We start from the raw sequence: 115,343 nt of genomic DNA on the forward strand, positions 1-115,343 counted from the left end.
CCAATGCGGCAATGACCGGCGGCTGCTTGAGCACAGCGTCGAGCTGGCTGGCCTGTCTGGCCATCGCCTGGCTGACCTCCTGCACGGCGCGGTCGCGCGCCTTCTCCAGATTTTGCGCAACCGCTTCTTCGCGCCATTGCGCATAGCTGTTCCAGCCGAACCAAGCGGCAAACAACAACAGGCCCCCCAACACCGGACCACTCGTATGCACACTGGACATCGACTGCCTGCGCCCGTTCGCCTTGCTCATGTGACTCCCCCGTCAGCGCACGCCGGTGTGGCCGAACCCACCCGCTCCCCGCGCGCTGTCGAGGAAAGTATCCACCACTTGCAAGCCCACGCGCACGATCGGCAGGATCACTAGCTGTGCAATGCGATCGCCCGGCTCGATGGTGAAGGCGGCGCGGCCGCGATTCCAGGTGCTGATCAACAGCGGGCCCTGGTAATCGGCATCGATCAGGCCGGTGCCGTTGCCGAGCACGATGCCGTGGCGATGGCCCAGGCCGGAGCGCGGCAGGATCACCGCGCACACCTGCGGATCGGACAAATGAATCGCGATGCCGCTGGGAATCAGGGCGGCATCGCCAGGCTCCAGCGTCATCGGCGCTTCCAGCGCGGCGCGCAGGTCCATGCCGGCGCTGCATTCGGTGGCGTAGGCCGGTAGCGGCCACAGGTCACCGAAGCGTGGGTCGAGCAACTTCACCTGCAAGGACCGGGTTGAGGTGCTCATGCCTGCAATCTCTCTGCGATCAGGGCCAGCAGTTGATCGGCCAATGCGGTCTTGCTGCTACTGGGGAACGTGCACTGGCCACCCTGCCAATACGCAGTCGCAGCGTTGTTGTCGCTTTCGAAGCCGCCGCCTTCGATCCCCACTTGGTTGGCGATGATCAGATCCAGCCGCTTGGCCACCAGCTTGCTACGTGCATAGTGCTCCACATCGTGCGTTTCGGCGGCAAAACCGACCACCAGTTTCAGCGCGCCGGTCTGCGAAGCGACCTCCGAAAGAATGTCCGGGGTGCGCACCAGTTCCAGGGTCAGCGTCTGGCCGGTCTTCTTGATCTTCTGCGCGACCACCCGCTTGGGAGTGTAGTCGGCCACTGCAGCAGCACCGATGTAGATGTCGGCCGGGAACGCGCCCAGCACCGCATCGTGCATCTGCGCGGCCGAGCGCACATCGATCCGCTGCACGCCTGCCGGGGTGGTTTGATGCACCGGCCCGCTGACCAGCACCACATCGGCGCCCTGGCGCGCAGCGGCGGCGGCCAGCGCGTAGCCCATCTTGCCGCTGCTGCGGTTGCCCATGTAGCGCACCGGGTCCAGGTCTTCGAAGGTGGGGCCGGCGCTGATCACGATGCGCAAGCCATCCAACTGCGCGCTGCTGGGCACGAAGGCCCGCGCAGTTGCGCTCTTGGGGCCGACCTGCGCAACGCTGCCGCTAGCAGCACCGACGGCCAGGGCGGCAATGATCGCCGCCGGCTCGGCCAGTCGGCCAGGACCGGATTCGCCTTCGGCCAGCGGGCCATCGTCCGGGCCGACCACGCGCACGCCGCGTGCGGACAGGGTCGCCACATTCGCCTGCGTGGCCGGATGCAGCCACATGCGGTGGTTCATCGCCGGGGCCACGGTCAGCGGCGCGGTGGTGGCCAGGCATAGCGTGGTGACCAGATCGTCGGCCAGGCCATGCGCCAGACGCGCCAGCAGGTCGGCGGTGGCCGGAGCGAGGATCACCTGATCGGCCCAGCGGGCCAGTTCGATATGCCCCATCGCCTGCTCGGCGGCGCTGTCCCACAGCGTGGTGCGGGTGGGTTGCCCGGACAGTGCCTGGAAGCTGAGCGGGGTGACGAACTGTTGTGCGCCGCTGGTCATGGCGACCTGCACCTGCGCACCGGCGTCGCGCAGGCGACGGACCAGTTCGAGCGATTTGTAAGCGGCGATGCCTCCGCCGACGCACAGCAGCAAGCGCTGTCCGTCCAGGGGGCGGGCCTGAGTGGAGCCGATCACGTCGGAGTCGTCCTACGATTGCAAGGACAACTAGATTAGCCGATGCCCCCGCTTGGCCTGATAGGCGTCGAGGATGAGGACCGGCAATCTCGCCATATGCATATTCACGACTGGCCCACCCACGAACGCCCGCGCGAGAAACTTCTGGCGCGCGGGGCCGCTGCTTTGTCCGATGCCGAGCTGTTGGCGATCTTTGTCGGCTCGGGCCTGCGCGGCCAGGACGCCGTGCAGACCGCGCGCGATCTGCTGCATCGCCACGGCCCGCTGCGCTTGCTGCTGGATCGCCCGGCCTCGGCCTTGGTGCGTCTGCCGGGCCTGGGGCCGGCCTCGGCGTGCAAGCTCAACGCGGCGATGGAACTGGCCAATCGCCATCTGATGAGCGATCTGGAACGCGGCGAGGTGCTCAGCGACCCGTCCAGCGTGGGCCGCTATTTCTCGCAGCAGCTGCGCGCACGTGCCTACGAAGTGTTCGCGGTGCTATTCCTGGACAACCGCCATCGCGCAATCGCCTTCGAAGAACTGTTCACCGGCACCATTGATGGCGCCGACATCCATCCACGCGAAGTGGTGCGGCGGGCGCTCCTGCACAACGCGGCAGCAGTGATCGTCGGGCACAACCATCCGTCCGGCAATCCGGAGCCGTCCGAGGCAGACCGCGCGGTCACCCACCGCCTGCTGCAGGGGCTGGACCTGGTGGATATCCGCCTGCTCGACCACTTCGTGATCGGCGATGGCCGCCCGGTGTCGCTGGCCGAGCGCGGCTGGCTAGAATGACGGCCTCGTGCTGACCTGAACCATCGGCCGGACCCCGGCGCGCGCGGTCGGGTAAAATCGATGGTTTGATTCCAAGCAGATCTCACGTGAAATCCCAACTCCGCGCACTGATCGGCCAAGGCATTGAAGCCTTGCGCGCCGACGGCACTTTACCTGCCGGCACCCTGCCGCCGGATTTCGTGGTCGAGCGACCCAAGACGCGCGAGCACGGCGACTTCGCTACCAACGCGGCAATGCTGCTGGCCAAGCCGGCGCGCAGCAACCCGCGCGCATTCGCTCAGGCGCTGGTAGCCGCATTGCCGGCCAGCGACGACGTGGCCAAGGTAGAAATCGCCGGCCCGGGCTTCATCAATTTCCATCTGGCCACGACCGCGTATCAGCGCGAAGTGGCGCATGTGATCAAGCAGGGTCGCAACTACGGTCGCGGGTTGGCCGGCAACGGACGCTCGGTGGGTGTGGAATACGTCTCGGCCAATCCGACCGGCCCGCTGCATGTTGGCCACGGCCGTGCAGCGGCGATCGGCGACAGCTTGGCGCGCGTGCTAGATGCCAACGGTTGGAACGTCAAGCGCGAGTTCTATTACAACGATGCCGGCGTGCAGATCGAGAATCTGGCGTTGTCGGTGCAGGCACGCGCGCAGGGGCTCACCCCCGACAGCGCCGGCTGGCCGGAGAATGGCTACCGCGGCGACTACATCGCCGATGTGGCCAACGCTTATCTGGCCGGCGACAGCGTCGACCTGGAAGGCCATCTGGTCGCTGGCACCCGGGATCCGGCAGACCTGGAATCGATCCGCCGCTTCGCCGTGGCCTATCTGCGCAACGAGCAAAACCAGGACCTGGCTGCGTTCCGCGTCGATTTCGATCTCTATTTCCTCGAAAGTTCGTTGTACAAGGACGGCAAGGTCGAGGAGGCCGTGCAAAAGCTGATCGACTCCGGCCATACCTACGAGGAAGGCGGCGCGTTGTGGTTGAAGTCCACCGACTTCGGCGACGACAAGGACCGCGTGATGCGCAAGTCCGACGGCACCTACACCTACTTCGTGCCGGACGTGGCCTATCACCTGACCAAGTGGCAGCGCGGCTATGAGCGCGCCATCACCGAACTGGGCGCCGACCACCACGGTTCGCTGACGCGCGTGCGCGCCGGCCTACAGGCGATGGAGCTGGGCATCCCACAGGGCTGGCCGGAGTACGTACTGCACCAGATGGTCACAGTGATGCGCGGCGGCGAGGAAGTGAAACTGTCCAAGCGTGCCGGTAGCTACGTCACCTTGCGCGATCTGATCGAAGAAACCAGTGCCGATGCGGTGCGCTGGTTCCTGATCGCGCGCAAGCCCGATTCGCAGCTCACCTTCGATATCGATCTGGCCCGTGCGCAGAGCAACGACAACCCGGTGTTCTACGTGCAGTACGCGCATGCGCGCGTGTGCAGCGTGCTGCGTCAGGCGCAGGAAAAGGGCTACAAGTACGACCAGGCCAATGGTTTGGCCGAGCTCGCACGCCTGGACGAGGAGCATTCGCTCAACGTGATGCTGGAGCTGTCGCGCTACCCGGAAGTGGTCGAAATCGCAGGTCAAGCGCTGGAGCCGTACCAGATCGCGCAGTACCTGCGTGAATTGGCGCATGCCTTCCACACGTGGTATCACAACACCAAACTGCTGGTGGACGATCCCGCAGAGCGCGACGCCAAGCTCACTCTCGCCGTCGCCACGCAACAGGTGCTCTTAAACGGCCTGGAATTGCTCGGCGTCAGCGCTCCGGAAAAGATGTAAGCGTCATTAACAGCACAGCGTCGGCAGTCGTCCGCCAGGCGTAGATGGCGCGCTCGGACTGCACTCGTCGGGCGGTGCGCAATGCAGGCCGCCCGACGACCGGCCGCGGCTGCCGGGTGGCTGCGCAATCCTTTCGACAGCCGCTCCAAGTCCGGGCCACATGGCCCGCAACGACATGATTTCGGAGAAGTGGTAGATGGCAGCACGACGTGGTAAGAGTCAGGCACGACGCAACACCAGCAATGGCACCCCTGGTTGGGTCTGGTTGGTGGCGGGCGCTGCGATTGCGGCAGTGATTTTCCTGGCCGCACCCAACCTGTTCAAAAAGGACGGCGACGGCTTCCTGCGCATGGGCCCGCGCGCAAACCCCGATGCGCAGCCCGAGCCGGTGGCCGATGCCGATGTGGATACGCCAGCCGAGCTGCCCAAGCCCAGAGCGCAGCCGTCCAAGCAGCAAGTCAAGCCCGGCAATGCGCAGACCCAGTACGACTTCTACACCTTGCTGCCCGGTAAGGAAGTGCAGATGTCCGATGCCGAACTGGCCGCCAGCGCGCGTGCCGAGGAAGCAGCGCGTGCGCGTGCGGCATTGGAAGGCAAGCCGGTCGCGCCCGCACACGGTGCCAGCGGGGCTGCGGCCACGCCTGCCGCCGGCGTGCCGGTGCCGTTGAACGAAACCCTAGCCAACGCGCCCAAGCCGTTGACGGAAACCGTACCAGCCCGCCCGGCCGCAACACCGGCACCGTCCAGCACTGCAGCACTCACACCGCCAGCGGCCGCAACACCAAGGCCAGCTGTGGCTGCGACCACTGCAGCGAATGCCGCACCAGCGATGGCAGACAACAGCCGCTACATCCTGCAAGCCGGCGCGTTTGGCGCTTCCGGCGATGCCGAGTCGACCAAGGCCAAGCTGGCGATGATGGGCCTGGCGGCGCGCGTGGAATCGGCCGAAATCAGCGGCAGGACGGTTTACCGCGTGCGCATGGGGCCGTATGGCAGTGCTGGCGAACTTGCCGCGGCCAAGCAAAAACTGACCGGCAACGGGCTGCCCGCCATCGCCATCAAGGCGCAATAACTGAAAGTGATGCATCGCGGCGCCGGCCTGTTGCTGTGGTGGGGACTGATCGGGGCGGCGAACGCCACCGAGCAGATCCCCGACCGCATCCAGATCGACTGGCAAGACACGGCGCTGTCGGCCGAGCCGTTATCGTCGGTGCGATGACCAGGCAACTTGGCAACGTTTGGTTACGCAGGCGCTAGGCAGTTGCACTGCCAACTGAGGCGGCCATCAAGCTTGTTGGCGTGTGCAAAAGGCGCAATTGCTGCTGGATCGCATCGTCATCGGCGCCTGCAACACGGCGCCGCCGGCGACACCGCACCCGCCGCAGCGCCCTATCGGCGCTTGCACGTGCAACACAGCGGCGTGGTGACACATGAGCCGCTCAGTGAAGCCATGCTGCGCGCAGATCGCGCCCAAGCGCATGCCCGGCGCTATCACCACACCCTGATCGCTTCGCCTGATCCCCATCGTTCGCAGGAGTTGTTCCCATGTCCAAGACTGTTCTGATCACCGGTGCCACCTCTGGATTCGGCAGCGCCGCCGTGCGCCGTTTTGCTGCCGCCGGCTGGAAGGTCACCGCCACCGGTCGCCGCGCCGAGCGCCTGGATGCGCTGGCCGCTGAACTGCCCGCAGGCCAGGTGCACACCGCCGCCTTCGACATGCGCGATGCGCAGGCCTTGTCGGCAGCGATCGACGCACTGCCAGCCGCGTTCGCCGACGTCGACGTGCTGGTCAACAATGCCGGCCTGGCGCTGGGCACCGCGCCCGCGCAGCAAGCCGACCTGGCGCAGTGGCAGCAGATGATCGACACCAACGTCACCGCGCTGGTCACCCTTACCCACCGCCTGTTACCCGCGCTGATCGAACGCCGTGGCGCGATCATCAACATCGCCTCGGTGGCAGCGACCTATCCGTACACCGGCGGCAATGTCTACGGAGGCACCAAGGCATTCGTGCAACAGTTTTCGCTGGGCTTGCGCGCGGATCTGCACGGCACCGGCGTGCGCGTGACCTCGATCGAACCGGGCATGGCCGAAACCGAATTCACCCTGGTGCGCACCGGCGGCAACCAGACCGCCTCCGACACGCTGTACCGCGGTGCCACCCCGATGACTGCCGAAGACATCGCCGAGCAGATCTTCTACGTTGCCAGCCTGCCGGCGCATCTGAATATCAATCGGCTGGAAATCATGCCGGTGACGCAATCGTTTGCCGGCTTTCAGGTAGCCCGCGACGCGCAGTAATGGTGGCCGATGCAGGCAGTGCATGTGTCGCGATGTGATGTTGTGGCGTTCGAGTGCGTGGGCCAATCGCCACACGTCGAGAGATGGCGAAAACGGACGCTCCGGCGCGTAATGCATGCGGGCGAGGTGTGCCAGGGAAGCCTGATCGTGCCGCATGGCAACGACACGTGTGGCTTTCCAGCCGATCGCATACTCAGGTGGATGAGTTCTGCCGATTGTCGCGGCGACGCGGCCACACGCCGTTGCTCCACGTATGCAGCGCGCAACACTGCAACGCTTAACGATAGCCCTCCTCGCCCTCGACGCCCTGGCGTCTTCCAGGGCGTCATCCCCTCATGACACAGCGTGCTGCTCGATGCATGCGGCCGGTGCCACCGGCGCTACAGCCGGCGGCTCCAGCAAGTGCCATGCTTCCAGCTGATCGACTGCCCTGCTCACCCCATCTTCCTCGCCGATACGCTGGCCGAGTACGCGTGCCGCATCACGCATGGCCGGTGCGCTCGCCTGACGCAAGGCATCGGCCAAGGTTTGCGGCTGCAGCCCCGCCCGTTCGAGCGCCGGTGGTGCGGCGCCGCGCTGGGCCAGGCAATGCGCCCAGAACGGTTGGTCGTAGCCGAACGGCAGCACCACCGATGAAATCCCCGCCACCAGCGCCGCGCCGGTGGTGCCGGCGCCACCGTGATGCACAGCCACCGCCACGCGCGGAAACAACCAATCGTGCGGTGCCTGTTCCAGATAGAAGAAGCGATCGGCATCATCTTCGGCAGCGGCCTCATCGGTCGACAGGCCGCCCCATCCACTGGCCAGCAATGCACGTTGCCCAGTCAGACGCACCGCTGCTTTGACTGTTGCAGTGAGCTGCGCGGAATCGCTGCTGGTCATGCTGCCGAAGCCGATATACAGCGGCGGCGGCCCGGCCTTCAGGAACGCCTGCAACTCAGCTGGCGGTTGCCACTGCGGCTGCGGCAGTTGCCAAAAGCCACAGATCTGCACGCTCTCCGGCCAATCCGGCGGACGCGGGCATAAGTGCGTGCTGTAGCCGTACAGCACCCGCATCGCGCTGCGATCGGGGCCATTCCACGGATATGCCGTTAATCCAAGTGCCGGGCGCACGAGCTCGTTGAGCACTGGACGCATCAGAGACCAGCCGGCAAAGCGGGCCATGTGCTGCAAGGCCACGCTTACCAGTCCGGGCAGGCGCAGGTTGGGCGCCACCATCAATGGCAGATGGCGCGAGACAGTCAGAGGCTGCAAATGCGCAAACACCATCGGCACACCATAGGCCTGACCTAGGCTATGCGCCAGGAAACTCACACTGCCTACGCCGACAATCAACCCTGCATCCGCACAAGCTGCGCGGCCCTGCGCGGCCCAGTCGCGCGCCCACATCAGCAAGTGCGTGCGCCAGATATTCCAGACTGCCCGCCGGGAACCACGCATCTCGGCCACATCCGGGTTGCCCTGCAGCAGTTTCCGGTGATCGCCGCTGAGGGGGAAAAATTCCAGCCCGTTGGCGCGGATCAGCGCTTCGAAATTACTGCTGGTCAGTACCCGCACCGGATACCCGCGCTCCTGCAGACCGCGGCCCAAGGCGACGATCGGCCGCACATCGCCTTGCGTGCCCAGGACGGCAATCACCACCGGGCGGTTGGGTGCCGGGCTGGAGATGGACTCAGGCATATTCGGCTACTCCATCGCTGGCTGTGGCGATGCTGCCGTTGCGTTGTTGCCAGGCTTGCGCGGTAGCTGCATGCAGCAACTTACTGAGCGTGGCCGAGTGCGCGGGCGAGAGCATCGAATGGTGGTCGCAGTCCAGGGCGTGTAAATGCAGGTTGCGCACATACGGGGACCACACCTGCGGCCGGTAGTCCACCCACACCTTCTCGTCTCCGGCGGAGGTCATGCGCACGCTCGCTTCGACGAACAACACATCCTGATCCAGCGGTTTGGGCCGGTGACGCCGTGCCAGCTGCAGGTGATATTGGGTGGCCCCACCCATATCTTCCAGCAGCGTGGGGCGTTGCTCGAGCAGCTGGCGCACCGCCTGCACCTCGGTCAGCCTATAGTGATCGCACAGCAGGCTGGCCAGCTCGGCTACCGTGGTCGGCATCGGTTGGTCGTGGGCCAGGGTCAGGCCCAGCGCATGCACCGAGGCGCGCACGCTTTCGGACTCCGGCAGCGACGCGGCCTGTTCCAGATACGGGTAGCTGTCGAGCATCGCCAGCAGTTCGACTTCTTCGCCAAGCGCATGCAGTTCGGCAGTGATGGCGTGGGCGATCAGGCCGCCCAGCGACCAGCCGATCAACCGATACGGTCCCTGCGGCTGCACCGTGCGCAGGCGCGACAGGTAATCGCGGGCGATCGCCTCGATGCTTTCCAGACGATGCTGCGAGTCGCTCAAGGCGGGCGACTGCAGCGCATACACCGGCCACTGCGGATCCAGCTGGCCGAGCAAGGTGAGATACGACCAGCCCAGGCCGAACACCGGATGGATGCAGAACAGCGGCGTGGTGCCTGCAGTGCCTTCACGCAGTGGCAGCAGCACGCTCAATGGATCGTTAGTGACCTGCGTCCTGTGCTTGATCGCCTCGGCCAGGCCTGCAATCGTCGGGGCGTTGAACAGCGTGCCCAGCGGCAGTTCGACACCGAACATCTGTGGGAAACGCGCGATCATTTGCGCTGCACGCAGCGAGTCGCCGCCGAGGTCGAAGAAATTGTCGTCCACGCCCACCACCTCGATGCCCAACATCTCCTGCAACATCGCGGCCAGTTGGTGTTCGAGCGCATCGCGCGGGGCAACGCGCGCACGGCGCGGCAAGACGCCAGGTGACGGTAATGCGCGGCGATCCAGTTTGCCATTGGATGTCAACGGCAAGGCCGACAACGGCACCCACAAGGTGGGAATCATCGACGCTGGCAGGTGCTGCTGCAGATGCGCGCGCAGCAGCTCGGTCGATGGCGTGTTGCCATGCTTGCCCACCACGTACGCCAGCAGCTGCAGCGCGTTGTTGCCGCCATCGCTATGGCCGACCACCACCGCCTGCGCCACCTGCGAATGCTGCAACAGGGCGTTCTCGATTTCGGCAGGCTCCACGCGGTGGCCGCGGATCTTCAATTGCGCATCTGCGCGGCCGATGAATTCCAACAGGCCGTCGCGGCGCTGACGCACGCGGTCGCCGGTGCGGTACATGCTGCTGCCGTCGCCCGCGAACGGGTCGCGCAGGAAGCGTTCGCTGGTGAGCTGGCGTTTGCCGCGATAGCCCTTGGCTACGCCTGCGCCGCCGATGTACAACTCGCCCACCGCGCCTGTCGGCAACGGTTGCAGCTGCGCATCGAGCACGTACACGCGCGTGTTGAGCAGCGGCCTGCCGATCGGCGGTGCCGCCGCGTCGGTCAACTGCAACGGCATAATGGTCGACCAGATCGTGGTTTCGGTCGGCCCGTACAACTGGGTCAGGCGCCCTGCCCGGCTCAGCAACTGGGCCGCCAGTTTCGGCACCAGGACTTCGCCGCCGACCAACGCGTGGATGCTGTCCAGCGCTAGATCCTGGTTAGCCAGCAGGATGCGCCACAGCGACGGTGTGGCCTGCACCACGCTTATCTTCTCATGTGCGATCAAACGCGACAGGCTAAGTGGATCATGGGTAATGCCCGCCGGCGCGATGACTACGCGCGCGCCCACCAGCAACGGCAGATACAACTCCAGCCCGGCGATATCGAAGGTAATGGTGGTGACCGCCAACACGCGGTCGCGCGGCCGCAGCGCCAGCTCTTGGTCCATCGCATGCAGAAAGTTGAACAGGTTGCGATGGCTGATCTCCACGCCCTTGGGCGCGCCGGTCGAACCGGAGGTGTACAACACGTAGGCGGTGCCATCGGGGGTGGCGAGCGGTGCGATCGCCGCCGGCAACACTGCCGGACGCGGATCCAGCCAGACCATGCCGCCGAGCAGATAGCGCTCGCACAATGCCGGCTCGCACACCAGCGCAATGGCACCGGAATCGCTGAGCATATGCCGGTTGCGTTCGGCCGGGCTCTCCGGGTCCAGCGGCAGATACGCCGCCCCGCTCCACATCACCGCCAGCAACGCCACCAGCAATTGCTCGCTGCGCGGCAACGCGATGGCGACCACATCGCCGGGACGTACGCCATCGGCCACCCATTGCGCGGCGATGCGCGAGGCCAGTTCGCACAGGGTGGCGTAATCCAGCGTACGATTGTCGTATTGCACCACCACTTCAGCCGGCATCAGCTCGGCGCGCTCCAGCATGCCGTGCAACAGTGTGGCCGATTCCGGCAACGGCCCAGCGGTGTTGTTCCAGGTGTACAGCAGACGCTGGCGTTCCGCATCGCCCAGCACGTCGACCTCACCCAGTGCGCATTCCGGATCGGCCAGCACCGCTTCGGCCAGATGGGTCAGACGGCGGCAGTGTTCGGCCAGCTCGTCGCTGTCGTACAACGCCGGATTGGCATCCAGATCGAAGCGCAGCGCAGCGCCATCGCCACGCTCGTAGCAGAAAATGGTCAGGTCATCGGCAGGGCCGTTGGAAAGGTTATGCGGCACCGCGTACGCATCGCCGAAGCGCAAGGTGTAGTCGAAGGCCTCGATATTGACCGCAAGACGCGCGATCTTCTGCTCTCCCCCGAAAATTCCCATGTCGCGACGCACATCCTCGAAACGGTATTGCTGATGGCGCAATGCATGCTTGACCACTGAAGAGACCTGCGTGAACAGTGCGTGGATCGGCTGCTCTGGCTGCATCTTCAAGCGGATGTAGACCACATTGGCCACCATTCCCGGTGTTTTCCGATAACGCGCATTGATACGCGCGCTCACCGGCATGGCAAATACCAGGTCGTCGGCTCCGGTGTTGCGATAGTAGTAAGCAGCCACTAGCGCAATCAGCATCTGCGGCAAGCTGACGGCGTAGCGCTTGCCTAACCCACGCAATTGCAAGATCTGGCGTGCAGAGAAATCACCGGTACCGCGCAACGAGCCGGCAATTTCATAATTGCTCAGCCGCGCAAGGGTTGCAGGCGGCGGCAGATCGGCAAGTTGCTGCATCCAATAAGCACCGTCGCGCTGATAGCGATCCGAGTCGCGATACTGCTGCTCCAAGGCAACCAATTCAGTCGCACTGGCATAATCGGCAGGATCTGGCTCAGTCCCGGCAAGGTCGGCACTGTAAAGCACCGCCAAGCGCTGCGCCACCATGGCGGTGGTGTAACCATCCATCACCAAGTGGCTCATGTATTGCACCCACAGATGATGGTCCTCCCCAAGACGGAACAATGCGCAATGCCAAAGCGGCCCATTGAGCAAATCCTCAGGCTTGCGGATCTGTTCGTCGATCCAGTACTTGGCCGCGTTAAGCGGTGTCGGATCATCGGCCACGTTGAAGTAGGGCATCGTGCCAGGATACTCAGGCAAGACAACCTGCACCGGCATTCCGCCCTGCTCGACGATACACAGGCGCAATGTGTCTAACTCGCGTGTGATCTGCAGGCTGGAACGCAGCAACACGTGCGGATCGAGCGGGCCGAATAATTCCAGCGCTTCCGACAACATCAAGGTGTTATCGGTATAAAGCTTGCTACCAAGCCACAGGCCTCGTTGGGCTTTGGTGAGGGGAAACACGGGAGAGGCGTCAGTGTGCATTGCGTGCATCCTTCTTATGTGGCGCGCAGTCCGTCGTCGCGCCTTGACCGCGATGCGGTTAGTTGAGACGCCGGATCAGCACCTAGCTTTGAAACGCGGGGCAATGGGTACCGTCGATCGCCAGCGGACGCCGGCAATACACGGTGGTAACTCACAATGGAGACGCAAAACGAGGCGAAACGCACAATAGATACAAGGGTGTGCAGCGGTCTTTTTGAAACGAATTGTGTTCCGCCAAGTAAATCGAACAGTAACAATCAGCAACCACGATGAACCGTGCAGAAATCACGATTTGCATGTCACGTTCAAAATTTACATCAGAAGTGTGATTTCAATTAGCGTTATTTGTGGATACGCCATTGCAGATTCTGCGCGGCATCCGATAGAGCGCCGCAAAGGCGAGCGGGAAATAACTGAATTAATACGCAAATGATTGGGTAAATGCTTCGAAAACAAGCTAAAGCATGCAGCAGACAAGACCACTGCATCACGCATCACTGACATGCGCGCGTTATCGCGAAAATCGCCACATGAGCCCGCCATTATCGGAAGAATTACCGAACGCAATCGAACGATCACGTGTTTGTGTTTTTATGTCGTACATCTGTGGCATTTGCGGCTTTTATCTAATGGACACTCTTTGCATGAGTCCGTCATTGATCGCATAAATGCTGCGAACACTAAGAAAAGAGCGCAGCAAACAAGACCGCTGCATCACGCACTATTGACATGCGCGCGTTATCGCGAAAGTCACCACATGAGCCCGTCGTTGCGAGCAGAAATACCGCACGCAATTGAACGATCACGCGTTTGTGTTTTGTACGCCTACAGCATTACGGCTCTTATCTAAGAGCTACTAACAAAACCTAGCGAGCAGTCGCCAGCTGGGCGCGGACAGCGCGGAGCCACCGCAGTGTTCGCCTGGTACATGCGTTTCGACTCACCGGCCGCGCCCGCCTGGCGGTGAGCGCAGACGTTTCGTCAGCCACTCTTAGAATGTTGCTCAACTGCGACGATCGTCATTGCCGAAAATCAAAGCGGCGATTGCCTCAGTTGTTGATCGAAAGCGCATCGAAGAGTTATTCGGAGCTTCCCAAACACGGCACCCACGCCGCAACACGCGACGGCCGCTCGCGCGACGGCGCATGCCGCAGCGCGAGCGGGACGCTCTGCGCGATCAGCCCAACGGTTCGTCGGACAGATAGGTGTAACCGGTCAGCCCGGCTTCCAGTGCATCGCTGAGTTGCTGTGCGCGCTCCGGCGACAGCTGCGTGGCGGCGATGCGCTCGGCATAGGTCGCACGCAGCGTGTCCAGCTGATAGCCCACGTAGTCCAGCATCACGTCGGTGGTATCGCCACGGCGCTGCTGGGCGATGCGGTAGCCATCGCCATCCACGGTCACTTCCACCGCATCTGTATCGCCGAACAGGTTGTGGATATCGCCGAGAATTTCCTGATAGGCGCCGACCAGGAAAAACCCGATGCGATAGCTTTCGCCCGCGTTCAACGTATGCAGGGGCAACGAGCTGTCCAGGCTTTCGTTCTCGACATAGGTCTTGACCATGCCGTCCGAATCGCAGGTCATGTCGGCGATGATGCCGCGCCGCTGCGGCGCTTCGTTCAGGCGCTCGATCGGCAGAATCGGAAACACCTGATCGATCGCCCATACATCCGGGATCGATTCGAATATGCTGAAGTTGACGAAGTACTTGTCCACCAGCCGCTCGTTGAGCTCGTCCAGCACCTGGCGATGGCTCTTTTCGTCGAAGCTCAGGCGTGCACGCACGCCGTGCGCGATGGCATAGAACAAGTCGTCGATACGCGCGCGATGGATGAGATCGATCTGGCCAAGCGCATATGCACTCAGGCCTTCGGCGTGGAAGTGCTGCGCCTCTTGGAACAATTCCACTGCGGGGCGCACATCGAGTTCATCATGGATCTCGCGCAGGTGGCGGATCGCCGTTGGTTCGTCGTCGTGCGCGTCGGGCACGCGGCCTTCCGGCGCCTGCTCCACTTCGGACACGTTGGCGATCAGCACCGCGTGGTGCGCGGTCATTGCGCGGCCGCACTCGGTGACGATGCGCGGCGGAACCAGGCCGTGCTCTTCGCAAGCGCTCGCCAATGGCTGCACGATGTTGCTGGCATACGAATGCAGACCGTAGTTGATCGAGCAATAGCTACGAGAACGGGTGCCTTCGTAATCGATGCCCAGGCCGCCACCGACATCGACGTGGCTGATGTTGGCGCCCAGGCGCGAGAGCTCCACGAAGTAACGCGTGGCCTCGCGCATGCCGTTGGCGATGTCGCGTACGTTGGAGATCTGCGAGCCCATGTGGAAATGCAGCAACTGCAGGCTGTCGGCGTACTCGGTGTCGCGCAACGTCTTCCACAGGTCCAGCACCTGGCGCGGCGACAACCCGAACTTGGCCTTGTCGCCACCGCTGTTCTGCCACTTGCCCGCGCCAAGCGAGGCCAAGCGCATACGCACGCCCAGGCCGGGCTTGAGGTCCAGCGCGCGCGCTTCTTCCAGCACCAGCTTCAACTCGGAGGGCTTTTCGATGACGATGAAGGTCTGCAGGCCGAGCTTGCGGCCGATCAGCGCCAGGCGGATGTATTCGCGGTCCTTGTAGCCGTTGCAAACGATCAGCCCGCCCGGGCGCGAGAGCGCCAGCACTGCCATCAACTCCGGCTTGCTGCCCGCTTCCAGCCCGAAACCGTCGCCGTGGTGGCTGGCCAGCGTGCCAGCCACGCCGCGATGCTGGTTGACCTTGATCGGGTAAACGGCCGTGTAGCCACCGGCGTAGTCCCATTCGGACTGGGCCTGCGCGAACGCCGCCTGCAACTTGCCCAGGCGCTGGCCAAGAATGTCCGGGAAGCGCACCAACAGCGGCAATTTGGCGCCGGCCGCACGCGCGGCCTCCACCACTTCGGGCAGCGATACCGACGGACCATCGCTGGTCGGTGTGACCACTACATGTCCGGCGTCGTTCACATCGAAGTACCCATCGGCCCAATGCGGGATCGAGTAGGTCTTGCGGGCTTGGTCGAGGGACCAATCGCTCATCTGGCTGACTCGGCTGGAATAAAAAGGGCGTGAAGTGTAACGCCTGGCACGCGCAGGGTCCGTTACAATCCGCGCCGACTTTCCGCCCCTCTCTGCTGGCAGGAGCGGGACAAAATGCGGTTCAGCCGGCGCGCAATTTGGCTGTATGCGACTGCTGCGCCCGACCCTCCTCCGGCGCTTTGCGCCACCTTCTCCCGGTGGGAGAAGGAACAGCCTCCATTCTCTCCAGGATTAACGCATGAGCGCCAACGACAACTGGTACATCGAACACTTCCAGCCGACCGGCTCGGCCATTGGATTTCGCGTCAGCGGCAAACTGGACGAGGTGCAATCCCCGTTCCAGAAAATCGAGATCTACCAGACCACCGACTGGGGCAAGTTGATGCTCATCGACGGCGCGGTGATGCTGACCAGCCGCGACAACTTTTTCTATCACGAGATGATCAGTCACCCGGCGCTGTTCACCCACACCGCACCCAAGCGGGTGGTGATCATCGGCGGCGGCGACTGCGGCACGCTGCGCGAGGTGCTCAAGCACCCAGGCGTGCAAAGCGCCACCCAGTGCGATATCGATGAGCAGGTCACCCGCATGTCGGAAACATATTTCCCCGAACTGTGCGATTCCAACCACGATGCGCGTGCCGAACTCCTGTTCGACGACGGCGTGGCCTACATGGCCAACTGCCCGACCGGCAGCGTGGACATCGTGATCGTCGATTCCACCGACCCGGTCGGCCCGGCCGAAGGCCTGTTCAACAAGGCGTTCTATGAAAGCTGCTTCAAGGCGTTGAAGGACGACGGCATTCTGGTGCAGCAATCCGAATCGCCGCTGGCGCTGCTGGACCTGATCAATGAAATGCGCACCGAAATGGGCAAGGCCGGCTTCCAGTCGTTTAAGACCCTGCCGTTCCCGCAGCCGTGCTACCCCACCGGATGGTGGAGCGTGACCATGGCCAGCAAGCAGGCCAACGCCGATTTTGCGTTCCGCCAGGACGCGGCGCAGGCCAAGGGCTTCGAAACGCTATACTACAACGCGCACTTGCACACTGGCGTGCTGGTTGCGCCGCCATTCGTGGCCAAGGCGCTGGGCGAGTTAAGCGCTGGCAGCGACACATAGCGAGCAGTCCTCAGATCGACATGGCCGGCACGCTGCGCTCGCCTGCTGGCTGCACAACGGTGTTGACGCTGTGCTCAGTCACCCGCGACCGGCGTTGCGATCTGTGCGCCGGCTGCTGCAATAGCAGAGCACCGCAGACCGCCGCTTAAGAGCGGCTAACAAAACGTAGCGAGCAGTCGTCAGGTGGGCGCGGAGGAACCGAAGCGTACGCGTGTACATGCCGATTGCGAGCACCGGCCGCGCCCGCCTGGCGGTGAGCGCAGTCGTTTTGTTAGTCGCTCTAAACCGCCTATCAGAATAACTGCGTGCACCGCCGCCGGTGCCTGGTGCGGCGTGTACCACACGTACACCTTGGTTCCCGCGCAGTCCACGCCAGCTGACGGCTGCCTGCTACGTCTGTCAGCCGCTCTTACAGGCGCGCCAGCACCTCGACTTTTTTGGCGTCGAACTCTTCTTGAGTGACCAGTCCCGCATCGAGCAGTTGCTTGAGTTTGCTCAGCACCTGCATCGGATCGTCGGTAGCGGGCGGAGCCGAAAGCGCGGCGCCCTGCGCAGTGGGTGCGTGCACCACCACGCCGCCGGCTGACGCGCGCAACTTGTCGATTTCCAGCTGCTGGCGCTTTTCGTATGCAGATTCTTCCACTTGCTGCGCATACGCATATACCCGCCGCGCCTGCTTCTTCGGAAGGCTGTCGATGGACGCGTAGCTGCCCTGCGTGGTGCGGCACATGATCGTCGCCCCCAGCATCTGTTCGCTCATGTGCACATCGAGCACTTCGCGCCAGGGGAAATCCCGAAACGTCATGCCGAACAGTTTGGGGTGCACCACGATGAACCTGCGGTTGGTCAGCACCACTGCATCCGGCGACAGATTCATCATCATCTTCTTTTGCACAGCGATGTATTCGACCTGCTCGTCGCGCGTCAGTAATTCGCTCACCTTTGGCAGGATTTTGCCCACCGCCACTGAATCCTGCTCGTCGGTCAGGAATCGTGCAAAGACATCCATAATATCCCTCATCGTGATTGGTTGAGCCGAAGCGTTGCCGGTTATGACACCACATCTGTGCCGCGTGTTGCCGATACCAGGCAAGACGGAAGAGCGCGCAGGTGTCGGATCGCTGAGCGCTTCATACCGCCCAAACGACGACAGGGCGGATGCCGCCATCGGCTCTGTTCGCTGCATAAAGATGCTGTCGATCGCTGACTCGGAACCGCACTCCGGCACCGAAGCTCAGCAATTGGGCACGATGAATCGTGATGTCTTCGTCGTTGTCGTAATACGCGTCGGCGTAGAGGTCATGCATACCGCGCCCGCTTGACGGCGGCGCAGTAGTTTTGTTGGCCGCTCTTAGGTACGCGGCCTGCACGGTGGCTGGAAGCGGCTGTACCGCTGTCTCAAGGGCGGCGCGTCAACCGCGGCCAACTCGCTAATCCGTCAACGCGCAGCCGCAGCCGCAGGATCTGACGCCCTTGGCACCGGGTAGGCGATCAGCGTCGGTGCGTCCGCCACGAAACGGTCGAGTACCCCATCGGCAATCTTGACCGGCCCGCCGAAACGCGTGGCGCCGGGAATCGACGGAATCGCTGCGGCGGCGGCGGCGATTTCGGCTGCATCGGCAAACAATCGCGGCGCCTCGGTGTCGCCGCGATTGGCGGCATCCAACCCCGCGGCGGTCTGCTGCAACGCACGGCCCCAACGCTGCATCGCAGCCAGCCAGGGGCGCGACTGCTCGGCGAACCCTGGATCGGCCACGCCCGCGCGGATGATCTCCGGCGCGGCCGCAACCTCGTCCGCAGTGCGTGCCAGCTCGGCGAGCGCCTGGCTACGCGCCGCCTCATCGCCCAACGCAAACGCCTCGCGAACGCGGTCCAGCACCCCCTTCAACCGTGGCGCCTGTTCCTGCCACGGCTGGCTACCAAAGGTGGGCGCCAGATGCTGGGTATCGAAGAAAGTGAGCAGCGCGGCGGTCACCCGCACATCGCCACCGGCAAGATCGCGCGCGGCAGCATGCCAGGTGCGCTCGGCGTCGTAGCCCTTGTCGTTCCACGCGAACGCGGTCAGCCCCATCACCGCGACGCGGCTGGGCACTTCCTGATTCATCGGGTTGGAGACGATGCCGGACAACTCGGCCGACAAGCCCGCTTCGCGCCGCGCGTACGGCGCCATCAGCAAGCGACCGGCGGAGGTTTCGAAATCGTTGACCGGGTAGTTGTCCCACAGCAGCGTCTTGCGTCCGAACGCCTTGGTCGCTGCACGTGCATCGGGCAGGGAAATGGCCGGTGGCACCACGTCGGTGCCGGTCCACTGCACGACGACCTTCGGGTCCAGATGCTTGCGCAGCGCTTCCTTGTACGGGCTTTCCTTGGCGTCGTAATATTCGGTCGGCACCATGATCAGTTCGGATGCCGCATCGTGGCGGGCACCCAGATCCGCCTGCACCAGATTGAGCAGATACGACTGTGCGATGCCGGCCGCCTGTGCACCGGAGTCGCCGAAGGCGGTCTTGTCGCGCTCGCAATTCCACTTGGTGTATTCGATATCGTCCAGCGCCACATAGAAGCTGCGCACGCCCAACGCGCGGAATGCATCGAACTTACGCAGCAACGCTTTGGCATCGGCCGGATTGGAGAAGCACACAGTCGGTCCTGGCGAGATCGCATAGACGAAATCGACGTGGTTGCGCTTGGCGGTGGCCGCCAACTTGCCCAACGCCTTCAAGGTCGCGGCCGGGTATGGCTCGCGCCAGCGATCGCGCGCGTAGGGGTCGTCCTTTGGGCTGTAGATGAACGTGTTGGCCTTGGTCCGGGCGAGAAACTCCAAATGGTTTGCGCGATCGGTCATCGACCAGGGCGCGCCGTAGAAGCCTTCGATCGTGCCGCGGATCGGCATCGCCGGGTAATCCTGGATCACCAGCGCTGGGATGGCCGGACGTTCAACCAGCTGACGCAGCGTCTGCGCCGCATGGAACAGCCCGTCGTCGTCGTGGCCGGCCAGCGTGATCAGGCTGCCGCTGCCCAGCGCCACGCTAGCGAGCGTGTAGCCTTCTTTATGCGTGTCCTGCACCGCCTTGCTGCGGGTCAGCGCATCGCGCACCGCCACCGCACAGCCGGTGCCGATGACGATGTACAAGCGGTCGAGTGTGGCAGGCAAGCGCGCGGCGGTTGCGATCTTGGCAACGCCAGCCGAGCTGAGAATGCGGCGGACCAGTACAACCGACTCCGGGTCCGTGCCCGGCGCCACGACCAGCACCGCCGACCGACCGAGCGTGACCGTGCCGCCCTCCAGCGCGATCGACATCGGGGTCGGAAAGATCGCCGGCTGCGTGACCGGTTGCGTCAAGCCCGGTACGCTCAAACCCAACGCCACCAGAACCGAGAGCAGGCGCAAGCCCGACTTCCTATCGCGTTGCTTCATGTCCGAACTCCGGTATTGAAATGGTATTACGACCTAGAGTAGGCAAGTCGTGGGGCGGCGACAAGCGCATTAGCCAACCGCCTTGGCATATCCTGTCGTTTTCGGGCAAGCGGTAGGCATGCGGGATCTAGACCCGATCTGCGAACAGCTCGGTTTGGAAGCGATCTGCGGTATTTAAGTGGTATGACCACAAAGACTTCCGGCCGGGATTATCGAATTAGCGAAAAGCTGCTCCTTCGCAATCCAACCGCGACTGCAGCACCACGACGCAGCAGACAGGCCATCGCGCTACAGCACTGAGGTCCGCGTTGCATGTCGAACCTGACAAGCCGACACACGCATCGCTAAAACCTACAACGCGTCGCTATCCAGCTCGCCGGTGCGGATACGCACCACGGTACCCAGGTCGTACATAAACACCTTGCCATCGCCGATCTTGCCGGTACCTGCCGCCGCAACGATCGCCTCGACCACGCGCTCGGCCTGGTCGGCGGTCACTGCCACTTCGATCTTCACCTTGGGCAGGAAGTCGACCACGTATTCGGCGCCGCGATACAGCTCGGTGTGGCCCTTCTGACGACCGAAGCCCTTGACCTCGGTCACCGTGATGCCCGCCACGCCGCAGCCAGAGAGTGCTTGGCGCACATCGTCGAGCTTGAACGGTTTGACGATGGCCATGATCATTTTCATCGGTGCAGGTTCCAGGGCATGACGGGGGCGCAGCATACCGTGGACAGCAGCAACGCTCATCCCGTCGCGGGCAGCCGTCACCGCGGCCGACAGCCGAATGGGACTATTCTTACAGCCTGCCGACTGCCTTGCCGATGTCCCTCGTGTGGCGGCCTGCACTAGGCTTCCTACGGACCTGCGGAGAACACCATGATCGATTTCAATCAGCTCGACGACCTTGCCCGCCGCCTCAGCGATCTGGTGCCGCCGGGCCTGCGTCAATCGCGCGAAGATCTGCACAGCGCCTTCAAGGGCGCGCTGCAGGCCGGCCTGGGCAAGCTGGACCTGGTCACCCGCGAAGAGTTCGACGTGCAGCGCGCGGTACTGCTGCGCACGCGCGAAAAGCTCGACGCATTGGAAAAAGCCGTTGCCGCGCTGGAAGCACGCGCGCCCGGCACCCCGCCCGCTGCATTACCCACAACTCCCTGACGCGAGCCTTCCACCATGAGTCTGGCGCTGGTGCACAGCCGTGCCCGCGTGGGGGTGCATGCGCCTGAAGTTCGGGTGGAAGTGCATCTCTCCGGCGGCCTCCCTTCCACCCAGATCGTGGGTCTGCCCGAGGCCGCGGTGCGTGAGTCGCGCGAACGCGTACGTGCGGCATTGCTGTGCGCACAGTTCGAATTCCCGGCCCGGCGCATCACCATCAACCTGGCGCCAGCCGATTTGCCGAAGGAAGGCGGCCGCTTCGACTTGCCGATCGCGCTCGGCATCCTGGCCGCCAGCGGGCAGATCGACCGGCAAGCGTTGGCCGACTACGAATTTCTCGGCGAGCTTGCACTCACCGGCGAGTTACGCGGCGTCGATGGGGTGCTGCCTGCCGCTTTAGCAGCCGCGCAGGCCGGGCGACGGCTGATCGTGCCGCTGGCCAATGGCGCCGAAGCAGCGATCGCCGGGCATGTGGAAGCCTTCACCGCGCGCACCTTGCTGGAAGTCTGCGCCGCGCTCAACGGCACTCGGCAAGCGCCAGCGGCAGAGGTGGCGATCCTGGCGCCAGGCGCACGTGCCCTGCCGGATATGGCAGATGTGCGCGGCCAACCGCATGCGCGTCGCGCGCTGGAGATTGCCGCAGCAGGAGGTCACCACCTGCTGCTGGTCGGCAGCCCCGGGTGCGGCAAGACCTTGCTCGCCTCACGCCTGCCTGGCCTGCTGCCGGAAGCCAGCGAAGCCGAAGCGCTGGAGACCGCCGCCATCACCTCGATCAGCGGCCGCGGGCTGGATCTCGCCCGCTGGCGACAGCGGCCCTATCGCGCGCCCCATCACACCGCCAGTGCAGCCGCTTTGGTCGGTGGTGGCACCCATCCGCGTCCAGGCGAGATCTCCCTGGCCCACAACGGCGTGCTGTTTCTGGATGAGCTGCCCGAATGGCAACGGCAGACCTTGGAAGTGCTGCGCGAGCCGCTGGAGTCGGGCCTGGTCACCATCTCGCGCGCTGCGCGCAGTGTGGATTTCCCGGCTCGTTTCCAACTAGTTGCCGCGATGAACCCCTGCCCATGTGGCTGGGCCGGTGATGGCAGCGGGCGTTGCCGCTGCGGCAGCGACAGTATTCGTCGCTATCGCAGCCGTATCTCCGGCCCATTGCTGGACCGTATCGATCTGCATGTCGAAGTGCCGCGACTGCCGCCGCAAGCATTGCGCAGCGGCAACGTCGGCGAGGACAGTGCCAGCGTGCGTGCACGCGTGGTCGCAGCCCGTGAACGACAGCTTGCGCGCGCCACCGTGCCCAATGCGCAACTCGACCAGGCAGACACCGATCGCCATTGCCGCCTGCAGGGCGACGATCAGCTGCTGCTGGAGCGCGCGATCGAGCATCTGCAGCTGTCCGCACGCTCGATGCACCGCATCCTGCGCGTGGCACGCACCATCTCCGATCTCGACGACAGCGCGGGGATCGCCACGCGCCATCTGACCGAAGCGATCGGCTACCGCAAACTGGATCGCGCGTTGAGCGCAGCGAGCGCGGCGTAACAGCGCTGATCCAGCGGTATAGGCGCGACGGCAGTCGACGGCAGGGCAACGACTCCGCTTTGCCTGGTTAGGCCGCCAAGCGATTTACGACGGCCCTCCTGCGGCGCAGCTGCACGAACGTATTACTAACCTCGTCCCTAGGGCGTTCGACCGAGCGTGTTGGTCCGCTGCACCCTAAAAGTCGGCGCAACACCGTCAGGTACCTGCCTGGCTTGAAGTGGCTGAAGAAACGCAGAGAGCAGTCATCGGGTGATGCGCAGGAACCGGGCTACACGAGCGGTACATAAGGATCCGAGCGCCGGCGGTGCGACATCTGGCGATAAGCGGCGCTCTTCGCCGGTCGCGACATCCCAACATCCACTTCATGGCGATCCACGTACAACATCGGTCAATCCATTCCGCAGAGGCCGTCATGAGCCGACTTCCCGAGCTGTCTACCGTCCCATCGCTGGATCTGAACCGCTATCTCGGCACTTGGTACGAAATCGCCCGGCTGCCAATTCGCTTCGAGAACGCAGACTGCACCGATGTGTCGGCGCACTACTCGCTGGACGGGGACGGCAGCGTGCGCGTGCAAAACCGCTGCCTGACTGCGAAAGGCGAATTGGAAGAAGCAATCGGGCAGGCGCGTGCCATCGACGACACGCATGCTCGGCTGGAAGTCACCTTCCTGCCCGAGGGCCTGCGCTGGATCCCCTTCACCAAGGGCGACTACTGGGTGATGCGAATCGATGCGGACTACACCGCTGCACTGGTCGGCAGCCCCGATCGCACATACCTGTGGCTACTTGCGCGCCTGCCGCAGTTGGACGAAAACATCGCGCAGTCCTATCTGGCGCATGCGCGCGAACAGGGTTTCGACCTGGCGCCGCTGATCCATACCCCACACACAGGGCGGATGACCGAGCAGCCGCTTTCGTAAGAGCGGCCAACAAAACCTGGCCAGCGTTGGTAGCAAGCAGCAGTCGTGGGACAGTGCTGCGGGCACTCTCAGAACTGGAGCATCCGCATGATCCATGCCACCAGCCATCTGACGCGCATTCTGGATGGCTGTGCAAGAGTTTTTGTAGGTCGTTCCAGCAGCCCGCCCACGCCGGAGCAGATCGTCGTTGGCAGCTGCCAACAACACGCGGCCGGCGCGCGAAACCGAAGTGCATGTGGCATTGCGATTGCGCGCACCGGCCGCCCTGGTGTGTCGATCACACGACAGCCTGCCGACGCGCTCTCAACCGTTCAACGTGCCCAGATCCTTGGCTGCGGCCTGGGCACCTTCGAGGCTGTCGAAGGCCACACCGGTGTTGCCGACCACGTACTTGGTCAGCTCGCCGTCGCGTGTGGTTTCCTGCATCTTGAAGATCGGCAACGCGTCGGTGCCGCCGACGCGTTCTTTCTGCGTTGTCATAAGTGATTCCTCCAGTGAAAGCGCCTTGCATGGGACCGGATTGTCCCGCCCCCGTGCGGGAGCGCAGACGAGCCGACCCTAGCGCGCCATCGTGTGCAGGCGTGTGAATCCATCGACCTACCCAATGCCGCAGCGCAGCGAATGATGAGCGGCAAAAAGATCACATCCGCTTCGCTCCACAAACGCGCGCAATCCACGCATCTGGCGTACATTCGTGACGTGCAGCCTCATCAGTCCATGCCTCTGGTCACCAACCGCTGCGTGCGGGGCGTCCGCGCGCGCTTGGGAACCCTGTGTCGGCCATCTGTGGACGCGCGTCCTGTCCGCATTGCTCCGGGAGCCGTGCGTGAACAGGCAACCATACAGATGCGGTTGGTAACGTGAAGCGTAAACGCATTATCAGTGTGACTGTGCTGTTGGTAGCGCTGTGCGCAACTCTCCCGATCGGCCTGTCCTACTACTTGGCGTGGCGGCTGGCGCTATCGCGCGAAGAGAGCAGGCTCAGCCAGCTGGCGACACTATCGATCCGACGTACCGAAAGCGCCTTCGACGAGGCGCATGGCGCGCTGTTGAATCTGGCCGGCTCGCAGCTTCCGCCCTGCTCGCCAGCACATCTGGCGCAGATGCGCGCGCTGGTAATGACCAGCCATTACGTCGTGGAACTGGGGCATTTTCAGCAACGCCGGTTGCGCTGTACTTCGTGGGGGCAGCTGCTCGACAGCATTCCACAGGGCATGCCGGACTTTGTGGTCAAGCGCGGCATCGCGGTGACCACGCGGCTGCGCCCGCTGGCCAATCCGCAGCATCCGCTGATGGCCTTGCAGTTGGGCAACTACAACGTACTGGTCAACCCGAACATGCTGACCGACATCAACATCCCACCCGGCCTGCAATTAGCGATCGGCACACCGGGCGGGCACATCCTCAGCAGCACCGGCACCACCGCCGAACAATTGCTGATCGAGCCCTCGTCCGACACCTCGACCGATGGCTCCACGCTGCGGCAGGTGTTGTCCGGCCGCGACCGGCGTGGCGACTGGGCCGCTGTGGTTACCGAGCCATTGGCGTATCTGCGTGGGCCGTTGGCGGCTGCGCGGCTGCAGGTGGTGCCGATCGGCATCGCAGTGGCGCTGCTGCTGGTCAGCCTGGTGATCTGGGTGTCGCGGCGACGCTTGTCGCCGCTGGCGCGGCTGGAAATCGCCGTGCAGCGTGGCGAGTTCATCGTGCATTACCAACCGATCATCGCGCTCTATACCGGCGCCTGCGTCGGTGCCGAAGCGCTGGTACGTTGGCAGCAACCCGATGGCGTGCTGGTGCCGCCGGATGCCTTCATTCCACTGGCCGAAGAAAGCGGTTTGATCCAGCCGATCACCGACTTGGTGGTCGCCGAAGTCATCCGCGAACTTGGCCCGACCTTGTCAACGGATCCATCGTTGCACGTGGCAATCAACGTGTCGGCCGGAGACATCAAGAGCGGTCGCGTGCAGAGCGTGCTTGCGCAGGCACTACAGGGCACCGGGGTGAACAGCGGGCAGTTGTGGGTGGAAGCGACCGAGCGCAGCCTGATGGACATCGATGCCGCGCGCACCACCATCACCCACCTGCGTAGCGCCGGCCACACGGTATCGATCGACGACTTCGGCACGGGCTATTCGAGCTTGCAGTACCTGCAAGGCTTGCCGCTGGATGCATTGAAGATCGACAAGTCGTTCGTGGACACCATCGGCACCCACTCGGCCACCAGTGCGGTGACCTCGCACATCATCGAAATGGCTAAAACACTGAAGCTGCGCACCATTGCCGAAGGTGTCGAGCGGCAGGAGCAACTCGACTATCTGCGCGCGCACGGCGTAGACCTGGCGCAGGGCTGGCTGTTCTCGCGCGCGTTGCCGGCAACCGGCTTTATCGCCTATCACGCGCAGATGCGCGGCGCGACACACTGATCAACGTCGGCGCCACGTGCGGCCGATAACACCAGCAAGCGGTGTCAGATATGTGGGGACTGAGCGCAGGCATCGCTGGCTACGCGGCATACCGATTCCCGAACACCGGCCTTGCACACTTGGCGGCGACAATAGTGTTGTTCGTCGCTCTAGGCGAATCCGATAAAGCCGATAAAAAGGCCGCCAATCGCGGAGGCCTCTTCAATCAAGCGCTTTGCAAAGCGCTCTCGCGTTGGTGGTGCACCGGCTTGGGCCGGCTTGGGAAGGCATGCCGCACGATCCGCCACATCACCTGACCGAACTGACGCGGCAGCGAGCCGGTGTTGTAGTGCTGACCGTAGCGCGCACAGATCTGCTTCACTTCGACCGCGATCTGCGCATAGCGATTGGCCGGCAGGTCTGGGAAGAAGTGGTGCTCGATCTGGTGGCTCAGATTGCCCGACAGCACATTCATCAGCTTGCCGCCGGTCAGATTCGACGAACCGCGCAGCTGACGCAGATACCAATGACCGCGCGACTCGTTGCGGATCGATTCCTTCGGGAACACTTCCGCATCGGCGGTGAAATGGCCGCAGAAGATGATCACGAAGGTCCATATGCTGCGCAGCACGTTAGCAGCCAGGTTACCCAACAGCACGGTCAGGAAGAACGGGCCTGCCAGCAGCGGGAACACGATGTAGTCCTTGAGCATCTGGCGGCCCATCTTGCGGCCGACCGGAAGGAATAAAGCGCGCAGTTCGCCCGATTTCATCTTGCCGGCAAACCAGCGGCCCAGACGCAGGTCCTGGATGGCCACGCCCCATTCGAACAGCAGCGCGAACATCACCGCCACGAACGGCTGCATCAGGTAAAACGGGCGCCAGCGCTGCTCGGGGAAGATACGCAGCAGACCGTAGCCGATGTCGTCGTCCATACCGCGCACATTGGTGTAGGTGTGGTGCTTGAAGTTGTGCGTCTTGCGCCAATTGTCGCCGGTGGCAACGATGTCCCATTCGTAGGTATTGCCGTTGAGTTGCGGGTCGCCCATCCAGTCGTACTGGCCGTGCATCACGTTATGGCCCAGCTCCATGTTCTCCAGAATCTTGGACAGCGTCAGCAGCACCACGCCGGCGATCCACGCGGGGATCAACACGCTGTGCACGAACGCACCGAGAAACAACAGCGCGCGGCCGGCCACGCCGGTCCAGCGCACGGCTGCCACAATGCGGCGGATGTAACGCGCATCGTCGGCGCCCACCTGGCTTTGCACGCGGGCACGTATGGCATCGAGTTCGTCGCCGAAAGACTGCAGTTCAGCAGCGGACAGGGCACGGTTGTGGACTCGGCTCATGAAGATTCCTTACAGATCCAGGATCAGGTCAGTGCTCGGGGCACTGATGCACAGGCGGACCTGTGCGGTGGGTTCGTTGCTGCGCTCACCGGTCAACAGGTGGCGCGTGGTGCCGGACTGGCGCGCACAGGCGCAGCTATTACAAATGCCCATGCGGCAGCCATGTTTGGGGCGCAGGCCCTGCGCTTCCAGCCCTTCCAGCAGCGACTTGCCGCACGGCAGCGTGAACGTGCGGCCGCTGCGTGACAGCTGGACCTGCACGTCGCCCGCCTCGCTGTTGTCAAGCGCCGGCACGCTGAACGCTTCGGCCTGAAATGCGGCCACGCGACATTGCAAGCGCTCGCGCGCTGCCTGCACGAAACCGCCGGGGCCGCAAACCATGACGTGGCGGTTGGATAGATCGGCGATCTGATCCAACGGATAGGTGTTCACGCGCGCGGCCGGCGTATCGCCTTCGCGGGTGGTGAGCAGACGCACACGCAAGCGCGAATGCGCAGTGGCCATCGCGTCGAATTCTTCGACAAAACAGGCTTCGTCGCGCTGGCGCACCCAATACAGCAGGTCCACATCCATCGGCATGCCGGCCTGCGCCGCGGCTTGCAGCAAGGCGCGCATCGGCGTGATGCCCGAGCCGGCCGCCAGCAGCAATAGCGATGTCGGAATGGTCGGCAGCAGCAGGTCGCCGAATGCCGAGTCAAGCGACACCACCGTGCCCAGCGCTGCATCGTGCGCCAGGTAGCGGCTCACCAGCCCACCCTCGATCGCCTTGACCGTGATCGCCAGGCGACCATCGGCCAGCACGGTCGGGCTGTAGCTGCGCAGCAGGCGGCGACCGTCGACCTCCACGCCCAGGCTCACGTGCTGCCCGGCGCGCAGGCCCTGCCAATGCGCGTTGGGCTGAAATACCAAGGTGACCGCGTCGCGGCTGGCCGCGCTACGGTCGACCAGGCGGGCCATCGACCGCTCCAGCGTCCACAACGGGTTGATCCGGCTTGCCCAGAAATCGAACAATTGCGGCGATACCAACCGACGCGCCAGGCGTGCGGGCAACGGAGACTTAAACTTGGGAGTGGATGGCAGGCTCATAGGACACACTATACGCATGCATGCACAGACGTGTATACAGTTGTATATCGGCTTAAGAGGCTATGATTCACAGCCACGCCCGGCTGTGCCCTCATGACCCCCATCGCCCTGCCTACCCACGACGCGCCGCCGTCACGCAAGCCGGCAATTTCCCGCGAGGATCTGATCGCCGCGGCGCTGTCGTTGATCGGGCCGCACCGCAGCCTGTCCACGCTGAGCCTGCGCGAAGTGGCGCGTGAAGCCGGCATCGCGCCAAACAGCTTTTATCGCCAGTTCCGCGATATGGACGAGCTTGCCGTGGCTCTGATCGATCTGGCCGGGCGTTCGCTGCGCACCATCATCGGCCAGGCCCGCCAACGCGCCACCTCCACCGACCGCAGCGTCATCCGCGTCTCGGTCGAGGCGTTCATGGAGCAACTGCGCGCCGACGACAAGTTGCTGCATGTACTGCTGCGCGAGGGCGCGGTGGGATCGGATGCATTCAAGCAGGCGGTAGAGCACGAGCTCAGCTATTTCGAAGACGAGTTGCGCGTGGACCTGATCCGCCTGGCCGCCGCCGACAACGCCAAGTTGCATGCACCGGCGCTGGTGTCCAAGGCGATCACCCGGCTGGTGTTTGCGATGGGCGCGGTCGCAATGGACTCGCCTCCGGAGAAAGATCCCGAACTGGTCGAGCAGATCTCGCAGATGCTGCGCATGATTTTGACCGGCGCGCGCACATTGGGCACGCACAGCGGTTGATTTTTTGGGTGTGTGTCTGTGACACCGAAGCTACATCGTGCGTGGGGCCGGTAACGCAGAGAGCTTCTACAGCGGCAGCCACGGCGCGGGCCGGGCGATGAGCAGAACCGCTGCACGTCAGCGGATCACGCTGGCACAGCACCGCGAGGCCACCGCGCATGTGAAATGCCGTAAGGACGCGACCGTGATCGCCGAATCGCCAGCGGCGTCCAAGTCGATCGATGCTGTCATGGCCGCGCAACGCGATCTGGTCGATGTACTGCATACGCTGCGTCAGGTGCGGTGGGTCAAGGGGTCAACAACAGTCACGCCTGCGCCCTTTCCTCGTGACGACAACGCGCTGGCGACCTCACCCTCTATGGCGGATGCACAGTTCAGTCTTGTCGTGACGACACTCACATCCAAGCACACGCGTTTCACTCTGGCAACGCCATGGTTGCGCCACGTTAGTGGCCTGTTTCCACAGGACCCATCCATCAGGCAACCGGAGGCGGCATGAGCAATCTCGACAAGCAGGAACGCAAAGCAGAAGCACAGGACTTGAACCGTGACCCGATCTCAGGTGCACCCGAATCCCATCCGGTTGGCGTAAGCATCGGTGGCATTGCTGGCGGTACAGCGGCAGGCGCGGTGGCCGGCACCGTGTTCGGCCCGCTCGGCACCTTGATCGGCGCAGTGGCCGGTGTGGTCGCCGGTGCCGCAGCCGGCAAGGGCGTGGCCGAGCGCCTCGACCCGACGGTGGAGACCGAATACTGGCGCCAGGAGCATCGGAACCGTTCTTATTATAAGGAGGGCACCAACTACGATCGCGATTACGCAACCGTGTATGGCTTCGGCCTGCAGGCCCGCGAAACCCGCCCCACCAGCACCTGGGAAGAAACCGAGGCCACGCTGGCTGGCGAATGGCCGCGTAACCGTGGCGAATCGCGCCTGGAGTGGGAAGAGGCACGCTTGGCTGCGCGCGATGCCTGGGAACGCGCTGATCGCACCCACACGGTGTATCGCGATAGCGACACCCACTACGAAGGCCGCTTCGATAGCGCCAGCTATCGCGACGCCGATTACTCCTATGACGACTATCGTCCGGCGTATCGCTATGGCATGCAGGCACGTCAGCAGTACGCCGGCCGGCAGTGGGACGACCATCTGGAACGCGACCTGGGCGACGGCTGGGACCGCTTCAAGGCAAATTCGCATCTGAGCTGGGCAAAGGCCAAGCATGCGGTGCGCGAGGCATTCGACTCTGAACATCACGACGAGGCTGTACGCCCCAATCGGACCGATCTCCGCGTGTAACTGCTGGGGCAGCACATCACTGTTCTGAAGCTGTGCAAGTGTTCTGAGTCGAAACAGAACGGGCCCAATTGGGCCCGTCCCACATTACCGAGATCGTTTTGCTGAATTGCGCAGCACCGAATGCGGCACGATCACATCGTTCTCCGCCTCCACCAGCAGCACATCGCCCTGATACGCGGCGCATGCCGCCAAGGCGATGTTGCCGGTGGGGCTCAAGCTGCGCTGACGATAAGCCATCAGATCCGGATCGGCATTGAGGCTGAGCTTTGGGCACCTCCCAGTGCTCGTCCTTGTAGAGCGCGGGCGGAACGCAACGCCAGACATTCCATCGGCCACTCGCGCGTCAGCAATACGCCAGATAACCGCCATGACTCAGTTCTACCAGCGGGATCGAATGCGCATCCACATCACGACCTGACGCATCGATGCACAGCTCTCGTACCCACGCAGATCGAAGATCGTACAGATGCACCCTAAGAGGCGCTAACAAAACGTAGCGCGCAGTCGCCAGATGGGCGCGGAGCGACCGCCGTGTACGCGCGGGACATACCGATCCCGAGCACCGACCGCGCCAGCCTGGCGGTGAGCACAGTCGTTTTGCTAGTCCTACTGTGTCATAAATAGGTTATCCTGCAAGCAGTCTCTCCCACGGCGGGATCGTGATGGCCGCAGTCAGCAACAAAGCGCGTTTCTCCGCTTATCTCGATGAACTCTCCGCCGCGCTCGGTCATGCTGACCGCACTGCGGGCCTGCGAGGCGATTGCAGTGCGTTGATGCTGCCTTTGGAGCGCAAGAGTGTTGAGCCCCTGGCTGCTCATCTGGATCCGCTTCGAACCAGGGCTCGCCATCAAGCCTTGCACCACTTCGTGGCCAAATCAGAGTGGTCCGATGCGGCCATGTTGGAGCGGGTTCGTCAGTACGTTTCGTCGCTGCTGGATTTGAAAGACGAGGTGTACTGGATCGTGGACGACACGGGTTTTCGCAAGAAGGGCAGGCATTCGGTCGGTGTGGCCCGACAGGACTGCGGCGAGATCGGCAAGCAGGACAATTGCCAGGTGGCCGTGAGCGTATCGTTGGCGACGCCGGCAGCGAGCATTCCGATCGCTTTCAGGCTGTATCTGCCTGAAGACTGGGCCAGCGATGCAGCACGCCGGGGAAAAGCGGGAATTCCCCACGAGATTGAGTTCGCGACCAAACCGCAGATCGCACTGGCGCAGATGAAAGCAGCCCATGCCACGGGAGTGGCGCGCGGCACGGTGTTGGCCGATGCAGCCTATGGCAGCAATACGGCCTGGCGTGACGCGCTGGCTTGCCTGGAACTGAACTATGCGGTGGGAATCGTGTCGAGCGTGAAAGTCTGGCCGCCCGGACAAAGGCCCGAATCGCCGGCGGCGTGGAAAGGCCAAGGCCGACCTCCGGTTCGCCATCGTCGTACAGCCGACCATCAGCCACAGTCGGTGCAAGCGCTGGCGCTGTCGTTACCCTCCCGCGCCTTCAGGACAGTCGCGTGGCGGGAAGGCGGCAACGCACCGTTGTCGGGACGTTTCGCCGCCGTACGCGTACGTGCAGCACAAGGTGATCGCTTGCGTCAGGAGGAATGGCTGTTGATCGAATGGCCCAAAGGCCAAGACAGGCCGACCCGATACTTTCTGTCCAACCTGCCGGCAAACACGCCGCGCAAGGATCTGGTAAGGACGGTCAAGGCGCGCTGGCGGATTGAACGCGATTATCAGGATCTGAAACAGGAATTTGGCCTGGATCACTACCAAGGCCGTGGCTGGCGGGGCTTCCATCATCACGCGAGGTTATGCATCGCTGCCTATGGGTACCTGGTTGCTGAACGCTTGCGCGGGGCGCATCAAAAAAACCCTCGGAATGCGCGGAATCTCCCTTACCCGAGAATTACCGACCGCGCGGCAAGGCAATCGCGCGCCCAGCGCCACGCGAGCGACTCGATCACGACGCTGCGCTGGACAATCGCCATGGACATCGCAGCGGCACTACTTGACGGGATGCCTCCGCATCTGCGGATTTAATGACATAGTAGGACTAGAGCTCGGCAAGATCGGGGTGCCTTCTGGTCCGCAACGACGCAGGCTTAATGTCTGCGTCGGCTCCTTTTCAACTCACCTGCAGTCCTAAACGTTGAGCTTCGCCGCATAGCGGCCGCATATTGCGAACAGAAGCACCCAGCAATCTCGGCACAAGCCGTCGCGCGCGATAGCAGCGCCGCTTCGGTGGCGAGTAGCGGCGGAGACCCCAACCCGCGCGGGGATCGTCAACTGCAGGGCACCTGCCAGGGCGACGCCGGAATGCTGATCCATCGATTACAGTAGCGCGATGACAATCGAACTGAAGCCCGGCGACTTATTGATCGCGATCGAAGGGATCGACGGCGCCGGCAAAACAACCCTCGCCCGCAGCCTGGCCACCAACCTGGAAGCTGCCGGCGCCCGCGTCGTACTGAGCAAGGAGCCGACCAACGGCCCCTGGGGCACCCAACTGCGCTAGTCCGCCGCCGGCCGCCTGAGCGCGGACGCAGAAGCCGAGCTGCTGATCCGCGACCGCCACGAACATGTGCACACCTTGATCGCGCCCGCGCTAGCACGCGGCGACATCGTGATCCTGGACCGCTATTTCCCCCCGATGGTGGCCTACCAGGGCGCCGCCGGCCTGCCGCTGGACGACCTGCTGGAACGCAACGCGTTCGCGCCGCGCCCGGACGTGCTGCTACTGCTCGATCTGCCGCCCCGCCCACCGGCCTGGCCCGCATCCGCGCCCGCGGCGACGCACCCAATCACTTCGAAACCCAGGACAACCTGGAACGCTGCGCACCATCTTCAACGCGCTGCAATTGCCAGGCAAACACGTGGTGGACCCCAGCGTCGATGCAGCCAGCGTGCTGCGCCAGGCCCACACCATCGTCGTGGCAGCAGTGGCTGAACGGCTGAGGGTCAATGCGCACTCCGACGCCGATAAGGCTGCACTAGAACTGCTGTCGGCTGGTCGCCCGGGCTAATTTGGTGAAATCTCTGCAGCGGCAGCCCGCTGCAGGCAACAGTCGACAACTAGCACGGGCCGGTGATTCGGGATACGGCAGGCTTGTCAAGGAGGGAGGATGGGGAGAAATGTGTGCCGACGGTTTGTACGGATACTGGGCTTGTGCCTAGCGCTCATGGCTGATTTTGCCTGGGCGAGCAGCTCCGCTCCTTGGGAAACAACACTGCGCCTCCTGCTGCTGCAGCCAGAAGGTTCCATAGATTTGGCAAACGCCAAGGTCGCGATCGACCGAATGATTGATCCCTCCATCGACTCTGACGCCACTTTGCGCGAGGTCGATCAGTGGGCAGCGAAGGCGCGGGCCAGGTTTCCAGTCGGTGCGTCGAAGCAAGGTAAAAATGGACCTGCTCATTTCGACGCTCTACGAGCCAGGCCCGTGGAATGACCATCGGCCGTTCGGATACGACTACACCGACCCGTTCGGCCAGGACATCAAGAAAGGTCTGCTGTCGCACTACTTCGCCACGCGCAAGGGCCAGTGCGTCATCATGCCGATCGCCTTGTTGGTCATCGGCCAGCGGCTGGGCTTGCCGTTGACCATGACCACGGCGCCGTATCACTTGATCGTCAAATACGGCGACGAAGAACGGGGCCAGTGGACGAACTTCGAGGCCACCAGCGCCTTGTTCCATCCCGATAGTGGCTACGAGCAGGCCATGAGCATTCCGCCCGAGGCGACGCGCAACGACACGTTTCTACGCCCTTTCTCGCAACGGGAAACGGTGGCCGTGTTCGCAACCGCTTCCCTATTGCCCAACTACCGGGAGAGGAAGCAGGCCGAACGCATGCTGGCAGCAAGCGACTTGATCCTTGCGGCCAACCCCAAGGATGTCAACGCGATGACCTTCCGTGGGGATGCCTACTACCTGCTCATCGAACAGCGTTTCAGGGCCAAGTATCCGAAGGCCGAACAGATACCGTTGGAGCTACGTGCCGAGTATCTGGATTGCAGTAAGCAAAATTTGGGCTGGTACGAAAAGGCCGAGGCCTTGGGGTGGCGCCAATGGGGACCGGCTGAAAGGCAGCGTTACTTGCAACACTTCAATAACATGAAAGTACAGAGCCAAGGGGGTTGGTGATGCATAAGATCCTGACAAGTGGCGCACTGGCATCGGCATTAGCAGCCACCACCGCACACGCTTCTACCGATCCGGTGAAAGCCAACCCGAATACGGGTGCCAGCTTCAATCGCTATTCCTACGCCAATAACAACCCCTACAAATTCACCGATCCGGATGGTAGGGATTGCGTCACAACAGACGGCACGACTACTTGCTCCACGGCGAACTATGTAGTGGCCTTCACTGCGCAAAAGGGCTTCCAGGACTTCACCACGAAGTCTCCGAACTACCATGCGTATAGTGTTCCAGCGAACACACCTGGAAAGACCCTCGAACAAAACCAGGCTTATGTGAAAAACAACCCGACCCCCGGTTTTTCTTCACCTGCGACACCGCAGGGCGCGTTCAATGACGCTACCCCAGTAATTGGCGGTATCAGTCCGGCAGCCATCAGTCCCGTAACGTCTTTCAGCTTGACGAACCAACTCAACGGCCAGCCGGTTGTGGTGAATGTCACGCTCCCCGGGCACCCGCTTGAATCCGGCATCGTGGTACGTCAGCCAACCGTGGATGCTAGCGGCAACTCCACCATCCAGAACTGGGGCGAAGGCACGTCCAAGCTGCAGGCACCTGGAAGCTGGACTGCCAAACCCATCAACGGTGTCTGGACCGAACAGAAGCAAGGAACACCCAATCCCACTGGCTGCGCTTCGGGGAAGGATAGTGCTTAGACTCAACTTCCAAGTGCAACACCCTCATAGCAAGTAAGGTGTTCACATGTCAAAAAGCTATCTCCATCTGAGTGCAGAAGAGCGCGCGGTGCTGCAAATCGAAACACGGCGTGGTCAAAGCTTGCGCTCGATCTCCAGACTTCTGTGCAGAAGCCCATCGACATTGAGCAGGGAGCTGGTCAGGCAGGGCGCCACGAGCTACTGTGCGGCAGATGCGGCCAGGCGTTACAAAGCGCGGCGTCAGCGCAGTGTTCGGCGGCGTAGGCTGACCCCGGGGACGGATTTGTTCCAGCTGGTGCGTGATCATCTTGTGCTGTGGCGCTGGTCGCCCCAGCAGATTGCTGCCAAGCTCTTGATCATGCATCCGGATGATTCTGCCCAGCGCGTCAGCCACGAAACCATCTACGCAACGATCTATGCGCACCCGCGCGGTGGCCTGAAAAAGGAGCTGGTGGAGGCTTTACGCCAGGGCAAGCCTACTCGGGGATTGCGGCGTACGACCGCTGCCAAACGCACCTGGGTGCCGGAGGAACTACGCATCGTGCACCGGCCCGAAGACGTGCGACAGCGCCTGATTCCAGGTCATTGGGAAGGCGATCTGATCAAGGGCGCGTTCAATCGTTCCTGCGTTGGCACGTTGGTGGAGCGCAAGACGCGCTTTGTGGTGCTGTGCCGAATGGACGGCTGCACGGCTGCCGATGCGCTGGAAGGGTTTACCCGCCAGATGAAAAGGCTTCCCGCTTCGATGCGAACGAGCTTGACCTATGATCGCGGGACCGAACTGACGTGTTATGCCGAGCTGATGCAGGGACTGAACATCAATGTGTGGTTTGCCGATCCACACGCGCCTTGGCAGCGCGGAAGCAACGAAAACACCAATGGCCTACTTCGCCAGTTCTTGCCCAAGGGTGCGGATCTGTCCACCGTCAGTCAGGAGTACCTCAATCACATCGCATTACTGATGAACACCCGTCCACGCGAGACGTTGGGATGGAAAACGCCGAGCGAGGCGATGGAGCATGAACTGGCAACTTTCAAATCACGTGTTGCACTTGAATCTTGAGACCACCGTGTCTGCAACAACTAACCCCAAGCGGCTAGTGCTTGGGCTAGCACTGGCGCCCTCGGTACCAGGGTTGCTCATGCTGGCCTTGTCTATGCTCGGAAATCCCAGCGAAGGGATATGGGCACTGAAACTGATTGCGATGATTGCGTATCCCGCAATGCTCGTTATCGGCCTACCCATGCACCTGCTATTTCAGAGCAAAGGCTGGACAAGCGTATGGCCATACCTCATAGCCGGCACGATTACGGGCGCGGCCATCGCCTACTTCGTATTTCCGACGCTACAAGGTGCCGCCAGTGGGCCAGCGACAGCCTCGTCAATCGCTATCGCAGCCATTTGTGCGTTCTTTGGTGCCATCACAGCCGCGACGTTCTGGATGATCGTGCGACCGAATAACAAGTAAGCCCAGCAGCGATGAAATCACCGTCCATTTCCTTAGCTGGTGTCGCTGGCGCTCTACCTCGCCCAGATCCCCCTTTACACGTGCGCAAAGCGGCGCTGACTACGAGAGATGGTGCCGCTTGTCCGAATCGAACGGACGACCTACTGATTACAAATCAGTTGCTCTACCGACTGAGCTAAAGCGGCGATGTCGTACTTCTCTTGCTCAAACCGTGTCCGGCTTGTCCCGCAGTCTACTCGCTGGCAAACCTAAAGCCCTGCCGCGCTTAGCCTTTCGCCCTATCACCACAACAACCGCATCCGAGTTACAAGGCGGTTGCTCTACCAACTGAGCTATGCCGGCAAAGGCAGGCGCGTTGGGCGCCGGTGCGCATTCTAGCGCAGCGCGGAGCAATCTAGCGATCGTTGACGCGTTGCACCTGCCACGCCTTGCAAGGTCGCCACCGCCGCTGTGCTGCGCACATCGATCCACCAGCGCGACTGGCCGGTGCCGCTGGGCACCAATTGCGCCGGAAAACCTGCGCTGACCAGACTGGCTTGGCGTCGCTCGGCGCGCCCGCGACTCTGGTACTGGCCCAGCGCGACGGTGTTGTCCTCGCCTTGCGCGATCACGTAGTAATCGCCCATACCGGCCGCGGCAATGCGCTTGACCCAGGCCTGTGCTGCCGCACGATCGCCCACGTTCGGCAGCATCACCCGGAACGTACTGACCCCGACGTCCTTGTCCTCGCGCACGCTGACACGGCTGGCCTGACCACGAATGCGTGCAAGCGCAGCGTCGGCATCGCTGCGTGCCGCGTACGGCCCCAGGCTGGCGCAGCGCTCGGTAGCGGGGACGGGTACCGGCGTGATGGATGGCGATTTTGGGGCCGACGCCGCTGCAGCGACGTCGGCGGGTGTCTCGGCAACCTTGGCTGTCGCTGGAATCTCTGCCACAACACGCGACGCCTCGGCCACCGCAGTTGTCGATGTAGCAGCCGGCGTAGTTGCGGCGGCGGCGCTAGCAACTGGCGCTGCTGCCTGCACGGCTGATGTTGCCGCAGGCATCGCACCCGGAATCGAAGCGGTGGTCGAAGCCGTGGTTACATCCGCCCCTGGCATTGCCCCCGCCAGTTCCGGCGCCGCATTCGGCAGCAACTCCAGCCGCGCCACACCGGCCGGCTGTGCCGGGGCCACCTGCGCTGCCGGTGATGGCTGTAACGCCCACCACAACGCCACTCCGGCATTGAGGATGACCAGGACAACGATAAGCGGGCGTACGTACATGCGCCGATTCTACGAGGAGGACGAAGACCTCGCCCAGGTCGCCAGTCCATCCAACACCAGTGCGGCGCGGAACATGGCATCGGGCAACAATGGCAGCAACGGTGGCGCGCCGCCGCCATGCACCAGCAAGCGCACCGGCATGCCCAGACTGCGCTGCGCGTGCTGCAGGCTGCGCTCGATCAGCGCGACTGCCGCGCCGTCGCAGCCGGAGGTCAACGCATCGACGGTGTCGTTGGCCAGTTCGACATAATCACCGCCGCTGGCCGGCAATTGCATCGCACGCGCATGCAGCGCCTCGCGCATCGTGGTCGGCGAGGCGGCGATACGGCCGCCGTGATGTTGGCCGTCGGCGCCGAGCACATCGATGGTCAGCGCGGTGCCCACCCCGGCCACCAGCACTGGTGCGTCACCGCGCGCGCCGAGCAGCGCCAGAAAGCGATCCACACCAAAACCGCTCGGGTCTGCATACGCAATCCGGATACCGGCGCATTCGACCGCGGTACGCACGATGCGCACTTGCTCGAAGCGCTGATGCAGGCAGCCGATCATGCGCTCGGTCAATGCGGGGGCCGCCACGCTGGCCACATGCGCGATGCGCCCGGACGGAAGCGCCGACAACGCGGACGCATCCATGACTTCGGCGCCGTGCGCCCACGCCTGCACATCGCCGGCACGGTTGCCGTGCAACGGCGCGTACTTGAACCGCGAATTGCCCAGGTCGAACAACCACTCGCTCATGCAGGTCTCACGCTCACTTCTCCGGAGTGGAACAAGCGCACCGTTTCGCCCAGTTGCACACGCAACGCGCCGTCGGCAGCCAAGCCGAGCGCAATCCCGTGATACCGGATGCCGGCCTCTTCGACCTGCACTGCACGGCCACTCAACACGTCCAGTGCCGTGTAGCGGCTCAGGAATGGCGCCAGCCCCTGCGCTTGGAACAAGTCCAACGCCGGCAATAACGCGGACAACACAGCAGCTACGACGACATCGCGCGACACCGCGCTGCCGGCCAACGTATCCAGATCCACCCACGGCTGATCGATAGTGGCGGCCACCGCAACCGGCATGTGCACGTTCAAGCCCAGCCCGATCACCGCGCGGGCATTGCCGGCCATCTCGCCGCCGCCTTCGATCAACAGCCCGCCCAGCTTGCGCTCGCGCGCCAGCAGGTCGTTGGGCCATTTCAGCCCCACATCGGCGAACCCGCAGCCACGCAAAGCTTCGGCCACCGCCACCCCAATCGCCAGGCTGAGCCCGGCCAACTGGCCCAGCCCGCCGCTGAAACGTCGCGATGCCGACAGATAGATGTGTGCGCCCAGCGGCGAAGTCCATTGGCGGCCACGTCGACCGCGCCCTCCGGTCTGGCGCTCGGCCAACAGCACCGCCACGCCTTGCTCGGGCGCCGGGCAATTCAACAAGGTGGAGTTGGTGGATTCCAGCGTCCAGGCCACGTCCAGTGCAGCCAGACCAGCCGCAGCGTCGGTGGCCATGCCGGCGCGAATCCGTGCAGTATCCAGCAGGTCAAGCGGCGCGGCCAATCGGTAACCGCCCCCTGCCCGCCCTTGGATGTCGACACCGGCAGCGCGCAAATTCTGAATACGCTTCCACACTGCGGCGCGGGTCAATCCGGCATCGCGCGCCAGCGCACCGCCGGATAACCGGCCGCTCGCAAGTTTGGCCAGCAATGCGCGGTCATCCACGGCAAGGTCCCCAAATCGATCCGTGAAAGTATGCGCCAAGCCTCCCCGGGCGCCCAGCGCGGGCTTGCATGAGGGGGTGAAAAGCACGTTATGATCGGCAGCTCACGCCGCTTGCCTGGATATGGACGATGCGCCGAATCACGGTTTGCCTGCTCTTGTTGTTGGCTCCGTTTGCCGCACTGGCATCGGGCAAGCTGGCAGATGGCGATCATGAGAGTTGCGTCAGCACCAACTCTGCGGCACGCGACAGAACGCCGGCCCCCGAGGCGGCGGCAACAGCGCGCAACAGCGCGCACAAGCCCGCGCCGTCCGCTGGCGGAGGTGGCAGCGACAGCGAGTCGTCGTTTCCGCGTATGCGCATGATGCCGCACTGGCATAGCTTTCTGCCGGGCATGTTCCGCTGATCCAGTGGTTGAGGCGCTGGCTGCGCCGGCAGCCGCTCCAGATTCCTGACGCGTTGTGGCAACCGGTGTGCACCGGTTGCGCCTGGGTCGCTGCACTTGATGCGCTCCGCCAGCAACGTCTGCGCGCATTGGCTGCGCGGTTCCTGCAGGAAAAACCATTTCGCCGATCGATGGACTGCCGCTGCCTCCGCACGATCGCGTGCTGTTGGCCGCCACCTGCTGCTTGCCGCTGCTGAAAATCGGTGCGCCCGGCTGGCGCGGTTGGTCGCAGCCGATCGTGTATCCGGATGCCTTCCGCGTACAGCGCACCCATATGGACGCGACCGGCGTCATGCATGCATAGGACGACACGTTGATCGGCGATGCCTGGGAGCAAGATCCGCTGATTGTCAGCTAGGCCGATATGCAGGCCGATCTGGCCGACCCGCATGCAAGCTTCAACGTGATCGTGCACGAGATGGCGCACAAGCTCGATGCATTGGATGGTGCGCCCGATGGCACACCACCGTTACCCCGTGATGCGCAATGCGCATGGGCACCTGACTTCAAGTTGGCACCCGGAAATACCGGCTCCAATTGCACTGGCGACAATGCCCATAATCGACTCAGCAACCCACCGAACAAGCTGCGGTAATTGGTGAGCACCGGGTAATCGCGATTCTGCAGCTGCTGCGCTTGTTAGACTGCAACGTCAGTCAAGCCAACACGTGAGGCGATAAACGGTTGTCGGAACCGAGGCGACAGTGGCCACTGGTTCATCGGGCCAGGCACAACGGTCACAGTCCCGGCGGCAGGGTGACGTTGAAGCGGGCTCCGCCCAGTTCCTGCGAGCGCACCACCTGCAGTTCGCCGCGGTAGGCCTTGATCAGGTCCTGCACAATCGACATGCCGATGCCGTGGCCTTGCACGCGCTCATCGCCGCGCACGCCGCGCTGCAGAATCTTTGCCACATCTTCCGGCGCGATGCCGGGGCCATCGTCTTCCACCGACAGGATCAGGCCAGCGCGACGGTTGCCGGTGGTCGGGCCCGGCTGGGCAGTCAACAGTACGCGGCTGCGCGCCCATTTGAAGCCGTTTTCCAGCAGGTTGCCGAGCAGCTCCTGCAGATCGCCCGGCTCACCGTGGAAACGCGCATCGGGCGAGATATCGAATTCGCACAGCACTCCTTTGACCGAATACACCTTTTCCAACCCACGCACGATTTCTTCTGCGGTCGGTTCGATCGGCAACGGCGCGGCGAACAGCTTGTGACCACTCGAAGCGGCACGTGCGAGTTGATAGGACACCAGATCGTTCATGCGGCGCAGTTGCACGTCCATTTCGTCGTGCAGATCGCGCTCGGACGAACCGCTATCCAGTTGCGTACGCAGCACCGCGATCGGCGTCTTGAGGCTATGCGCCAGATCGGCCAGAGTGTTGCGCTGGCGATCCAGGTTATCGCGCTCACTTTCGATGAAGGCGTTGATGCTCTCGGTCAGTGGTTCCAGTTCGCGCGGATGCTGCTCGCTCATACGCTGGATTTCACCGCGTTGCACCTTGGTCAACTCGTTGATGACCCGCCGCAACGGACGCAGGCTCCACTGCAGAATGAAGGCCTGCAGCACCAGCAGCACCACTCCGGCGCTGCCGAGATAAAACCACACCGCGCCACGGAACACGCGCAGCTGCGCGCCCATCGAACGCGCGTCTTCCATTACATAGATGGTGTACGGGATCTCGCCACCGTGTTCGCGTTCGACATAGCTCACGCCCAGGCCGTAGCGATATAGCTGGCCCAGGCTGCCGTCGATCTGGGTCATTTCCAGCGGACCGATGAACTCTTCCTGGCGCGGCTCAAGCATACGCCCGTGCGGAATGTTGGGGCCTTCAGCCGACATCGAGGTCCAGCTTTCATCCGGGCGCACCACCTCGACATACAGCCCGCCACCGGGGACGTCGAAACGCGGATCGGGCGGCTGTCCACCGATATACAGCGAGCCGTCGCGCACGAAATCGATATTGGCGGCGTACGCCGAGGCGTAGTTCTTCAGCCGCTCGCGCAGGTTTTTTTCTGCGGTGTCCGCAAACGCCACATCCAGCGCGTAACCTGCCAGCGCCAGGAAGGCCACAAGACTGAGGCTCGCGGCAAGTAGCTGGCGGGCCTGCAGGGAGCGCGGACGCCAGCGTTTATACCACTTGGAGCGCACCGCCACCCTATCTTCCTGTTTGCAGACGCGCAGACTCAGCCTTCGGTGCGCGGGATGGCGAAACGGTAGCCGCGACCGCGCACGGTCTCGATCGGCTTGAGCTCACCATCGGGGTCGAGCTTCTTGCGCAGGCGACCGATGAACACTTCCAGCACGTTCGAATCGCGATCGAAATCCTGCTGATAGATGTGCTCGGTCAGGTCAGCCTTGGAGACTAACTCGCCAGCATGCATCATCAGATATTCGAGCACCTTGTACTCGTAGCTGGTCAGATCGACGTTGGCACCATTGACGCTGACCGTCTGCGCTGCCAGATCCAGTGCCACCGGGCCACACTCCAACGTCGGCTTGCTCCAGCCGGCCGCACGCCGCAACAGCGCGTTAACGCGCGCCAGCAGCTCTTCGACGTGGAACGGCTTGACTAGGTAATCGTCGGCACCCTGCTTGAGGCCTTCAACCTTGTCCTGCCAGCTCGAACGCGCCGTCAAAATCAGTACCGGAAATTTCTTGCCCTCGTCGCGCAGCGCCTTGATCAGCTCCATGCCCGACATCTTGGGCAGGCCAAGGTCGATGATACCGACGTCGAACGGCACTTCGCGGCCCATGTACAGACCCTCTTCGCCGTCCTGTGCAGCGTCGACCGCAAAGCCTTCACGCTTCAGACGCGCGGCGAGGGTCTCGCGCAGCGGAGCTTCGTCTTCGACCAAAAGAATACGCATGCACGCTCCCTAGTTACGTTGTCGGCCGATGGCCTGGGGATTTATGAGACTGAACGCAGAACTATCTACGTTCACTGGTTATCGTCGCGTGGTGGCGCGTCCGGTGGCGCCGAACTACGCGGCGGCGGGGCCTGCATCTGCTCCGACTCGTACACGGTGTGCACGCGTCCGTCTTTCATGTACTTGACACGGTTTAGATTGCCACCGTCGAACGGCACCCGCTCGGCTCCAAGAATCTGTCCACCGGTAGACCGCTGCACGTGCCGGATGGTATCCGACAGTGTGGTGCGGCCGTTTGCACGCGCAGATGGCGGCAACGACTCGCTGCCGCCACTCTGCGGCATCGGATATCCCTGGCTCCACGCCAGCGGCGCGGCCATGGCAACCCAGAGGGCAACCAGAGCAACATGGCGAGCGCGGCAGGGCGGTTGAGTCACAAACGAATCCTAGCGGGTTGTTCAGCAACATTCAAAATTCGTGAAGCCGCCCACGCGTTTTGCTGCGGTAGGGCCCAAGATTACGCCAAATTCTTGATTTTTCGGGGTGAATCCGATCTGAACTTTTTGGCTTCGTGTTAACGCCATTCAGTGAAATAAATATCAATTGAGGCCGCAGGCCCCGTGCACACTCAACTGTTCCGGACGTGCCTGCTCGCCAATGGCTAGTGCAGACGCAGCCATCCGGTTAGCTGTTCAGGTCCATGCGAGCTGCGGGCCGACGCTCAGACAACGACACGCCAGGCATGGGAATCGGTGCGCTGCAAGGCCTGCTCGACCAGTTCCCAGCCAGCGTCCGGGCGGTGTGCGCCCTCGCTCAGTATTTGCCGAAACGCCCGTCCACCCGGCTGCCCATGGAACAGCCCCAGCACATGCCGGGTGATGTGCTTCAACGCCAGGCCTTGTTCCAGCTGGGATTGTACGTACGGCTGCAGTGCGCGCAGCAATGATGCGCGCGATTGTTCCGGGCGCTGGTTCAACGCTGCATCCAGACAGTGCAGCATGTAGGGATCATGGTAGGCAGCGCGACCTAGCATGACGCCGTCGGTGTGCCGCAGATGCGCCAGCGCGGTAGCAACGTCGGCAATGCCACCATTGAGTACCACCGGCAGGCTTGGCCGCTCCAGCTTGAGGCGGTAAGCCCAGTCGTAGCGCAGCGGTGGAACTTCGCGGTTTTCCTTCGGCGACAAGCCCTTCAACCAGGCGTTACGGGCGTGCACCACCACCAATGCCGCGCCGGCCACGACCACTTGGTCGGCAAAGTTGGCAAACGCTGCGTAGTCGTCATCGCCGTCCACGCCAAGGCGGCATTTGACCGTGATCGGCAGCGTGGTGGCTGCGCACATGGCGGCAATACAGTCGGCCACCAACGCTGGCTCGCGCATCAGGCAGGCGCCGAAGCGCCCGGCCTGCACGCGATCGGACGGGCAGCCGCAATTGAGATTGATCTCGTCGTAGCCCCATTCCTGCGCAATCGCGGCGGCTTGCGCGAGCAGGGCAGGCTCGCTGCCACCTAGTTGCAGGGCGACTGGATGCTCGACCGGATCGAAGCCGATCAGCCGCGAGCGATCGCCGTGTATCACCGCATTGGCGTGCACCATTTCGGTATAAAGGCGCGCAGACGGCGCCAACAGGCGGTGGAATACCCGGCAATGCCGGTCGGTCCAGTCCATCATCGGGGCGACAGACAGGCGCAGCGAGGCGGCGTAAGCAGTCATCGGTAGAGCGGCCGCAGCAAGCGGCTATCGAATGCGAAGCAGGATCAACAGCTTACACGCACGCCGATGACGCTGCGGCAGTGTGACCGGCACGGGGTCTGTTACCTACCCGCCCCGCTGCATGATCACCTGTTCGCTACGCTACGTGATCGACGTATACCGACTGGCCAGATGCGAGCGTGACGCGCGCTCGTGAATTCCCCTGGTGGCCTGGAGGCGCGTTTTAGCAACCCGCATCACGGCTGCCGTTGTTGCGCGCGGAGCTTCTTTCATCCAGCGCCTGGAAGGCGCAGGCGCTCCGCCTGGATGACACCTGCAGTTACGCGTTACGCAAACCCACACGCTCTTCGACGCTCAGCGGCTTGCCGAGGGCGTGGAACGAGGCGGCCAGCGTGATCAGGGCGGTGCCCATGACCGTGTAAAAGCTCCACGATGTGGCCAGCACGTGCATCTGGCCAAACATTAGCGCCGCGACGGCAGCGGCGGTGCACAGCACTATTGCCAGCAGAGACATCAGGAATGGAATGGAAGGATCGAGCTTCATGGTGGGGGGTTCCAGGGTGCGATAGCCTCAGCATCGGCGTTCCCCGTGCTTTCTTGAACTGTTTTCTGCGCTTTTTTTCAACGAATTTTACATAAGTCAGCGCGCGCTCAGTTTTATGTCAAACCCTTGGCGCACAAAGGTTTGCGCGTCAGAAAACTCCTGACGTAGTGGCATAAAAATTAGCACTGGCGCCAGCGTTCCAACGCACCTGTGGCGGAATACCGGCGGGGTGAAAAATGCGCCTTTTGGGTCACCGACAGGCCCATTCGACGGTTGGCGGGCGACCACCGATACGTGCGGTGCCCTGGCCTCACGGACTTGCTCAGCGCACCGGCGCGGTGGCGAACTCGCCGCGTTGCAGCTTGGTCACATCGTTGCCCTGACCGTCCTTGAGGCTGAGGTCTGCGCCCTTGGCGGCCAACTCCTTGAGGACATCGGTGCGTTGAAACAGCGCCGCATACATCGCTGCGGTCTGGCCGGCATTGTTGCGCTGGTCCGGTGCGCAGTCGGCCTGCATCAGCCGTTTGGCGATGCCCAGCTCGCCCTTGAAGATCGCGCCCATCAGCGCGGTATTGCCACGCTTGTCCTGCGCGCAGGGGTCGGCGCCGGCATTGAGCAGCTGTTCCACCGCCGGGCGCTGGCCGTGATACGCGGCCAGGATCAGGGCGGTATAGCCCTTCTCATCGCGGGTGTTGAGGTCGTAATGCGAGCGGATGAACTCGGCCAGCATGTCCTGCCGGCCTTCGCGTGCCGCGTCGAAAAAATAATCGCGCAATTTCAACATGATCTGCGCGGGGTTGGCTGCTGCATTGGTGGCACTGGTCGGTGACGCAGCGTTGGCAACCGCAGACAGGGTGCAAAACATCAGAACTAGCAGGGTGCGCATGTGGCTCTCCCGGAAAAACGAGAACGGCACCGCGGCACAGGCCGCGATGCCGTTGGATGAATCAGTCCTGCAGGGTAGAGGCCAGCTGCTTGACGCGGGCCAGATCGCCCTTGGCGACGCGGGTCACGCCGGTGCCGTACTCGGGGTCGGCCTTGTACAGGAACGACAGCAGGATATGCTTGCTCTCGGTATCGGTAGGGGCCAGCGACTCGCCAAAACTCTGCACCAGATCGGCACGATCTTTCTTGCTGTAGGACCGATACAGCTCACCGGCCTGCTTGAAGTTCTGCTCGCGGGTAATCTTGGCCTGCTGGGTCGTGCCCGACAACGGCAGCGCACTGTAACGCGCAGCGGTGTCTTGCGGACGCGGCTCAAGGCGGCTCGGCTCGTAGTTCACGCCGCTGGTGGTGTGCCCGGTGTTGGCCTCGCCATCCTGGCTGCCGTTATTGATGGCCACACGCGGGCGGTTGACCGGCAGGCTCAGGCCATTGGTGCCGATGCGATACAGCTGGGTATCGGCATAGGAAAAAATACGGCCTTGGAGCAGCCGATCTTCCGACGGCTCGATGCCCGGCACCAGGTTGGCCGGCGCCATCGCCACCTGCTCGGTCTCCTGGAAGAAGTTGTCGACGTTCTTGTTCAACACCATCTGGCCGACCTTTTGCTCCGGCACGTCCGGCCAGATCTTGGTGGCATCGAGCGGATCGAAATCGAACTTGGCCAGGTCTTCCGGTTTGAGCACCTGCAAGTACAAATCCCACTTAGGGTAATCGCCCTTCTTGATCGCGCCGACCAGATCGTTGGTCAGGTGGCTGTAGTCCTTGGACTGGACCGCGGCAACCTGCTTGGGATCTAGGTTCTTGCTGCCCTGCAGCGTCTTCCAGTGGAACTTGACGTAATGCACTTCGCCCTGCGCGTTGACCAGCTTGTAGGCGTGCACGCCATTGCCATCCATGAAGCGATAGCCGGCGGGTGTGCCTTCGTTGGAATAAAGCAGGGTCAGCGTGCGGGTGGACTCGGGCACATGCGAGAAGAAATCGAAGCGACGCGCATCGTCGTCCAGGTTGGTGCGCGGGTCCGGCTTGAACGCGTGGACCATGTCGGGGAACTTGATCGCATCGCGGATGAAGAAGGTCGGGAAGTTGTTGCCGACCAGATCCCAGTTGCCTTCGCTGGTATAGAACTTGGTGGCGAAACCGTGCGGGTCGCGCAGCGTTTCCGGCGAGTGATTGCCGTGCACCACCGAGGAAAAGCGCACGAACACCGGGGTCTTTTCGCCGGCGCTGAACACCTTGGCCTTGGTCAGGCTGGACAGATCGGCAGTAGCGGTGAATTCGCCCTTGACGCCGGTCCCGCGCGCATGCACCACGCGCTCGGGAATACGCTCGCGATCAAAGCGCTGCAGTTTTTGGATCAGCTGCACGTCCTGCAGCAGGACCGGGCCGGTTGGGCCGGCAGTCTGCGAATTCTGGTTATCCCCGACCTTGGCACCATTGTCGCGGGTCAGAACCGATTGGGCGAAGACCGGCGGGGCGATCAACGTCGGGGCTAGCAGGGCTAGCACCATGAGGGATCCAGGGCGCATGGCGTCAGCTCGTTTGAGGAGGCTCAAATCATGGCTAGCTGGCCGAAGTGTGAGAAATCGTTAATTGTGATCGCTGCGATAGGCCAACATGATGACGACGACATAACGTGACATGTATCGCCAAGTCCACAAGCAATGGGTTGCAGACCGTTGCCATATCGATCGAATGCACGCGTTACCGGCGTCCGCTTTGCATGACGAACGTGCTGACAGCTCTGAGCCAATGCTGCGCTGCAAGGTTGGAAGTGGCGTGATGTAGCTTCGAAGATCTTCTTGATATCCGGTGAGCTTGGTGAAATAAATGAGGTACCTGCCAGGACGCGCATCGTCTTCTGCATGCAGCTGCAGTGATCGATGGCATCGGCGATATTGCGCTCTGCACACGCTGAGTGACCGATGCTGCGCGTCGATCTGCGCGGCGTGGTGCTGCACGATCCGATGATCGCTTGCAGCTTGTCGCATGACTGCATCGGCGCAACACATGCGCCGATGCAGTCATGTGGCAATCAACGCCCGATCACCCGCTTGAAGGGCGGCAACGCGTCGATGATGCGTTTGCCGTAGCGACGGGTGAGCAGGCGCGAGTCGAGAATGATCACCCGGCCGTGGTCGTTGGAACTACGGATCAAGCGGCCGGCGAACTGCGTCAGCGTGCGTAGCGCGTGCGGGATGGCGATCAGGTTGAAGGCGTTATGGCCGCGACTTTCCAGCCATTCGCTCAAGGTGGAGGTCTGCGGATCGGTGGGCACCGCGAACGGCACCTGGGTGATGACCACGGTGGTACAGGCATCGCCGGGCAAATCCAGACCTTCGCCGAAGGAGTTCAGGCCGAACAGCACCGAGCCCTCGCCGGCCGCAATGCGACGCATATGTTCGGCGATCAGTTGCGACTTGTTGCCCTCGCCCTGCACCAGCACGCGGTTGCGCTGCGCCAGCGGCATCAGGTCGGCAACCTTTTCCATCTTCCAGCGCGAGGTGAACAGCACAATGCTGCCTTTGGAAGTCCAATCCAGTTCGCGCACCAGATAACGCGCGACTTCCTTCGGGTGGCCTTCGCGATCGTCTGGCGTGACCGGGAAATCGGGCACGATCAATTCGGCCTGATTGGGCAGATCGAACGGCGAGGCCAACGAGGCCATTTCGGCGTGATCGGGCAAGCCGTTGTCGATGGCGAAGGATTGGAAGTCGCCACCACCGGTCAGGGTGGCCGAGGTCATCACCACCGAATCCACTTCGTTCCAGATCATCGTGCGCAGCACTTGCGCGGCCGATACCGGCGAGCAATGACAGATCAGATCGCCATCGCGCGAGAGCGTGATCCAACGCGCCATCGGCGGCTGGCCTTGCTTGTCTTCGCGCCGCCAGGCGCTCCACAGATTGTGTTGCTGTTCGGCCATTTCCAGCGCCATGCCGAGGCTACGCTGCAAGCGTTCGCGTGCGGAATCGTCCTGCTTGCCCTTGGCGATCGCGCTGTGTGCGGCATGTACCCAGTTGAACAGCGCGTGGGTGTCTTCGCCGAGCTCCTCGATCGCCGGGCCCCACTGCGGCGGCAGCTTGCCGTTGGCCGCACGCCATAACGGATCGCGCTCGCCGGGCTCGGGCTTCCATAGGCGCTCGACTTCGGCATGGAACGCCTTGAGCAACTTGGAGAGGCGTGAGGCCAGTTCGATCGCTTCGCTGGGTAGCAGGTTGCCGATCTTGTCTTTGTCGAACGCGCGGTACGCGGCAGCGATGAGGATCTGCAAGCGACCGGTGCGCTTGGCCATGTCGTCCAGCGGCAGATTCGCTGCGCCCTGGTCGATCGCCACACCGGCGATGTGGTGCCCTTCGTCGAGCACCAGCAGCATGTCGGCCGGCGGGGCGATCAAGGGCTGACCGTTTTCGGCATCGCCCAGCGACAGCGAGGAAAGCAACAGTGCGTGATTGGTGACCACGATCTGCGCTTCGCGTACCTCGGTGCGCGCCTTGAGCACCGGGCACTGCGCCGCGTAGCTGCAACGGCGCCCCGCACAACCAGAGGCAGGGGTGGTGATGCGCAGGCGCAGCGGCACCGAAATCTGTTCGGGCGCGTCGTCCAGATCGCCGTTCCAGCTGCGTTCGGCATAGGCCTTGGCTAGGCGCTTGGCCAGATCGGCGTCGGTCGGGCTGAGCGGGCGGTCGTAGAGCACCTGTTCGTCGTCGAACATGCCTTCCTGGCTGGTCTCGCCCTGCAGCTCGGCAGCGTTGCGGGTGCACAGGTAACGGGTGCGGCCCTTGGCCAGTGCCACGGTCGCTTCCAGGCCGGTCGCTTTCAGGAAGGCCGGAATATCGCGCTCCACCAGCTGCGACTGCAGCGCCACGGTGCCGGTGCTGATCACCAGCTTCTTTTTGGTGGCCAGGGCGATCGGCACGCCGGCGGTGAGATAGCCCAGACTCTTGCCCACCCCGGTGGGCGCCTCGGCGATACCGATGCCGCCGGAGGTGGCCAGCGCGCGCGCGACCAGGCCGATCATCTGGCTCTGCGCACGCCGCGTGGCAAAGCCGGGCGTGTTGGCCTGCAGCTTGGCGTAAGCCTCGCGGATGCCGGCCTTGACCGGCTCGGTAAGGCTGCGCTGGGTAGGGGCGGGAGGGACTGGCGCCGACGGCGCGGCCGGTGGTGCGACTTCACTCATCCGGCTATTTTCGCACGGACCGGCGCGGCGCCTGCGACCGGCATGCCGGACGACTGCTCGCTATGTTTTGTTAGCCGCTTTAAGTGCCGCACCAAATAGTGCCTGCGGCCACCTGACGGTCAAGGCCAGCCCAGAGGCCTCGATCGGGATCATGCGCAGGTGTCCGTGTCGGGCGGCAGCCGTTGCAGACTGCGCGCCAGTGTCCACACCAACACACCGACGCCCACGCCTTGCACGGCGGTCAGCGCAAAGCGACCGACACCCATCACCATGCTGATCTGGCGCACATTACCCTGTTGCAGCAGCAACATCGGAATCGCCTGGAAAGCCGCTTCGGCCAACAGGCAGCCAAGCAGCAGCCACAGCGCGGCCAGCCCGGCGCGTCGCAGCGGCCCGTGCGCAGCGCGCCACAGCAGCACCAGCCCGAGCAGCAACGCGATCAGCAGCGGCACCCGCGACAGCAGGCTGGTGACCAGAGTCAGCAGGATGTCGGTGGTCGTCACGCTGCCCAACTCAATCGGCACTGATCAGTACGGCCTCGCGTGCGCGCAGCGCGGCATAAACCGGGTCGGTATCCGGGCGCAAGCCGTGCCACAGCGAAAAGCTGACGGCTGCCTGCTCCACCAGCATGCCGAGGCCGTCGATGGCGTAACGGCATTGCGCCGCGCGTGCCCAAGCCAGGAAAGCAATGGCGGTGGCCCCGTAGTTGAGATCGACCGCGGCGGTGAGGCTGTTGACCAGACCCAGCGGCAGCGCGAAGGCACCGGCATCGCGGTCGCGACCGGCGGCAGTGGCATTGACGATCAACTCGAAGTCGCCCAGATCGCGCAGATCTTCGATGTAACGCGACACCACCCGCCCCGGTTCGCCCAGCGCATCGCACAACGCATCGGCACGCTCGGGCGAACGGTTCACCACCACCATTTCGGTGATGCCCGCTTCCAGCAACGCTGGTGCCACGCCACGCGCGGCGCCACCGGCGCCCAGCAGCAACACACGGCGCCCGCGCAGGTCCAGGCCGTGGCGATCGGTGAGATCGCGCACCAGGCCAACGCCATCGGTGTTGTCGCCCTGCCACTGGCCGTCATTGCGCACCAGCGTGTTGACCGCGCCGGCCAGACGCGCACGATCGCTCACGCTGTTGGACAACGCACAGGCGGCTTCTTTCAGCGGCAAGGTCACGTTGGCGCCCTTGCCTCCTTCATCGGCGAAGCGTTGCAGCGCGGCGCTGAATTCCTCCGGCGGCGCATCGATGGCGGTGTAATCCAGCGCGATGCCGGTCTGTTTCCCGAAGTCGGCGTGGATGACCGGCGACAGCGAATGGGCGACGGGGTGACCGAACACGGCATAATGGGACACAGGCATGAAACGCTCTCTGGTTGACTAGCTAGATTGTGCGCGACTTGAGGCAGGACACCGCATGCAACTTCGATGGACGCTGCTCGCGCTGGCGGCAAGTTTACTCTGCGTTCGGTCTGCTTCGGGACTTGCCGAGTTCGGCAGCGAAGGCATGGTCGTATCTCCACGCCGGCCAATGAGGCGCGCACCACGCTGCGCCCGGAACTGCTGATGAGAAAACCAAGCGCGGGCCGGACAGACAAAACATGACGAAACGCTCGAGATCAGGCATCGCGGCACGCTGAAAGTGCAGCGTACAAGACGTGCCGATGCCGGACTTGAAGATGCGCGACAGCAGACGAAAACGGCGGCGCGGTCGCCGATGACCGGGCTCAATACACATCGCGCCGATAACGGCCTGCTGCGGTCAACGACTCCAATCGTGCATCGCCCAGGAGTTCGCGCAACGTGGCATCGACCTCGCGGGCCATGCTGTCCAGACTGCCGCACACGTAGATCACCGCGCCGCGATCGATCCAGTGCCGCGGCGCATCGCCGGCATCGCGCAGCTGGTGCTGCACATAACGCTTGTGTGCCTGATCGCGCGAGAACACCCAATCCAGCTGCTGCAGATGGCCGTTCGCCTGCCACGCCTGCAGCTCATCGGCAAACAACGCGTCGTGCGCGGCGTGACGTTCGCCGAACAGCAGCCAGTGCCCGTGCACGCCGGCCAGTTCGGCATCGCGCAGCAGGCCGCGCAAGCCTGCGATGCCGGTGCCGTTGCCGATCAAGAGCATCGGCGCCGATGCAACGCGATGAAAGCCGGGATTGCGGCGCAACCGCGCGCGCACCGGTGCACCGGTGGGTGCATGGCAAATCAGCCAACCCGAGCCCAGACCGGGGCTGCCATCGGCGCGCGTCGTCAGGCGCACCACCGCCATCGCCGTGCCGTCGGCCGGTACGCTGGCGAGCGAATAGTCGCGCGTTGGCAGCCAGGCGCAGGCATCCAGCCACGCCTGTGGATCGGGCTGCGGCGTTGGCGGCCGTATCAGCGGCTCCGGCAGCACGCGCTCGGCGGCAGCCTGCTGCAGCGGCAGCAACTGCGCATTGACATGCACCAATGCATCCGGCGGCAGCCCCCAGCCGACCAGGCACGCACGTACGTGCGCATACGCATGCGCAGGCTGCACTTCGAGAATATCGCCGGCCTGCCACTGCGCGCCGGCAGGCGGCTGCAGGTCGATCCGCCAGATCGGTGCACCTTCGCTGCCGGGGTTGAGATGCGTGCGCGACGACAGTGTCCATTCGGTCAGGATCGGCCGCGTCAACGGTACTGCCGTCACCGGCGCACCGGCGATCTGCTCCAATTGCGCATGCCATTGCGCCAGCGCCTGCGGGTCGGTGTTGTCCATCTCTACTGCGGGAAACAACGGCCGCGCACCTTGCATGTTCAACCACTGCTCGATGCGCCGCGAAAACCCGCAGAACTGCGCGTATTGACGGTCGCCCAAGGCCAGTACCGCATAAGCCAACTGCGGCAATGCCAAGCGCTGACGCAACACCACGCGTTCGAACCCGCGTGCTGCATCCGGCGGTTCGCCATCGCCGAAGGTGCTGACCACAAACAGCGCATGCCGGGTGCACTGCAGGTCCTGCGCCTGAAGCTGCGCCAGCGAGCGCACCTTCACCGGCAGGCCGGCCGCCTGCAGATGCCCGGCCGCCTGCCAGGCGAGCCGTTCGGCAAATCCGCTCTGGCTGGCGAACCCGACCAACCACGGCTCGGCCTGAGAGGCCGGCGGCGTGCTTTGCAACAACTCGCGTGCGGCACGCAATGCGCACTTCTTGCGGCGGCGATCCAGGTACAGCATCCAGCCGGTGACGAAGAACACCGACATGCCGACACTGGCCAGCATCACCACGATGCGCCCCGGCAGGCCGAAGAAACTGCCCGAATGCAGCGAAAACATGCTGACCAGCAATTGCTGCCCGCGGGGCAGCAGCGCGTAGTGCTGACGACGTAGCAACGCACCGCTGCCTGGCTCGATTTCCAGAGTGTCGTAGGCGCGATCGTGGTCGGGATCGTTCGGCAAAAACCGCACACTCAGCGGTTGCCCGGCTCGGGTCGGAAGACGCACATCCAGTGCTGTGCTGCGAGTGCCCGCAATACCATCCAGGGTGCGCTGCAAGCGGGCGAAATCCACCGTGGCCGGGCGACGATCGCGCCCGTCGCCGCGCATCGTCGGCTCCTTACCGAGCAAAACCATCATGCCGTCGCGGTACCAGGTGTAGGACCAGGTCAGCCCGGTCAGCGCGACCAGCAAATACACCAACAGACACCAAGTACCGAGCACCGCGTGCAAGCTCCACAGAAAACTGCGCCCCTGCCGTCGCCATTCCACCACCCACCAAGTACGCAGACGCCACCAACGTCGCGGCCAACGCAGATACAGACCAGACGCGCACAAAAACAGCAGGATCAAGGTGCTCGCGCCGGTCACCGCCTGACCGCGCTTGCCGGCGGTCAGATGGCGATGCAGATCTTCGATAAAAGCAAACGCGGCGCTCAGTCGCGGGGCCGCGACCTTTTCACCCGTATAGGGATCCAAGTACACGCGACCGCCGCCCTTGCCGGCCAGACGTGCGGTGGACGGACGTCCGCCGGTGGGATCGATCAACATGCGCGTGATCGCCTGCTGCCGCCCCAGATCGAGTCGCTGAACCAGCACATCCACCGGCAATGCCCGCTCGCCTGCTGCCTGCCGATCGGCCAACTGCGCGATGGCCGGATTGGCCAACCGCACGATCTCGTTTTCGAAAGACATCAACGCGCCAGTCAGCCCCATCACCGACAGCACCAGACCGGCGGTGATGCCGAGCAACCAGTGCAGTTGGAATAGCACCGTCTTGAGCACGGGCGAGCAGCCTGGAACTATTGGCTTGCCAGTGTAGATGAGAATCGTTATCGGAGCTTGGTGGGCCAGGTTGTCGCGATGGCGTCATTCGCCGAGTCAGATGGGCAGATCAAGAAGCCTTAAGCGCGAACCGACGCCGGCCAAAGCCTGCGGTAAGGATCACGGCAGGACCGGCATCGCTTCACTTCACCGCACAGACGCGAGTAGTGGGGTCGGCGTACTTGGGAGACACGAGACCAACGCCTCCCACCCATCAACCACATCGACGCGCTCAGCCCTCGCGCAACCAACGCGCCACTTGGGGTGCAAAGTAGGTGAGCACGCCATCGGCACCTGCGCGCTTGAAGGCTATCAGCGCTTCCAGTACGCACTTGCGCTCGTCCAGCCAGCCATTGGCGGCGGCCGCCTTGAGCATCGCGTACTCGCCGCTGACCTGATACGCAAACGTCGGCACGCGGAATTCTTCTTTCACCCGACGCACCACGTCCAGATACGGCATGCCCGGCTTGACCATGACCATGTCCGCGCCCTCTTCCAGGTCCAGCGCAATCTCGCGCATCGCCTCGTCGCTGTTGGCCGGGTCCATCTGATAAGTGGTCTTGTCGGCCTTGCCGAGGTTGCCGGCGCTGCCCACCGCATCGCGGAACGGGCCGTAGAACGCCGACGCGTACTTGGCCGAATACGCCATGATGCGGACATCGAGATGATCGTCGGCATCCAGCGCGCGGCGGATCGCACCGATGCGGCCATCCATCATGTCCGAAGGCGAAATGATGTCCACGCCAGCCTGCGCATGCGACAGCGACTGCTTGACCAGCGCCTCGACGGTGATCTCGTTGAGCACATAGCCTTTGTCGTCGATGATGCCGTCCTGGCCGTGGGTGGTATATGGATCCAGCGCCACGTCGGTCATCACACCAAGCTCGGGGAAACGCGCCTTGAGCGCACGCACCGCACGCTGCGCCAGACCGCCCGGATTCCAGGCTTCGGTCGCATCCAGACTCTTGCCGGACGGGTCGATCACCGGGAACAGGTCGATCACCGGGATGCCTAGTTCCAACGCCACTTCGGCCTCGCGCAACAGCTCATCCAGCGACAAGCGCGCGACGCCCGGCATCGACGCGATCGGTGCGCGGCCAGGCAACTCATGCACGAACACCGGCCAGATCAAGTCATCGGTGGTCAGCGTGTTTTCGCGCATCAACCGACGCGAAAACGCATCGTGGCGCATGCGGCGGGGGCGATAGTGAGGATGGGCCATCATGGGCTCCTGTCAGCAACCAGCAAGTTTACGCCCGCCACCTTGCGCAGGACGCGCTGCGCCGCTCGCCTTGGCGGCCACCACCCAGCACCCGCACCGCACCGCTGACCACCAACGCATCTCATCCCAACGTGGATGACACACTCTAGATTACGCCACCGCCCAGGCTCAGACGGATCACCCCGACCACGATCACAAGGCCGTTGAGCAGCAAGCCGGTCTTGGCGCGGCCGCGGTTGCCGGCCGAAGTGAGCAACACCGCGATCGCGGCAATCGCTGCGCCCACCGCCGCAAACGGAATCAGCAACCAATTGCCCCAGCCCAGGAACGGGATGAAAGCCAGCACCATCCACAGCAGCGCCACGATACCCCACAGCAGGCTGATCAATCCCACGTGCCACCTCGCCTTTCGAAGAATTTAAGACCAGAGCTTAGCGTTGCGCCCGCCAAGATGCCGTGCGCGGGCGGTCATCATGACCGATGGCGGCTTGGCGGCAGCCTCACGTGGGCATGGCTAGGGTGCCGCAAAGTCCGGCGCGATTCAGTCCAGGCGCCCAATCATCGCTGTCACTGTCGTTACACAGGTGCCACATCATGAACAAGCACGTCGTCATCGCAGCTGCACTGGCCATGCTGCTGGCCAGCTGCGCCAGTAGTTCCAAGGTGATGCTGGGTCGGGCGCGTGCGCCGATCGACCCGGCGCAGGTCCAGGTATATTCCAACGCCCCGGTGGGATCGGTGGAAATCGCCCAGCTCGAATCCACCAGCGCGGCCGGCTTTGGCACTCAAGGTCAGACCGACGCGGCCGTACAACGTCTCAAGCGCGAAGCCGCCAAACTCGGCGCCAACGGCGTGGTCATCGTCGGCGTCGGCTCGGAACGCTCCGGCGGCGGCCTGTCGGTCGGAGGTGGCAGCTACGGTGGCCACGTTGGCGGCGGGTTGGGAATCGGCATCCCGACGACTCAGAAGCACGCAGCGGGTCTGGCGATCTGGGTGCCGGCACAGGCACAGACGCCGCAGTCGACACAGCCGTTACCGCCGCAGGAACGATGAGCGTCTCTGGCCGGAGTGACCTACGCTCCGACAATCGTCAGACTTAAGAGTGGCCAATAAAACGTAGCAAGCAATCGCCAGGTAGGTGCGGATAGCGCGGAGGAACCGCAGTGTAGGAGTGGTACATGCCGATTCCGGGCACCGGCCGCGCCCGCCTGGCGGTGAGCGCAGTCGTTTTGTTAGCCACTCTTAAATAAGAGCGGCTGCCCACAGGTAGCACTAGTCCCACTCCGGCATCCAGCTGCTGCGTCCACTAACGGGGCGCAGCAACCCAAGCCGGCCGACCGCAGTTAGAGCACCCTTGGTAAACGATTGCCCGGATTATAGTATTCTCCGATCGGCGCGTATTTCGAAGATCAGGCTTGCCGCCTGGACCCACAAAACTCATCGCAGGTCGTTAGCCTGAGCGCGCGGTGTAAACCGTCATTGACAGAAGGAATCGTTATGAAACGCTGGATATGGACATTGGTCGCCGCTGTTGGGCTACAGACTACCGCCACCGCCTCGACGCCGCACACGACGCTGGTGTGTCGCATGGACGATCCGTTCCTGTTCTGCTCGAAAGGCTGCGACTCGTCAGATTACAACTGGAAACCGGTAGACCCGATCTCGGGCACCTGGGAAGCAGTTTCGCCGTACTGCCCCTTTCCTACCCCCACGTCGACCAACTACTGCGTGGGATGGACGATGAAAGCCATCACCGCGCTCTCGCAATACGAGACCATCTGCCCAGGGGCAGTGAAAGAAGGAAAGTGGGAAGGCCCAAGACAGCCCGAATTGGTTCCCTTCAAACACTGAGTCGTCCCGATCGACAGGACGTGCACATGGGGTGCATCCTCGGCAATACGCTACCGGCACCATTTCGACTACGGCATCCAGTGCCCAGCCTTCGACGTTGAACGAGTTGAACGCGAACATGCTGCGTGCCAGCGAAACGTCGCGTTCGACCATGATGGTGAATTGCAGCGCGTGGCCGGGCCGACCTTCGTGCGCGCGGAGCGTCCAGGCGGCCGAGCCGACGTTGAAGTCGTCGTATCGCTCCTTTGTGGAGCGCAGCTTAGAGCGGCTAACAAAACATAGCGAGCAGTCGTCAGGTGGGCGCGGAGGAACCGAAGCGTACGCGTGGTACATGCCGATTGCGAGCACCGGCCGCGCCCGCCTGGCAGCGGCGCAGTCGTTTTGTTAGCCGCTCTTAAAGGGTGCAGGCATCCGCAGTTGGACCACGCTCTCGACAGACACCGCACACTGCGCGGTATCTTCGTTGTGTGCGGTGATCGGTGCGCGCGCTGTGTGACGAGCAGTGCCAGCGCACCAACGCTTCGCGCCATAACCGCGCTACAACGTGCCCTGCTTCCACAGCCGCACCAGTTCGACCGGGGCATATTCTTCGGGAATGCGCAGCGGCTCGCTGGCGCCGTCCCAGACGATGCTGAAATAACGGCAGTCGCCACCACCGGCCTGCGGAAGCGGCAGCGCATGCACCAGGCATTGGTCCAGCAAGGTCTTCAAGTGTCGCCGCTGTGCATCGTCCAATTCATCCATCACCAGCTTGCGCTCGCGGCGCATGGCCGGAAATGCCGCCACACCGCCTTCGCGTGCCAGCCGTAACGTCATGCCCGCATCCACTGGCGGCCGTTGTGGACTCATGCGAGCACGCCTACGTCGCGCCAAGCCTGTTGCACCATTTTCGACTCGGTACTGCCGACGCCGTAATCGGCGCTGGCAACGCTGACGGTCAATCCGGCAAAGGTGGCGAAGTCCGCGCTGGCGGCGAGCTCGCCGCCAGTGAGCGCGCGGTACCAGATGCGACCGGTCTTTTCCCATGCAGCGCCGCCGATCGCGACCGCGGCGCGATAAAACGCGTGATTGGGAATGCCGGAGTTGTAGTGCACGCCGCCATCGTCCTCCTGCGTATCGATATAACCGGCCATGGTGGGCGATTGCGGATCTTTGCCCAAGGCAGGGTCATCGTACGCGGTGCCGGGTGCTTGCATCGAGCGCAAGCCCACGCCTTTGATGTCGGGCATCAGCAAGCCTGCGCCAATGATCCAGTCGGCCTCGCTGGCGCTCTGGCGCAGTGCGTATTGCTTGATCAATACGCCAAACACATCCGACAGCGATTCGTTCAAAGCGCCCGACTGCCCTCGATAGATCAAGTTTGCAGTGCGCTCGATCACACCGTGAGTCAGCTCATGCCCGACCACATCGATGGCGATGGTGAAGCGGTTGAAGACCTCGCCGTCGCCATCGCCGAACACCATTTGCTCGCCGTTCCAGAATGCGTTGTCGTAGCCGCGCGCGTAATGCACGGTGCCGATCAACAGCATGCCCGCACCGTCGATCGAATTGCGCCCGTACACGGTCTGGAAGAAATCGTGGGTCACGCCAAGGTAGTCGTAAGCTTCGGTCACTGCAACGTCGTTGGTCGCGGCCACACCTTCGTCGCGAACGAGCCTGCCGGGCAGCGCGTTGCCTTGTTGCGCGTCGTAAATACGCCGCTGCACCGCTTGCGTGGCGTGGCTTGTATCCGCAGCGTCGGCACCACGTGCAAACAGACCAAGCGCGCGCTGCTGACGCAGCTGGGCGGTGATCTGACGGGACAGCAGCGCACAATCGCGCGCATGCTCGGGCGCCGTCTGCGCCACGTGGTCGAGCAGATACGGCGGCAAGATCCCGGCGGGGCGCGGGGTAAGGAACGCGGACATAAGCGACCTCCATAGTGGCTGCGCCCACGACTATGCGGGCGCCGGCTTCAGAAATTCGTTAGCGCGGGCGCGGGGCGCACGCGCTGTTTGCCGCACCAACGCCTGGCATTCATTGCAGCTGCGACAACGCCTCCTGGATGGGCGTCTGCCCGTCGACAAAACCCAGCGTCTTACCGATGGTGGCCGGTGTTGCAAAAGCAGCGGCGATTACCTGCGCCACGTTGGTACGCGACACGCCGCCATCGGCGCCAGCCGACCACACCACTGCATCGTGGCTCGCGAACTGCACGGTAATGGCATCGGTGTGTTCGATATTGAACACCACCGGCGTGGCGCCATTGGCAATCATGTCCTCTTCGTGGTCGGGATTGCGGAATAACGCCGTCGCCCGATACCCGCCGCGCACCAGCGGCGGTGCGAGCAAACGCGCGAGCTTGCCATGGCCGCCGATCAACACGATATGCGTCATTCACATCTCCAACAGTGCGCGACGCCAAGTCGCCGTATGCGGCCATCCTCGCCAATGCGGTGCTAACGCGGTGTCATCGCAACATCCACTGACGGCCAACGCATCGTGCTTCATTGAGAGCACCGATCTGCATCGCTTCCCGTCCTGATCACCACCATGATCAACGCATGCGGTACGGCATCGAAACTGCCTATTGCATATTGCACGCAACGCACGGGCAGCCGTCGGCATACCGCTGCAAAACACGCATGCCGCAATGACCGCATCGATCGCATCTGGGACACTACGCCCCTCCTATTTGCGAGATGCCGTATGTCCGCCTCCACCGAGTTCCGTCCCCGCGTTGGCTGCGGCGCTTTCATTCGCCGTGGCGATGGCCGCCTGCTGCTGGTGCAGCGCGGGCGTGCGCCCGAGCAAGGCCATTGGGGATTGCCCGGCGGCAAAGTTGACTGGATGGAGACGGTGGAACACGCAGTGGTACGCGAAGTGCTTGAAGAAACCGGATTGCATGTCCAGTTACAAGGTGTGCTGTGCGTGGTCAGTTACTTCGAGCCGGCGCTGTCGCCGCCAGAGCACTGGGTGGCGCCGGTGTATCTGGCCGCGATCGAAGGCAGCGAACAGGCCGTACGGCGCGAGCCGGAAGCGATACTAGGCATTGGCTGGTTCGCGCTGGATGCGCTGCCATCGCCCTTGACCACCTCCACGCTGCAGGCACTGCAGCAGTTGCACGCAACCAGCGCCGCTGCTCCTAGCGTCTGAGTGGCGCCTGATCGGGCAATGGATATCGGCAGCGTCCATTGGAAACTGCAGCCACCCGATCTTCTTCGTACCCATCGCTACGCTGGCGGTTGCTTTCTATCGTGGCTCGCACCATCTTCCGATCTTCGCGCCTTTGTGTTTCGTGCCGTCATCGTGTGCATTGTTCGGTACGGCATCGTGCCCGGCCGTGTCGGTGCGCTGTTGGTCCAACCGCTGACGGTGGTGAGCTTTGTATTGATCAAACATCTGTACGTGCAGGAAGCGTTGGATACACCGATAGCGATTGCTGGGCAGAAACAGACGTGACACGCGCGTTTTTGCATGTTTCCATATAGTTGCATGCGCTTGATCTGATTGATCGCTGGTGATGCGCCGTTACATTGCCTGCGTTACATACAGCGCAGCATGATGATAGAGCACTGCGTGGCGGCCGCGGTGAACGATGGGTTGCCGCCAGACAAGGCCGGTGCGCTACCGATCATGGAAAACTTGTATTACGGCGACAATGTGGGCCTTCGCGACCCGCTGGTATCGCCGATGTTCGCCGATGCGGTGCTATGTCAGTTTGCGCCGACCCTGTTTCTCACCGCCACGCATGCAGCCGAGCTCAGCAATGAATTCTGCACGCATGCGCGCTTGGTGGATCCCGGGCGTGAATCGGGTCTGCATGTCATCGGACCGGCCGGGGCATGCGTTCCGTCTGACCGACACACTGCCGGAAAGCCAGCAGGCACTGCGCGTTGCCGCACGTTTTTTTGAGCAGGCATCTGGGTCTGCCACTACCGCCGCTGGCGGCATCGCGCTAACGCCGCGCTGACGCCGGCTAGGCGTGGCGCTTACATCCTTTCGCCTAGGTTGAGGCCGACTAGGTGCTGCACATGCAGCGCAAATATTGATCAGGAGAAATCGGATGAGTCTACAAATTCCTCAAGGTGCGCTGGTTGTGGTGGCCGACGGCGGCGAAGCGCGTTGGTTCACCAACACCGGTAATGAAGCCAAGGTGGTGCTGCGTCAGCATGCGCGTACCGATGTGCAAAACGTCGATGACGACGGCCCCGCCGGCAAGGCGCCGCAGGATCTCACAGGGGCAGACCTGGACGAAATGACCTTCGCCAAGCAGCTGTCGCATGCCTTGAACGATGGCGCGCTGAAACAGGAGTACACGCACTTGGTGCTGGTTGCCGACCCAACCACGCTGGGCCGCGTGCGCCCGCTGTTGCACAAGCAAACCCAGCAGCGCCTGGTGGGCGACCTTGCCAAGGACTTGACCAATCTGCCATTGGCAGATATCCAGCGCGCATTGTCATAAGAATTGCCAACAAAACGTCGCGAGCAGTCGTCAGGTGGGTGCGGGCGGCGCGCAGGAACCGCAGTGTACGCGTGGTACATGCCGATTCCGAGCACCGGTCGCGCCGGCCTGGCGATGAGCGCAGTCGTTTTGTTAGCCGCTCTTAGAGCGCAACCGGGCCTATCGATATAGCCAAGCTGCCACCGTCGCGTTTTTTGGTGCGGCCGATCGGAAGACTGGTATTCGGCCCGCTCGGCGACCGGTATGAGGCGATGGCAGATGTCACGATTCATCTTGTGGGCTTTCGCTGCGTAGATGCCGATGACCACGCATCGTGGCTGACAATTGCGGCATTGCCGCGATAGTGTCCAGTTCGCTCGTCCAGCGCTCACATGGCGCTGAGTACCATCGGCCCAGACCCCAACGAACAAGAACAGGCATGAAGACGCTTCCGATCCCGGTGATGGATGCTGCCGCGCAGCACGATTTGGTCATCGCCCACGCATTGCTGGAAAACCCCGGCGTAGCGGCGCAATTGGCCAACGCGCTGGGCGCGCCGATCGAGAGTCTGATCACCAGACGGCTGCCCAAAATGATCACCCGCAGCATCGACGGCGCCACGCGCGGTGTACTGCAGGTGGCAATGAAATCAGCCTTGCTGAGCTTGCGCGGCAAGGCCGATACGCAGCGGCCCGCGTCTACAGCGCGCCACACCATGGTGGCGGCAGTGACCGGCGGTGCAGGTGGCTTTTTCGGGCTTCCCGGCCTGATGGTGGAGCTGCCGGTGACCACCACGGTGATGCTGCGCTCCATTGCCGATATTGCGCGTTCCGAAGGCGAATCGCTGCAGAACCCGGAGACCGCACTGGCCTGCCTGGAAGTGCTGGCACACGGCGGGCGCAGTATCAGCGATGATGGCGCCGAATCGGGCTATTTCGCAGTGCGTGCGGCGATGGCGCAGCAGCTTAGCGCCGCCGCGCATTACGTGGCGGCGCATGGATTCGCCAGCAAGGGCGCACCGGCACTGGTGTCGTTGGTGTCGCGTGTTGCCGCCAAATTTTCGGTGAACGTGGGCGAAAAACTCGCCGTGCAGGCGGTGCCGCTGGTAGGTGCGGTGAGTGGCGCCGCGCTCAATACGTTGTTTATGCGTCACTTCCAGTCAATGGCGCGCGGGCATTTCATCGTGCGTCGGTTGGAGCGGCGTTTTGGCGAAGAGGCGGTGCAGCGTGCGTATGCGGCGTTGCCCGCGTCGAGTTGAACGACTGCGTCTGGCATCCGCGGAAGGTGCTGGTCAGGATCATCATCGCGCGAGCAGCCAGGCGATGAGCTCGGCGAGGAGTGAGATGTTGGTCAAGGTCACCTCTAAGAGCGGCCAACAAAACGACTGCGCCACCAGGCGGGCGCGGCCGGTGCTCGGAATCGGCATGTACCACGCGTACACTGCGGTTCCTGCGCGCCGTCCGCACCCACCTGACGACTGCTCGCTACGTTTTGTTAGCCGCTCTTATTAGAGGTGCCCATAAGATCGTCAGGGCATTTTTCGATGACCAAGCCATTTTCGGCTGCTTCTGCACGTAACCGCGACCCGATCCTAGACGTGTTGCGCACGCACTTTGCCGATCGACATCACGTGCTGGAAATCGGTGCGGGCACCGGCCAGCACGCGGTGTATTTTGCGGCGGCAATGCCGTGGTTGCGCTGGCAGGCCAGCGATCACCCGGACCATCTACCGGATATGCGTCAGTGGTTGGACGAGGCAGCGCTACCGAATACGCCGCCGCCGATCCCATTGCAGGCAGTGTTGACGCCCATGCCAGGTTTGGCACCAGCACCGCCATTTCCGCCTGTGCAGTCGGGCGAACCGGTTGGCTATGACGCGGTGTATAGCGCCAATACCTTGCACATCATGGGCTGGCCGCAGGTGCAGGCGTTGTTCGCGGGTTTGCCTGCGGTGATGGGGCTGCAAGCGGTGTTGGTGGTCTATGGGCCATTCAATCGCGATGGGCAATTCACCAGCGAGAGCAACCGGGCGTTCGATGCGATGTTGCGTGAGCGAGATGCAGCCGCTGGAATCCGCGATGCGGAAGCGGTAGACGGGGTAGCGGCGGAGGTGGGATTGCGGTTGGTTGAGGAGGTGACGATGCCGGCAAATAATTTTTGTCGGGTGTGGCGGCGGAGTAAATAGTATGGTCTGAATAAGATCGGCTAACAAAACTACTGCGCTCACCGCCATGCGGGAGCGGCCGGCGCTCGGAATCCTGATGTATCAATCCTACACCGCAGTTCTTACGCGCCGTCCGCACCCACCTGACGTGATACGCCCAGGGTTCCGTAGACACTCAGGACCCTCGTTGCGCGTAGCGCCGCTCGAACTCTACAGGCGACAGGTCGCCAGTTGAACCATGACGGCGTTTTGGGTTGTAGAACATTTCGATGTAGTCGAACACCTCGGTGCGTGCGGCATCTTTGGTGGAATAGATCCGCCGCCTGATCCGCTCGCGTTTGAGCAGGCCGAAGAAGCTCTCCACGGGTGCATTGTCGTGGCAGTTGCCACGCCGACTCATGCTGCACACCAAGCCATGGGACGCCAGGAAACTCTGCCAGTCATCGCTGGTATAGACCGACCCTTGGTCCGAGTGAACCAGGCAACCAGCGCTGGGTTTGCGCCGCCACACCGCCGACAACAGCGCCTGCACGACCAACTCGGTATCGGCACGATCGCGCATCGCCCAGCCGACGACCTGCCTGGAAAACAGATCGATCACAACAGCCAGATACATCCAGCCTTCCTGCGTGCGGATGAAGGTGAAATCGCTCGCCCAGGCCGTGTCCGGCTTCGTCACGTCGAACTGTCGGTCCAGCAGGTTGGCCGCTGCCTTGCACTGCATTCCTCCATGGAAGCGCGGTTTGCGACCATAGCCCACCTGGGCACGCAGTCCCTCGGTGCGCATCAGCCGATACACCCGATGGCGACTGCAACGTTCCCCCAGATCGCGCAGATCCTGGGCGATCTTGCGATGCCCATAGACGCTGCCGCTGGCCAGCCAGTGGTGCTTGATCACTCCCAGCAGGCGTTGGTCTTGCTTTGCGCGCTCACTGTCGGGCGAGCGTAACCAGGCGTAGTAACCCGCCCGGTTGACGCGCAACACCCAACACATCGCGCACAGCCTGAATTCGCTGCGATGGGCCTGCATGAACGCGTACTTTGCCTTTACCCCTTGGCAAAGTACGCGGCGGCCTTTTTTAGGATGTCGCGCTCCTCGGTAACCCGACGCAACTCTGCCTTCAGCCGCCGAACCTCGGCGCTCTGGTCCACCTCGGCGCGCTGCACCACGCAAGGCTTGCCGAACTTGCGTAGCCAGGCGTAGAGGCTGTGCGTGGTCACACCCAGCCGCTCTGCGACTTCTGCCACCTTGAACCCACGATCGGTCACTTGCCGGACCGCTTCGAACTTGAACTCATCCGTATACCGCTTGCTGCTCATGGACACCTCCGAATCTGCCATTTTCCATGGCCTTGAGATGTCTACGGAACCCTGGGCGTATCACTTGCGGCTTGTCGCAGATGAGCACAACACCACGCGAACGCTGGTGTTGTGCTGTTAATCAATTTTGGTCCGATGTCGGCACAGCACACATTCTCAACCCTGCGCCTCATCAAATTCCAGGTGATACCGCGTGGCCTCATTCACTTCGTTCTTCGAGCCCAAAAACACCGGCACACGTTGATGCAACTGCGTAGGTTGAATATCCAGAATGCGTTCGCGCCCCGTGGTCGCGGCGCCGCCGGCCTGTTCGACCAGCATGCTCATCGGGTTGGCTTCGTACATCAGACGCAGTTTGCCGGGCTTGGACGGGTCTTTCTTGTCCCAGGGATAGATGAAGATGCCGCCGCGGGTGAGGATGCGGTGCACGTCGGCGACCATGCTGGCGATCCAGCGCATGTTGAAGTCCTTGCCGCGGGTGCCCTCCTTGCCGGCGAGCAGGTCGCCTACGTAGGACTGCATGGCCGGTTCCCAGTGACGCTGGTTGGACATGTTGATGGCGTATTCGGCAGTCTCCTCGGGCACGCGCATGTTGGCCTGGGTCAGCAGGAAACTGCCTTCTTCGCGCTCCAGGGTGAAGGCGTGGGTACCGTGGCCGAGCGTAAGCACCAGCATCGTGCTGGGGCCATAGATGCAGTAGCCGGCGGCGACCTGTTGGGTGCCCGGCTGCAGGAAGTGTTCGTCGCCCGGCTTCTGGGTGCCTTCCGGGGCGCGCAGCACCGAAAAGATGGTGCCGACCGAGACGTTGACGTCGATGTTGGAGCTGCCATCCAGCGGATCGAACAGCAGCAGGAAATCGCCGCTGGGATATTGGTCGGGTACCGGCTGGCTGTGGTCCATTTCTTCCGACGCGCACGCAGCCAGATGGCCGCCCCAGGCGTTGGCTTCGAGCAGGATGTCGTTACTGAGCACATCGAGCTTCTTCTGCGCCTCGCCCTGCACGTTGCCGGTGCCGGCATCGCCGAGCACGCCGCCCAGCGCGCCCTTGCTCACGGCAATGGAAATGCGCTTGCAGGCGCGCGAGACGATGGTGATCAGCTGGCGCAATTCCGGGTCGATACGGCCGGCGTGTTGCTCTTCGATCAGGAAGCGGGTCAGCGAGGGACGCGACATGGGAACGGGCAGCCTGTTTAGGAAGTGGTCCGTCATTGTCGCCATTGCGCTGTTAGATTTCGATTACTTGATGCGCGTTTTGCATCGAAACCGATCGAACGTGCGCGAATGTTGCCAGCGAGCTTGGAGGCCGACAGCTCCATCCGCCCTTCGTCCCCCTTCCCCCTTCCCCCGCAGGCGGGAGAAGGGGCGGCGAACGGCCACGAAAAACCGGAAGGCTTGCGCGCTACCGGTCCGGTGTTTCAAGCAAGCGCTGCGATCACATCCGGCTGACAGTCGCCACCGCCTGTGCCACATAGTCCAGGTTGCGCTGACTCAGTGCGGCCACGCAGATGCGGCCGGTGCCGACGGCATAGATCGCAAACTCGTCGCGCAGGCGATCCACCTGCGTTCTGGTCAGGCCCGAGTACGAGAACATGCCGGCCTGGCGCTGGATGAAGTCGAACTCCGGTGCGCCCAGCGTGGCGAGTTTTTCCACCAGTCCGGCACGCAAGGCGTGGATGCGCTCGCGCATTTCGGTGAGTTCCTGCTCCCACAGATCGCGCAGCTCCGGGCTGGTCAGCACCCCGGCCACCAGTGCAGCGCCATGCGTGGACGGGCTGGAATAGATCGTGCGGATGATGCGCTTGACCTGCGACTGCACGGCCTTGGCTTCGGCGGCGGTAGCCGAGACCACCGACAGCGCGCCCACGCGCTCGCCATACAGCGAGAACGATTTGGAGTAGGAGCTGGCGACGACATAGTTGTCGATGCCTTCGGCAGCGAGCAGACGCACCGTGTAGGCATCGGCCTCGATGCCCTTGTCGAAGCCCTGGTAGGCGATGTCGACGAATGGGAACAGGGTGCGTTCCTTCAACACGCCGGCGACCTGCTTCCACTGTTGCTTGCTCAGATCCGCACCGGTCGGGTTGTGGCAGCAGGCGTGCAGCAGCACCACGGTGCCCGGTGCGAGCTTGGTCAGATCGGCGAGCATGCCGTCGAAGTTCAGGCCATGGCTGACGGCATCGAAATAGGTGTAGTCGACAACCTCGAAGCCGGCCGCGCCGAATAGCGCGCGATGGTTTTCCCAACTGGGGTTGCTGATGGCGATGGTGGAAGTGGGCAGCAGCTTTTTGAGCAGGTCTGCGCCCACGCGCAGTGCACCGCTACCGCCGACGGTCTGCGAGGTCGCCACGCGACCGGCTGCCACCAGCGCCGACTCGGCGCCGAACAGCAGCTCCTGGGTAGCCTTGTCGTACACGACCAGGCCGTCGATCGGCAGATAGCCGCGCGGCTTGGCGTCCTGCGCGAGCTGCTGCTCGATCTTGTGCACGGCGCGCAACAGCGGGATGCGCCCGTTTTCGTCGTAATAGATGCCCACACCCAGGTTAACCTTGTTGGGGCGGCTATCGGCGTTGTAGGCATCGGTCAGGCTCAGGATGGGGTCGCCTGGAACCTGTTCCACGTTTGCAAAGAAGGACACGGCATGACTCGCTGAAGGACGAAAGAGTGAGGGACTTCCGAGGTGCTCGACCGCGGCAGGGTCAAAGTTCTCCATCGTATCAGGGCATGGCAGGCGGAGCATGCTTGGTTCCGTACGCAACGATATCGATGCAGCGATACGCAATAGACGCGCCCGTTACATCTTCATTTCGGCGTGTGTGGCGCGGCTGATGCGCGCAACGCCGCCATTCGCATGGACTCGCATGGACTGCTCGCCGGTAAGCGATTTCATCGTCGGCGAGCACGATGCGCTGCCCGGCGTGTTGTTTCAGTTACCTTTTTCAGTGGTCTGTCTCGACTGACGGCGCGGTACCCGGCTTCTTGGCCGGCGTGTCGCCATCGGCCGGAATCAACCGCTCGGGCGCATCGCCCGCACCGCGGTCTTCGTAATGTTCGGCATCGCGTTTGCCGTGCTGTTCGCCCGGTTGGGCGGGCTGGTCGCGCAGTGGGTCGCGGGACATGGCGTACTCCTGGATGCAGGATGGACGACCAGTTCACCGCGCGCGCGGTGAAGAGCATGCAAATCGCAAAGCGCGTGGTGTTCCCCATCATGCGAATCAGCAAGGGCGATGTGGCCGACTATTACCGCGCAGTGGCACCGCTGGCGGCAATACCAGCGTGTGCTCGTGGTCGCTACGCACCCGCGACAAGGCAACCGTGGCAGTGCCGTTACGCTGGGAAGAGCTCGGCAAGATCAGCGGGCCGGACGCGTTCCCGATGGACAAGGCATTGCAGCGTGCCCAGCGTCAACGCGCAGATCCATGGGCATCGATCGGTACTGGCACTCAAGCAACGCCTGTCGACGGGCAAAGAAAATTAGCGGCAGCGACCATACGCAACGCCGCCGTCGTCGTGTTTTGCCCGACCCGCAGGCCATGCATGCGGCCGGAGTCGCATTGTCACCGGCCGATTTTCGAGTCGATTCCCGTCAAGGCGAAACCACAGTCTCCCGCGTCACCCGACTCAGCGCATCGCCGCTGATCTCGGCAATCGAATGCGTGCCGGTCAAGGTCATTGCCACGCGTATCTCGCGCTCGATCAGGGAGAGAAGATTCTCCACACCGGCCTGGCCACCGGCCGCCAGTGCATACACGAACGCACGCCCGAGCAGCGCCGCGTCGGCGCCCAGCGCGAGCATGCGCACCACGTCCAGGCCGCTGCGGATGCCCGAGTCGGCCAGGATCTTCAGCTGCCCCTTCACCGCATCGGCGATCGCCGGCAACGCACGCGCGCTGGACAACACGCCGTCGAGCTGGCGACCGCCATGGTTGGACACCACGATGCCGTCGGCGCCGAAACGCACCGCATCGCGCGCATCGTCCGGGTCGAGGATGCCCTTGATCACCATCGGCCCGGTCCAGAACTCGCGGATCCATTCCAGGTCTTTCCAGGCGATGGACGGATCGAAATTGGCGCCCAACCAGCCGATGTAATCCTGCAACCCGGTCGGGCTGCCGCGATAGGTCGAGATGTTGCCCAGATCGTGCGGCTTGCCGAGCAAGCCAACATCCCACGCCCAGCGTGGATGCGTCACCGCCTGCACCATGCGCCGCAGCGCCGCGTTGGGCCCGCTCATGCCCGAGTGCGCATCGCGGTAGCGCGCGCCGGGCGTGGGCATGTCCACGGTGAACACCAGCGTGGTCACCCCGGCGGCCCTGGCGCGCTCCAGCGCGTTGCGCATGAACCCGCGGTCCTTGAGCACATATAGTTGGAACCACATCGGCCGCTCGATCGCCGGCGCCACTTCTTCGATCGGGCACACCGACACCGTGGACAGCGTAAACGGAATCCCGCACGCGGCCGCCGCACGCGCCGCCTGCACTTCGCCACGTCGCGCGTACATGCCGGTCAGGCCCACCGGCGCCAACGCCACCGGCATCGCCAGGGTTTCGCCAAACAACTCGGTACTCACGCTCAAATCGGACATATTGCGCAGCACCCGCTGGCGTAGTGCGATATCGGCCAAATCCGAGACGTTGCGCCGCAAGGTGTGCTCGGCATACGCGCCGCCATCGATGTAATGAAACAAAAACGGCGGCAAGCGCGCCTGCGCGGCAGCACGGTAATCGGAAGCGGCAGAAATGATCATCGAAGACGAACGGCAGCTGCGGGGTGCCGCTGAGTGTAAGAGCCTGGTATGCACTTTGGGGGGAGTGCGAAGCGGCTTTTGGCGCTGTGCCTGCCGCAGCAGTCGGCCGATGCACGATGCACGATGCCCGGTGGGATGGACGGATGAGGAAAGGCAGACATCGCGCGACAGTGGCGCACGCATTGCGGCTCCAGCCGCAGTAATGGCGGGCGCCAGCTCAGGTCGCTGAGCCGCCGCCAGGCGGCGCAGTAGTTTTGTTAGCTGCTCTTATGCTGAGCAACTGGGCAGGTCTTTGCAGCGGCGACCATCGCAGTCTCGATCCGCGCAACGACGCCTTGCGATGCACGGTGCCGTCATCGCGTCGAGCACGCGCACCGCAAACCGACACCGTGTGCGGTTCCAGCGCGATGGTCTGGTCCGTTGCCTCCATACAGCGGCGTGTGTTGCGCATCCGGCTGTTTCGCGCGCAGGCCAGCGATTAAGATGCCGCCAGCATCCTGCTGACGAGGAGAACACGTTGATCATCCATCCCAAAGTGCGCGGCTTCATCTGCACCACCACGCACCCGCTTGGCTGCGAGCGCAATGTACTTGAGCAGATCGCCGCAACCCGTGCGCGCGGCGTGCGCCACGACGGCCCGAAAAAGGTGCTGGTGATCGGCGCGTCCAGCGGCTACGGCCTGGCTTCGCGCATCACCGCCGCATTCGGGTTTGGCGCCGACACGCTGGGCGTGTTCTTCGAAAAACCCGGCAGCGCCACCAAAGCCGGCACCGCCGGCTGGTACAACTCGGCAGCCTTCGACAAGCAGGCCAAGGCCGCAGGCCTGTACAGCAAGTCGATCAATGGCGATGCGTTCTCCGATGCCGCGCGCGCGCAGGTGATCGAGTTGATCAAGACCGAGATGGGCGGCCAGGTCGACCTGGTGGTGTACTCGCTGGCCTCGCCGGTGCGCAAGCTCCCCGGCAGCGGCGAAGTGAAGCGTTCGGCGCTCAAGCCGATCGGGCAGACCTACACCGCCACCGCCATCGACACCAACAAAGACACCATCATCCAGGCCTCGATCGAGCCGGCCAGCGCGCAGGAGATCGAAGACACCATCACCGTGATGGGCGGACAGGATTGGGAACTGTGGATCGATGCGCTGGAAGGCGCCGGCGTGCTCGCCGATGGCGCGCGCAGCGTGGCCTTCAGCTATATCGGTACCGAGATCACCTGGCCGATCTACTGGCATGGCGCGCTTGGCAAAGCCAAGGTCGATCTGGACCAAACCGCACAGCGCTTGAACGCACGTTTGCACACCCACGGTGGCAGCGCCAATGTGGCGGTGCTCAAGTCGGTGGTCACCCAAGCCAGCGCGGCGATTCCGGTGATGCCGCTGTACATCTCCATGGTCTACAAGATCATGAAGGAAAAAGGCCTGCACGAAGGCACCATCGAGCAACTCGACCGCCTGTTCCGCGACCGCCTGTATCGCGAAGACGGCCAGCCTGCCGAAGTGGACGATGAGAACCGCCTGCGCCTGGACGACTGGGAACTGCGCAGCGACGTGCAGGACGCCTGCAAGGCGCTGTGGCCGCAGGTCACCACCGAAAACTTATTCGCACTCACCGACTACGCCGGCTACAAATACGAGTTCCTCAAACTGTTCGGCTTCGCGCGTAACGATGTGGATTACGACGCCGATGTGCAGACGGACGTGACCTTGGATTGCATCGAGCTGGGTTGATTGCCGGGAGGGGAGATTCGGGACCGGGGATTCGCAACCGCGGCGTGTTGCGTCGCTGATCTTCGGCGAACCCGAAGACGTTGCAACGACGGCAGCCGGCATTCGATGCCGGTTGTCGTTGGCTGATGTAACGAATCTCCTCTCTCCGATCCCGAATCCCCGGGAAGGCAATCGCCAATCTTGCGGTCACTACGACCGTGGTGAGGCGAACACCATAGTTTGTATAGGTTTGGACAGACTATGGTGTAAAGCCAGCTACGACGTCCCCCCGATTTTGAGTAGCGGCCCAGTGTGGAGTCCAATTCCCTACCCCGAGGAGATTGGACGTGAAGAAGCGTTTTACCGAAGAATAGATCATTGGCTTCCTGCGTGAGGCCGAAGCGAGCGTCGCCATCAAGGACCTGTGCCGTCGCCATGGCTTTAGCGAGGCCTCCTACTACCTGTGGCGCAGCAAGTTCGGCGGAATGAGCGTGCCCGATGCCAAGCGGCTCAAGGACCTTGAGTCCGAAAACGCGCGACTGAAGAAGTTGCTGGCCGAGCAGCTGTTCGAGAACGACCTGATCTTCCCTAATAACAACTTTCTACGCAAAAGCCATGCCTATCAAAAATCAGGAGCCAGTTTGCGCCACTCCCGATTTCTCGGACAGGCCCAGGTAGGTCAACCAGCAAAGGGGCTTACCATTCCGAACCCGGCGCTGGCGCCGCGATCTACTTCATGCAGCTTGCCCGCACGAAGCTCCAATACGCGGTCCGCAGAGGCAATAGTTTCGGGTCGATGGGCAATGATGACGCGAGTCATCGTCAACTGGGCTAAAGCAGCATTGACCTGCCGTTCGCGATGGACATCAAGATGGCTGGTGGCCTCGTCCAGCAGCAGGATGTGCGGCTTCTTGTATAGGGCGCGCGCCAAGACGATCCGTTGCTTCTGGCCACCCGAAAGCGAGGAGCCCATGTCGCCGATCAGGGTGTAGTAGCCCATCGGCATCGCCACGATGTCCTCATGCACGCCCGCTAGCCGGGCGGCCTCCTCGGCGCCGCCATCGGCCGGCCCATTGTCGAACATGCGGATGTTGTCAAGGATGGAACCATTGAACAACTGGTCGTCCTGCATCACCGTGCCAACCATCGTCCGCAGCGCATGCTTACCAAGTTGCTGCATGGAACGTCCGCCGACAAGCACCGTACCCTGCTCGGCGTCCAGCAGTCCGACCACTATCTTGATCAGCGTGGTCTTGCCGCAGCCCGAGGCTCCTGTGATCGCCACCGACTCTCCATCTTGCACCCGCAGATTGCAGTGATCCAGGACCAACTCTTCACCCCCGCTGTAGCGGAATGAGACCTCCCGTAGCTCCAGTCCGTAATCCTGCGGTTGCGCAAGATCCTGGGGATGAAGGTCCTCCTCTGGTGCCGTCAGCACGATGTCGGCTAGACGCTCGGCATGCAGGTCCAGCATGCGGAACTCCGCGAGGTAGTCGGCGAGTGCTCCAGCACGAGTGGTGAACTGGTAACTGAACACGAAGAACGCAATCAGCATGCCTGCAGTCAGCGCCCCCTCCAGCACCATGGACGCGCCAAGCCACAGGATGAGGACACGTTGCATGCTGAAAGCTACGAACTTGAATGTGTCCAACAGGATCGCCAAGCGCTGTAGCTCGATCTCCCGGTTAAGCGTGTCCACCGCCTTGTTGGCGTGCATCCCCGCCTGGATCGCGCTACGGTTGTACAGGCGGACAGCCTGCATCCCCCGCATCACTTCAAGGAAATGCGACTGCTGGAGAGCCTGCGACATCAAGTGCCCATGCTGGGCCTCACGTATCCAGCCGAAGGACACTACTTTGGCCAGCGTATAGAGACCGAACAACACCACCGTGATCGCCGTCAATAGCGGCGAGTACAGCAACATGAGCAGCAGCGTCAGCAACGCCATCATCCCATCGAGCAGACCCTCAATGAAGCGGCTCGTCAGTGTCTTCTGAATGTCGGCGATGGAGCTGAAGCGGTTCTGCAGGTCACCACGCTGGCGCCGCTCGAAGTAGCTCTGCGGCAACGACACCAAGTGGGTGAACACGTTGACGCTCCACCCATAATTCAGGGCGAGGCCGAGCCGGGCCACGCACCAGCTCCGCAACGCGCCGACGCTGGCGTGCAACACCATCATGATGAGGAAGCCTACGCCTAGCAGGTTCAGCAGCTCGCCGTCTTGGAATGGCAAAGCGACATCGGTGATCACTTGGACTAGCAGCGGCGCCAGTAGCGCCATCACTTCCAGACAGAGAGCCAGCAATGCCAGCACTCCTAGCGAACGCTTGATGCCGCCGAGGTTGCCGGTCAGCCGCAGGATCCCGATGCGTGCCGGACGCGGCGGCGGCTCGAACTCTGCGATCGGCTCCAGCTCCAGCGCGATACCGGTGAAGTGCCGGGAGAACTCGGTGTGCGAAAGCACACGCCGACCATGCACCGGGTCGTGGATGACTACGCCATTGCGCCGGCAAGCCCAGAGCACAACGTAATGCTCCATATCCCAGTGAATGATGCATGGCATCCGCAGTTCCTGAAGGTCCTCGGGCTCAAGCCGAAGCGCCCGAGAACGCAGGCCCAGCGAGGCACCAATTTCCATCAAGTGGCTCAGCGTTGTGCCGTTGAGTGACAGCGGGAAGCGGCGCCGTAGCTCGGACAGATCACTATGCCGGCCATGGTAAGAGGCGATCATCACCATGCAGGCCAGACCGCACTCGATGGTCTCGGTCTGCAGGATGACCGGCAGGTGCTTGCGCCAGCCAAAGCGCAGCGGGGCGCTCATTGTGTCAGCCCCGCCAATACCCAGTGATACATGGGACGCCGCTGCGCCAACATACGGACATCGACGATCATACCTGCGGAGACGTCCCGGCCGTCCATACGGCCCGACGGCGACACCTGTATCCCCACCCGGTACAAACCTCGCTTCAGACCCTGTCCCGGCACGCGCGACACGTCAGTGACCACGCCGTCGTCCCACTGTTGCACGCCGCGGGGAAGCGCCCGGTAATGCACCCGGGCGGCCATGCCCGGATGAACATCAGGCACTGCCGATTCGTTGATCCAAGACTGCACGGTGGCTTCGCCCCGGTCATGCGTCAGCACTTCGCCGGCGGCCGTCAGCGATCGCCCGTAAGGCAACGCCAAGCCGACACCCATCAGCAGGATGGTCGACGCGATACCCGCGGCCACCAGCAGCCGCAAGGATCGCGGCGTGCCCACACGCACCATGCCAAGGGCATGCCGCGTGTTCCGGGTTGACACGACTTCTTCCCTGAAAACTCCCATCGCCTCTCCTTGTTTCTGCATCCATCCGGGAATGACACGTCAGCCGACGATACGGCCATCGCTCATGTGCACGCAGCGCTGCGCCATGGCAGCGAAGCGTATGTCGTGCGTCACCATGCATAGCGTGACCCCGGCGGCGTGTAGTTCCCCGAGCATATTCATCACCATCGCACCACTGCGCGAATCCAGATTGCCAGTCGGCTCGTCAGCCAGCACGATCGAAGGCTCGCCCACCAACGCGCGGGCGATGGCAACGCGTTGCTGCTGCCCACCCGAAAGCTGTGCAGGAAAATGTCCGGCGCGGTGGGCCATCTCCACTCGTTGCAGCGCGGCCATGCCGCGCTCGCCTCGCTCAGACCGCGGTACTCCGCCGCGCAGCTTCAGCGGCAGGGTGACATTGTCTAGCACGCTGAGGTCGCCGATCAGATTGAACGACTGAAAGATATACCCAATGTGCTGGTTGCGCGTACGGGCACGGTCAGCCTCGGGCATGCGTGCCACTTCCTGCCCGCGCAGCATGTAACTGCCCGCCGTCGGCGTATCCAGAATTCCGAGGATGGACATCAGTGTGGACTTGCCGCAACCGGATGGTCCAGTGATCGAGATGAACTCGCCAGAGGAGATGTCCAGCGCGACGTCGCGCAGCGCATGGGTGAGCGCCTCATCTGTCTGAAAGGTCCGCTGCAACATGCGCAGGCGAATAACCGGAACCGGCGCGTTAGCGAGCTCAGTCCAGGCGCAGTCGGGACTGGTCATCGTAAGCACTCATGTCGGAAAGGATCACGCGGTTACCCTGTTTCAGTCCGTCCTTGATCTCCACGAAACGGCTCGATTCATGCCCGATCGTCACAGGAACCCGCTGTGCGCTGTCACCTTGAACCTTGAACAGCCTAGCTTCGCTGTCGCGCTGCGCATTGACGGGGGTGCGCACGAACAACACGTCCGCCAAGCGTCCGAGCATGATCGTGCCGTCCACGGAGAGGTCGGCGCGCGCGCCGGGGACCAGCGTGCCGCTGAACGCAATGCGTACTTTGACGGTGCCATCTACCACTTCGGGGTCGATGCGCGACAGAGTACCCGCCATCTTGCCGTTGCGAGTATCGACCACGGCAGCCTGTCCCTGTTGCAGATCGCGGGCCTCAGTCTCTGGTATCCGCAGCTCAGCCTCCAGTTCCTCCGGGCGCGAAACGAGTGCAACCTTAGTTCCTTCTGGCACCTGCTGCCCTTCCTCCACTAACAAGCGCTGCACCACACCTTCTGCGCCAGCCCGCACCCGCAAGGCATCCATTTCCCGTCGACGCAGGTCTCGTGTGTTCTTCAGCTGCGACACCCGCAGCGCATCTGACTGCAGGCGTGCCTCCGCGTTGGCGTCGATCTCGGCAACGCGTGCCTTCTCAATGTGATGGCGGCTCAACAGCTGCGCCAGGTCGATTTCGGTTTTTTGGTACTGGATACGGGGGATGACGTCCTTGTCCAGCGCCATCCGCTCGATCTTCTCCTGCGCTTGCGCAGCAGCCAACTCGCTTTCCACCTTACCTAACTCGGCGCGTGCCTGTAACGACTGCACGCGCAGTTCGGTCTCTTTCACCCTATGGTCCAACACCGCGGCTTGGTACTGTTTCTCGGCAGCGAGGTAGTCGTCTTCCACACGACCGTCGTGCAGCTCCAGTACCACAGTATCGGCCTTCACACGGGTACCGGGGAATGTCACGATCCGTTCCACACGTGCATTCGTTTCGGCCGTGAGCCAGCGGGTATGACGTGGCACCAGGTTGCCCGTTCCGCGTACGCTGAGCAGCATCGGGCCCCGCTCCACTGTACCGATCAGCACACTGGATCGCGGCACCACCGTATCCTTGCGGCCGGCGACCAGCGCCGCCACAGTGATCGCCACCAACGCTATGGTGATCACTGACAACACGACGATGCGCTGGCGCCTGCGTCGGCTGCCGCCGCCGGCGCGCTGTTCATCCATCTGTAGTGCCGTCATGCCGCCTCATTCCCCCCCGCCGATACGCACCGTGCCCTTGCCATCGCGTTGCTCGAAGACGAAGCGATACGTTAGCGTTACCGGCTCGGCACGCGAAGGCGACTCACCGCAGCTGCCGTATGTGGTGCGCTTGGTCTCCACATCTGGAAACAGGCAACGCAACCCTGGCTCGAAGCGCCACGTCGCAACGGCCGAACGCGCCGCTTGCAGCATGAGGGGATCCAACGAAGCCTGTGCGGGACAGAGCGGTGGCTGCTCCAGCGGCGTGCTTGAGGGCACCCGGCCGTCGGCACCGACGACCACACGCAGGCAGATCACGCTCGGCGGCAGCGCCTTTCCTAGCAAGGAGGAAGGATACACCGGGGCCTGGTTACCCTCATCGTCCAGCGGCGGGATGAACGACTCGGTGTCGGCCAGCACCATGCGCTGACCGGCAACCAGCTCATCACTGATCTCGTTGATTCCCACCTGACCACCGCGTGCAGCGGTGGGAGGCGGATCAGGCGGCCCCATGCTGGCGCATCCGCCCAAGGCCAGGGTAAAGCACACAGGAAGCAGAACACCATGCATACGTAACAGACTCACTGCACTCCCCCGTCGTTGGACAACACACCACTTTCGATCACCGATGACCTGAGCCGAGTCCAAAACCGACTGCCGGCAACGGTGAGGTTTGTGCACTCATCAAGCGCGCGCATGTAGTGGCTTTCAAACCATATCCGCTGCATGTCTCGGCGATCCATGGCCGCCTTATCAAGCCTGCGTGTGCGTGCAAGATGCTGCTGGAAGAGTAGGACATTTCCCGCCGCATGCGCACCGATGATCACCCGCCCCATCGTTTCATAACTTCGCTTGAGTGGTGAGTAGAAGGCTGCTTCCTGGTTTTCTCGCAGCAACGCGGCCACCATCAGGAACGCGGCCACGTATTGTCTGGAGGCTTCCTGCACAATTAGCTCCGCGCACTGCACCGGATCGTCCGGCGGATCAAGAGCGAGCAGACCGGGAAAGGCACTGCTGCCGTGTGCTCTTGCGTCATTCAGCCCTGGCCCTGCAAGCAGTAGATAGCCGGCTAGACCACCCCGCACCCACTGAAGATGTTCGTCGCTGACCCTAGCCAGCAGGACATGCGCCGCTTCGATGCGCCGCACCACGGTCTCCATCGCTGTCTCATCCACCACCTGGGGCAAGGGTTTCAACTCCTGATCGGGCCATGGAAAGCCATGCGAGGCATTTCTCACCCCTGTCCGGACGATATAGAACCGCTGGTCATTCCCGATACGACCCACGGGCCAGGCCCGCTGAACGCCTTCGTCCTTACAGGGCGTCCAACCGCCTGCATATGCTTGGAACACATGATGACTGCGTGCATCCTGCACGACCAGCGTTCGCCCGTCGGCGAACATGGACACAGAACCTTCCACCTCCATCAAGCAGCCATCTAGGAACACCCGCCCGGCACCAGCCAGCTGCGCGCTGAAGCTGCCCTGCTGTCCGCAGGCGAATGATGCAATAGCCCACTGCAATGCGCCGATCGCGCTCTGCCCAGCCGACTCCACAAGCCCGATTTCGGGCCGCCACGTCACGGCTTCTGGCGGGTCGAGCGCATCAAGGGCTTCAGCCAACTCGTCTTGCCCAGTCCTACGCAGGCTCGCCGATAGGCGAACACGCGAGGCCGCTAGCCGGGTGCCTGCCAAGACACCGATGATCTCCGGAGCGTTTGATGCGGTGGAACAGGCGAAATCCTCCGCCAGCAAACTCAATTCATCCATGTGCCCTACCTTCCTCGTACGGATCAACCGCTTTGATAGTGGGTCGGCGGTGCATCAGCGACTGGCGAACAAAGAAGGTCGCCAGCCACTTTTCACCCGCCAGCACAGGCGCGCCGGCGTGGAGCGTCAATGAGGATGGATCGGGGTTTGGGTAACCAAAATAAAGGGCCGATCCGCATTGCGGCACGACGTCGATCTCAACATCGGAGAACACGGTGGTGCCCCCCGCCTGTGGGGTATTGAGGTAGAGCAACATGCTGCCGATGCGATTGCCGCCCTGCTGGAGCAGCGCCTCGGTAGCAGATAGCCCGATGTCGAAGTAGTCGTGATGCGGCACGAAGTCAGCCCCGGCACCATAGCGCACCACTTGGATGTGTTCGAGGTTATCCACCGGCCATTCCAGCAGCGCCGCGATCCGCCGCTCGATGGCTGCCACAAGCGATGATTCTCCGGGAGTGATGAAAGTGCTTTGGCTGGTTCGGGTGTAGCTGGCAATAGCGCTGCCGGCCTTGTCCCCCGTGTTGATGATCTGCGAACGGGCCAGGCGCGGTCGGGCTAGGGCCTGTTAACACTAGTGATCTGAGCGAGTAAACTGTCTGGCATGGAGATCACGCCAGAACAATTTTCCCTAATCCAACACTGCCTGCCGGCGCAGCGCGGCAATGTCAGCATGACCAACCTGCAAGTGGTCAACGCCATCCTTTACGTTGCTGAGCATGGCTGCAAATGGCGCGGCCTGCCCACGCGCTTTGGCAACTGGCATACGGTGTACACGCGTATGAACCGTTGGGCCAAGGCGGGGGTGCTGGACCGGATGTTTGCCCAATTGCAGAAGTCCCAGATCGTGCGCATCAAAATCGAAGCGGTCTCGCTGGACTCCACCAGCGTCAAGGTGCATCCCGATGGCACAGGTGCATTAAAAAAAACGGCCCGCAGGCCATCGGCAAATCCCGCAGTGGATGGAACACCAAGATTCATATGGTTGCCGCAGATGCTCGAACAGCCATCACGTTTGGATTGACGCCTGGCAATGCGCATGACGCACCTGCAGGCCGCACGTTGCTTGAACATCTGGGGCCAGTGAAGCGGCCGATTCATCTCCTGATGGACCGCGCTTACGAAGGCAACGAAACCCGCCAACTGGCGCTTGATCTTGGCTTCGTGCCGGTGGTTCCGCCGAAGTCCAACCGGGTCGAGCTTTCGGAATACAACCGGGAGATGTACAAGCGACGCAACGAAGTGGAGAGACTGTTCCGTCGTCTGAAAGGTTACCGCCGGGTTTTCTCACGATTCGAGAAGCTCGACGTCATGTTCCTCGGATTTCTCAGCTTTGTCCTGATCGTTGATAGGCTTCGTATGTGTTAACAGGCCCTAGTAGCGAGCCATACGAGAATTTTGGTCTTACTGCAATGCTGGCACCATTGCCCAGCATGAGGGTTCCTCGAAAGTCAGACGCGATGTCCAGCCACTGTTGAATAGCGTAGGTCATAGATACCAGTCCATTGGAGAATTTTGCACATCAATTTTAGCTTACGCTAAGTCCGACATCCGCATCTGGCAAGCATGGAAACGAGAAACGGTAAGACTAGGCCCGTGGCAGGCGAGCTGCCTAGCTAAACACCGGACCAGCCACGCCCCACGCTCATTGGCTCAACAGCTTGCTCTTTTGAGCGTCGAACTCGACTTGGGTCAAGACGCCTTGCTCCTTCAGCTTCAGAAGCTTCGCCAGCTCGTCGGCGACCGATAGGGGTTTTGCGATAGGGGCCGGTGCATCTGCGGGCTCCTCTACCGCGTTGACGACCTGAGTCGCCGTGGGGCGGTAATCACGTTCGACGGTGAACGCAAGTGCAGAGTCGCTGCGCATCACTTCGAGCTGATAGGTCGGTGTCTTGGTCGCTTTTTCCAAGCAGCCCAAGAAATCACTTTCGGTCTTAAACTTCTTTCCGGCCACTGAAGTAATGACGTCTCCTGCCTTGACGCCCGCGCGGTCCGCAGCTGCACCCGGCGTCACCTCTCTCACCACGTAGCCCGCGTGCCCGCCGCGTGGAGCCACTTGCCCTAAGACTCCTAGCATGGCGTGGTTAGGGAAGGTCGTTCCTGCGGGAAACGAGCCTCCAGCGCTGATCAGGAAGTTCATGATGCCGTTATGGAAATCAGCCCCGGAGAAAGGAGCACGCTGCATCTGGCCGAATGCCATCTGGGTTTCCAGCCAACCCGAGACTTGGACGCGTGATACTCCGGAAATCTCACTGACGTTGAAGCGGAAGAAACGCCGCGGGGGTGTGGAGTAGCTGTTCCCGAGCAGCATCTGCCCCATGATGGACTGGCCAGTGCTCAGGGGCGACTCGCAAACAACTTCTGTATCGCTGCTGCTTACGACCGTCCACTGGACGTCCATACATTTGCTCGACAAGCGCGAAACCGCCACTGACGCCTTGCCTGAGAACACCGCCTCCGGCGTACCGCTGGGAGTCACAGCGAGCATCTGGGAACCAGCCGCAGTGAACGGCAGGACGATGGAACCCAGCAGAAATATCAGCCTGTAAATGGTCATGTGCGCTCCCCCTAGAGCATTAGACGTTAAGCATCCCCGCAATAGTAGCCGGTTTAACTAAAACTACACAGGTCGGGGGCGGCCCGCCGACACGCTCTTGTAGACCGAAGCAAACAGCCAGGCCCGGGAAACTGAACGGTGGGGAGCGGGGTAACGCCAAGCAGCTGCGCCAGCGCGCTGGCCGGTGTGAAGTACAACCCGGTAACCCGGACAACACTGCAATACTGGATCGCGAGGACGTTGAGCTTGACGTCCGGGGAATGGTGACTTACTTCTTCCGATAAGTGCTTAGGCGGTGAAATGAACAATCTAAGCAATCCCCCTACTTCAATCCAAGACTACGCCAAGCGAACTGCGGGAACCTTGAATGCTGCGGGTGTGCTCGCCAGCCGGCTTAGTCTGCCAGCTGGGTTGCCCAATAAATATATGGTGGCATGGACGCTGCTCAGGGTCTCATTCGATCATGCTGCGAGCATCAATTCGCTCCTCTATCACCATGGCATCGAACTGTCCGGATCAGCATTTGCACTACTCAGGCCAATGAATGAGGCACGGCGAATTCAACTCTGATTCGCAACGCTGTTAAGAATCTCCTCGAAGAAGACTTCGAGGGGCGTTTTGAATCCGAGTATCTTGCGCGGACGATTGTAGAGCCGCTGCTCGATCCATCGTAGGTGCGCATCGGCGATGGTGCTGAAATCGGTCTGTCGTGGCAAGTACTGGCGCGTCAACCCGTTGGCATTTTCGTTGCTGCCTCGCTGCCATGCGCAGTACGGATCTGCAAAGTAGAAATCACTCTGCAAGCAGGCTGCAATGAGCCGATGATCAACAAACTCCTTGCCATTGTCGGCGGTGAGGGTGTGCACCGTGTGGCGTAGGCGGCCCAGGCGCTGGACGATGGCGTTGCGTACGTTCTCGGCGGTGCCGTCAGGCGAGTAAGCCAGCAGATGCAGGCGACTGCGGCGTTCGGTCATGCTGACCACCACGGCTTTTCCGTGTGAGGCCCTGATGGTATCCAGCTCCCAGTCACCGATGCGGCTGCGTTGCTCCACCACGCTTGGGCGCTGTGTCCAGCTGCGTCGATGTGTCAGCTGCCCGCGGCCATCGCGCACGCCCCGCCGCCGGCGCTTGCGGCGGCGTTTACGTAGATGCGTGAACAACCGACCACCGCGTTTCTGGTCGGCGTAGATGTGCCGATAGATCCATTCGCGACTGGCAAGGCCGGTGCGACCGGCAATCTGTTCCGGGCTGAAGTCCTCGCCCAGCAACAGCTCGATCCGGGCGATGCGCTCAGCGTCGATGCGTGGACGCCGGCTGGCCCGTGTGCGCCGATGCTCGCTGATGCGCTGCGCGTGATCGGGCAGATACTGCCGAGCGTGCCGGTGACGGCGCAGTTCGCGGCTGATCGTGCTGGGCGTGCGCTCCAACGCATCGGCGATGGCGCGCATCGACATCCCGGTTTCATATAACGCATGCAAACGGTATCGTTCTGACAGGTCCAGGCGGCTGGATGGCATGAGCAACTCCACTTGGCGGTGAAGTCGCTCAGGTCAGCTCGCCTGGACCACGTCACAACCGTTGGTGTTGCGAATCAGAGTTGAAGCCGCCTTCCCTTTCAGAGGCACAGCGCTGGTGGAGACAGCACCATGCTTGCCCTACAAGGCTTGCAAGCCGAACAGAAAGCGGATGGATGGGCTCGCTTGATGCCAGGAGGTGATTGCTTGGCCGCGGCTTGGCGACAATAGGGCCATAGCAAATTGGCCGACGACCGCGTTCCTGCGTATTAGAAGTGCATATCCATCCAGAGGATTGAATAGGGCCGCGCCGATGGCCTCAGATGCTCTCGCAAGCAGAAAGAGCCTTGCGGCCCTTTCTGTGCAGCAGTGATATGTCGAGCGCGGCTTACGTTCCCGCAGAGCAGGAAGTCATGTGCTCGACGACAGCTGTCACCACACCATCCGCATCTTTGACAGTTGTTTTCCATTTGAAGCTTGCCGCAGGCTTGGTGCTTGAAGCATCGCAGTAATACGTAGGGGTGACCACGTTATCAACCGCCTTTGTAAACGAGTTTGTCTTACTACCGCACGTCCAAGTCGAAGGACAGCTGACGGGAACAGTCACCACAGTGACCGGAAACCGTGGATGGCCCTGAAGTGTGACTGGCACCGGGAACCGAACCCGAAACTTGCCAGAGGCTGTGAGGATGGACGCAATCTTGAAGGGCAAGCATGTGGTCTCACCTGCCTTAAATGTCCTATAACCCTTTTCAACGCCACGCATGGCAGCAGCACGAAAAACCGAATTTCGGAGGGCTGTCGAGTCGTCAGCATTGCTATGAAAGCCCACTTCGATAAGAGCCGTCGGCATTGATGCCTCTCGGACCTCACCGTAGTTAGCACCATCTCTAACGCCTGGTCGAATTGGATATGTGGAGTAAGCGGGAAGCTGTCGAATTTGCTCGGTGACGTAGCAGTGGATATTCAACCCAAGCTGATTTGAATCAGCGTCGTTTATGTTGGCGATGACGGTTGCGCCACGCGCGGAAACATTGTCACTAGCATCGGTATGTAGCGAAATCAACGTCTCAGCATTGAGATAATTTGCGTATTCCGGCCTAGCCCGAATGTCATCGTCGTATTCGCGAAGGTTAGCCCTGTCCGGCTGTTTCCGCGAAAGAGAGCCATTTGGAAATTTATTCCAAATGGTTGCACCTAAGGCAGGGTAGAGCCGCTTTAAGTAGTAACGGGCCCCGAGTGCAGCCCAAGCCAAGCCGCTCTCGGGGTCCACGTTGGTGTTGCCTATATCGCGCGTGTGCTTGATGCTGGTTGCAGTGTTGGCACTTCGCTCCGTCAGCAGACTTGCAAGCATTGAGGAATAGCCTGGCGTGACGGTATCTTCATAGATATCAGTGGTCCCAACGTAGGGCGTCGGGCGTTGATAGCGCCATGTTTCGTCGGAGTGGTTGAGATATTTCCCATGCCCTGGATTTAGAACAACCAACCCCGCTACAGGAGCAGCGGCAGCACTTGTGCTCGCCCCTGCTCTTTTCTTCTTCAAGTGCTCCGGTGGATAGATTTCATTGATCTCCTTGCCGCCGATGCGCACCTTGATGTAACGAAACTTCACCACCCCCGCTATCAGCTCATAGCCTTCGTTTTCAATATCTCTAACCAGAGCACCGAAATCCTCCGTAAAGACCGGAGCATCCTTTGGCAAATAGCCGGAATCGAGGTCAATCCACACTATCCCCGTCACAGGGTCTGGAGTGGCCTTCACCAGTACTTGCTTGGCCTGGGTTGGCAAGCGCTTTTGTTGGTCAACAAACCTTTGCAGCGCTGGCTCGATTTCTTTAGCGACAGCTCGACTACTCTGAGCAGTGAGTGCAGGAACATCCGAACTCACCCCCGCTTGCGCATAAGCACCTGCGCTAAACATACAGCTCAGCACAGTTCCCACCACACACATCACCAACTTCTTTCCATATCTTGCGCGCATCATGGACCTTCCATTTTTCCTGTCTTTCTGACCTCCAAACGAGAGGCCGTCGTTCCCCCCTGCTCCTTCAAATTTCCCAGGAATGACAAGCCGTGCGCACATTTGTGAGCACGCCGATGCAACCAGGAATCGATACGTGCCCCGCTCCATCCATCATCCCTGTTCGAGTCTGATGGACAAGCGGCGGACTAAAAATTTTGTCGCAAGCAACTGACGAAACACGATATCTAATAGGCCCAAGGCCGGAGCATAACTCAGTTTGAGGCGCCTTGGATGGTCACTAGCCGCTGCCCAGGCGCGCGATCTCTACCCTAGATACTCTGGTTGCCGGCTTGACGCTGCTCAAGCGTCCCGCGAGGTGAGCGACCATCGGTCCCGCGTCCGGCAGAATCAGATTGTGCTTCGGAAGCTTCTTAACCCATAGGTTTCACACCCCTTGGGTTGTCAGGAAAGTCTGAGCCTGTCGTTGTCCACGATTGATGGGCATTGAATAACCCATTGAAGCTGGCTCAGCTGAAGCCGGGCGCTCATTGTTCGGCCTGGTCTTCGTAGGCACCCCGATTCCAAGACCGGTAACGCCAGGGAACAACATCCTCAAGGAACGCGATTCGCGGGCTCGGTAGTGTGCCCAGCGATGCACAGCTGCTCTTCAGGCGCTCCGCGTGAGCCTGCGGCACGAACAGCCAGGGCTTAACGGACCACCCCGCTGGCACGCCGCTGTCCCGCACCAGCGCTGCCGTTACCCCTTCCCAGTGCTCGTTCCAAGCTCTCAGCCGACCGAGCAACGAGGGCGCTCTAGCCGCATAGGTGATTTCGCACAGGTAGGCGGCCTGCTCTTTGAAGCTCACGGCGACCGCATCGCAATACCAATGCGGGCCGCTGGTATCCGGGTTGGCGCCTTCATTGAGCTGGATGCAGCACTGGCTGTTAACGAACAGCGCGCGATCCGCTCGGAGGTAATCGAGCACCACGCCTTCGAAGTGATCCATGTTAGTTAACTCCTACTTTCAGCCGAATTCTCGAATGAGATAATACTAACAATCAAACATGCCATTTAAGAATGGTACACCTTAAAAACTAACATATCAGCTTATTTAGTTAGCTTATTTGCATTAAACAGTACAGTAATGACAGGGCGAATCGCTTGGCGTCTTCGGCCTCCATGCCGCCGTATTTGGCCCGCCATTGGTAGAAGCTGGCCGGGCTGAAGCCGTGCTGGCGTGACAACTCGGCAACGGCCATGCCCGCGTCGGCTTGCTTGATGAATCCGATGATCTGCTCGGTGGAGAATCTGCTTTTCTTCATGTCCGTCCTCTTGGGTAACGGACTTTACAGCTTCAACTGGTACGGCTCAGTGGTAGCAGGTCACACGCAGCCAGGCGTGTCTGGCGATCCAAGGTTCGCCAGATCCACCGTGACGCGAAAACGCCTTTACGAATCACGACTCCCCAATCCCCGCCCCTCACCGCTTTACATCGAACCGCGCATCCCCCACACAGGCCTGCACATCGGCCACCGACAGCGGATTGAAATCGCCGGGAATCGAGTGCTTCAAACAGCCGGCGGCCAGCCCGAAGCGCACCGTGTCATCCAGCGACCAGCCTTCGATCAGGCCATGCAGCACGCCGGCTGCGAACGCGTCGCCGCCACCGATGCGGTCGATGATCGGGGTCAATTCTTCGCTTGGCGCACGGGCCACGTCGCCGTCGCGCGGCACCAGCATCGCGCCTAGGCTGTGATGGTCCACGTTATGCGCTACGCGTTGCGTGCAAGCCATCAACTGCAGGTGCGGAAACGCAGCAAACGCCTGCTGCGCAGCCGCTTGCACACGCGCTTGCAACGTGTCCTGCGCAAACTCGCCACCGAGCACTACGCCGATGTCGCGGTAATCGGCAAACACCACATCCGCACAGGCGAATAACCGATGCAGGATGCCGCGCGCATCGCCCTGCCAGCGTTGCCATAGCGTGGGCCGGTAGTTGCCGTCGAACGAGACCTTGACCCCGGCGGCACGTGCCGCGCGCGCTGCGGCCAGCGTGGCCTGCGCAACCTCGGCGCCCAGCGCCGGGCTGACCCCGGACAGATGCAGCCATTGCACGCCCCGCAGCAGGCTCGGCCAGGCGTAGGCATCGGCCGGCGCCAACGCAAACGCCGAACCGGCGCGGTCGTAAACCACCTCGCTGGGCCGGTGGATAGCACCGGTGGTCAAAAAATACAGACCCATGCGGCCATCCACTCGCCGCACATGCCGGGTGTCCACCTCGTGCCGACGCAGTTCGCCCAGCACTGCTGCACCCAGCGGGTTGTCGGCCACCGTGCTCACCATGGCCACCTCGTGGCCGAAATGCGCCAGCGACACGCCGACATTGGCCTCGGCCCCGCCGCAATGCACCTCCAGTCGAGGCTGCTGCAATAGCAGCTCGTGAGCAGGCGCCCCCAGGCGAAGCAACAACTCTCCAAAGCACAGGATTCGGGCACGACGCATGCGGCAATTACCTCAAGTGTGAGTGCGTGGACGGGTGGCGACACCGGAACATGCCAGGATGACCATCGGTGTCATTTTAGCGGGCACTGAATGCCGGTGGATAGGGTCATGATGCGACGTAGGGGTGACCGCGTGTTCCCATTTGTGCAGATTTGGTGACGTTTTCTGCTGCGCTGCAAGATGTTGAACGGCGATTCAGCTGATAATGTCGTTTTGACTAGCGGTGTCATTACGACTCACGTCCCGCCATTTCACATTGTTCATGGACCCCTGGGAGGGGAGGACATGCAAGTTCGCATCATCAACCGGAAGACACCGGTTACCTTGCTTGCACTGTCGATCGGCCTGGCGCCGAGCGGCCATGTCGCTGCGCAAGATGCCGCCCAATTGCCCGCCGAGCCCGTCGTGGACCTGGACACCGTCACGGTGACCGGTTACCGCGCCTCGGTGGAAAAAGCTCTGGACATCAAGCGCGGCCAAGCCGGCGTGGTCGATGCCATCGTCGCCGAGGACATCGGCAAGTTCCCCGACCTCAATCTGGCCGAATCGCTGCAGCGCATCCCCGGCGTGGTGATCACCCGGGAGGCCGGCGAAGGCCGCGCCATTTCGGTGCGTGGCCTGGGCCCGGAATTCACCCGCGTGCGCATCAACGGCATGGAAGCGTTGACCACCGTCGGTGCCAGCGACCAGAGCGGCGGTACCAACCGCGGCCGTGGCTTCGACTTCAACGTGTTCGCCTCGGATCTGTTCTCGCAGCTGATCGTGCGCAAGACCGCCTCGGCCGATGTGGAAGAAGGCTCGCTCGGAGCCACTGTCGACCTGCGCACCGCGCGTGCGTTCGACTACAACGGTTTTACCTTCGCCGCCAGCGGCCAAGCCGCCTACAACGCGATGGCCGAGCGCGCCAACCCGCGCGTGGCCGCGTTGATCGCCAACACCTGGGCCGACAACACCTTCGGCGCCTTGCTGTCGGTGGCCTACACCGAGCGCGAAGTGCTGGAAGAAGGCTCCAATACCGGCCGGTGGGCCAATGGCCCCAGCAACGGTAATTTCAGCGACGCCTCGCCGTTCGCCGCCGCGCGCTCTGCCGATGTCTATCACCCGCGCTTCCCGCGTTACACTCAGCAGATCCACGACCAGCAGCGTCTGGGCGTTACCGGCTCGCTGCAGTGGAAGCCCACCGATCGCACCACGGTGTCGCTGGACGCGCTGTATTCCAAGATCGACGCCACGCGCGACGAGCACTACATCGAGGCGATCTCGTTCAGCCGTAATCGCGATGGGCTTACCCCGCGCCAGCCGGCGCGCGACGGCAAGCCGGCCACCATCGTGCGCAATGGCGAGATCCGCAACAATGCGCTGGTCTACGGCGAATTCGACAATGTCGATATTCGTTCCGAGAACCGCCACGACGAGTGGACTACCGAGTTCAAGCAGATCAGCCTGGATCTGGAGCATCGCTTCAACGATGCCTTCAGCATCTCCGGCCGTGTCGGTACCTCGCGTTCGGCGCACGAGAACCCGGTGCAGACCACCATCATCATGGACAAGTACGACGTCGACGGGTACAGCTACGACTACCGCGGCAACAACCGCGCGCCGGTGCTGAACTACGGCATCGACCCGACCGATGCCGCAGGTTGGGAGCTGTCCGAAATCCGCCTGCGTCCGCAGTCGGTGGACAACGATTTCGACACCGGCCAGATCGACTTCAACTGGAACATCGGCCCCGGCTTCCGCCTCAAGGGCGGGGTGCTGGCCAAGAATTACACCTTCAGCACCGTGGAGCTGCGCCGATCCAATGAACTGGCTGTGCCGAGCTTCGCCAATGGCACCACGATCGTCCCGCAGGATCTGACCGAACAGGCCGGGCTCAAGAGCATCAATGGCAGCCCCGCCAACTGGGTGGTGCCCAATCTGGACGCGGTGGCCGACCTGTTCGGCATCTACAGCAACAGCGGCACCTTCGCTGTGGCATCGCGCGTCAACAACAGCCGCAGCGTCGAAGAAAAAGATCGTGGCGTCTGGGTGATGGGCGAGTTCTCCACCGACCTGGGCTCGCTGCCGCTGTCGGGGAACGTCGGCGTGCGCTACGTGCGCACCGAGCAGGCATCCACCGGCTATGCGTTGATCAACAACCTACCGGAACAGACCACCGTCGGCCGCAAGTACGACAACACCCTGCCCTCGTTCAACCTGGTCGCCGAGCTCACCCCGGACCTGCTGTTGCGTCTTGGCGCAGCCAAGGTGATGTCGCGCCCCGGTCTGGGCAGCCTGACCCCGGGCGTGACCGTCGCCGTCGCCGGCGGTGCGCGCACCGTGGCCGGCGGTAACCCGAATCTCAACCCGATCCAAGCCACCAACGTCGACCTCGGCCTGGAGTGGTACTTCAACGAAGGCGCCATGCTCGGTGTCGGTCTGTTCTACAAGGACATCGAAAGCTTCATCCAGACCGCGCGCGAAGTGCGTCCGTATTCCAGCAGCGGCCTGCCGGCCTCGTTGCTGGAGGGCACCGGTGCCACCGTCAACGACGACTTCACCTTCAGCATCCCGCTCAATACACCGGGAGGCGAATTGAAGGGCATGGAAGCCAACTACGTGCAGCCGTTTACATTCCTGCCGGGCAAGTGGGCCAACCTGGGCGCGCAGCTCAACTACACCTGGGTCGATTCGCAGATCCAGTACCTGGCCAGCAACGGCACGCCGGTGATGAAGAACGATCTGCTCGGGCTGTCGCGCTCGTCGTGGAATGCCACGCTGTTCTACGAAGGCGAAACCTTCGCAGGGCGTGTGTCGGCGACCAACCGCGACGATTACCTGACCCAGGCGCCGGGTGCGGAAACCGGCTTCAATGTGGACGGTGTGCATGGCATGACCGGCACCACCATCCTCGACGCCTCGCTGCGTTACAAGATCAGCAAGCAGCTGGAGCTCAGTCTGGAAGGCATCAACCTCACCAACGAGGCCTCCGAGGAATGGGTGTGGTCGCCGAGCACCGGCCAGCTGCCGCTGCAATACGCCGCAACCGGCCGCCAGTATCTGCTGGGCCTGCGTTACAAGTTCTAACCGTCGTCTGCCGCGACGCACACGCGCAGCGGCCTTTGCCAACGCTTGATCGCATACTGCACAAAGCGCTCGCCAGACGTGCATGCATGCAACGCGATGGGCGCGATTTCGTTCGCGCCGGTGGCCTGTCGGGAGGCTGAGCGCGTCATTGCAGCCAATACCATGGAGTAAGCGCATCATGCATGTCCCCTTGCGTCGTCCGGTCGGTGTGGCGGCCGCTCGCTTGCCTGTTGTGGGTTTGTCGGTGGCCATCGTATTGGCGCCGCACGCGACCGGTGCCGCTGCGCAGACCGCTCCCGCACCAACCACCGATGTGGTGGATATGGACCGCGTGCAGGTGCAGGCCACCTATCGCCAAAGCCTGCAGCAATCGCTCGATGCCAAGCGCTACAGCGTGGAGCAGGTCGATGCGATCCATGCCGAAGACATCGGCAAGTTTCCCGATCTGAATCTGGCCGAATCGATGCAGCGCATCGCCGGCGTGTCGATCGACCGCGAAGGCGGCGAGGGCAAGCAGATCTCCGTGCGCGGCCTTGGTTCGGACTTCACCCGCGTGCGCATCAATGGGCTCGAAGCGCTCGCCACCACCGGCAGCAGCGGTAGCGATGGCGTCAACCGCAGCCGCGGCTTCGACTTCAACATCTTCGCCTCGGAGTTGTTCAGCCGCGTCACCATCAGCAAAACGCAGTCCGCGCAGATGGACGAAGGTTCGCTCGGCGCAACGGTGGACCTGCGCGGCTCGCGTCCGTTCGACTTCGATGGCTTCGAAGCGGCCGCTTCCACGCAATACGGTTACAACGATCTATCGCGCGAAAAAGATCCGCGCTTTTCCGGCTTGCTCAGCAACATCTGGGCCGATGGTCGCGTCGGCGCGCTGATGTCGGTGGCTTACAGCGAACGCCACCTGCACGAAGAAGGCTACAACCCGGTGCGCTGGGAGCACGGCAACTACCGCAACTCCAACCAGGGTAACGCAACCAACAACGGCACCTACGGCTTCTGCTCGCCGGTGGGCTACAACCCGCAGACACCGCGCAACCCGTTGTCCAACGAAACGCGCGCTGGCGTCGGCTCGCAGGCCGATCAGGACCGCAACAACGGCTGGGGCAGCTACGGCATCAGTGCCACCACCTGCGGCACCGGTATCGCCCGCCCGGCCAACACGCCGGAAAACATCCAGGCCTACGAAACCGCCACCGATGCATGGATTCCGCGTTATCCGCGCTACATCCGCACCGATTACCGAATCGAGCGGCTCGGCGTGACCGGCGCGCTGCAATTCAAGGTCAGCGACGACACGTTGCTCAACGTCGACATGTTGTATTCCAAACTGGACAAAGACCAGCGCGAAGACTCGGTCGGCGCCAATCTGCACCGTACCGCCAACATCGGCGGCAAGACGCAGATCGTCGTGCGCGAGGCGCAGGTGGACGACCAGAACCGCCTGGTCTATGGCGTGTTCGACAACGTCGACTACCGCACCGAATCCAGCAGCATCGAAGAATCCACCGAGTTCAAGCAATTCAGTCTGGACCTGCAGCACCGCGTCAACGACCAGGTACGCGTCAATGCACTGGTCGGCCACTCAACCTCCGATTACCAGCGGCCGGTATTTTCGCTGGTGAGTTTCGACAACACCAATCTGGACGGCTTCGTACTCGATCGGCGCAGTGGTGGCGATTACCCCAGCATGACGTTTCCGTTCGATGCGACCGACCCCAACAACTGGCAGTGGCTGGGCTATGGCGCGGTGCCGGTCAACAGCAACGGTACTGCGCGCGGCACCAATATCAGCGAGGTGCGGCTCAACCCGCAGTCGGTGAGCAACACCTTCGACACCGCCAAGGTAGATCTGGAATTCAACATCACTCCCACTTTCACCTTTCGCACCGGGCTGGCCTACAAGAACTACGACATGGACACCTCGGAGGCGCGCAATATTTCCTACGGGCGACTGGCGCAGGCATTGCCGGTCGGCGTGGGCGTGGGCGACCTGAGCACCAAGCTGGATGGCTTTGGCCGCAGTTTGAACGGCAATGTCCCCACCACATGGGTGATTCCTGATTTCCAGAAAGTCGCCGACCTGCTCAATATCAATTGCAACTGCGATACCGGCCTGCCCGGTGGCGATTACCGCCTGGCCGATGTCGGCCACTTCGGCTCGTCCAACAACAACTTCGCCGTCAACGAAAAGAGCCTGGGCACCTATCTGCAGCTGGACTTCAACACCGACCTGTGGGGCCGCGCGCTGCGTGGCAACCTGGGCGTGCGCTATGTGCAGACGCAAATCGCCGCCAGCGGTTATGCACCGTGCACGGCGACCATTGCCGGCGCGATTTCGTCTGAGTGTGAATCGTTCTTCGGTGTGGCCAGCGCTACCGCCGCCGCCGGCGAGCGCCTGCTGGTGCCCACCACGGTCAACCACCATTACCGCGACATCCTGCCTTCGTTGAATCTGTCGTGGGATGTCAGCGATGAGGTGGTAGTGCGCTTGGGTGCGGCCAAGACCATGGCGCGCCCGACGCTTGCGTATCTGTCGCCCAGCGTCAGTGGCGGGCCCACCCAGTTCTTCGACGACGGGCGCTTTTTTTCGATCAATCTGGGCAACCCCAAGCTCGACCCGTTCCGCTCCACCAACTACGATTTCAGCGCCGAATGGTATTTTCGCGAAGGCTCGCTGTTGTCGGCGGCGGTGTTCTACAAGGACATCGACAGCTACGTGCAGCGCACCCGCGTGCTCACCACCTGGGAGGCGATGGGCTATTCGCTGGATCTGCTGCCCGCAGGTTTCACTCCGGAAACCATCTTCAATATGCAGAGCTACTTCAACACGCCCGGCGGCCCGCTCAAGGGCTTCGAGCTGACCTACCAGCAGGCATTCGATTTTCTGCCCGGTCTCTGGCGTAACTTCGGGGTGCAGCTCAACTACACCCAGGTCGATTCCAAGATCGATTACCTGTTCAGTACCGCAGGCAACAACAACACCAGCATCACCACCACCACCACCGAACGCGACCTGCTCAATCTCTCGCCGCATTCTTACAACGCTACCGTCTATTACGACGACGGGCGCTTCAGTGCGCGCGTGTCGACCAGTTATCGCGATGGCTACATCAACAACATCCTCGCCCAGGAAGACGTCTACGACCTGGATGGCGCACGGCTTGCCACCGCCGATGTGACCGGCAAATACAGCGTGGAAAACGTGGATTTCAATATGTCCTACAAGCTCAACGACCACCTATCTCTGACGTTGGAGGCAATCAACCTGCTCGACACCGCCGACCGCCGCTACGTCGATTCCACGCTGCAACTGCCCGACAAGTACACCGTCACCGGGCGTCAGTACTACATCGGCGCGCGCTACAAATTTTGACCGGGAGAACAGCATGCAACCGCATCGCAGAACCGTGTTACGTCAATTGGCAGCAAACTCCTTGCTCACTGTGCTGGGGCTGTGCAGTCCCGTCGCCCTTGCGGCCGACCCGGTCTATACCGTGGCCAAGCAGGGCAGCGCCGCTTATCGCACCGTGCAGGCGGCGATCGATGCCGCAGTGCAGGGCGGTAAGCGCGCGCAGATCAACATCGGCGCTGGCGTGTATCATGAGTTGGTGGTCTTGCCCGCCACCGCACCCGCGTTGAAGCTCATCGGCGCCGGCGCCACGCAAACCGTCATTACCTACGACAACTACGCTGCGCGCATCGATCCGCGTACCGGCAAGGAATACGGAACCTCCGGCTCGTCCAGCGTCATCATCGCCGGCAACGATTTCACTGCCGAGCAGCTGAGCTTGGGCAACCACGCAGGCCCGGTTGGGCAGGCCGTGGCGGTGCGTGTGGATGGCGATCGCGCCGCATTCCGCAATGTGCGCTTCCTTGGCTATCAAGACACGCTGTATCTGCGCGGCGCGAAGTTGTCGTACTTTCTCGACTGCTATGTCGAAGGCACGGTGGACTTTGTATTCGGCGCCGGCACGGCCTTGTTCGAAAACGTGCAGCTACATTCGCTGGGCAATAGCTACATCACCGCCGCTTCCACCCGGCAGGGAAGCGCACATGGCTTCGTATTCCGCAATGCGCGCGTCACTGCCGCCAGCGGCGTGTCGCGGGTGTTTCTAGGGCGCCCATGGCGGCCCTACGCCAGCGTGAGTTTCATCAACAGCCAGCTGGGCGCGCACATCGTCCCGGAAGGCTGGAACAACTGGGGCAACGCAGCCAATGAAGCAACCGCCCGCTTTAGCGAATACCAAAGCACCGGTGCCGGCGCCAACGCCTCGCGCCGCGTGCAGTGGTCGCGCCAGCTCAGTGCCGCGCAAGCCGCCGCGCTGGATCGCAACAGCATCCTCGGCAGCTGGAAGCCGTTCTGATGCTGCGTTCGCGCATGCTCGGTCTGTACACGCTCGCATTGGCTGGCGCTTTATTGCTGGCACCGCTGTCCGCATTGGCCGACAACATTGCCGACAACATGGTGTTGCTGCAGACCGCCTCCGGTGGCTGGTCCAAGCAATACAAAGGCGCCGCCGTCGATTACACCCGCACCTTCACCGCCGCCGAAATCGCCGAACTGCAGCAACCGGGGCGCAAGGACGACGCCACCATCGACAACAAGGCCACCACCTACGAAATCGGTTATCTCTCCACCCTTTACAAGACCGAAAAGAACGCCAAGTACGTGGCCGCTGCCAAGCGCGGCGTGGATTATCTATTCAAGGCGCAATATGCCAACGGCGGCTGGCCGCAATTCTATCCGGACCTGTCGTCCTACCATCACCAGATCACCTACAACGACGAGGCGATGGTGCGCGTGCTCAACCTGCTGCAGGACATCAGCCAGGGCAAGGGCGACACCGGCGCATTGCTGCGTGCCAGCCACGGTGCACGCGCACGTCGGGCAGTCAGGAAAGGCCTGAAATGCGTGCTCGCCACCCAGGTCAGGATCGGCGGCACGCTCACCATCTGGGGCGCGCAATACGACGAAGTCACGCTCACCCCGGACAAGGCACGTGCGTATGAGCTCGCTTCATTGGCATCCAGCGAGTCGGTCGGGGTCGTGCGCTTTCTGATGCGTCAGCACAACCCGTCTGCCAGGATCAAAAGGGCGGTGGACGCTGCGGCGCGTTGGTTCGACACCCACCGTATGCACGATCTGGCCACAAGGAAAGTCGACGACCCCACCCAGGAAACCGGCAAGGACGTGATTCTTGTCGCGCAACCGGGTGCGTCACTCTGGGCACGTTTCTACGACTTGCAGCATCAGCGTCCGCTCTACGCCAACCGCCAGGGCGTGGCCTTGACCGACTATATGAAAGTGCCCAACGAACGCCGCGTGGGCTATGCCTGGCACGGCATCTGGCCAGACAAGATATTGAAGGACGAGATTCCCACGTGGCGCACGGCCAACGGCCCGTAAGGCTGTCGTAGCCACCGCACCATACGTGCGGCGGCTGTTTTGGCTTTTGAATCGAACGAGGTGAGCGTGTCGACCTTTTGGATGGTTTTGCTGTGCATGACCGCGCTGCCGGTGGGCGCGGCCACCACCACTGCCCCGGAGCTGTTGTTCGGGGTGTCGGCCGACCGCGGCCTGGAGGCCGATGTCGCACGCGGCGACGGCGTGCCCAACTTCCGCGACAAGATCACCCTGGTGCCCAGCGGCAAACGCGGTAACGCCATCGAATGGGCCGACGACGGCGTGCTGTCGTGGAATGCGCCCGGTAACCTCTACACCCAACGCGGCACGCTCGCGTTCTTCTGGCGTTCGCGCTACCCGGTGGGTGAAGCACCGTTCGTGATCTTCCGCGTCGGCTACGCCGATCACACCAGCTGGGACATGGCTTGGCTGCGCATCGACTGGAACGGCCGCGGCTTCGACGCATTCGTCACCGACGCCAACCTCGCGCGCACGCGCGTCTCGTTCGAGCTCGACAAACCTCCTGCCGCCAGCGACTGGACCCACCTCGCCTTGGCCTGGGACGAAACCCGCGGCGTGCGTTTGTATGTCGATGGCAAGCAGGCCGCACGCGTGGAGTGCGGCCAGCCGTGCAGCAACGGCGGCGCGCTCGACTTCGACGCCGCACTGGATCAATTCGGCCTGGCCGGGCGCGTGATGTCGCCGCATCAAGTGCAGAGCCGCTACAACTTTCTGCGCGGCAGCGACTTCGACGAGATTCGCATCTACGACCGCATGCTCGACGCCAGCGGCGCCGCTGCACTCGCGCGCCTGCAAGAGCCGACCAGTGCCGAAGCTCCATCAATCGAGAGACAACACGCCGCGTTTGTGCATCGCTACGGCTGGGACAACGGCCACGCACCGCCAGCGCTGGAGGAAGACGTCACCAGCATCCGCAAGGTCGAATTCAACGATGCACGCGACCTCAAGCAATGGATGTGGAAGGCCACCGACGGCATCGCCGAAACCACCTGGCCCGGGGTCTACAACCGCTCGCGCCTGCCGGGCCGCAACGACTACTTCCAGCTGCCCGACTGGAACATCTATGTCGAAGGCGGCAAGGCACTGGACCTCAGCTTGCCCGATAAACACTTCAACCGCATCGAGCTACGCGGCGCCGCCTACGGCCAGGCCACCTATGCCGCACCCAACGCACAACCGCATCCGCTGTTCGCGCGCAAACCAGGCGTGGTGCGCAGCGTCCACCAATTCGCCGAGCGCCGCGGCGGCACGCTGCGCTTTGCCAACACCGCACAGGAAACTCCCCTCCAGGAAATCTGGGCCTACAACGTACAGCCCGGCACGGTGCCCACTGGCAGCGCGCAACTGCGCTACACCGTACGCAGCGACATCCAGCCCGATTACGACAACCTCGCCCCATTGCGCGCCACCATTGCCGGCCGCTACCCGCAAGGCGAGCGCCAGAGCGTGGTCGCGCTGCCCACCAAGGCGCCCGCGCGCAAGCGCCCCAGCGACAACAGCGCCGCCACCAGCGCGCAACGCCCCATCGTGCACATCCTGGTGCCGTCCAGCCTGGGTAACCCGCCGCCGGATCAGGCGCTGATGCGCAGCTGGTCCTACGGCTGGGAAAACATGCACGACGGCCTGGACGGCATCGCCATCACCCTGCCCGCGCTGAACCTGCCGGCCACCCACAACGGCACCATCCCGCTCAACATCCGCATCAAGGACCCTATCTGGCCCGCACGCGACATGATCGACGTGTCGGTGGCGGTCACACCCGGCCAGGCCCGCACGCTGTGGCTGGATCTGCGCGACAGAATCCTCAGCAACGACAGCCTGATGCTCGGCATCGCCGCCGCCGCGCCCGGCTTCGACGCCAACGCACTCGATGGCACCCAACTGCAGCTGGTGTTCAAACCGCGCGCCGAAGCGATCGAAGAGCACACGGCCGACCGCTTCAATCAGGTCAAGGACAACTGGGGGTTTCTGGTCGAAGAACACACCACCTCCAAGCGCCAACTGCTCTACAAGCGGCTGGATGCCGACATCACCGACCTGCTGCGCATGGACCCGGACCACGTGCTGGGCCGCCAGTACTGGAACGACATCAACTACGCCAACCAGGGCACGCTGCCCGTGAACATGCCCACCGTGCCCAAGGACGTACCGGCCTGGGCGTTCTGGCAGCTGGAAGACCTCAAGGCCACGCGTCGCTACATCCGCTGGTGGATCGACCAGCGCCAGGTGGCCTACGGCGATTTCGGCGGCGGCATTTCCGACGACTCGGATCTGGTGCAGCAATGGCCCGGCGTCGCCCTGATGGGCGTGGACCCGGACATGCTCAACGCCTCCATGCTGGCGCTGTCCGATGCCAACTACCGCAACGGCATGTTCACCAATGGCCTGTCCACCATCGAAACCGACGAACTGCATTCCTACGAAGAAGGCATCAACCTCAACAGCGCCCTGCTGTATCTCAACTGGGGCGACCCGCGCACCGTCGAGCGCCTGATGCAAACCGTCGAAGCCTTCGACACCATTATCCAAGTGAATCCGCAGGGGCACCTGCTATTCGCCAGCAACTGGTTCGGCGGCCGCAAGGTCTACCGCGAACCCAACTGGCAATGGCAAAAGCCCTACTCCTTCCCCATCGTGCACCCCGCCCTGCTGCTGGGCGGCTATAACGCCGACCCCACCAGCCGCCGCATCGTCACTGGGCTGGCAGACGGTTATCTCGCTCATGCCTACACCAATGCCAAGGGCAACTGGGCGCTACCCAACGAGATCAACTGGCAGACCGGCAACACCCGCGGCGGCGAACTGTTCGAAGGCAGCGGCGGCGCCGACACCTTGCACACCTTCTGGGCCGCCTACCGCTGGACCGGCGAGGCGCGTTATCTCAAACCGATTAACTACCGCGTCGCCAACAGCGGCCCCACTGGCCTGGCACTGCTCAACGAAAACGTCCTCGATGTCATGGGCAAGCGCAGCGCATGGAGCGGCAAGCTCATCGACGCAGTGAAAAAACAAGACGGCAGCACCCCGGATTTCCCGCACCATGTGGCCTGGGAACAGACCGGCAACCTCGATTATCTCGCCACCATTTACCGCGCCGAAGCCCGCGAGAAACTGCAAAACTTCTACATGAACACCGAAGGCCACTGGTGGAGCGACCGTGTCGAATCCCCCACCGTCAACCTGCAACGCGCCCGCTTGGGCGGCGTGGCCCTCAAGCGCAATCAAACCTACCCCGGCCACACCGTGAGCTGGCGCTTCAATGACCCGGAAGCCGCCACCCAAGTCGCCATCGCCATCCCCGCCCCACAGCAAGGGCGCTTCACCGTCATCGCCTACAACACCTCCCACAAGACCCAGCGCGCCAGTATGACCGGCTGGAACGTCGCCCCGGGCCAATGGCGCATCACCCAAGGCGTGGACCGCGATAACGATGGCAAGATCGACGGCGCAGGCAAAACGCATGAGGTGGCTTTCGAGAAAAGTGCCTCGCTAGATATCGAATTCCCCGCAGGCCGCACCACCCTCCTGCAACTCGAACGCATTGCCGAAGCCACCCCGGTGGAGCTGCGCCCGGATCTGGGTATCGGCTATGGCGATGTGCGCGTAACCGCCGATGCTATCGAAGTGACGGTGCATAGCCTCGGCCATGCCGATGCGCCGGCCGGGTTTGTGGTGCTGGAGGATGCGCGTGGGAGGGAGTTGGTGCGGGGGGCGTTTCCGGCACTAGCAGCCCCACGCGATCTGCACCCAATAACAACGCAGGTACGTCTGCCGCTATCCAATGCGGCAAACAAGCAAGCTGCGCAATTGCGCTTGATCATCGGGGGCGAGGTGGCAGAGATTACCGAACGCAACAATATGCTTCCACTATTGACGCCAACCAACGTGATAACGCCCCAAAAAACCCGTAATTCCGGCAAGCCTTAAGCCTTTCTCCCGCCTGCGGGAGAAGGTGCCCGAAGGGTGGATGAGGGAAAAGTAGACGGAGTTTTCGTCAGTTGCTCAAGCAGATTGACGCAGCCCCCAAACTCGGCGAGGATCAAATCGCGCTGTAGCTAATCAGCTGCTACTGGCAAAGCCGCACAAATTCTTCGGGGGGAGAAGCAATGTTGAGAAAAGCATGGAATATTGTAGCTTTCACCGCATCTGCACTATATTTAATCGTCTCTGAAAAACCCCAAAAGCCCAATCACCGCACCGCTTTGTTGGCTGCACACGTGCGACTGGCGGCTGAGAGTCGGGGCTAATCAGGTATATGAATCAAATCGCGCATCATGCGCTGCCAAGGGGAAGGAAATGGAAGTTTGGATCAAGTCACTCGAAGTCGAAATGCAGGTAAAGCAAAAAGGCATCGAGCTGGAGGTGCGCGGAAGAGACGGGAAAGACCAGCTGGGCGATTGCTATGCAACCATGACCGGCCTGGTCTGGTGTAAAGGAAGGGTCAAGAAGGAGAATGGAATTAAGGTTAGATGGGAAGATTTCATAGCGATTTGCGCCTCTGACGCAGCATTGAAGGCAGCTGTTAAAGCAGCTAAGGAAGCTAAAGGAAGCTAAAGGAACAAAAACGGGGACAGGTTCACTTAAGAAGTCAACCTGACACCGTTTTCCTGTCGATAAGTAAAGGACCCAAAATATGGTCACCGCTCTCGTTATCATTTCAATTCTTGCTGTAGCAATTGGCGTTCTTTCGCTTAGTCAAGCAACGATGGGGGTCGGCGTGATCGCCATAGGCTGTTTCATAGCAATTCTAGCTAGGCTCGCTCAAGCTTCCGAGCACCACAAGTCGCTTCTTATCCGCGACAAGGCCTAACCTAACCAAAAAACGGGGTCAGTTTACTTAAGAAGTCAACCTGCCCCGGTTTTCCTGCATACATTAGGGCGCACTCAGATGATCACGCGATCTATGGAAAAAATACGTGCCGATTACATCTCATCAATGGGAGAGGAGCTTGGTGCTAGCTTCTACGAGCTCTTCCGGAAATTGATCGAGCTTCACGTCCTTTGGCAGCAGTACCGCCAGCTGTTTGAAGATGACACTACGGTTCACTTGCTCAATCGAACCGCTCGCTTGTTCTTCAAGATCGTGCAAGACGAGCTTTGGGACAGTGTCTTGCTTGGGATTTCGCGGATGACAGATCCGACAGTAACAGGCAAGAAAAAGAACCTTACAATACAGTCATTGCCTCCGTTGATTATGGATACAGTGATGCGGGCTGAGGTTCAATCACTTTGCAACAAATCGTTGGAGTCAGCCGAATTTTCCCGCGAGCATCGCAACAAGCGCATTGCTCATCAAGATCACGACTACCTCAGCAATCGAGATTTGGATCCTCTTAATGGCATAAGCAGGGCTCGCGTGGAGCAGATGCTAGAGGCGTTGCGGGCTGTTCTAAACCGAATCGATTTACATTTCAGAGACAGCACTGTTATGTACGAGAAATTTGTGGATGCAAGCGGGGCTAGGACTCTGGTCAACAAACTGAGAAAGCTAGAACGGCTACAGGCTGGGGTCGCTTGAGTTGTCCCGCAGGCTCGCCGTAGTTGGCGGGACCTAGCAATTCATGTGTAGTGTCGCGCATTTGAAGTGCGTTGTTTCAGAGATTCCTTAGCGCGGAGCTTGTTGCGCGGCCTAGCTCGCAGTGGCATGATCACGGTCGATTCCGCCGGGGAAATTGGATAAAGATGAAATGGAAATACGTCGCTCTGGGCGTCGCGGTCGCGGTAGCTGGTGTCGCATTGATTAGATTCAATTATTATCACTCAGGAATATCTGGGCTAGGCAGCGACACCAGCTCCGTAAAAAGCTTCAGCGATAGCTCTAGTACTTATAAAAAATCCAACACTTCCTATAGCAAAATTACCGATTTAATTGAATCAAGAAAAATTGATGCAAATGTTGTCAAGCCAATTGGGCGCAAGGTTTTTTCTATCGTTCGAAATGAACAACGCCCACCTGGCGATGCTTTGGCCTATGTCAATTCTCTGCTGAAAAAGTCCGAGGCCGGTGACGCCTTAGCAACGTATGCCATTTATTTGGCCGTATCTCAATGCAACGCCACATTACAGCCTCCATCCGATGATCTTGTGGAATTTTACCGTCAAAGAGGGTCAGGTAAAACTTACCTTGCAACGATTTCAAAAAATTTTGAAGAATGTAAAAGCTTAACCGAAAATCCTGAACTATCCCAAGGAAATTGGCTGCAAAAGGCGGCAGAGCAAGGGTCTGTGGAGGCCATGATCTTGTACGCGATGGATGCTGACTCGGTTATCGGGCCACCCTCCGAGTATTTATCGCATCCAGAAAAGCTCGTTGAGTACAGGAAAAAGGCAATGAACTATTTGAACCAGGCAGCCGACATGGGGAGCGTGGAAGCAATCATGGCTCTAGGCCGTGCCTATGAAAACGGCGTTCTGGCCGAAAAGTCACCGGTTAAGTCATATGCTTATTACAAAGTTTTAGAGAACGTTGAGCCAAACGATCATTTACGGAGTGTATTGGCACAATGGGAGCAGGAACTGAGCGGAAGTCAAATCTCACAAGGAAATGAGTTGGCTGCGCGCATCGCCAATTCATGCTGCAAATAATATCCGTTAATCTTAAACAAGGGCTTTGCATCTGAGGTTTCCCCACATTTCCTCCTGGCAGATCAATCACTTGCGACATGATCGTCTGGAAGAAAGTGCGCGCATGGCGCACTCTTCAAGGTGACTAAGAGCGGCTAACAAAACGTAGCGAGAGTCGTCAGGTGGGTGCGGACGGCGCGCAGTACATGCCGATTCCGAGCACCGGCCGCGCCCGCCTGACGGTGAGCGCAGTCGTTTTGTTAGCCGCTCTAAGAGCGGCTAACAAAACGTAGCGAGCAGTCGTCAGGTGGATGCGGACGGGCAGAGCAACCGCAGTGTACGAGTGGTAAATGCAAATTCCGAGCACCGGCCGCGCCCGCTTAATGGCTGCGCAGTCGTTTTGTTAGCCACTCTAAGCCAGAGAAGGTTGACGACCATGCGCGCCAGCGAAGTATTGCAGAAATGCCTGCCCAACTCACTGTCCGGGATGCATGCGTTGCGCGAACGCGCGTTGCTGCATGCGGTTGAGGCGTTTTTGCACGAACGTGCGCGGCGCGCAACCGGTAATCGTCATCGACTGGAGCGATTTGAAGCCAGACAAATCGTGGTGTCTGCTGCGCGCAGCGGTGCCGGTGGGCGGCCGCACGCTCACCTTGCTGGACATGGTGGTGCCAGGAAAGCAGCAGGGATCGCCTGGTGCAGAAAAACGCTTCTTGCAACAACTGAGGGCACTGGTTCCGGACGATGTTCGCCCGATCCTGGTCACTGACGCCGGCTTCCGGACACCGTGGTTCCGCGCCGTATCGGCCATGGGCTGGTGTTGGGTTGGGCGACTGCGCGGGCGCCCGCAAGTCAAGCCGCAGAACGTGCCGGATGAGGCAGAGCAATGGAGCGACAGCCGGAAACGGCACGTTTTGGCGTCCAATCGTGCCTGCGAGTTACCGCCGATGCAGGCCAATCGCAGCGATCCACTCGATTGCCGGTTAGTGGTTTACGCCAAGACACGGCAAGGGCGCAAACAGTGCAATCGCCGCTCACCCGCCAAAGCCTCGCGTGCGTCATCGAGTCTGAAGGCCGCGGCGCGTGAGCGCGAGCCCTGGTTGATCGTTGCATCCCCGCAGCTGCAGGCACCCAGCGCTAAGCAGTTGGTGAATGTGTACGCACGACGGATGCAGATCGAACTGGCATTTCGCGATCTGAAATCACATCGCTACGGCCAGGCGCTGGAAGACAGTTTGACCCGACGCGGCGAGCGACTACAGATCCTGCTGTTGATCAATACGTTGGCTGCATTCGCCAGCTGGTTGGCAGGGCTGGGATGCGAAGCTACCGGTATCGCCCAGTGGCTGTCTCCACGCAACAGCACACGCAAGCTTTACTCCACGCGACGCATCGGTCGAGAAGCCTTAATCAGGCACTGGCCGATGGAGCCTGTCTCACTGTGGATAGAGCGCTTGCGCGCACTGCCTGCGGCAGTGCGCGAGCAGATGATGCTTACGGTGTAAAACTTGGGGATACCTTAGGCTTTGCATGCTTACCAATGGATTTTTGGATAATTTTCTTTTATCTGCGAAACGCAGGCAGTTATTTTATTTAATTTCCATATCTTCGGTTTTCGGCGCTGTCGGCATTGCGATTGCTGCTGTCGGTCAGCAGCATTACTCGTTTACATGTGGCAATTGCGATCTGGGGTCACCAGTACCGACATCAACCACTCTAAGGAAGCTCTGAACAACGCCCCCAGATGCGCGACACTACACACCTACGTTGAGGAGTGATCCATGCAACTGACGTTTGGTGACGCCGAGGGCCTGGGTAAGCGCAAGCAGACCCGCCGGGAAATCTTCCTGGCCGAGATGGAGCAGGTCGTTCCGTGGCAGCGGTTGCTTGCGCTGATCGCACCGCACTATCCGGCGTCGGGACGGCCAGGTCGGCAGCCGTACGCACTGGCCACGATGTTGCGGATTCATCTACTGCAACAGTGGTACGCGCTGAGCGATCCGGCGATGGAAGAAGCGTTGCATGAGATCCCGAGCTTGCGGCGTTTTGCCCAGCTCGGTGGGTTGGACAACGTTCCTGACGAGACCACGATTCTCAATTTTCGTCGTTTGCTGGAGACCCATGGCCTGGCCGCGCGGATGCTGGAAGCGGTCAACGCGCATCTGGCGCGCAAGGGTCAAAGTCTGCGCTCGGGCACGATCGTCGATGCAACCCTGATCGCTGCGCCCAGTTCGACCAAGAACGCTGACCACGCGCGCGATCCTGAGATGCACCAGACCAAGAAAGGCAAGCAATATTACTTCGGGATGAAAGCGCACATTGGAGTAGACGATGTGTCCGGGTTGGTGCACCACGTGGAATGCACGGCGGCCAACGTTGCCGATATCACCCAGGCGCACAAGCTGCTGCATGGCAAGGAAGACACGCTCAGCGGGGATAGCGGTTACACGGGGCTGGACAAGCGCGCGGAGATGGCGCGCAAGCGCAAGTTGCGCTACCTGATTGCAGAGAAGCCGTCCAAGCTCAAGCAGATCAAGAACGCGCGCGAGTTGCAGTGGGCCCAGCGCTGGGAGCACACCAAGGCCAGCCTGCGGGCGAAGGTGGAACATCCATTTCGGGTGATCAAACGCCAGTTTGGTTACGTCAAGGTCCGCTATCGCGGCCTAGCGAAGAATAACGCGCAGGTGCTGACGCTGTTTGCGCTATCCAATCTATGGATGGTGCGCCGGCAGTTATTGCCGGCCAAGGCATAATGCTGTCCGGCGGCAGCTGAAGCCGCCAGATAAGCGCAAAATCTCGTCTTACATACCCAATTTACGCGTTACTGGCGCTCTCTATGCTGATATTTTTAGGTGTTGAGAGTTGTTCAGACCTTCCCTAAACGCCATCACTTCGTTTTTTCTTCCGAATGCTCAAGATCGGGGCATTCATCTTGGGACGGTACCAATTACTTCTGTGGGTAACGTAGTTACCGTTTGTAACGGTGTTGGCTGTGTAGATTATACTTACAACGATTCTCTTAACTTTTTGGGCGGTCCAGTTCAGCCACAGACGCGCACTCCTCCTAGAGAAGGCGGTGGCGGAAGTGGAAGCGGCAGTGGAGAGGGCGGCGGCGGGTTTTCCGGTATGGGTAGTGGGGGTAGCCCTATTGGCGGCGGGTCAGTTACAGTTGGGCCAATTCGTAAAAACACACCGTGAGTTGATTTTGTTGTGCTATTGACGGGTCACAAGCAGCTGTTTGTAAGGGGTGCAACCGACGCGATGCCTGCGTCGGGAGGGTGGCTAATACAACACCCTTCGGGGAAATACGCCCGCCGTCTGTCTGCGGTTTCTAACCTCCCGACATCCCGTCGCCGGCCGGCGGCGGGGCCTGTTCGTCAAGGAGGCCCTTTGCCATGCGTCAGCCGCCATCTCGCACCACCACCGCCCGCAAGCGTGCACCACGCCAACCACCGCGCGACGCGGTCTGGCATATCAAAGAGTCGCCGCGCACCCTGATGCTCACGCCCGAGCAAGTGGCCGCCGCCAACGCGGCCGATCTTGCCAAACAACAGCGCGCACCACGCCGCCCGCGCCCACCGCAACACTGCACCGTCGGCTACGGCTATTACCCCGCCAGCGGCCAACGCATCCCCACGTTGCGCCTACGCGGCCGCTGGCTGGAACAACTGGGCTTTGCCATCGGCAGCAAACTCCACATCCGCCTGCGCGACGGCGAGCTGGTCGTCAGCGTCGCAAGCGTAGATTAAAAAGAGGGGAGTCGACAGCCGCACCGCGCTTGAAACACAGGCGTGCGCGTACGGCATATGCCGGACAACGCATGCCCTACGTCCAACGCCATTGGTAAAGCGCGCAATAGCACGTGGCCTCGGTGCCGTTGCATGCGAAGAACGTTGGCATCGCTCATCCCGCTTGCAACTGCACGGCATGCACGCGCATCACGTTCCCTCAGTCGGCGTCGGATGGTCATCGCATCCACGCCATCTGGCGCTGTCTTGCCGCTGGCGGCTGAGAGCCAGGGCCGATCAGGAACAGTTTTCACCGCATCCGCATTGTTGAGGCTGCATGGCGGTGGCGTGCCGGGTGGCGTTATTGCCAGGCTGCTGCTGTGCCGGGTCTGCACATGCCGGGCTTTGATGGCAGGCACGTTCGGGTATGCGGCCCGGTGAGCTGCGACGCACCGTCTGGCAGAGGCTGCCGTGGGCGCAGCGGCTGAGGCTGGTGGCCCCCTGAGGCCGCGATTGGGGGCAGTGAAAGCCGCGTCAGACTGAATCGAGTTATTCGAAGCATTTACACACCCAGCTCTCTAGATCGACCATATAATTCGGACTGCGTCACGCATACATAGTGATCTGTGTCGCTTATTTGGGGTAGACAAAGGATCTGGATGTGATTGACGACACGTTGGACATGGTGGCGCGGCCACCGGTTGGGTCGCTGGACGTCGGCCGGCTGTTGGCGTCGCTGCCGGCGCCCTCGCTCGCTTGCGCGACCCGGCACGCTGCGGGGCTACCTCCTCCGTATGCAGTGGTCGTCAGTGCGCCGACGCTCAGGCGTTTGCTTCGCAAAGGCGTGCGCCGGCTGGTCAGGACGCTGCCTTGGCGGCACCAGGACCGGATCTATTATTTCAATACGTTCGGCCGGTTTCCGAATCTGTACAACCCGACGTGCTTCAACGAGAAAGTGCTGTATCGCAAGTGCGTGCACGGCGATTACCCGGTCTATCAGCGCCTGGCGGACAAGGTCGCGGTGCGGCCGTATGTGGCCTCCAGGATCGGCAATGCGCATCTGATTCCGTTGCTGCTGGACAGCAACAACCCGGAAGACCTGCTCAGCCTGCCGCGCTGGCGGCAGACGGTGATCAAGGCCAACCACGGCGCGAGCATGGTGGAGATTGTGCGCGACGAGCCGGATGCGGTGCAGCGGCGACGCATCATCGAGCGCTGCGGCCAGTGGCTGCGCCACGACTTCTCCGACATGGAGCGCGAGATCCATTACCGCAACATCCCGCCGCGCATTCTGGTGGAGCACTACATCGGCGATGCGCAGCACGCGCCGGTGGACTACAAGTTCCATATGTTCCGGCAGGCGGATGGCAGCTTTCACTATGTGCTGCAAGTGATCTACGGCCGCTTCGACACGCCGGCGTTGTCGATGACCTTCTTCGTCGACAACCTGCACGAGGCCTTCCACCGCATCCGCGACGACGGCCGGCAACCTCCGTGCGCACCGCAACTACTGGAACAGGCGCTGGAACTGAGCAAGGTGCTGGCCAGCGATTTCGATTATGTGCGGGTGGATTGGTATATCCAGAACGGCCAAATCTATTTCGGCGAACTCACCTTCACACCGGGCGCCGGTCTGGTCACAGGCTTGGGCCGCGGGCTGGACCGGATCATGGGCGATATGTGGGTGCAACGGCGTGCGCCGGTGGAGCCGTGTTTTGCGACGGCGCGCAGGTCGTAGGCATGCTTGAGATACAGCAAACCTGCCATCAAACGCATTGGCAGTGCGGGATGGCCGCCAGTGGCCGCGGTAGCCGGAAAATGTGGCCAAAGCGCCTGTTCCGAGGCGGCCCACGGCATGCGCTGGCTCAGCTGCGACAGCAGATGACGCAGATCGATTTGATTTACCAGACGCGAACGGAACAACTCGTCGGCGCAGATGTGCCCAGCAGCATGACGGCGTGTACGCATGGGCGGAAACTGCAAGAAACCAAGCATAAGCGTAGCGAAAAGCGGCAGTTCTGGCACGCCTGTGCGGCTTATAAAGCGTTGCGGTGATCGCGACAGCGGTCTGCATCGCGCTACCTTGTGTAGGAGCGGCGCTGCAGACGATAGGTCGTCGCAGGCGGGATGTTCCAATACGTCCGCCCGATCCTGACAGCCTCCAGATCGAGCGCATCGAGAATGTGCACCGGAACCGAGCATTTGAAGCCGTAGGTAAACAGATACATACGGCCGCCAGGTTTGAGATGCATGAAGGCGCCGCGCACGATGGCAGCCACCTGATGCGCCGGCATGTTCAGGAAGCCAAGGCCGCAGACCACCGCATCGACGCAGGTCCCATCGAAGCGGGGCACCGATTCAAGATCGCAGACATCCATCTGCCGCAACGTCGCATGCGGAAAGCGTTGCTTGAGCAACGAGGAGAACGTCTGGTTGTACTCGAGCAGAATGAGGTTTTTTTCGCGCACGCCTTTGTCGATCATCGCCCGGGTAAAAACGCCGGTACCAGGCCCAAGTTCGAGGACGCGCCCGGTGCGTTCCGATAGCTCGGAAGTGATGATGGAGGCGAGTGCACGCCCAGAGGGGGCTATCGCTGCAATCGAGCAGGGTGCTGTGATCCATTCGCGAAAAAACGAAACCATATACGAACGAGACATCTATCCTCACAACGTTGAAATAGTTCGGCCAACCTGCCGTGGGCGCAACTGCCATCCGATCATTGGACGGCAATCATTCGGCAACGCAGGGCGAGTGCATCAATCTGTCCGCAGTCTATCTTCGATGCCCGATTATTTGGAAAGCGCAGCTGCTCATCAGCATCGACGACCTGTCGGCTTCAACGCATTGTCGCAATGTTGAGACTGTGCGTCGTAGCGAACTCGTTAAGCGATTGCCGATAGATGTCGTTGGCCGAATGCAACGCGGCTGAAGAGACACGATGTCAGACAGGCGATCGACAGAGAGCGGTGCCAGCGTGCGCGGCAACCGATTGCTGCCTGTGCCGTCGGACACTGCCGCCTCGATTAGCGTTTCAAATGCAAAGACAACAGCGCAGATCGGCTGCACCGCACTCGCCACTGAGTCTGAACGCTTCGCGCAGCGGAATGGGTGCACTTAAAGAATTCTTCAACTACCTAAAAATTCTCTAACAGCCGCCTGAAACGATGCCAAGCAGCCACGGTTCGCTGGTGCTTCAGACCCACTATTGCTCCATAGCACTGCGCATGTGTGAATGTTATCGGTTGATCCACTGTCCCTTGCAACGCCGTCCATCGCTCACGCGAGCAGGCATGGCGCAGTGCCTGGTGCGACGTTGGCAGTCGCGCGCAATGGCACGCGCGCGGCGTGAACCATGCACTGGCTTGACGCAATGCCGCCACCCATCCACTCGACAATGCGCTCCGGCGCGTGTCTGTTTCTTGCCTCAGGCCTCGCAATGACCATCAATCCAACAGACACAACGGCCAGCGCGCACACCGCCGCTGGGGCATCCAGCGGCGGACGGCGACGCTTCGCATTGCCAGTGGCGTTTTTTCTGTTGGCCAGTGGCGTCATCGCTGCGGGCTGGTGGTGGTCCGCGCGCGCCCAGCCGCAAGCCAAGGGTCTTCCGATCGCCGCGTTGTCGGTCACTGCGGTGGCGCCACGGCAGGTGGAATGGCCAGGCACGTTATCGGCGACCGGCATCGTGGCGCCCTGGCAGGAAGCGGTGATCGGTTCGCAAAGCAACGGGTTGCGCCTGTTGACACTCAACGTGGCGGTCGGAGATGCGGTCAAGCGCGGGCAGCTGCTGGCCCATTTCGATACCGCAACCTTGCTCGCGGCAAGAGCAGAACTACGTGCGGGCCTGGCCAAGGCGCAGGCTGCCGCTAGCCAGGCCGATACCAATCGCATGCGTGCCTTGCGCGTGCAGGCCGCAGGCGCGATGAGCGACCAGGAAGTGCAGCGCTATGTGACCGAAGCGGTGACGGCCAACACCCAGATCGCGGTGGCGCGCGCGCAACTGGATGCCAACGGCCTGCAGCTGCAGCAAGCCGACATCACTGCCCCGGACGATGGGCTCATCAGCGCGCAGAGCGCGACGCTGGGTGCGGTGGCCAACAGCGGCCAGGAACTGTTTCGCCTGGTGCGGCAGGGGCGTCTGGAATGGCGTGGCGAATTCACTCCGGAGCAGATCGCGCGGATCGCGGTGGGTCAGCAGGTCAGCCTCAGGCTGCCCGACGGGAGCGCTGCGGTTGCACGCGTGCGCCAGATCGCGCCGCTGCTGGATGCGCGCTCCCGGCTCGGTGTGGTGTATGCGGATCTCCAGCCCGGCAGTCTGCTGCGTGGCGGCATGTACGTCGACGGCGCGGTCGCGTTGCCGGCCAGCCGCGCGCTGGTGGTGCCGGCGTCCAGTGTGGTGGTGCGCGATGGCCGCAGTACCGTGTTCCGCATCGTCGGTACCGGTGCCCAATCCAAAGTGCGCGCGCAACAGGTGGCGGTGGGGCGGCGCGTCGGTACCGAGGTCGAACTCCTGCAACCGTTGACCGAAGGCGAGCGCATCGTGGCGCAAGGCGCCGGGCTGCTGGCCGATGGCGATACGGTGTCGGTCAAGGCGACATCGACCGGCTCACTGGTCGGCATGCAGCTCATTCCACGTGCGCGGCGATGAACGTTGCTACCTGGTCGCTGCGCAATCCCATTCCTGTGGTATTGCTTTCTTTCCTGCTGACGCTGGCGGGCCTGTATGGCTTCAAGAACCTCTCCATCCAGGCGCTGCCGGATCTGGAGTTACCCACCGTCAACGTCACCTTGCTGCAGCCAGGAGCGGCACCAGCGCAGCTGGAAACCGACGTTGCGCGCAAGGTGGAAGACTCGATCGCCACGGTCGGCGGCCTGCGGCACCTGCGCACCACCATCAGCGATGGGCAGGTGCAGATCGTGGCCGAATTCCGGCTGGAAAAATCGCTGTCCGATGCCTTGATCGAAACCAAGGACGCGGTCGACCGGGTGCGCTCGTCATTGCCACCGGAACTGCTGCAGCCGGCCATCAGCGCGGTGACCGAGAACAGCACGCCGATCCTGACCTATGCGGTGACCTCGACAACGCTGGATGAAACCCAGTTGTCCTGGTACGTCGACGACAGCGTAAGCAAGGCGCTGGTGAAGGTGCCCGGCGTGGGGCGCGTGCAACGCCTGGGTGGTGTGCAGCGCGAGATCCGGGTCGAGGTGGATCCAGCGCAGATGACCGCACTCGGCGTTACCGCCGCCGATGTTTCGCGCGCGCTGCAACAGACGCAGCAGAATTCCTCCGGCGGACGCGCGCAACTAAGTGGCGCCGAGCAATCGGTGCGCATGGTGGCAGGCGTGCGACAGGCCGCGCAGTTGCCGGGCATGTCGATTGCGCTCGCCACTGGCGGCAGCGTGCGCCTGGATCAGATCGCGCGCGTGCGCGACGGCTACGCCGACCGCCGGCAGGCCGCGCTGCTCGACGGCAAGCCGGTGATCGGGCTCAGCATCTATCGCACCAAGGGCTTCGACGAAACGCAGATCGCCAACGGCGTTGCGCAGGCGCTGCAGCATCTGCAGCAGACCGGCACCCATCTGCGCATCACTCCGGTCTCCGGCACCGTGGCCTACACCTTGGAGCAGTTCGAAGGGTCGATGTCCATGCTCTACGAGGGCGCGCTGCTGGCGGTGCTGGTGGTGTGGCTGTTCCTGCGCGACTGGCGCGCGACCCTGATCGCCGCATCGGCGCTGCCGCTGTCCATCCTGCCCGCGTTCGCGGTGATGTGGTGGCTGGACTACTCGCTCAATACGCTCACCTTGCTGGCCTTGGCGGTGGTGGTCGGCATCCTGGTCGATGACGCTATCGTCGAGATCGAAAATATCGAACGCCATCGGCGTATGGGCAAATCCGCCTTTCAGGCCACTGCCGATGCCGTCAACGAAATCGCATTGGTGGTCATGGCCACCACCGCAACCCTGGTGGTGGTATTTGTGCCGACCACGTTGATGGGCGGCATCCCGGGGCTGTTCTTCAAACAGTTCGGGTGGACCGCAGTGATCGCCGTGGTCGCCTCGTTGCTGGTGGCGCGCCTGATCACCCCGATCATGGCCGCCAGATTTCTCAGTTCTCGCCACAGCGATCGTGCGGAACCGGCGACCGGCGCAGTGACTGCCAGCTATTTGCGGATGGTGCAGTGGAGCCTGCGCCACCGCGCTGCGACGTTGGGCGCTGCCGGCGTGTTTCTGCTGTTGTCGCTGGCGTTGTTGCCGTTGCTCTCCAAAGGTCTGGTGCCGCCCAGCGACCGCGGCGCCATCACCGTCAAGGTCGAGCTCGGGCCGGAAAGCGACATCGACCAGACCCGTCAGGTGACCGAGCGGGTACGCGCCGCGGTTGAGCGCATCGATGGCGTCGGTGCGGTGTTCACCAACATCGGCGGCAATGCAGCCGGGCGTGATGCCCAGGTCGCGGAAGTGCGCAAGGCTGAGATGACATTGGTGCTGTCCGAACGCAAGACGCGTGCACCGCAAACGCAGATCGAGCGCGAGGTGCGGCGAGTGTTGGTCAATATCACAGGCGCACGCGTCACCGTGAGTGGCAGCGGGCCGGGCGAGCAGCTGTCGATGATTCTGACCAGCGATTCCGAAGACGCGCTCAACGCGACCGCCTCTGCGTTCGCAGGCGAATTGCGGGCGGCCGGCTTGTCCGGCGTACGCACCACCGCAAGTCTGGAACGCCCGGAACTGGTTGCGCGGCCGATCCAGAGCCAGACCGCCCGTTATGGAGTGAGCAGCGCCGATATCAGCCAGACCTTGCGTACCGCGACCAGCGGCGATTTCGAACCGCAACTTGCCAAGCTCAATCTGGACAACCGGCAGATCAATATCCGCGTGCAGGTGCCTGACCGGGTCAGTGCCGATCTGGGTGCGTTGTCCAATCTACGCGTGCAATCGCGCGATGGCCTGGTGCCATTGTCCAGTGTCGCGGTATTGGCAATGGAAAGCGGCCCCACCCAGATCGACCGCTACGATCGCCAACGCTACGTCACGGTGAGCGCCGATCTGGGCGATATGCCGTTGAGCAAGGCGCTGGCGCTGGCCAACACGCGCGCCTCCATCCAGCACCTGCCCTCGAATGTGTCGCTGATCCAGTCCGGCGATGCCGAAGTGGCGGCGGATTTGTCGTCGGGATTACTGCTGGCGATCGTGATCGCCAGCGTGTGCATGCTGTGCGTGCTGATTCTGTTGTTCAACGACTTCTTCCAGCCGCTGACGATCCTGTCGGCCATTCCGCTTTCGCTCGGCGGCGCGTTTGTGGCGCTATTGCTGTTCGGCAGCGAGCTCGATGTGCCGTCGATGATCGGCCTGGTGATGCTGATGGGCATCGTTACCAAGAACTCGATTCTCTTGGTGGAATACGCCGTGATTGCGATAGGCGATGGGGCAGCGTCCGTAGAAGCCGCCTTGATCGATGCCTGCCACAAGCGAGCGCGCCCGATCGTGATGACCACCGTGGCGATGATCGCCGGCATGCTGCCGATCGCATTGGGTTTCGGAGCGGATGCCAGTTTTCGCCAGCCCATGGCCATCGCGGTGATCGGGGGCTTGATCAGCTCGACGTTGCTGTGTCTGGTGGTGGTTCCCGCTGTGTTTAGCTGTATCCACGATGTCCAAGCATGGGTCCATCGACGCTGGCGTAGTGCCGTCGGCACGCAGGCTGATCCAGCAGATTCGCAGGGCCGGGGGTGATGTGCTGCAAGCGATACATGTTGCACGCCGGAAGCTCGTCGCGCGTGCCGTGCGCGCCTGGCGCAACGCAGGCGCGTTAACGCAGATGCTCGGATGCTGCATTCAATGATGAGCAATGCAGCAAGGTTGCAATCACGCGAAAGAACGACGCATGCAGAAAACGCCGCATGCGCCCGCTGCCGCAGCCGTCAGACGCACAGCTGCGAGCGGCAGCTATGACCGCAACACACCTTAGCCACAGTAGATCGCGGTGATGTTATCGCTCGGGCCGGTCTCCACGGTGAGGTGATCGCCGCCGCTTTCGCTGGCGCCCTGGGCCGGGTCGGCCAGGCCGCTGGCGGTGGTGCCGCCGGTGGCGCGTGCGCCGCGGCGCACGCTGACCTGCAGGCTGTCGCTATCCACGCGCGCACGTTCGATGGTCTGCGCCGCCGCAGCCAGGCCGACCGCACCGCGCACCTTGTCGATATGGCACTGGCCGGAGATGACACCGTCGATGGGCTGCACCTGTGCGACCTGAGTGGATGCACAAGCAGACAACAACACAACGGCAGCGAGCGGAGCGAGGGTGCGGATCATCGGGGATCTCCAGCGGAACAATGGTGCAAGCGTGAAGGTGACGTTGTCGGTATGGCATGAAGATGCCCAGCCGCGGCGCGCGATGGGGCGATCTGCTCCTACATGGGATCGTATGCGGCCATGAAGCAAAGCCCCTCTCCTACGGGGAAGTGCTTTGCACTGCGGCACGGCGATGCTAGAAGCCATGATGAGAAGTGCAAGCCTGAAACAGCGAACCTCGCTCGCGTAGGCCCAGTCACGTGTCCAAACTCAAACCCTCACACCTCACGCACCGCACGAAACGCGTACATATCATTGAACGTACAAAAGTGGAAATGCGGTACCGTGATCGGGCCG

92 protein-coding genes, 1 tRNA gene, 9 other RNA genes and 14 pseudogenes (2 of these 116 only partly in view) are annotated in these 115,343 nt (G+C 62.2%); 52 read left to right on the top strand and 64 right to left on the bottom strand.

The genetic code is table 11. The annotated features are described in order from the left end of the window. The 3 genes in view from J5I97_RS17560 to coaBC are tightly spaced (at most 12 nt apart) and all read right to left on the bottom strand, a layout consistent with a single transcriptional unit that may run on beyond the window. A protein-coding gene (locus tag J5I97_RS17560; protein ID WP_208587892.1) for a phosphomannomutase/phosphoglucomutase crosses the window boundary here: on the bottom strand, positions 1-250 show its 5' end (the start). It extends 2,096 nt beyond the left edge of the window; 250 of the gene's 2,346 nt are visible here — the first part of the coding sequence; the start codon lies at positions 248-250; its stop codon lies beyond the left edge, outside the window. A 12-nt stretch (positions 251-262) separates the two neighbouring features. Next, positions 263-730, bottom strand: coding sequence for a dUTP diphosphatase (gene dut / locus J5I97_RS17565; protein ID WP_208587893.1), 468 nt, complete (start codon positions 728-730; stop codon positions 263-265). Further along, positions 727-2,001: a bifunctional phosphopantothenoylcysteine decarboxylase/phosphopantothenate--cysteine ligase CoaBC gene (gene coaBC / locus J5I97_RS17570; RefSeq protein ID WP_208587895.1), complete on the bottom strand. Its 1,275-nt coding sequence runs from the start codon at positions 1,999-2,001 to the stop codon at positions 727-729. Before coaBC ends, dut begins: the two co-directional genes overlap by 4 nt. A 96-nt stretch (positions 2,002-2,097) precedes the next feature. Here coaBC and radC point away from each other — a divergent pair, with 96 nt between their 5' ends. From radC to J5I97_RS17595, 5 genes are all read left to right on the top strand, one after another. Beyond that, the gene (gene radC / locus J5I97_RS17575) at positions 2,098-2,775 is read left to right on the top strand and encodes a RadC family protein (RefSeq protein WP_002808439.1); all 678 of its coding nucleotides are present in this window, start codon (positions 2,098-2,100) and stop codon (positions 2,773-2,775) included. Positions 2,776-2,861: 86 nt separating this feature from the next. After that, entirely contained in the window at positions 2,862-4,550 is a 1,689-nt protein-coding gene (gene argS, locus J5I97_RS17580; protein WP_208587897.1) for an arginine--tRNA ligase, read from the top strand. Between the two features lie 196 nt (positions 4,551-4,746). Continuing rightward, positions 4,747-5,622, top strand: a complete 876-nt coding sequence (locus J5I97_RS17585) for an SPOR domain-containing protein (RefSeq protein WP_208587899.1) — start codon at positions 4,747-4,749, stop codon at positions 5,620-5,622. Positions 5,623-5,631: 9 nt separating this feature from the next. Next, positions 5,632-5,769 (top strand): hypothetical protein, encoded by a 138-nt coding sequence (locus J5I97_RS20700; RefSeq protein WP_371885818.1) that lies wholly within the window; start codon positions 5,632-5,634, stop codon positions 5,767-5,769. A 326-nt stretch (positions 5,770-6,095) separates the two neighbouring features. Next, positions 6,096-6,851 (top strand): SDR family NAD(P)-dependent oxidoreductase, encoded by a 756-nt coding sequence (locus tag J5I97_RS17595; RefSeq protein ID WP_208587900.1) that lies wholly within the window; start codon positions 6,096-6,098, stop codon positions 6,849-6,851. Between the two features lie 333 nt (positions 6,852-7,184). Here J5I97_RS17595 and J5I97_RS17600 read toward each other — a convergent pair whose 3' ends face one another. The 4 genes from J5I97_RS17600 to speA form a co-directional block, all read right to left on the bottom strand. Beyond that, positions 7,185-8,531, bottom strand: coding sequence for a glycosyltransferase (locus J5I97_RS17600; RefSeq protein WP_208587901.1), 1,347 nt, complete (start codon positions 8,529-8,531; stop codon positions 7,185-7,187). Continuing rightward, positions 8,524-12,510: a non-ribosomal peptide synthetase gene (locus tag J5I97_RS17605; RefSeq protein ID WP_208587902.1), complete on the bottom strand. Its 3,987-nt coding sequence runs from the start codon at positions 12,508-12,510 to the stop codon at positions 8,524-8,526. Before J5I97_RS17605 ends, J5I97_RS17600 begins: the two co-directional genes overlap by 8 nt. 854 nt (positions 12,511-13,364) lie before the next feature. Further along, positions 13,365-13,440, bottom strand: a non-coding RNA gene (locus tag J5I97_RS17610) — sX9 sRNA. Between the two features lie 247 nt (positions 13,441-13,687). Next, entirely contained in the window at positions 13,688-15,574 is a 1,887-nt protein-coding gene (speA, locus tag J5I97_RS17615; protein WP_208587903.1) for an arginine decarboxylase, read from the bottom strand. 238 nt (positions 15,575-15,812) lie between these two features. Between speA and speE the strand changes: the two genes are divergently transcribed. Continuing rightward, positions 15,813-16,691: a polyamine aminopropyltransferase gene (gene speE, locus J5I97_RS17620; protein WP_208587904.1), complete on the top strand. Its 879-nt coding sequence runs from the start codon at positions 15,813-15,815 to the stop codon at positions 16,689-16,691. A gap of 153 nt (positions 16,692-16,844) precedes the next feature. On the opposite strand, the gene J5I97_RS17625 is transcribed toward speE, so the two are convergent. After that, positions 16,845-16,910, bottom strand: a non-coding RNA gene (locus J5I97_RS17625) — sX9 sRNA. Between the two features lie 114 nt (positions 16,911-17,024). Between J5I97_RS17625 and J5I97_RS17630 the strand changes: the two genes are divergently transcribed. Further along, a non-coding RNA gene (locus tag J5I97_RS17630) (sX9 sRNA) lies at positions 17,025-17,096 on the top strand. Positions 17,097-17,100: 4 nt separating this feature from the next. Here the strand turns inward: J5I97_RS17630 and J5I97_RS17635 are convergent. The 3 genes from J5I97_RS17635 to J5I97_RS17645 form a co-directional block, all read right to left on the bottom strand. After that, positions 17,101-17,700, bottom strand: coding sequence for a PH domain-containing protein (locus tag J5I97_RS17635; RefSeq protein ID WP_208591805.1), 600 nt, complete (start codon positions 17,698-17,700; stop codon positions 17,101-17,103). Positions 17,701-18,129: 429 nt separating this feature from the next. Further along, complete coding sequence (locus J5I97_RS17640; RefSeq protein ID WP_208587905.1) at positions 18,130-20,109, bottom strand: beta-N-acetylhexosaminidase family protein; 1,980 nt, start codon at positions 20,107-20,109, stop codon at positions 18,130-18,132. 351 nt (positions 20,110-20,460) lie between these two features. Further along, positions 20,461-20,835: a P-II family nitrogen regulator gene (locus J5I97_RS17645; RefSeq protein ID WP_279631213.1), complete on the bottom strand. Its 375-nt coding sequence runs from the start codon at positions 20,833-20,835 to the stop codon at positions 20,461-20,463. 153 nt (positions 20,836-20,988) lie between these two features. Between J5I97_RS17645 and ubiK the strand changes: the two genes are divergently transcribed. From ubiK to J5I97_RS17660, 3 genes are all read left to right on the top strand, one after another. After that, the gene (gene ubiK, locus J5I97_RS17650) at positions 20,989-21,267 is read left to right on the top strand and encodes a ubiquinone biosynthesis accessory factor UbiK (protein ID WP_208587909.1); all 279 of its coding nucleotides are present in this window, start codon (positions 20,989-20,991) and stop codon (positions 21,265-21,267) included. A gap of 15 nt (positions 21,268-21,282) precedes the next feature. After that, a complete protein-coding gene (locus J5I97_RS17655; protein ID WP_208587910.1) occupies positions 21,283-22,803 on the top strand; it encodes a YifB family Mg chelatase-like AAA ATPase in 1,521 nt (506 codons plus the stop codon). A 412-nt stretch (positions 22,804-23,215) separates the two neighbouring features. Continuing rightward, entirely contained in the window at positions 23,216-23,725 is a 510-nt protein-coding gene (locus J5I97_RS17660) for a lipocalin family protein (RefSeq protein ID WP_208587911.1), read from the top strand. Between the two features lie 303 nt (positions 23,726-24,028). On the opposite strand, the gene J5I97_RS17665 is transcribed toward J5I97_RS17660, so the two are convergent. Beyond that, on the bottom strand, positions 24,029-24,205 hold the full coding sequence (locus J5I97_RS17665; RefSeq protein ID WP_208587912.1) for a hypothetical protein: 177 nt from the start codon (positions 24,203-24,205) through the stop codon (positions 24,029-24,031). A 380-nt stretch (positions 24,206-24,585) separates the two neighbouring features. Between J5I97_RS17665 and J5I97_RS17670 the strand changes: the two genes are divergently transcribed. Further along, the gene (locus J5I97_RS17670) at positions 24,586-26,148 is read left to right on the top strand and encodes an EAL domain-containing protein (protein WP_208587913.1); all 1,563 of its coding nucleotides are present in this window, start codon (positions 24,586-24,588) and stop codon (positions 26,146-26,148) included. A gap of 205 nt (positions 26,149-26,353) precedes the next feature. Here the strand turns inward: J5I97_RS17670 and J5I97_RS17675 are convergent, their stop codons facing one another. Together J5I97_RS17675 and J5I97_RS17680 are read right to left on the bottom strand one after the other, a co-directional pair. Beyond that, positions 26,354-27,478 carry a fatty acid desaturase family protein gene (locus tag J5I97_RS17675; RefSeq protein ID WP_208587914.1) on the bottom strand — a complete coding sequence of 375 codons (1,125 nt, stop codon included), beginning with the start codon at positions 27,476-27,478 and terminating at the stop codon, positions 26,354-26,356. Between the two features lie 9 nt (positions 27,479-27,487). Then, positions 27,488-28,564: a ferredoxin reductase gene (locus tag J5I97_RS17680; RefSeq protein ID WP_208587915.1), complete on the bottom strand. Its 1,077-nt coding sequence runs from the start codon at positions 28,562-28,564 to the stop codon at positions 27,488-27,490. Positions 28,565-28,657: 93 nt separating this feature from the next. On the opposite strand from J5I97_RS17680, the gene fabR reads away from it, so the two are divergent. The 3 genes and pseudogenes from fabR to J5I97_RS17695 all read left to right on the top strand — a co-directional run bounded on the left by fabR (position 28,658) and on the right by J5I97_RS17695 (position 30,601). Continuing rightward, positions 28,658-29,305 (top strand): HTH-type transcriptional repressor FabR, encoded by a 648-nt coding sequence (fabR, locus tag J5I97_RS17685; protein ID WP_208587917.1) that lies wholly within the window; start codon positions 28,658-28,660, stop codon positions 29,303-29,305. 25 nt (positions 29,306-29,330) lie between these two features. Then, positions 29,331-29,600: pseudogene (locus tag J5I97_RS17690) on the top strand (RtcB family protein); the annotation flags it as partial. A gap of 200 nt (positions 29,601-29,800) precedes the next feature. Beyond that, the gene (locus tag J5I97_RS17695; RefSeq protein ID WP_208587919.1) at positions 29,801-30,601 is read left to right on the top strand and encodes a hypothetical protein; all 801 of its coding nucleotides are present in this window, start codon (positions 29,801-29,803) and stop codon (positions 30,599-30,601) included. 99 nt (positions 30,602-30,700) lie between these two features. Here J5I97_RS17695 and J5I97_RS17700 read toward each other — a convergent pair. Together J5I97_RS17700 and J5I97_RS17705 are read right to left on the bottom strand one after the other, a co-directional pair. Further along, positions 30,701-31,078: pseudogene (locus tag J5I97_RS17700) on the bottom strand (alpha/beta hydrolase); the annotation flags it as partial. A 4-nt stretch (positions 31,079-31,082) separates the two neighbouring features. Then, a non-coding RNA gene (locus J5I97_RS17705) (sX9 sRNA) lies at positions 31,083-31,149 on the bottom strand. Positions 31,150-31,263: 114 nt separating this feature from the next. On the opposite strand from J5I97_RS17705, the pseudogene J5I97_RS17710 reads away from it, so the two are divergent. The 7 genes and pseudogenes from J5I97_RS17710 to J5I97_RS17735 all read left to right on the top strand — a co-directional run bounded on the left by J5I97_RS17710 (position 31,264) and on the right by J5I97_RS17735 (position 36,922). After that, a pseudogene (locus J5I97_RS17710) lies at positions 31,264-32,609 on the top strand (IS701 family transposase). 332 nt (positions 32,610-32,941) lie between these two features. Then, positions 32,942-33,620 (top strand): annotated as a pseudogene (gene tmk, locus J5I97_RS17715) (dTMP kinase). A gap of 156 nt (positions 33,621-33,776) precedes the next feature. Continuing rightward, the gene (locus J5I97_RS20170) at positions 33,777-34,046 is read left to right on the top strand and encodes a hypothetical protein (protein WP_238135573.1); all 270 of its coding nucleotides are present in this window, start codon (positions 33,777-33,779) and stop codon (positions 34,044-34,046) included. After that, entirely contained in the window at positions 34,000-34,740 is a 741-nt protein-coding gene (locus tag J5I97_RS17720) for a transglutaminase family protein (RefSeq protein WP_238135574.1), read from the top strand. Before J5I97_RS20170 ends, J5I97_RS17720 begins: the two co-directional genes overlap by 47 nt. Further along, a complete protein-coding gene (locus J5I97_RS17725) occupies positions 34,740-35,453 on the top strand; it encodes a hypothetical protein (protein WP_208587922.1) in 714 nt (237 codons plus the stop codon). Before J5I97_RS17720 ends, J5I97_RS17725 begins: the two co-directional genes overlap by 1 nt. A 46-nt stretch (positions 35,454-35,499) precedes the next feature. After that, positions 35,500-36,516, top strand: a complete 1,017-nt coding sequence (locus tag J5I97_RS17730; protein WP_208586408.1) for an IS30 family transposase — start codon at positions 35,500-35,502, stop codon at positions 36,514-36,516. Positions 36,517-36,595: 79 nt separating this feature from the next. After that, on the top strand, positions 36,596-36,922 hold the full coding sequence (locus tag J5I97_RS17735) for a hypothetical protein (RefSeq protein ID WP_208587924.1): 327 nt from the start codon (positions 36,596-36,598) through the stop codon (positions 36,920-36,922). A gap of 109 nt (positions 36,923-37,031) precedes the next feature. On the opposite strand, the gene J5I97_RS17740 is transcribed toward J5I97_RS17735, so the two are convergent. The 4 genes from J5I97_RS17740 to birA form a co-directional block, all read right to left on the bottom strand. Then, positions 37,032-37,107: transfer RNA gene (locus J5I97_RS17740), tRNA-Thr, on the bottom strand. A 189-nt stretch (positions 37,108-37,296) separates the two neighbouring features. Next, positions 37,297-38,187, bottom strand: a complete 891-nt coding sequence (locus J5I97_RS17745) for an SPOR domain-containing protein (protein ID WP_208587926.1) — start codon at positions 38,185-38,187, stop codon at positions 37,297-37,299. Between the two features lie 9 nt (positions 38,188-38,196). Further along, positions 38,197-38,925: a type III pantothenate kinase gene (locus tag J5I97_RS17750; protein ID WP_208587928.1), complete on the bottom strand. Its 729-nt coding sequence runs from the start codon at positions 38,923-38,925 to the stop codon at positions 38,197-38,199. Then, positions 38,922-39,926, bottom strand: a complete 1,005-nt coding sequence (gene birA / locus J5I97_RS17755) for a bifunctional biotin--[acetyl-CoA-carboxylase] ligase/biotin operon repressor BirA (RefSeq protein WP_345776684.1) — start codon at positions 39,924-39,926, stop codon at positions 38,922-38,924. The genes J5I97_RS17750 and birA overlap by 4 nt, the downstream gene beginning before the upstream one ends. Before the next feature lie 89 nt (positions 39,927-40,015). On the opposite strand from birA, the gene J5I97_RS17760 reads away from it, so the two are divergent. Continuing rightward, the gene (locus J5I97_RS17760; protein WP_208587931.1) at positions 40,016-40,291 is read left to right on the top strand and encodes a hypothetical protein; all 276 of its coding nucleotides are present in this window, start codon (positions 40,016-40,018) and stop codon (positions 40,289-40,291) included. An 8-nt stretch (positions 40,292-40,299) separates the two neighbouring features. Then, positions 40,300-40,847, top strand: a pseudogene (locus J5I97_RS17765) (zinc-dependent peptidase); the annotation flags it as partial. On the opposite strand, the pseudogene J5I97_RS20175 reads toward J5I97_RS17765, so the two are convergent. From J5I97_RS20175 to aroE, 11 genes and pseudogenes are all read right to left on the bottom strand, one after another. Beyond that, positions 40,844-40,969: pseudogene (locus tag J5I97_RS20175) on the bottom strand (DUF1501 domain-containing protein); the annotation flags it as partial. The pseudogenes J5I97_RS17765 and J5I97_RS20175 sit on opposite strands and share 4 nt — an antisense overlap. Positions 40,970-41,067: 98 nt before the next feature. Further along, a complete protein-coding gene (locus J5I97_RS17770; protein ID WP_108780134.1) occupies positions 41,068-42,438 on the bottom strand; it encodes an ATP-binding protein in 1,371 nt (456 codons plus the stop codon). 74 nt (positions 42,439-42,512) lie between these two features. Further along, on the bottom strand, positions 42,513-43,196 hold the full coding sequence (locus J5I97_RS17775) for a response regulator transcription factor (RefSeq protein ID WP_002808458.1): 684 nt from the start codon (positions 43,194-43,196) through the stop codon (positions 42,513-42,515). A 71-nt stretch (positions 43,197-43,267) separates the two neighbouring features. Continuing rightward, on the bottom strand, positions 43,268-43,576 hold the full coding sequence (locus J5I97_RS17780) for a hypothetical protein (protein ID WP_238135576.1): 309 nt from the start codon (positions 43,574-43,576) through the stop codon (positions 43,268-43,270). Positions 43,577-43,917: 341 nt separating this feature from the next. Next, a complete protein-coding gene (gene dusA / locus J5I97_RS17785) occupies positions 43,918-44,910 on the bottom strand; it encodes a tRNA dihydrouridine(20/20a) synthase DusA (protein WP_208587935.1) in 993 nt (330 codons plus the stop codon). A 319-nt stretch (positions 44,911-45,229) separates the two neighbouring features. After that, entirely contained in the window at positions 45,230-45,454 is a 225-nt protein-coding gene (locus J5I97_RS17790) for a hypothetical protein (RefSeq protein ID WP_208587937.1), read from the bottom strand. Positions 45,455-45,776: 322 nt separating this feature from the next. After that, a complete protein-coding gene (locus J5I97_RS17795) occupies positions 45,777-46,340 on the bottom strand; it encodes an ankyrin repeat domain-containing protein (protein WP_208587939.1) in 564 nt (187 codons plus the stop codon). Positions 46,341-46,401: 61 nt separating this feature from the next. After that, positions 46,402-47,907: a catalase KatB gene (katB, locus tag J5I97_RS17800; protein ID WP_208591806.1), complete on the bottom strand. Its 1,506-nt coding sequence runs from the start codon at positions 47,905-47,907 to the stop codon at positions 46,402-46,404. Between the two features lie 524 nt (positions 47,908-48,431). Beyond that, positions 48,432-50,576, bottom strand: coding sequence for an ATP-dependent DNA helicase DinG (dinG, locus tag J5I97_RS17805; protein ID WP_208587941.1), 2,145 nt, complete (start codon positions 50,574-50,576; stop codon positions 48,432-48,434). A gap of 149 nt (positions 50,577-50,725) precedes the next feature. After that, the gene (locus tag J5I97_RS17810) at positions 50,726-51,100 is read right to left on the bottom strand and encodes a hypothetical protein (RefSeq protein WP_208587942.1); all 375 of its coding nucleotides are present in this window, start codon (positions 51,098-51,100) and stop codon (positions 50,726-50,728) included. Next, positions 51,090-51,941, bottom strand: a complete 852-nt coding sequence (gene aroE, locus J5I97_RS17815; protein ID WP_208587944.1) for a shikimate dehydrogenase — start codon at positions 51,939-51,941, stop codon at positions 51,090-51,092. Before aroE ends, J5I97_RS17810 begins: the two co-directional genes overlap by 11 nt. A 55-nt stretch (positions 51,942-51,996) precedes the next feature. On the opposite strand from aroE, the pseudogene J5I97_RS17820 reads away from it, so the two are divergent. Beyond that, a pseudogene (locus J5I97_RS17820) lies at positions 51,997-52,139 on the top strand (TolB-like protein); the annotation flags it as partial. Positions 52,140-52,306: 167 nt separating this feature from the next. Here the strand turns inward: J5I97_RS17820 and J5I97_RS17825 are convergent. From J5I97_RS17825 to J5I97_RS17835, 3 genes are all read right to left on the bottom strand, one after another. Then, entirely contained in the window at positions 52,307-54,826 is a 2,520-nt protein-coding gene (locus tag J5I97_RS17825; protein ID WP_208587946.1) for a PepSY domain-containing protein, read from the bottom strand. Between the two features lie 271 nt (positions 54,827-55,097). After that, positions 55,098-56,087, bottom strand: a complete 990-nt coding sequence (gene hemB / locus J5I97_RS17830) for a porphobilinogen synthase (RefSeq protein ID WP_208591807.1) — start codon at positions 56,085-56,087, stop codon at positions 55,098-55,100. Between the two features lie 145 nt (positions 56,088-56,232). Further along, positions 56,233-56,475, bottom strand: coding sequence for a hypothetical protein (locus tag J5I97_RS17835; protein WP_208591808.1), 243 nt, complete (start codon positions 56,473-56,475; stop codon positions 56,233-56,235). 206 nt (positions 56,476-56,681) lie between these two features. Between J5I97_RS17835 and J5I97_RS17840 the strand changes: the two genes are divergently transcribed. Then, on the top strand, positions 56,682-57,140 hold the full coding sequence (locus tag J5I97_RS17840) for a hypothetical protein (RefSeq protein WP_208587948.1): 459 nt from the start codon (positions 56,682-56,684) through the stop codon (positions 57,138-57,140). Between the two features lie 51 nt (positions 57,141-57,191). Here the strand turns inward: J5I97_RS17840 and J5I97_RS17845 are convergent. Next, positions 57,192-57,267, bottom strand: a non-coding RNA gene (locus J5I97_RS17845) — sX9 sRNA. A 317-nt stretch (positions 57,268-57,584) separates the two neighbouring features. Between J5I97_RS17845 and J5I97_RS17850 the strand changes: the two genes are divergently transcribed. After that, positions 57,585-57,938, top strand: coding sequence for a hypothetical protein (locus tag J5I97_RS17850; RefSeq protein ID WP_208587950.1), 354 nt, complete (start codon positions 57,585-57,587; stop codon positions 57,936-57,938). Between the two features lie 54 nt (positions 57,939-57,992). Here the strand turns inward: J5I97_RS17850 and J5I97_RS17855 are convergent. The 5 genes and pseudogenes from J5I97_RS17855 to J5I97_RS17875 all read right to left on the bottom strand — a co-directional run. Next, a pseudogene (locus tag J5I97_RS17855) lies at positions 57,993-58,184 on the bottom strand (DUF885 family protein); the annotation flags it as partial. Positions 58,185-58,204: 20 nt separating this feature from the next. Further along, positions 58,205-58,271, bottom strand: a non-coding RNA gene (locus J5I97_RS17860) — sX9 sRNA. 204 nt (positions 58,272-58,475) lie between these two features. Next, positions 58,476-58,787 carry a protealysin inhibitor emfourin gene (locus tag J5I97_RS17865; protein ID WP_208587952.1) on the bottom strand — a complete coding sequence of 104 codons (312 nt, stop codon included), beginning with the start codon at positions 58,785-58,787 and terminating at the stop codon, positions 58,476-58,478. Further along, positions 58,784-59,845, bottom strand: a complete 1,062-nt coding sequence (locus tag J5I97_RS17870; RefSeq protein ID WP_208587954.1) for a M4 family metallopeptidase — start codon at positions 59,843-59,845, stop codon at positions 58,784-58,786. Before J5I97_RS17870 ends, J5I97_RS17865 begins: the two co-directional genes overlap by 4 nt. A gap of 109 nt (positions 59,846-59,954) precedes the next feature. Beyond that, entirely contained in the window at positions 59,955-60,314 is a 360-nt protein-coding gene (locus J5I97_RS17875) for an NAD(P)H-binding protein (protein WP_208587956.1), read from the bottom strand. 312 nt (positions 60,315-60,626) lie between these two features. On the opposite strand from J5I97_RS17875, the gene J5I97_RS17880 reads away from it, so the two are divergent. The 4 genes and pseudogenes from J5I97_RS17880 (at position 60,627) to J5I97_RS17895 (ending at position 62,382) form a co-directional block, all read left to right on the top strand. Next, positions 60,627-61,073 carry an NUDIX hydrolase gene (locus J5I97_RS17880; protein ID WP_208587958.1) on the top strand — a complete coding sequence of 149 codons (447 nt, stop codon included), beginning with the start codon at positions 60,627-60,629 and terminating at the stop codon, positions 61,071-61,073. Positions 61,074-61,226: 153 nt separating this feature from the next. Further along, entirely contained in the window at positions 61,227-61,379 is a 153-nt protein-coding gene (locus J5I97_RS17885) for a hypothetical protein (RefSeq protein WP_208587960.1), read from the top strand. A gap of 117 nt (positions 61,380-61,496) precedes the next feature. Beyond that, positions 61,497-61,879: pseudogene (locus J5I97_RS20180) on the top strand (alpha/beta hydrolase); the annotation flags it as partial. Positions 61,880-61,983: 104 nt separating this feature from the next. Next, positions 61,984-62,382: a host attachment family protein gene (locus J5I97_RS17895; protein ID WP_208587961.1), complete on the top strand. Its 399-nt coding sequence runs from the start codon at positions 61,984-61,986 to the stop codon at positions 62,380-62,382. A gap of 4 nt (positions 62,383-62,386) precedes the next feature. On the opposite strand, the gene J5I97_RS17900 is transcribed toward J5I97_RS17895, so the two are convergent. After that, a non-coding RNA gene (locus J5I97_RS17900) (sX9 sRNA) lies at positions 62,387-62,462 on the bottom strand. Positions 62,463-62,824: 362 nt separating this feature from the next. Between J5I97_RS17900 and J5I97_RS17905 the strand changes: the two genes are divergently transcribed. The 3 genes from J5I97_RS17905 (at position 62,825) to J5I97_RS17915 (ending at position 64,546) form a co-directional block, all read left to right on the top strand. Continuing rightward, entirely contained in the window at positions 62,825-63,619 is a 795-nt protein-coding gene (locus J5I97_RS17905; RefSeq protein ID WP_208591809.1) for an EcsC family protein, read from the top strand. A gap of 166 nt (positions 63,620-63,785) precedes the next feature. Further along, positions 63,786-63,861: non-coding RNA, sX9 sRNA (locus J5I97_RS17910), on the top strand. A 43-nt stretch (positions 63,862-63,904) separates the two neighbouring features. After that, positions 63,905-64,546, top strand: a complete 642-nt coding sequence (locus tag J5I97_RS17915) for a DUF938 domain-containing protein (protein WP_208587962.1) — start codon at positions 63,905-63,907, stop codon at positions 64,544-64,546. 154 nt (positions 64,547-64,700) lie between these two features. On the opposite strand, the gene J5I97_RS17920 is transcribed toward J5I97_RS17915, so the two are convergent. The 4 genes from J5I97_RS17920 to J5I97_RS17935 all read right to left on the bottom strand — a co-directional run bounded on the left by J5I97_RS17920 (position 64,701) and on the right by J5I97_RS17935 (position 68,961). Next, a protein-coding gene (locus tag J5I97_RS17920; protein ID WP_208587963.1) for an IS3 family transposase occupies positions 64,701-65,845 on the bottom strand; the annotation gives its coding sequence in 2 pieces (ribosomal slippage) (positions 64,701-65,608 and positions 65,608-65,845; 1,146 coding nt in all). 156 nt (positions 65,846-66,001) lie between these two features. Beyond that, the gene (locus J5I97_RS17925) at positions 66,002-67,018 is read right to left on the bottom strand and encodes a class 1 fructose-bisphosphatase (RefSeq protein ID WP_208587964.1); all 1,017 of its coding nucleotides are present in this window, start codon (positions 67,016-67,018) and stop codon (positions 66,002-66,004) included. Positions 67,019-67,277: 259 nt separating this feature from the next. Continuing rightward, positions 67,278-68,480, bottom strand: a complete 1,203-nt coding sequence (locus tag J5I97_RS17930) for an aromatic amino acid transaminase (protein ID WP_208587965.1) — start codon at positions 68,478-68,480, stop codon at positions 67,278-67,280. A gap of 301 nt (positions 68,481-68,781) precedes the next feature. Continuing rightward, a complete protein-coding gene (locus J5I97_RS17935) occupies positions 68,782-68,961 on the bottom strand; it encodes a hypothetical protein (protein WP_208587966.1) in 180 nt (59 codons plus the stop codon). Between the two features lie 145 nt (positions 68,962-69,106). Between J5I97_RS17935 and J5I97_RS20185 the strand changes: the two are divergent. Further along, a pseudogene (locus tag J5I97_RS20185) lies at positions 69,107-69,298 on the top strand (hypothetical protein); the annotation flags it as partial. Positions 69,299-69,428: 130 nt separating this feature from the next. Here J5I97_RS20185 and lldD read toward each other — a convergent pair. Next, positions 69,429-70,589 (bottom strand): FMN-dependent L-lactate dehydrogenase LldD, encoded by a 1,161-nt coding sequence (gene lldD, locus J5I97_RS17940; protein WP_208587967.1) that lies wholly within the window; start codon positions 70,587-70,589, stop codon positions 69,429-69,431. 517 nt (positions 70,590-71,106) lie between these two features. Here lldD and fabV point away from each other — a divergent pair. Together fabV and J5I97_RS17950 are read left to right on the top strand one after the other, a co-directional pair. Beyond that, positions 71,107-72,315 (top strand): enoyl-ACP reductase FabV, encoded by a 1,209-nt coding sequence (fabV, locus tag J5I97_RS17945; RefSeq protein WP_208587969.1) that lies wholly within the window; start codon positions 71,107-71,109, stop codon positions 72,313-72,315. 353 nt (positions 72,316-72,668) lie between these two features. Further along, positions 72,669-72,878: pseudogene (locus tag J5I97_RS17950) on the top strand (transposase); the annotation flags it as partial. A 95-nt stretch (positions 72,879-72,973) separates the two neighbouring features. Here J5I97_RS17950 and J5I97_RS17955 read toward each other — a convergent pair. From J5I97_RS17955 to J5I97_RS17985, 7 genes are all read right to left on the bottom strand, one after another. Beyond that, on the bottom strand, positions 72,974-75,115 hold the full coding sequence (locus J5I97_RS17955; RefSeq protein WP_208587971.1) for a peptidase domain-containing ABC transporter: 2,142 nt from the start codon (positions 75,113-75,115) through the stop codon (positions 72,974-72,976). Beyond that, a complete protein-coding gene (locus tag J5I97_RS17960; RefSeq protein ID WP_208587973.1) occupies positions 75,112-75,621 on the bottom strand; it encodes a hypothetical protein in 510 nt (169 codons plus the stop codon). Before J5I97_RS17960 ends, J5I97_RS17955 begins: the two co-directional genes overlap by 4 nt. 39 nt (positions 75,622-75,660) lie before the next feature. Continuing rightward, on the bottom strand, positions 75,661-76,377 hold the full coding sequence (locus tag J5I97_RS17965; protein ID WP_208587975.1) for an ABC transporter ATP-binding protein: 717 nt from the start codon (positions 76,375-76,377) through the stop codon (positions 75,661-75,663). Beyond that, complete coding sequence (locus tag J5I97_RS17970; protein WP_208587977.1) at positions 76,349-77,611, bottom strand: efflux RND transporter periplasmic adaptor subunit; 1,263 nt, start codon at positions 77,609-77,611, stop codon at positions 76,349-76,351. Before J5I97_RS17970 ends, J5I97_RS17965 begins: the two co-directional genes overlap by 29 nt. A 6-nt stretch (positions 77,612-77,617) precedes the next feature. After that, the gene (locus J5I97_RS17975; protein WP_208587979.1) at positions 77,618-78,124 is read right to left on the bottom strand and encodes an energy transducer TonB; all 507 of its coding nucleotides are present in this window, start codon (positions 78,122-78,124) and stop codon (positions 77,618-77,620) included. Between the two features lie 68 nt (positions 78,125-78,192). After that, entirely contained in the window at positions 78,193-79,380 is a 1,188-nt protein-coding gene (locus tag J5I97_RS17980) for an aKG-HExxH-type peptide beta-hydroxylase (RefSeq protein WP_208587981.1), read from the bottom strand. Beyond that, positions 79,373-79,816 (bottom strand): prolyl hydroxylase family protein, encoded by a 444-nt coding sequence (locus J5I97_RS17985; RefSeq protein ID WP_208587983.1) that lies wholly within the window; start codon positions 79,814-79,816, stop codon positions 79,373-79,375. The genes J5I97_RS17980 and J5I97_RS17985 overlap by 8 nt, the downstream gene beginning before the upstream one ends. A gap of 165 nt (positions 79,817-79,981) precedes the next feature. On the opposite strand from J5I97_RS17985, the gene J5I97_RS17990 reads away from it, so the two are divergent. Next, a protein-coding gene (locus tag J5I97_RS17990; protein ID WP_238135577.1) for an IS5 family transposase occupies positions 79,982-80,745 on the top strand; the annotation gives its coding sequence in 2 pieces (ribosomal slippage) (positions 79,982-80,297 and positions 80,297-80,745; 765 coding nt in all). 277 nt (positions 80,746-81,022) lie between these two features. On the opposite strand, the gene J5I97_RS17995 is transcribed toward J5I97_RS17990, so the two are convergent. The 6 genes and pseudogenes from J5I97_RS17995 to J5I97_RS18020 form a co-directional block, all read right to left on the bottom strand. Continuing rightward, positions 81,023-81,934 carry a PDZ domain-containing protein gene (locus tag J5I97_RS17995; protein ID WP_238135578.1) on the bottom strand — a complete coding sequence of 304 codons (912 nt, stop codon included), beginning with the start codon at positions 81,932-81,934 and terminating at the stop codon, positions 81,023-81,025. Positions 81,935-82,494: 560 nt separating this feature from the next. Continuing rightward, positions 82,495-83,451, bottom strand: coding sequence for an IS30 family transposase (locus J5I97_RS18000; RefSeq protein WP_208587985.1), 957 nt, complete (start codon positions 83,449-83,451; stop codon positions 82,495-82,497). Between the two features lie 385 nt (positions 83,452-83,836). After that, positions 83,837-85,432, bottom strand: a complete 1,596-nt coding sequence (locus J5I97_RS18005; protein WP_208587987.1) for an N-acetylmuramoyl-L-alanine amidase — start codon at positions 85,430-85,432, stop codon at positions 83,837-83,839. Between the two features lie 524 nt (positions 85,433-85,956). Then, the gene (locus J5I97_RS18010; protein ID WP_208587989.1) at positions 85,957-86,418 is read right to left on the bottom strand and encodes a hypothetical protein; all 462 of its coding nucleotides are present in this window, start codon (positions 86,416-86,418) and stop codon (positions 85,957-85,959) included. A gap of 151 nt (positions 86,419-86,569) precedes the next feature. After that, positions 86,570-86,734, bottom strand: a pseudogene (locus tag J5I97_RS18015) (transposase); the annotation flags it as partial. A 157-nt stretch (positions 86,735-86,891) separates the two neighbouring features. Next, on the bottom strand, positions 86,892-87,914 hold the full coding sequence (locus tag J5I97_RS18020; protein WP_208587991.1) for a sugar kinase: 1,023 nt from the start codon (positions 87,912-87,914) through the stop codon (positions 86,892-86,894). 285 nt (positions 87,915-88,199) lie between these two features. Between J5I97_RS18020 and J5I97_RS18025 the strand changes: the two genes are divergently transcribed. From J5I97_RS18025 to J5I97_RS18065, 9 genes are all read left to right on the top strand, one after another. Then, entirely contained in the window at positions 88,200-90,980 is a 2,781-nt protein-coding gene (locus J5I97_RS18025; protein ID WP_208587993.1) for a TonB-dependent receptor, read from the top strand. A 178-nt stretch (positions 90,981-91,158) separates the two neighbouring features. After that, positions 91,159-94,356, top strand: coding sequence for a TonB-dependent receptor (locus tag J5I97_RS18030; protein WP_208587995.1), 3,198 nt, complete (start codon positions 91,159-91,161; stop codon positions 94,354-94,356). Between the two features lie 13 nt (positions 94,357-94,369). Beyond that, the gene (locus tag J5I97_RS18035) at positions 94,370-95,347 is read left to right on the top strand and encodes a pectinesterase family protein (RefSeq protein WP_208587996.1); all 978 of its coding nucleotides are present in this window, start codon (positions 94,370-94,372) and stop codon (positions 95,345-95,347) included. Then, positions 95,347-96,390: a pectate lyase gene (gene pelA, locus J5I97_RS18040; RefSeq protein ID WP_208587997.1), complete on the top strand. Its 1,044-nt coding sequence runs from the start codon at positions 95,347-95,349 to the stop codon at positions 96,388-96,390. Before J5I97_RS18035 ends, pelA begins: the two co-directional genes overlap by 1 nt. Before the next feature lie 81 nt (positions 96,391-96,471). Continuing rightward, positions 96,472-100,335, top strand: a complete 3,864-nt coding sequence (locus J5I97_RS18045) for a LamG-like jellyroll fold domain-containing protein (RefSeq protein WP_371885886.1) — start codon at positions 96,472-96,474, stop codon at positions 100,333-100,335. Between the two features lie 369 nt (positions 100,336-100,704). Next, the gene (locus tag J5I97_RS18050) at positions 100,705-100,962 is read left to right on the top strand and encodes a hypothetical protein (protein WP_208587999.1); all 258 of its coding nucleotides are present in this window, start codon (positions 100,705-100,707) and stop codon (positions 100,960-100,962) included. A gap of 79 nt (positions 100,963-101,041) precedes the next feature. After that, positions 101,042-101,218: a hypothetical protein gene (locus J5I97_RS18055; RefSeq protein WP_208588000.1), complete on the top strand. Its 177-nt coding sequence runs from the start codon at positions 101,042-101,044 to the stop codon at positions 101,216-101,218. Positions 101,219-101,296: 78 nt separating this feature from the next. Next, on the top strand, positions 101,297-101,926 hold the full coding sequence (locus J5I97_RS18060; RefSeq protein WP_208588001.1) for a hypothetical protein: 630 nt from the start codon (positions 101,297-101,299) through the stop codon (positions 101,924-101,926). Positions 101,927-102,090: 164 nt separating this feature from the next. Further along, positions 102,091-102,993, top strand: a complete 903-nt coding sequence (locus tag J5I97_RS18065; protein WP_208588003.1) for a tetratricopeptide repeat protein — start codon at positions 102,091-102,093, stop codon at positions 102,991-102,993. Between the two features lie 256 nt (positions 102,994-103,249). Here the strand turns inward: J5I97_RS18065 and J5I97_RS18070 are convergent. After that, positions 103,250-103,324, bottom strand: a non-coding RNA gene (locus tag J5I97_RS18070) — sX9 sRNA. A gap of 84 nt (positions 103,325-103,408) precedes the next feature. Between J5I97_RS18070 and J5I97_RS18075 the strand changes: the two are divergent. The 4 genes and pseudogenes from J5I97_RS18075 to J5I97_RS18090 all read left to right on the top strand — a co-directional run bounded on the left by J5I97_RS18075 (position 103,409) and on the right by J5I97_RS18090 (position 108,438). Then, positions 103,409-104,477 (top strand): annotated as a pseudogene (locus J5I97_RS18075) (IS4 family transposase). A gap of 276 nt (positions 104,478-104,753) precedes the next feature. Then, the gene (locus tag J5I97_RS18080; RefSeq protein ID WP_208588004.1) at positions 104,754-105,725 is read left to right on the top strand and encodes an IS5 family transposase; all 972 of its coding nucleotides are present in this window, start codon (positions 104,754-104,756) and stop codon (positions 105,723-105,725) included. A gap of 642 nt (positions 105,726-106,367) precedes the next feature. Next, a complete protein-coding gene (locus tag J5I97_RS18085) occupies positions 106,368-106,721 on the top strand; it encodes a SymE family type I addiction module toxin (protein WP_208588005.1) in 354 nt (117 codons plus the stop codon). A 640-nt stretch (positions 106,722-107,361) separates the two neighbouring features. Further along, positions 107,362-108,438, top strand: coding sequence for an ATP-grasp fold amidoligase family protein (locus J5I97_RS18090; protein WP_238135579.1), 1,077 nt, complete (start codon positions 107,362-107,364; stop codon positions 108,436-108,438). Here J5I97_RS18090 and J5I97_RS18095 read toward each other — a convergent pair. Next, positions 108,429-108,668: pseudogene (locus J5I97_RS18095) on the bottom strand (IS5/IS1182 family transposase); the annotation flags it as partial. The gene J5I97_RS18090 and the pseudogene J5I97_RS18095 sit on opposite strands and share 10 nt — an antisense overlap. A gap of 110 nt (positions 108,669-108,778) precedes the next feature. Beyond that, positions 108,779-109,183, bottom strand: a complete 405-nt coding sequence (locus tag J5I97_RS18100; RefSeq protein ID WP_238135580.1) for a class I SAM-dependent methyltransferase — start codon at positions 109,181-109,183, stop codon at positions 108,779-108,781. A gap of 953 nt (positions 109,184-110,136) precedes the next feature. Between J5I97_RS18100 and J5I97_RS18105 the strand changes: the two genes are divergently transcribed. Next, positions 110,137-111,348 (top strand): efflux RND transporter periplasmic adaptor subunit, encoded by a 1,212-nt coding sequence (locus J5I97_RS18105; RefSeq protein WP_208588007.1) that lies wholly within the window; start codon positions 110,137-110,139, stop codon positions 111,346-111,348. After that, positions 111,345-114,431 carry an efflux RND transporter permease subunit gene (locus tag J5I97_RS18110; protein WP_208588008.1) on the top strand — a complete coding sequence of 1,029 codons (3,087 nt, stop codon included), beginning with the start codon at positions 111,345-111,347 and terminating at the stop codon, positions 114,429-114,431. The genes J5I97_RS18105 and J5I97_RS18110 overlap by 4 nt, the downstream gene beginning before the upstream one ends. A gap of 231 nt (positions 114,432-114,662) precedes the next feature. On the opposite strand, the gene J5I97_RS18115 is transcribed toward J5I97_RS18110, so the two are convergent. Together J5I97_RS18115 and J5I97_RS18120 are read right to left on the bottom strand one after the other, a co-directional pair. Further along, positions 114,663-115,007 (bottom strand): hypothetical protein, encoded by a 345-nt coding sequence (locus J5I97_RS18115; RefSeq protein ID WP_208588009.1) that lies wholly within the window; start codon positions 115,005-115,007, stop codon positions 114,663-114,665. Between the two features lie 257 nt (positions 115,008-115,264). Beyond that, positions 115,265-115,343, bottom strand: partial view of a DUF1868 domain-containing protein gene (locus J5I97_RS18120; RefSeq protein ID WP_208588010.1) — the end only. 710 nt of this gene lie beyond the right edge of the window; the window shows 79 of its 789 coding nt (coding positions 711-789); the start codon falls outside the window, past its right edge; the stop codon is at positions 115,265-115,267.

The sequence above is a fragment of the Xanthomonas fragariae genome, from assembly GCF_017603965.1.
Classification (GTDB): domain Bacteria; phylum Pseudomonadota; class Gammaproteobacteria; order Xanthomonadales; family Xanthomonadaceae; genus Xanthomonas; species Xanthomonas fragariae_A.

What these genes read in the sequence shown, in the direction of transcription:
- dut (WP_208587893.1), bottom strand. Translation starts at nt 730, where the DNA reads ATGAGCACCTCAACCCGGTCCTTGCAGGTGAAGTTGCTCGACCCACGC.
- radC (WP_002808439.1), top strand. Translation starts at nt 2,098, where the DNA reads ATGCATATTCACGACTGGCCCACCCACGAACGCCCGCGCGAGAAACTT.
- J5I97_RS17585 (WP_208587899.1), top strand. Translation starts at nt 4,747, where the DNA reads ATGGCAGCACGACGTGGTAAGAGTCAGGCACGACGCAACACCAGCAAT.
- J5I97_RS20700 (WP_371885818.1), top strand. Translation starts at nt 5,632, where the DNA reads ATGCATCGCGGCGCCGGCCTGTTGCTGTGGTGGGGACTGATCGGGGCG.
- J5I97_RS17595 (WP_208587900.1), top strand. Translation starts at nt 6,096, where the DNA reads ATGTCCAAGACTGTTCTGATCACCGGTGCCACCTCTGGATTCGGCAGC.
- J5I97_RS17600 (WP_208587901.1), bottom strand. Translation starts at nt 8,531, where the DNA reads ATGCCTGAGTCCATCTCCAGCCCGGCACCCAACCGCCCGGTGGTGATT.
- J5I97_RS17605 (WP_208587902.1), bottom strand. Translation starts at nt 12,510, where the DNA reads ATGCACACTGACGCCTCTCCCGTGTTTCCCCTCACCAAAGCCCAACGA.
- speA (WP_208587903.1), bottom strand. Translation starts at nt 15,574, where the DNA reads ATGAGCGATTGGTCCCTCGACCAAGCCCGCAAGACCTACTCGATCCCG.
- speE (WP_208587904.1), top strand. Translation starts at nt 15,813, where the DNA reads ATGAGCGCCAACGACAACTGGTACATCGAACACTTCCAGCCGACCGGC.
- J5I97_RS17635 (WP_208591805.1), bottom strand. Translation starts at nt 17,700, where the DNA reads ATGGATGTCTTTGCACGATTCCTGACCGACGAGCAGGATTCAGTGGCG.
- J5I97_RS17640 (WP_208587905.1), bottom strand. Translation starts at nt 20,109, where the DNA reads ATGAAGCAACGCGATAGGAAGTCGGGCTTGCGCCTGCTCTCGGTTCTG.
- J5I97_RS17645 (WP_279631213.1), bottom strand. Translation starts at nt 20,835, where the DNA reads ATGCTGCGCCCCCGTCATGCCCTGGAACCTGCACCGATGAAAATGATC.
- ubiK (WP_208587909.1), top strand. Translation starts at nt 20,989, where the DNA reads ATGATCGATTTCAATCAGCTCGACGACCTTGCCCGCCGCCTCAGCGAT.
- J5I97_RS17655 (WP_208587910.1), top strand. Translation starts at nt 21,283, where the DNA reads ATGAGTCTGGCGCTGGTGCACAGCCGTGCCCGCGTGGGGGTGCATGCG.
- J5I97_RS17660 (WP_208587911.1), top strand. Translation starts at nt 23,216, where the DNA reads ATGAGCCGACTTCCCGAGCTGTCTACCGTCCCATCGCTGGATCTGAAC.
- J5I97_RS17665 (WP_208587912.1), bottom strand. Translation starts at nt 24,205, where the DNA reads ATGACAACGCAGAAAGAACGCGTCGGCGGCACCGACGCGTTGCCGATC.
- J5I97_RS17675 (WP_208587914.1), bottom strand. Translation starts at nt 27,478, where the DNA reads ATGAGCCGAGTCCACAACCGTGCCCTGTCCGCTGCTGAACTGCAGTCT.
- J5I97_RS17680 (WP_208587915.1), bottom strand. Translation starts at nt 28,564, where the DNA reads ATGAGCCTGCCATCCACTCCCAAGTTTAAGTCTCCGTTGCCCGCACGC.
- fabR (WP_208587917.1), top strand. Translation starts at nt 28,658, where the DNA reads ATGACCCCCATCGCCCTGCCTACCCACGACGCGCCGCCGTCACGCAAG.
- J5I97_RS17695 (WP_208587919.1), top strand. Translation starts at nt 29,801, where the DNA reads ATGAGCAATCTCGACAAGCAGGAACGCAAAGCAGAAGCACAGGACTTG.
- J5I97_RS20170 (WP_238135573.1), top strand. Translation starts at nt 33,777, where the DNA reads ATGGCTGATTTTGCCTGGGCGAGCAGCTCCGCTCCTTGGGAAACAACA.
- J5I97_RS17720 (WP_238135574.1), top strand. Translation starts at nt 34,000, where the DNA reads ATGGACCTGCTCATTTCGACGCTCTACGAGCCAGGCCCGTGGAATGAC.
- J5I97_RS17725 (WP_208587922.1), top strand. Translation starts at nt 34,740, where the DNA reads ATGCATAAGATCCTGACAAGTGGCGCACTGGCATCGGCATTAGCAGCC.
- J5I97_RS17730 (WP_208586408.1), top strand. Translation starts at nt 35,500, where the DNA reads ATGTCAAAAAGCTATCTCCATCTGAGTGCAGAAGAGCGCGCGGTGCTG.
- J5I97_RS17735 (WP_208587924.1), top strand. Translation starts at nt 36,596, where the DNA reads ATGCTGGCCTTGTCTATGCTCGGAAATCCCAGCGAAGGGATATGGGCA.
- J5I97_RS17745 (WP_208587926.1), bottom strand. Translation starts at nt 38,187, where the DNA reads ATGTACGTACGCCCGCTTATCGTTGTCCTGGTCATCCTCAATGCCGGA.
- J5I97_RS17750 (WP_208587928.1), bottom strand. Translation starts at nt 38,925, where the DNA reads ATGAGCGAGTGGTTGTTCGACCTGGGCAATTCGCGGTTCAAGTACGCG.
- J5I97_RS17760 (WP_208587931.1), top strand. Translation starts at nt 40,016, where the DNA reads ATGCGCCGAATCACGGTTTGCCTGCTCTTGTTGTTGGCTCCGTTTGCC.
- J5I97_RS17775 (WP_002808458.1), bottom strand. Translation starts at nt 43,196, where the DNA reads ATGCGTATTCTTTTGGTCGAAGACGAAGCTCCGCTGCGCGAGACCCTC.
- J5I97_RS17780 (WP_238135576.1), bottom strand. Translation starts at nt 43,576, where the DNA reads ATGGCCGCGCCGCTGGCGTGGAGCCAGGGATATCCGATGCCGCAGAGT.
- dusA (WP_208587935.1), bottom strand. Translation starts at nt 44,910, where the DNA reads ATGACTGCTTACGCCGCCTCGCTGCGCCTGTCTGTCGCCCCGATGATG.
- J5I97_RS17790 (WP_208587937.1), bottom strand. Translation starts at nt 45,454, where the DNA reads ATGAAGCTCGATCCTTCCATTCCATTCCTGATGTCTCTGCTGGCAATA.
- J5I97_RS17795 (WP_208587939.1), bottom strand. Translation starts at nt 46,340, where the DNA reads ATGCGCACCCTGCTAGTTCTGATGTTTTGCACCCTGTCTGCGGTTGCC.
- katB (WP_208591806.1), bottom strand. Translation starts at nt 47,907, where the DNA reads ATGGTGCTAGCCCTGCTAGCCCCGACGTTGATCGCCCCGCCGGTCTTC.
- dinG (WP_208587941.1), bottom strand. Translation starts at nt 50,576, where the DNA reads ATGAGTGAAGTCGCACCACCGGCCGCGCCGTCGGCGCCAGTCCCTCCC.
- aroE (WP_208587944.1), bottom strand. Translation starts at nt 51,941, where the DNA reads ATGCCTGTGTCCCATTATGCCGTGTTCGGTCACCCCGTCGCCCATTCG.
- hemB (WP_208591807.1), bottom strand. Translation starts at nt 56,087, where the DNA reads ATGGCCCATCCTCACTATCGCCCCCGCCGCATGCGCCACGATGCGTTT.
- J5I97_RS17840 (WP_208587948.1), top strand. Translation starts at nt 56,682, where the DNA reads ATGAACAAGCACGTCGTCATCGCAGCTGCACTGGCCATGCTGCTGGCC.
- J5I97_RS17850 (WP_208587950.1), top strand. Translation starts at nt 57,585, where the DNA reads ATGAAACGCTGGATATGGACATTGGTCGCCGCTGTTGGGCTACAGACT.
- J5I97_RS17865 (WP_208587952.1), bottom strand. Translation starts at nt 58,787, where the DNA reads ATGAGTCCACAACGGCCGCCAGTGGATGCGGGCATGACGTTACGGCTG.
- J5I97_RS17870 (WP_208587954.1), bottom strand. Translation starts at nt 59,845, where the DNA reads ATGTCCGCGTTCCTTACCCCGCGCCCCGCCGGGATCTTGCCGCCGTAT.
- J5I97_RS17875 (WP_208587956.1), bottom strand. Translation starts at nt 60,314, where the DNA reads ATGACGCATATCGTGTTGATCGGCGGCCATGGCAAGCTCGCGCGTTTG.
- J5I97_RS17880 (WP_208587958.1), top strand. Translation starts at nt 60,627, where the DNA reads ATGTCCGCCTCCACCGAGTTCCGTCCCCGCGTTGGCTGCGGCGCTTTC.
- J5I97_RS17895 (WP_208587961.1), top strand. Translation starts at nt 61,984, where the DNA reads ATGAGTCTACAAATTCCTCAAGGTGCGCTGGTTGTGGTGGCCGACGGC.
- J5I97_RS17905 (WP_208591809.1), top strand. Translation starts at nt 62,825, where the DNA reads ATGGATGCTGCCGCGCAGCACGATTTGGTCATCGCCCACGCATTGCTG.
- J5I97_RS17915 (WP_208587962.1), top strand. Translation starts at nt 63,905, where the DNA reads ATGACCAAGCCATTTTCGGCTGCTTCTGCACGTAACCGCGACCCGATC.
- J5I97_RS17925 (WP_208587964.1), bottom strand. Translation starts at nt 67,018, where the DNA reads ATGTCGCGTCCCTCGCTGACCCGCTTCCTGATCGAAGAGCAACACGCC.
- J5I97_RS17935 (WP_208587966.1), bottom strand. Translation starts at nt 68,961, where the DNA reads ATGTCCCGCGACCCACTGCGCGACCAGCCCGCCCAACCGGGCGAACAG.
- lldD (WP_208587967.1), bottom strand. Translation starts at nt 70,589, where the DNA reads ATGATCATTTCTGCCGCTTCCGATTACCGTGCTGCCGCGCAGGCGCGC.
- J5I97_RS17955 (WP_208587971.1), bottom strand. Translation starts at nt 75,115, where the DNA reads ATGAGCGCCCCGCTGCGCTTTGGCTGGCGCAAGCACCTGCCGGTCATC.
- J5I97_RS17960 (WP_208587973.1), bottom strand. Translation starts at nt 75,621, where the DNA reads ATGGGAGTTTTCAGGGAAGAAGTCGTGTCAACCCGGAACACGCGGCAT.
- J5I97_RS17965 (WP_208587975.1), bottom strand. Translation starts at nt 76,377, where the DNA reads ATGACCAGTCCCGACTGCGCCTGGACTGAGCTCGCTAACGCGCCGGTT.
- J5I97_RS17970 (WP_208587977.1), bottom strand. Translation starts at nt 77,611, where the DNA reads ATGACGGCACTACAGATGGATGAACAGCGCGCCGGCGGCGGCAGCCGA.
- J5I97_RS17975 (WP_208587979.1), bottom strand. Translation starts at nt 78,124, where the DNA reads ATGGGGCCGCCTGATCCGCCTCCCACCGCTGCACGCGGTGGTCAGGTG.
- J5I97_RS17980 (WP_208587981.1), bottom strand. Translation starts at nt 79,380, where the DNA reads ATGGATGAATTGAGTTTGCTGGCGGAGGATTTCGCCTGTTCCACCGCA.
- J5I97_RS17995 (WP_238135578.1), bottom strand. Translation starts at nt 81,934, where the DNA reads ATGACCATTTACAGGCTGATATTTCTGCTGGGTTCCATCGTCCTGCCG.
- J5I97_RS18000 (WP_208587985.1), bottom strand. Translation starts at nt 83,451, where the DNA reads ATGCCATCCAGCCGCCTGGACCTGTCAGAACGATACCGTTTGCATGCG.
- J5I97_RS18005 (WP_208587987.1), bottom strand. Translation starts at nt 85,432, where the DNA reads ATGATGCGCGCAAGATATGGAAAGAAGTTGGTGATGTGTGTGGTGGGA.
- J5I97_RS18010 (WP_208587989.1), bottom strand. Translation starts at nt 86,418, where the DNA reads ATGGATCACTTCGAAGGCGTGGTGCTCGATTACCTCCGAGCGGATCGC.
- J5I97_RS18020 (WP_208587991.1), bottom strand. Translation starts at nt 87,914, where the DNA reads ATGCGTCGTGCCCGAATCCTGTGCTTTGGAGAGTTGTTGCTTCGCCTG.
- J5I97_RS18025 (WP_208587993.1), top strand. Translation starts at nt 88,200, where the DNA reads ATGCAAGTTCGCATCATCAACCGGAAGACACCGGTTACCTTGCTTGCA.
- J5I97_RS18030 (WP_208587995.1), top strand. Translation starts at nt 91,159, where the DNA reads ATGCATGTCCCCTTGCGTCGTCCGGTCGGTGTGGCGGCCGCTCGCTTG.
- J5I97_RS18035 (WP_208587996.1), top strand. Translation starts at nt 94,370, where the DNA reads ATGCAACCGCATCGCAGAACCGTGTTACGTCAATTGGCAGCAAACTCC.
- pelA (WP_208587997.1), top strand. Translation starts at nt 95,347, where the DNA reads ATGCTGCGTTCGCGCATGCTCGGTCTGTACACGCTCGCATTGGCTGGC.
- J5I97_RS18045 (WP_371885886.1), top strand. Translation starts at nt 96,472, where the DNA reads ATGGTTTTGCTGTGCATGACCGCGCTGCCGGTGGGCGCGGCCACCACC.
- J5I97_RS18050 (WP_208587999.1), top strand. Translation starts at nt 100,705, where the DNA reads ATGGAAGTTTGGATCAAGTCACTCGAAGTCGAAATGCAGGTAAAGCAA.
- J5I97_RS18055 (WP_208588000.1), top strand. Translation starts at nt 101,042, where the DNA reads ATGGTCACCGCTCTCGTTATCATTTCAATTCTTGCTGTAGCAATTGGC.
- J5I97_RS18060 (WP_208588001.1), top strand. Translation starts at nt 101,297, where the DNA reads ATGATCACGCGATCTATGGAAAAAATACGTGCCGATTACATCTCATCA.
- J5I97_RS18065 (WP_208588003.1), top strand. Translation starts at nt 102,091, where the DNA reads ATGAAATGGAAATACGTCGCTCTGGGCGTCGCGGTCGCGGTAGCTGGT.
- J5I97_RS18080 (WP_208588004.1), top strand. Translation starts at nt 104,754, where the DNA reads ATGCAACTGACGTTTGGTGACGCCGAGGGCCTGGGTAAGCGCAAGCAG.
- J5I97_RS18085 (WP_208588005.1), top strand. Translation starts at nt 106,368, where the DNA reads ATGCGTCAGCCGCCATCTCGCACCACCACCGCCCGCAAGCGTGCACCA.
- J5I97_RS18100 (WP_238135580.1), bottom strand. Translation starts at nt 109,183, where the DNA reads ATGATCGACAAAGGCGTGCGCGAAAAAAACCTCATTCTGCTCGAGTAC.
- J5I97_RS18105 (WP_208588007.1), top strand. Translation starts at nt 110,137, where the DNA reads ATGACCATCAATCCAACAGACACAACGGCCAGCGCGCACACCGCCGCT.
- J5I97_RS18110 (WP_208588008.1), top strand. Translation starts at nt 111,345, where the DNA reads ATGAACGTTGCTACCTGGTCGCTGCGCAATCCCATTCCTGTGGTATTG.
- J5I97_RS18115 (WP_208588009.1), bottom strand. Translation starts at nt 115,007, where the DNA reads ATGATCCGCACCCTCGCTCCGCTCGCTGCCGTTGTGTTGTTGTCTGCT.